The sequence below is a fragment of the Oricola indica genome (assembly GCF_019966595.1).
Taxonomy (GTDB): Bacteria; Pseudomonadota; Alphaproteobacteria; order Rhizobiales; family Rhizobiaceae; genus Oricola; species Oricola indica.
Genome location: NZ_JAINFJ010000004.1, coordinates 1 through 115033 on the forward strand (window position 1 = coordinate 1; position 115033 = coordinate 115033).

At 63.2% G+C, this 115033-nt stretch carries 105 protein-coding genes, 1 tRNA gene, 2 pseudogenes and 1 riboswitch; of the genes and pseudogenes, 52 read left to right on the top strand and 56 right to left on the bottom strand.

Annotated elements, in window-relative coordinates; genetic code table 11:
• Positions 1-66: 66 nt before the first annotated feature.
• Positions 67-261: pseudogene (locus tag LC343_RS11570) on the top strand (prephenate/arogenate dehydrogenase family protein); the annotation flags it as partial.
• Between the two features lie 65 nt (positions 262-326).
• The gene (locus LC343_RS11575; protein WP_223477297.1) at positions 327-842 is read left to right on the top strand and encodes a DUF1993 domain-containing protein; all 516 of its coding nucleotides are present in this window, start codon (positions 327-329) and stop codon (positions 840-842) included.
• Between the two features lie 37 nt (positions 843-879).
• Here LC343_RS11575 and LC343_RS11580 read toward each other — a convergent pair whose 3' ends face one another.
• Complete coding sequence (locus LC343_RS11580) at positions 880-1881, bottom strand: DUF2125 domain-containing protein (RefSeq protein WP_223477298.1); 1002 nt, start codon at positions 1879-1881, stop codon at positions 880-882.
• 43 nt (positions 1882-1924) lie between these two features.
• Between LC343_RS11580 and LC343_RS11585 the strand changes: the two genes are divergently transcribed.
• Entirely contained in the window at positions 1925-2452 is a 528-nt protein-coding gene (locus LC343_RS11585; protein ID WP_223477299.1) for a gamma-glutamylcyclotransferase, read from the top strand.
• On the opposite strand, the gene LC343_RS11590 is transcribed toward LC343_RS11585, so the two are convergent.
• The 4 genes from LC343_RS11590 to ftsE all read right to left on the bottom strand — a co-directional run bounded on the left by LC343_RS11590 (position 2433) and on the right by ftsE (position 5849).
• Positions 2433-3185 (bottom strand): lysophospholipid acyltransferase family protein, encoded by a 753-nt coding sequence (locus LC343_RS11590; protein ID WP_223477701.1) that lies wholly within the window; start codon positions 3183-3185, stop codon positions 2433-2435. The two genes, LC343_RS11585 and LC343_RS11590, sit on opposite strands and share 20 nt — an antisense overlap.
• Positions 3186-3330: 145 nt before the next feature.
• Complete coding sequence (locus LC343_RS11595) at positions 3331-4059, bottom strand: YdcF family protein (RefSeq protein ID WP_223477300.1); 729 nt, start codon at positions 4057-4059, stop codon at positions 3331-3333.
• Positions 4060-4153: 94 nt separating this feature from the next.
• Entirely contained in the window at positions 4154-5173 is a 1020-nt protein-coding gene (locus LC343_RS11600) for a cell division protein FtsX (RefSeq protein ID WP_223477301.1), read from the bottom strand.
• A 16-nt stretch (positions 5174-5189) separates the two neighbouring features.
• Positions 5190-5849, bottom strand: coding sequence for a cell division ATP-binding protein FtsE (ftsE, locus tag LC343_RS11605; RefSeq protein ID WP_223477302.1), 660 nt, complete (start codon positions 5847-5849; stop codon positions 5190-5192).
• A 175-nt stretch (positions 5850-6024) separates the two neighbouring features.
• Between ftsE and LC343_RS11610 the strand changes: the two genes are divergently transcribed.
• Genes LC343_RS11610 through LC343_RS11625 form a run of 4 tightly spaced genes read left to right on the top strand, consistent with a single transcriptional unit; the run spans position 6025 to position 8306 of the window.
• Positions 6025-6582, top strand: coding sequence for a hypothetical protein (locus LC343_RS11610; RefSeq protein WP_223477303.1), 558 nt, complete (start codon positions 6025-6027; stop codon positions 6580-6582).
• Between the two features lie 4 nt (positions 6583-6586).
• A complete protein-coding gene (hpt, locus tag LC343_RS11615) occupies positions 6587-7135 on the top strand; it encodes a hypoxanthine phosphoribosyltransferase (protein WP_223477304.1) in 549 nt (182 codons plus the stop codon).
• Positions 7135-7500 carry a response regulator gene (locus LC343_RS11620; protein ID WP_223477305.1) on the top strand — a complete coding sequence of 122 codons (366 nt, stop codon included), beginning with the start codon at positions 7135-7137 and terminating at the stop codon, positions 7498-7500. Before hpt ends, LC343_RS11620 begins: the two co-directional genes overlap by 1 nt.
• A 17-nt stretch (positions 7501-7517) precedes the next feature.
• Positions 7518-8306, top strand: coding sequence for a hypothetical protein (locus LC343_RS11625; protein ID WP_223477306.1), 789 nt, complete (start codon positions 7518-7520; stop codon positions 8304-8306).
• Positions 8307-8327: 21 nt separating this feature from the next.
• Here the strand turns inward: LC343_RS11625 and LC343_RS11630 are convergent, their stop codons facing one another.
• The 4 genes from LC343_RS11630 to argH all read right to left on the bottom strand — a co-directional run bounded on the left by LC343_RS11630 (position 8328) and on the right by argH (position 13968).
• A complete protein-coding gene (locus LC343_RS11630; protein ID WP_223477307.1) occupies positions 8328-10883 on the bottom strand; it encodes a TIGR02302 family protein in 2556 nt (851 codons plus the stop codon).
• A 107-nt stretch (positions 10884-10990) separates the two neighbouring features.
• The gene (gene lysA, locus LC343_RS11635) at positions 10991-12256 is read right to left on the bottom strand and encodes a diaminopimelate decarboxylase (protein ID WP_223477308.1); all 1266 of its coding nucleotides are present in this window, start codon (positions 12254-12256) and stop codon (positions 10991-10993) included.
• A 28-nt stretch (positions 12257-12284) separates the two neighbouring features.
• Positions 12285-12458, bottom strand: coding sequence for an LPS translocon maturation chaperone LptM (lptM, locus tag LC343_RS11640; protein WP_223477309.1), 174 nt, complete (start codon positions 12456-12458; stop codon positions 12285-12287).
• Between the two features lie 97 nt (positions 12459-12555).
• Positions 12556-13968: an argininosuccinate lyase gene (argH, locus tag LC343_RS11645; RefSeq protein WP_223477310.1), complete on the bottom strand. Its 1413-nt coding sequence runs from the start codon at positions 13966-13968 to the stop codon at positions 12556-12558.
• Here argH and tlpA point away from each other — a divergent pair.
• The 7 genes from tlpA to LC343_RS11680 all read left to right on the top strand — a co-directional run bounded on the left by tlpA (position 13967) and on the right by LC343_RS11680 (position 22545).
• A complete protein-coding gene (gene tlpA, locus LC343_RS11650; protein WP_223477311.1) occupies positions 13967-14656 on the top strand; it encodes a thiol:disulfide interchange protein TlpA in 690 nt (229 codons plus the stop codon). The genes argH and tlpA overlap by 2 nt on opposite strands.
• Before the next feature lie 607 nt (positions 14657-15263).
• Entirely contained in the window at positions 15264-18281 is a 3018-nt protein-coding gene (locus LC343_RS11655) for a helicase-related protein (RefSeq protein WP_223477312.1), read from the top strand.
• 12 nt (positions 18282-18293) lie between these two features.
• Positions 18294-18680 (top strand): RNA-binding S4 domain-containing protein, encoded by a 387-nt coding sequence (locus LC343_RS11660; RefSeq protein ID WP_223477313.1) that lies wholly within the window; start codon positions 18294-18296, stop codon positions 18678-18680.
• A 51-nt stretch (positions 18681-18731) separates the two neighbouring features.
• The gene (locus LC343_RS11665) at positions 18732-20063 is read left to right on the top strand and encodes a GH1 family beta-glucosidase (RefSeq protein WP_223477314.1); all 1332 of its coding nucleotides are present in this window, start codon (positions 18732-18734) and stop codon (positions 20061-20063) included.
• Between the two features lie 151 nt (positions 20064-20214).
• Complete coding sequence (fdxA, locus tag LC343_RS11670; protein WP_223477315.1) at positions 20215-20553, top strand: ferredoxin FdxA; 339 nt, start codon at positions 20215-20217, stop codon at positions 20551-20553.
• A gap of 359 nt (positions 20554-20912) precedes the next feature.
• Positions 20913-21488: a CarD family transcriptional regulator gene (locus tag LC343_RS11675; protein ID WP_223477316.1), complete on the top strand. Its 576-nt coding sequence runs from the start codon at positions 20913-20915 to the stop codon at positions 21486-21488.
• A gap of 190 nt (positions 21489-21678) precedes the next feature.
• Positions 21679-22545, top strand: a complete 867-nt coding sequence (locus tag LC343_RS11680; RefSeq protein WP_223477317.1) for an RNA polymerase factor sigma-32 — start codon at positions 21679-21681, stop codon at positions 22543-22545.
• A 119-nt stretch (positions 22546-22664) separates the two neighbouring features.
• On the opposite strand, the gene LC343_RS11685 is transcribed toward LC343_RS11680, so the two are convergent.
• The 4 genes from LC343_RS11685 to thiB form a co-directional block, all read right to left on the bottom strand.
• The gene (locus tag LC343_RS11685) at positions 22665-24050 is read right to left on the bottom strand and encodes a M48 family metalloprotease (RefSeq protein WP_487345356.1); all 1386 of its coding nucleotides are present in this window, start codon (positions 24048-24050) and stop codon (positions 22665-22667) included.
• A gap of 312 nt (positions 24051-24362) precedes the next feature.
• The gene (thiQ, locus tag LC343_RS11690) at positions 24363-25106 is read right to left on the bottom strand and encodes a thiamine ABC transporter ATP-binding protein (RefSeq protein WP_223477318.1); all 744 of its coding nucleotides are present in this window, start codon (positions 25104-25106) and stop codon (positions 24363-24365) included.
• The gene (locus LC343_RS11695; protein ID WP_238484277.1) at positions 25106-26746 is read right to left on the bottom strand and encodes a thiamine/thiamine pyrophosphate ABC transporter permease ThiP; all 1641 of its coding nucleotides are present in this window, start codon (positions 26744-26746) and stop codon (positions 25106-25108) included. Before LC343_RS11695 ends, thiQ begins: the two co-directional genes overlap by 1 nt.
• A 9-nt stretch (positions 26747-26755) precedes the next feature.
• Entirely contained in the window at positions 26756-27757 is a 1002-nt protein-coding gene (gene thiB / locus LC343_RS11700) for a thiamine ABC transporter substrate binding subunit (RefSeq protein ID WP_223477320.1), read from the bottom strand.
• A gap of 50 nt (positions 27758-27807) precedes the next feature.
• Positions 27808-27908: riboswitch (TPP riboswitch) on the bottom strand.
• 88 nt (positions 27909-27996) lie between these two features.
• On the opposite strand from thiB, the gene LC343_RS11705 reads away from it, so the two are divergent.
• The 3 genes from LC343_RS11705 to LC343_RS11715 all read left to right on the top strand — a co-directional run bounded on the left by LC343_RS11705 (position 27997) and on the right by LC343_RS11715 (position 30945).
• Positions 27997-28668 (top strand): thiamine diphosphokinase, encoded by a 672-nt coding sequence (locus LC343_RS11705; RefSeq protein ID WP_223477321.1) that lies wholly within the window; start codon positions 27997-27999, stop codon positions 28666-28668.
• Positions 28669-28732: 64 nt separating this feature from the next.
• Complete coding sequence (locus LC343_RS11710) at positions 28733-28987, top strand: YMGG-like glycine zipper-containing protein (RefSeq protein WP_223477322.1); 255 nt, start codon at positions 28733-28735, stop codon at positions 28985-28987.
• Positions 28988-29118: 131 nt separating this feature from the next.
• The gene (locus LC343_RS11715; protein ID WP_223477703.1) at positions 29119-30945 is read left to right on the top strand and encodes an ABC-F family ATP-binding cassette domain-containing protein; all 1827 of its coding nucleotides are present in this window, start codon (positions 29119-29121) and stop codon (positions 30943-30945) included.
• A gap of 3 nt (positions 30946-30948) precedes the next feature.
• Here the strand turns inward: LC343_RS11715 and LC343_RS11720 are convergent, their stop codons facing one another.
• From LC343_RS11720 to LC343_RS11730, 3 genes are all read right to left on the bottom strand, one after another.
• The gene (locus LC343_RS11720) at positions 30949-31368 is read right to left on the bottom strand and encodes a hypothetical protein (protein ID WP_223477323.1); all 420 of its coding nucleotides are present in this window, start codon (positions 31366-31368) and stop codon (positions 30949-30951) included.
• Positions 31369-31427: 59 nt separating this feature from the next.
• Positions 31428-32153, bottom strand: coding sequence for an acetoacetyl-CoA reductase (gene phbB / locus LC343_RS11725; protein ID WP_223477324.1), 726 nt, complete (start codon positions 32151-32153; stop codon positions 31428-31430).
• A gap of 73 nt (positions 32154-32226) precedes the next feature.
• Complete coding sequence (locus tag LC343_RS11730) at positions 32227-33402, bottom strand: acetyl-CoA C-acetyltransferase (protein WP_223477325.1); 1176 nt, start codon at positions 33400-33402, stop codon at positions 32227-32229.
• 238 nt (positions 33403-33640) lie between these two features.
• Here LC343_RS11730 and phaR point away from each other — a divergent pair, with 238 nt between their 5' ends.
• A complete protein-coding gene (gene phaR, locus LC343_RS11735) occupies positions 33641-34237 on the top strand; it encodes a polyhydroxyalkanoate synthesis repressor PhaR (RefSeq protein WP_223477326.1) in 597 nt (198 codons plus the stop codon).
• A gap of 7 nt (positions 34238-34244) precedes the next feature.
• Here phaR and ggt read toward each other — a convergent pair.
• Positions 34245-35831: pseudogene (gene ggt, locus LC343_RS11740) on the bottom strand (gamma-glutamyltransferase).
• Between the two features lie 126 nt (positions 35832-35957).
• On the opposite strand from ggt, the gene LC343_RS11745 reads away from it, so the two are divergent.
• On the top strand, positions 35958-36386 hold the full coding sequence (locus tag LC343_RS11745; RefSeq protein ID WP_223477327.1) for a GlcG/HbpS family heme-binding protein: 429 nt from the start codon (positions 35958-35960) through the stop codon (positions 36384-36386).
• Between the two features lie 4 nt (positions 36387-36390).
• Here the strand turns inward: LC343_RS11745 and LC343_RS11750 are convergent, their stop codons facing one another.
• The 4 genes from LC343_RS11750 to LC343_RS11765 all read right to left on the bottom strand — a co-directional run bounded on the left by LC343_RS11750 (position 36391) and on the right by LC343_RS11765 (position 38790).
• Entirely contained in the window at positions 36391-36774 is a 384-nt protein-coding gene (locus LC343_RS11750; protein ID WP_223477704.1) for a hypothetical protein, read from the bottom strand.
• Between the two features lie 107 nt (positions 36775-36881).
• The gene (locus tag LC343_RS11755) at positions 36882-37601 is read right to left on the bottom strand and encodes a carbonic anhydrase (RefSeq protein WP_223477328.1); all 720 of its coding nucleotides are present in this window, start codon (positions 37599-37601) and stop codon (positions 36882-36884) included.
• A gap of 56 nt (positions 37602-37657) precedes the next feature.
• The gene (gene pdxY, locus LC343_RS11760) at positions 37658-38536 is read right to left on the bottom strand and encodes a pyridoxal kinase PdxY (protein WP_223477329.1); all 879 of its coding nucleotides are present in this window, start codon (positions 38534-38536) and stop codon (positions 37658-37660) included.
• Positions 38533-38790 (bottom strand): hypothetical protein, encoded by a 258-nt coding sequence (locus LC343_RS11765; RefSeq protein WP_223477330.1) that lies wholly within the window; start codon positions 38788-38790, stop codon positions 38533-38535. The genes pdxY and LC343_RS11765 overlap by 4 nt, the downstream gene beginning before the upstream one ends.
• 181 nt (positions 38791-38971) lie before the next feature.
• Here LC343_RS11765 and LC343_RS11770 point away from each other — a divergent pair, with 181 nt between their 5' ends.
• Together LC343_RS11770 and LC343_RS11775 are read left to right on the top strand one after the other, a co-directional pair.
• The gene (locus LC343_RS11770) at positions 38972-43783 is read left to right on the top strand and encodes an NAD-glutamate dehydrogenase (RefSeq protein WP_223477331.1); all 4812 of its coding nucleotides are present in this window, start codon (positions 38972-38974) and stop codon (positions 43781-43783) included.
• A 19-nt stretch (positions 43784-43802) separates the two neighbouring features.
• Entirely contained in the window at positions 43803-45173 is a 1371-nt protein-coding gene (locus tag LC343_RS11775; protein ID WP_223477332.1) for an MFS transporter, read from the top strand.
• Between the two features lie 51 nt (positions 45174-45224).
• Here LC343_RS11775 and purH read toward each other — a convergent pair whose 3' ends face one another.
• The 4 genes from purH to htpX all read right to left on the bottom strand — a co-directional run bounded on the left by purH (position 45225) and on the right by htpX (position 51114).
• A complete protein-coding gene (purH, locus tag LC343_RS11780) occupies positions 45225-46841 on the bottom strand; it encodes a bifunctional phosphoribosylaminoimidazolecarboxamide formyltransferase/IMP cyclohydrolase (protein ID WP_223477333.1) in 1617 nt (538 codons plus the stop codon).
• Between the two features lie 102 nt (positions 46842-46943).
• On the bottom strand, positions 46944-48638 hold the full coding sequence (locus tag LC343_RS11785; RefSeq protein WP_223477334.1) for a heparinase II/III family protein: 1695 nt from the start codon (positions 48636-48638) through the stop codon (positions 46944-46946).
• An 80-nt stretch (positions 48639-48718) separates the two neighbouring features.
• Positions 48719-50128, bottom strand: a complete 1410-nt coding sequence (locus LC343_RS11790) for an RsmB/NOP family class I SAM-dependent RNA methyltransferase (protein ID WP_223477335.1) — start codon at positions 50126-50128, stop codon at positions 48719-48721.
• A complete protein-coding gene (gene htpX / locus LC343_RS11795) occupies positions 50119-51114 on the bottom strand; it encodes a zinc metalloprotease HtpX (protein ID WP_223477336.1) in 996 nt (331 codons plus the stop codon). Before htpX ends, LC343_RS11790 begins: the two co-directional genes overlap by 10 nt.
• A gap of 111 nt (positions 51115-51225) precedes the next feature.
• Between htpX and LC343_RS11800 the strand changes: the two genes are divergently transcribed.
• Complete coding sequence (locus LC343_RS11800) at positions 51226-51477, top strand: DUF1674 domain-containing protein (RefSeq protein ID WP_223477337.1); 252 nt, start codon at positions 51226-51228, stop codon at positions 51475-51477.
• 295 nt (positions 51478-51772) lie between these two features.
• Positions 51773-53089 carry a vWA domain-containing protein gene (locus LC343_RS11805; protein ID WP_223477338.1) on the top strand — a complete coding sequence of 439 codons (1317 nt, stop codon included), beginning with the start codon at positions 51773-51775 and terminating at the stop codon, positions 53087-53089.
• Between the two features lie 303 nt (positions 53090-53392).
• Here the strand turns inward: LC343_RS11805 and LC343_RS11810 are convergent, their stop codons facing one another.
• The 3 genes from LC343_RS11810 to LC343_RS11820 all read right to left on the bottom strand — a co-directional run bounded on the left by LC343_RS11810 (position 53393) and on the right by LC343_RS11820 (position 57099).
• A complete protein-coding gene (locus LC343_RS11810; protein WP_223477339.1) occupies positions 53393-53809 on the bottom strand; it encodes a hypothetical protein in 417 nt (138 codons plus the stop codon).
• A 132-nt stretch (positions 53810-53941) separates the two neighbouring features.
• Positions 53942-55891 carry an acetate--CoA ligase gene (acs, locus tag LC343_RS11815; RefSeq protein ID WP_223477340.1) on the bottom strand — a complete coding sequence of 650 codons (1950 nt, stop codon included), beginning with the start codon at positions 55889-55891 and terminating at the stop codon, positions 53942-53944.
• 224 nt (positions 55892-56115) lie between these two features.
• A complete protein-coding gene (locus LC343_RS11820) occupies positions 56116-57099 on the bottom strand; it encodes an NAD-dependent epimerase/dehydratase family protein (protein WP_223477341.1) in 984 nt (327 codons plus the stop codon).
• A 95-nt stretch (positions 57100-57194) separates the two neighbouring features.
• Here LC343_RS11820 and LC343_RS11825 point away from each other — a divergent pair, with 95 nt between their 5' ends.
• Complete coding sequence (locus tag LC343_RS11825) at positions 57195-58100, top strand: LysR family transcriptional regulator (RefSeq protein WP_223477342.1); 906 nt, start codon at positions 57195-57197, stop codon at positions 58098-58100.
• Here the strand turns inward: LC343_RS11825 and LC343_RS11830 are convergent.
• Together LC343_RS11830 and LC343_RS11835 are read right to left on the bottom strand one after the other, a co-directional pair.
• The gene (locus LC343_RS11830) at positions 58090-59304 is read right to left on the bottom strand and encodes an MFS transporter (protein WP_223477343.1); all 1215 of its coding nucleotides are present in this window, start codon (positions 59302-59304) and stop codon (positions 58090-58092) included. The two genes, LC343_RS11825 and LC343_RS11830, sit on opposite strands and share 11 nt — an antisense overlap.
• The gene (locus tag LC343_RS11835) at positions 59301-60068 is read right to left on the bottom strand and encodes a DeoR/GlpR family DNA-binding transcription regulator (protein ID WP_223477344.1); all 768 of its coding nucleotides are present in this window, start codon (positions 60066-60068) and stop codon (positions 59301-59303) included. The genes LC343_RS11830 and LC343_RS11835 overlap by 4 nt, the downstream gene beginning before the upstream one ends.
• Positions 60069-60215: 147 nt before the next feature.
• Here LC343_RS11835 and LC343_RS11840 point away from each other — a divergent pair, with 147 nt between their 5' ends.
• Positions 60216-60365: a DUF3309 family protein gene (locus LC343_RS11840; RefSeq protein WP_223477345.1), complete on the top strand. Its 150-nt coding sequence runs from the start codon at positions 60216-60218 to the stop codon at positions 60363-60365.
• A 3-nt stretch (positions 60366-60368) separates the two neighbouring features.
• Here LC343_RS11840 and LC343_RS11845 read toward each other — a convergent pair whose 3' ends face one another.
• From LC343_RS11845 to LC343_RS11895, 11 genes are all read right to left on the bottom strand, one after another.
• Positions 60369-60794 (bottom strand): type II toxin-antitoxin system VapC family toxin, encoded by a 426-nt coding sequence (locus LC343_RS11845; RefSeq protein ID WP_223477346.1) that lies wholly within the window; start codon positions 60792-60794, stop codon positions 60369-60371.
• Positions 60791-61075 (bottom strand): FitA-like ribbon-helix-helix domain-containing protein, encoded by a 285-nt coding sequence (locus tag LC343_RS11850; protein WP_223477347.1) that lies wholly within the window; start codon positions 61073-61075, stop codon positions 60791-60793. Before LC343_RS11850 ends, LC343_RS11845 begins: the two co-directional genes overlap by 4 nt.
• A 180-nt stretch (positions 61076-61255) precedes the next feature.
• On the bottom strand, positions 61256-64720 hold the full coding sequence (gene pyc / locus LC343_RS11855) for a pyruvate carboxylase (RefSeq protein ID WP_223477348.1): 3465 nt from the start codon (positions 64718-64720) through the stop codon (positions 61256-61258).
• 78 nt (positions 64721-64798) lie between these two features.
• Complete coding sequence (locus tag LC343_RS11860) at positions 64799-66403, bottom strand: acyl-CoA dehydrogenase family protein (protein WP_223477349.1); 1605 nt, start codon at positions 66401-66403, stop codon at positions 64799-64801.
• Positions 66400-66900 (bottom strand): MarR family winged helix-turn-helix transcriptional regulator, encoded by a 501-nt coding sequence (locus tag LC343_RS11865; RefSeq protein WP_223477350.1) that lies wholly within the window; start codon positions 66898-66900, stop codon positions 66400-66402. Before LC343_RS11865 ends, LC343_RS11860 begins: the two co-directional genes overlap by 4 nt.
• 94 nt (positions 66901-66994) lie before the next feature.
• The gene (locus LC343_RS11870; protein WP_223477351.1) at positions 66995-68311 is read right to left on the bottom strand and encodes a TRAP transporter large permease; all 1317 of its coding nucleotides are present in this window, start codon (positions 68309-68311) and stop codon (positions 66995-66997) included.
• Positions 68308-68889, bottom strand: a complete 582-nt coding sequence (locus tag LC343_RS11875; RefSeq protein WP_223477352.1) for a TRAP transporter small permease — start codon at positions 68887-68889, stop codon at positions 68308-68310. Before LC343_RS11875 ends, LC343_RS11870 begins: the two co-directional genes overlap by 4 nt.
• 69 nt (positions 68890-68958) lie before the next feature.
• A complete protein-coding gene (locus LC343_RS11880) occupies positions 68959-70014 on the bottom strand; it encodes a TRAP transporter substrate-binding protein (RefSeq protein WP_223477353.1) in 1056 nt (351 codons plus the stop codon).
• Between the two features lie 130 nt (positions 70015-70144).
• Positions 70145-70843: a fumarylacetoacetate hydrolase family protein gene (locus LC343_RS11885; RefSeq protein ID WP_223477354.1), complete on the bottom strand. Its 699-nt coding sequence runs from the start codon at positions 70841-70843 to the stop codon at positions 70145-70147.
• 40 nt (positions 70844-70883) lie between these two features.
• Positions 70884-71594 (bottom strand): aspartate/glutamate racemase family protein, encoded by a 711-nt coding sequence (locus LC343_RS11890; RefSeq protein WP_223477355.1) that lies wholly within the window; start codon positions 71592-71594, stop codon positions 70884-70886.
• Position 71595: 1 nt separating this feature from the next.
• Complete coding sequence (locus LC343_RS11895; protein WP_223477356.1) at positions 71596-72294, bottom strand: GntR family transcriptional regulator; 699 nt, start codon at positions 72292-72294, stop codon at positions 71596-71598.
• Between the two features lie 101 nt (positions 72295-72395).
• On the opposite strand from LC343_RS11895, the gene LC343_RS11900 reads away from it, so the two are divergent.
• From LC343_RS11900 to LC343_RS11965, 14 genes are all read left to right on the top strand, one after another.
• Entirely contained in the window at positions 72396-74093 is a 1698-nt protein-coding gene (locus LC343_RS11900) for a thiamine pyrophosphate-binding protein (RefSeq protein ID WP_223477357.1), read from the top strand.
• 1 nt (position 74094) lies between these two features.
• Complete coding sequence (locus tag LC343_RS11905; RefSeq protein WP_223477358.1) at positions 74095-75261, top strand: enolase C-terminal domain-like protein; 1167 nt, start codon at positions 74095-74097, stop codon at positions 75259-75261.
• A gap of 60 nt (positions 75262-75321) precedes the next feature.
• Positions 75322-76584, top strand: a complete 1263-nt coding sequence (locus tag LC343_RS11910) for an NAD(P)/FAD-dependent oxidoreductase (RefSeq protein ID WP_223477359.1) — start codon at positions 75322-75324, stop codon at positions 76582-76584.
• Between the two features lie 41 nt (positions 76585-76625).
• Positions 76626-77600 (top strand): TRAP transporter substrate-binding protein, encoded by a 975-nt coding sequence (locus LC343_RS11915; RefSeq protein WP_223477360.1) that lies wholly within the window; start codon positions 76626-76628, stop codon positions 77598-77600.
• A gap of 51 nt (positions 77601-77651) precedes the next feature.
• Positions 77652-78185 (top strand): TRAP transporter small permease, encoded by a 534-nt coding sequence (locus LC343_RS11920; protein WP_223477361.1) that lies wholly within the window; start codon positions 77652-77654, stop codon positions 78183-78185.
• 10 nt (positions 78186-78195) lie between these two features.
• Positions 78196-79512: a TRAP transporter large permease gene (locus tag LC343_RS11925; protein WP_223477362.1), complete on the top strand. Its 1317-nt coding sequence runs from the start codon at positions 78196-78198 to the stop codon at positions 79510-79512.
• A gap of 6 nt (positions 79513-79518) precedes the next feature.
• Positions 79519-80262, top strand: a complete 744-nt coding sequence (locus LC343_RS11930; RefSeq protein ID WP_223477363.1) for a sulfite exporter TauE/SafE family protein — start codon at positions 79519-79521, stop codon at positions 80260-80262.
• Positions 80259-81212: a hypothetical protein gene (locus LC343_RS11935; RefSeq protein WP_223477364.1), complete on the top strand. Its 954-nt coding sequence runs from the start codon at positions 80259-80261 to the stop codon at positions 81210-81212. Before LC343_RS11930 ends, LC343_RS11935 begins: the two co-directional genes overlap by 4 nt.
• 312 nt (positions 81213-81524) lie before the next feature.
• Complete coding sequence (locus tag LC343_RS11940) at positions 81525-82622, top strand: ABC transporter ATP-binding protein (RefSeq protein WP_223477365.1); 1098 nt, start codon at positions 81525-81527, stop codon at positions 82620-82622.
• Between the two features lie 290 nt (positions 82623-82912).
• Entirely contained in the window at positions 82913-84181 is a 1269-nt protein-coding gene (locus LC343_RS11945) for an ABC transporter substrate-binding protein (protein WP_223477366.1), read from the top strand.
• Between the two features lie 58 nt (positions 84182-84239).
• Positions 84240-85160 carry a sugar phosphate isomerase/epimerase family protein gene (locus LC343_RS11950; protein ID WP_223477367.1) on the top strand — a complete coding sequence of 307 codons (921 nt, stop codon included), beginning with the start codon at positions 84240-84242 and terminating at the stop codon, positions 85158-85160.
• An 8-nt stretch (positions 85161-85168) separates the two neighbouring features.
• Positions 85169-86110, top strand: coding sequence for a carbohydrate ABC transporter permease (locus LC343_RS11955; protein WP_223477368.1), 942 nt, complete (start codon positions 85169-85171; stop codon positions 86108-86110).
• On the top strand, positions 86107-86973 hold the full coding sequence (locus tag LC343_RS11960) for a carbohydrate ABC transporter permease (RefSeq protein ID WP_223477369.1): 867 nt from the start codon (positions 86107-86109) through the stop codon (positions 86971-86973). The genes LC343_RS11955 and LC343_RS11960 overlap by 4 nt, the downstream gene beginning before the upstream one ends.
• A 1-nt stretch (position 86974) precedes the next feature.
• Positions 86975-88051: a Gfo/Idh/MocA family protein gene (locus LC343_RS11965; protein ID WP_223477370.1), complete on the top strand. Its 1077-nt coding sequence runs from the start codon at positions 86975-86977 to the stop codon at positions 88049-88051.
• A gap of 73 nt (positions 88052-88124) precedes the next feature.
• Here LC343_RS11965 and LC343_RS11970 read toward each other — a convergent pair whose 3' ends face one another.
• From LC343_RS11970 to LC343_RS12020, 11 genes are all read right to left on the bottom strand, one after another.
• Entirely contained in the window at positions 88125-89882 is a 1758-nt protein-coding gene (locus tag LC343_RS11970; RefSeq protein WP_223477371.1) for a hydantoinase B/oxoprolinase family protein, read from the bottom strand.
• The gene (locus LC343_RS11975; RefSeq protein WP_223477372.1) at positions 89875-91950 is read right to left on the bottom strand and encodes a hydantoinase/oxoprolinase family protein; all 2076 of its coding nucleotides are present in this window, start codon (positions 91948-91950) and stop codon (positions 89875-89877) included. The genes LC343_RS11970 and LC343_RS11975 overlap by 8 nt, the downstream gene beginning before the upstream one ends.
• A 125-nt stretch (positions 91951-92075) precedes the next feature.
• Positions 92076-92660: an amino acid synthesis family protein gene (locus tag LC343_RS11980; RefSeq protein ID WP_223477373.1), complete on the bottom strand. Its 585-nt coding sequence runs from the start codon at positions 92658-92660 to the stop codon at positions 92076-92078.
• Between the two features lie 29 nt (positions 92661-92689).
• The gene (locus LC343_RS11985; protein ID WP_223477374.1) at positions 92690-93199 is read right to left on the bottom strand and encodes a MarR family winged helix-turn-helix transcriptional regulator; all 510 of its coding nucleotides are present in this window, start codon (positions 93197-93199) and stop codon (positions 92690-92692) included.
• Complete coding sequence (locus LC343_RS11990) at positions 93196-93864, bottom strand: cysteine hydrolase family protein (protein WP_223477375.1); 669 nt, start codon at positions 93862-93864, stop codon at positions 93196-93198. The genes LC343_RS11985 and LC343_RS11990 overlap by 4 nt, the downstream gene beginning before the upstream one ends.
• 34 nt (positions 93865-93898) lie before the next feature.
• The gene (locus tag LC343_RS11995; protein ID WP_223477376.1) at positions 93899-94828 is read right to left on the bottom strand and encodes a nucleoside hydrolase; all 930 of its coding nucleotides are present in this window, start codon (positions 94826-94828) and stop codon (positions 93899-93901) included.
• A 10-nt stretch (positions 94829-94838) separates the two neighbouring features.
• Positions 94839-95855, bottom strand: a complete 1017-nt coding sequence (locus tag LC343_RS12000) for a nucleoside hydrolase (protein WP_223477377.1) — start codon at positions 95853-95855, stop codon at positions 94839-94841.
• The gene (locus LC343_RS12005; RefSeq protein ID WP_223477378.1) at positions 95852-96805 is read right to left on the bottom strand and encodes an ABC transporter permease; all 954 of its coding nucleotides are present in this window, start codon (positions 96803-96805) and stop codon (positions 95852-95854) included. The genes LC343_RS12000 and LC343_RS12005 overlap by 4 nt, the downstream gene beginning before the upstream one ends.
• Positions 96793-97881, bottom strand: a complete 1089-nt coding sequence (locus tag LC343_RS12010; protein WP_428982549.1) for an ABC transporter permease — start codon at positions 97879-97881, stop codon at positions 96793-96795. Before LC343_RS12010 ends, LC343_RS12005 begins: the two co-directional genes overlap by 13 nt.
• A complete protein-coding gene (locus tag LC343_RS12015; protein WP_223477379.1) occupies positions 97878-99404 on the bottom strand; it encodes an ABC transporter ATP-binding protein in 1527 nt (508 codons plus the stop codon). Before LC343_RS12015 ends, LC343_RS12010 begins: the two co-directional genes overlap by 4 nt.
• 109 nt (positions 99405-99513) lie before the next feature.
• The gene (locus LC343_RS12020) at positions 99514-100521 is read right to left on the bottom strand and encodes a BMP family lipoprotein (RefSeq protein WP_223477380.1); all 1008 of its coding nucleotides are present in this window, start codon (positions 100519-100521) and stop codon (positions 99514-99516) included.
• A gap of 201 nt (positions 100522-100722) precedes the next feature.
• Here LC343_RS12020 and LC343_RS12025 point away from each other — a divergent pair, with 201 nt between their 5' ends.
• Both LC343_RS12025 and LC343_RS12030 read left to right on the top strand, forming a co-directional pair.
• Entirely contained in the window at positions 100723-101550 is an 828-nt protein-coding gene (locus LC343_RS12025) for an NAD-dependent epimerase/dehydratase family protein (RefSeq protein ID WP_223477381.1), read from the top strand.
• 23 nt (positions 101551-101573) lie between these two features.
• Positions 101574-102383: an SDR family NAD(P)-dependent oxidoreductase gene (locus LC343_RS12030; protein ID WP_223477382.1), complete on the top strand. Its 810-nt coding sequence runs from the start codon at positions 101574-101576 to the stop codon at positions 102381-102383.
• A gap of 143 nt (positions 102384-102526) precedes the next feature.
• Here LC343_RS12030 and LC343_RS12035 read toward each other — a convergent pair whose 3' ends face one another.
• Both LC343_RS12035 and LC343_RS12040 read right to left on the bottom strand, forming a co-directional pair.
• On the bottom strand, positions 102527-103396 hold the full coding sequence (locus LC343_RS12035; RefSeq protein ID WP_223477383.1) for a metallophosphoesterase: 870 nt from the start codon (positions 103394-103396) through the stop codon (positions 102527-102529).
• A 74-nt stretch (positions 103397-103470) separates the two neighbouring features.
• The gene (locus tag LC343_RS12040; protein WP_223477384.1) at positions 103471-104364 is read right to left on the bottom strand and encodes a LysR family transcriptional regulator; all 894 of its coding nucleotides are present in this window, start codon (positions 104362-104364) and stop codon (positions 103471-103473) included.
• A 101-nt stretch (positions 104365-104465) separates the two neighbouring features.
• On the opposite strand from LC343_RS12040, the gene LC343_RS12045 reads away from it, so the two are divergent.
• Positions 104466-105968: a CoA-acylating methylmalonate-semialdehyde dehydrogenase gene (locus LC343_RS12045; RefSeq protein ID WP_223477385.1), complete on the top strand. Its 1503-nt coding sequence runs from the start codon at positions 104466-104468 to the stop codon at positions 105966-105968.
• A gap of 188 nt (positions 105969-106156) precedes the next feature.
• On the opposite strand, the gene LC343_RS12050 is transcribed toward LC343_RS12045, so the two are convergent.
• Positions 106157-106456 (bottom strand): hypothetical protein, encoded by a 300-nt coding sequence (locus LC343_RS12050; RefSeq protein WP_223477386.1) that lies wholly within the window; start codon positions 106454-106456, stop codon positions 106157-106159.
• A 639-nt stretch (positions 106457-107095) separates the two neighbouring features.
• On the opposite strand from LC343_RS12050, the gene LC343_RS12060 reads away from it, so the two are divergent.
• The 8 genes from LC343_RS12060 to LC343_RS12095 all read left to right on the top strand — a co-directional run bounded on the left by LC343_RS12060 (position 107096) and on the right by LC343_RS12095 (position 112993).
• Positions 107096-107371 (top strand): PqqD family protein, encoded by a 276-nt coding sequence (locus LC343_RS12060; protein WP_223477388.1) that lies wholly within the window; start codon positions 107096-107098, stop codon positions 107369-107371.
• An 11-nt stretch (positions 107372-107382) separates the two neighbouring features.
• Positions 107383-107820 (top strand): lasso peptide biosynthesis B2 protein, encoded by a 438-nt coding sequence (locus LC343_RS12065; protein WP_223477389.1) that lies wholly within the window; start codon positions 107383-107385, stop codon positions 107818-107820.
• Positions 107817-108827, top strand: coding sequence for a phosphoenolpyruvate carboxykinase (ATP) (locus LC343_RS12070; protein ID WP_223477390.1), 1011 nt, complete (start codon positions 107817-107819; stop codon positions 108825-108827). The genes LC343_RS12065 and LC343_RS12070 overlap by 4 nt, the downstream gene beginning before the upstream one ends.
• A gap of 46 nt (positions 108828-108873) precedes the next feature.
• Positions 108874-109770 carry a nucleotidyltransferase family protein gene (locus LC343_RS12075; protein WP_338018591.1) on the top strand — a complete coding sequence of 299 codons (897 nt, stop codon included), beginning with the start codon at positions 108874-108876 and terminating at the stop codon, positions 109768-109770.
• A gap of 87 nt (positions 109771-109857) precedes the next feature.
• Complete coding sequence (locus tag LC343_RS12080; protein WP_223477392.1) at positions 109858-111285, top strand: class I adenylate-forming enzyme family protein; 1428 nt, start codon at positions 109858-109860, stop codon at positions 111283-111285.
• 11 nt (positions 111286-111296) lie between these two features.
• Positions 111297-111881, top strand: a complete 585-nt coding sequence (locus tag LC343_RS12085; RefSeq protein ID WP_223477393.1) for a GNAT family N-acetyltransferase — start codon at positions 111297-111299, stop codon at positions 111879-111881.
• Entirely contained in the window at positions 111871-112089 is a 219-nt protein-coding gene (locus LC343_RS12090) for an acyl carrier protein (RefSeq protein WP_223477394.1), read from the top strand. Before LC343_RS12085 ends, LC343_RS12090 begins: the two co-directional genes overlap by 11 nt.
• 238 nt (positions 112090-112327) lie before the next feature.
• The gene (locus LC343_RS12095) at positions 112328-112993 is read left to right on the top strand and encodes a hypothetical protein (protein WP_223477395.1); all 666 of its coding nucleotides are present in this window, start codon (positions 112328-112330) and stop codon (positions 112991-112993) included.
• A 611-nt stretch (positions 112994-113604) separates the two neighbouring features.
• Here LC343_RS12095 and LC343_RS12100 read toward each other — a convergent pair.
• Positions 113605-113694, bottom strand: a tRNA-Ser gene (locus LC343_RS12100).
• Positions 113695-113956: 262 nt separating this feature from the next.
• Here LC343_RS12100 and LC343_RS12105 point away from each other — a divergent pair.
• Both LC343_RS12105 and rpmA read left to right on the top strand, forming a co-directional pair.
• Complete coding sequence (locus tag LC343_RS12105; RefSeq protein ID WP_223477396.1) at positions 113957-114607, top strand: 50S ribosomal protein L21; 651 nt, start codon at positions 113957-113959, stop codon at positions 114605-114607.
• Between the two features lie 81 nt (positions 114608-114688).
• The gene (gene rpmA / locus LC343_RS12110; protein WP_223477397.1) at positions 114689-114958 is read left to right on the top strand and encodes a 50S ribosomal protein L27; all 270 of its coding nucleotides are present in this window, start codon (positions 114689-114691) and stop codon (positions 114956-114958) included.
• Positions 114959-115033: the final 75 nt, after the last annotated feature.

A 115033-nucleotide genomic window follows, 5' to 3' on the forward strand; every position in this document is an offset into this window, starting at 1 on the left:
GTTATGCCGCCGAGATGACGGCCTGATTGCGAGAAATCACCACTCTTGCAATCAACGTCAAGTAACTTGGCAATGCCCTCGGAAGACCTCGCGGCGTTGCAGCGGGCGATACGCTGGGGCGACGGCGATGCGCTGTTCACCCTGTTCACGCATACCCGCGCCGTCCGCCGCTCGATCATCGAGGCCGGGCAGGAAGTCGACGCACCGGATTTCGGCCGCCATGGCGAAATCGCGAAAACGAAGGAATCCGAGGCGGACTGACCGCCTCGGCTGCCTGCCGGCAAACGCGGCAGGCTCCATGTTCGACTGTCACCGGAGGGCAAACCATGACCCTGTCGCTTTATGACGTGACCATACCGGTCTTCACGCGCGCGCTACACACCATGTCGGGGCTGCTCGATACGGGACGCACCTGGGCCGACGAAAGCGGCCTCGAACATGACGAACTGCTGCAGGCGCAGCTCTATCCCGACATGAAACCGCTGATCCACCATGTCCGCCTCGCCTGCGATACCGCCCGGCTTACCGCCGTACGCGTCGGCGGGGTGGAGCGGCTGGACCTGCCGGCGACCGAAACGGGTTTTGACGATCTGAAGGCGCGGATCGTGCGAACGCGCGCGTTCCTTGAAGCGGTCCCGAAGGAAAGCATGGAGGGCAAGGAGGACAACACGGTCGTCCTGGCAACGCCCGACCGGGAACTGACATTTACCGCCCGCGACTACGTGCTGCGGTTCGCCATTCCCGATTTCTTCTTCCATGACATGACGGTCTACGCCCTGTTGCGCCACAATGGCGTACCGGTTCGCGAGCCGGATTTCATCGGCGGAGCGGAAGTGTCCTAGTGCATTTCAGGGCGCAACAGCATCGGAATGCACTGCACTAGTCGAGCGGGGGGAGTTGCCCGATCGGGATAAACCCGAGCGCGATACGCCCGTCGCGCACGGTCACCGGCACCTTGACCTCCGGTGTCCCGTCCGGCCCGTCCTGCTCCGGCAGGGCGCCGAGCATTTCGATTTGCGAGGCGTATTCGGGAAAGACCGGCTTCATCGTGCCCGCGACGCCGTCCGGATCGACGATGATGGCTTCCAGTTCCGCGTCGAGCAGGCCATCCGCGCCGACGGCATAGGTGCCGCTGACCAGCAGGCCCTGTTTCGGCGTCAACAGCAGCGCCAGACGCCGCACGTCGCCCGACAGGCCGCGCAGAGAGGTAATCCCGCTGGCGGCAAGCGCCGCGCCGCCATCGACCGACAGGTCGGCGTCACCGGCAAGGACCGGCAAGCGGCGGCCGCCCGAAAGTGCGGGATCGACGACGAGGCCCTCATAGCGCAGGGCGAGGTCGAGATCCGCGTCGTTGAGGCGCATATGCGCCTCGGCATGGGCGGCGGAAATCGCATCCTCCAGACCATCAAAGGCGACCTCGATGTCGTCGATGGAAATCGAACCGCGCTGCGGAACGGGATCGGCAAGCGTTGCGGTCGCCCGCGCCAATGACCAGTCGATCCGCGCCGATCCCGCCAGCGCGCTTTCGACCGTGACCGGTGAGTCGAGTTCGGCATAAATGCGTTTCGGGTCGTAGACCTGCGCCGCGCCGCGCAATCCGCCCGCCTCGATCGCCAGCCCATCCGCAGGCCGGGCGAAATCGAGGGAGGTGCAGAAAACCTCCAGCCGGAACGGATATCCGCGCACCTCGCGATCGGCGCAGTCGATCGCCGTGCCGCGTTCGCGCTGCGCCGCGAGAAGCTTATCCGCCCCGGCATCCACCCTGCCGGCGATCCAGTACCAGCCGGCGGTCCATACCGCGATGGCGATTACGATACCGATGCCGAGACGGCGGATGCGCTTGCCGGCATTGTAGCGCGGTTTGGCTTTGGCTTGTTCCATGCTAGACGCCCATCGCCTCCGATTGTGGAATCAGTAAGGGCTTATGGAAGATTTCTGGGTATTCGGCTACGCGTCGCTGATGTGGAAGCCGGGCTTCGATTTTGTCGAAAAGCGCCGGGCACGGCTCTTCGGCTATCATCGCAGCCTGTGCATCGCCTCATACGAGCACCGCGGCACACGCGAAAGGCCGGGCCTCGTGATGGGTCTCGATCGCGGCGGCTCCTGCGTCGGCGTGGCGTTTCGCGTCGCTGCCGCCGACCGCGAGCCTGTCATGGCCTATCTGCGCGCCCGCGAACTCGTGACCAATGTCTATCTGGAACGCACCGGCATGCTGGCGCTGGGGGACGGGCGGAACGCACCGGCCGTCGCCTATGTGGCCGACCGCGCCCACGGGCAATATGCGGGACGCCTGACGGTCGACGATGCGGTCGAACGCGTTTGCGGCGCCGTCGGCGGCATGGGACCGAACGAGGACTACGTGATCAACACCGCCGAGCATATCCGCCTGCTCGGCATACGCGATCACTGGCTGGAACAGGTCGTGGCGGAGATCAGGAAGCGGACGCCCTGAAATCGCCGGAAGACCCGGCGCGAAGCTCCTCGACACGCTTGCGCGCCGATTCGGGCAGCGGCGGCGCGGACGGGTCGTCCGCGAGATCGAGCAATTGCCGGTCGCAGGCGCCCTCTGTCGCCGCGATCAGCGCCTGCTGGAAGTCCTTGCCGGAGAGACCGGGCTGGATCGGTTCGAGAACCTCGACCTTGATCGTGCCCGGATAGCGCATGAAGGAGCGCCGCCGCCAGTAGAGCCCGGCATTGTGCGCGATCGGCACGACCGGAACGTCCAGCTTCTCGTAGAGATTGACGACGCCCTTCTTGTAGGACGGCTCCGCGCCCGGCGGGCGGCGCGTGCCCTCGGGATAGATCAGGATCTGCCGGCCCTGCGTGACGGCGCGCGCCGCGCCGCGATTGACCGACGCGATCGCCTGAGAGCGGTTGCCCCGATCGATTGCGATCATGTCCATCTTCTTGACGTACCAGCCGAACAGCGGAATCCACATCAGTTCGCGCTTGAGGATCAGCGTCGGGTCCGGAAGCCAGGGCAGGAACGCGAACGTGTCCCAGGCGGACTGGTGCTTCGGCGCGATGATGTAGGGACCGTCGGGCAGGTTCTCGCGTCCGATGACGACATGGTCGGTGCCGACGACGATCTTCATCAGCCAAAGATGCGTTTTCGCCCAGAATTTCGGGACGAACCAGGCCATCTTGCGCGGCGCAAGGAAGAAGAACGGCGTGAACACGATCATCTCGATCAGCGTGACCGTGTAGAACAGGAAATTGAACAGGAAGGATCGAATTACCAGCAATGCCGCACCCGGACTTCTTTGATCGAACGTGGTTCAGGCGATACACGCCACATGACGAGAACGCAAAGGCGGCAAAGTGGTTTCGTCACTCCGACGGCGACAGCGATGCCTTGGCGAAGGTGGAGTTCGAGCCGGCATGCGGCGTCACCAGCGTCCGCAACCGCGCCGCGCTGTATTTGAGATATTCGCCGAAAAGAACCCTGTAGCGATCCGCCTGCGCCTCCGCGCTCTCGGGGTCGCGCTGGCTCGCCACGACAGCATGCGGAATGAGCTCTATGCCGTCCATCGCGTCGCCCAGTTCGAGCAGGCTGCGCGGCATGTGATAATCGTTTGTCACCACAAGAAGCGACGAGAAGCCGTTGTCGCGGGCCCATTCGGCGGTCTGGGTGGCGTTGCCGATCGTGTCCAGCGCCTCGTGATCGATGTCGATGCAGCAGTCAAAGCGGTCCTCGTCCACCGCGAAAGCCTTCGCCAGCACGGCGGGAGAGGCCGACGGATGCACCCCGCTGATCAGAAGGCGCTCGCCCTTCTTTGCATCGAGCAGGCGTACTGCCTCGTCGACGCGGGAATATCCTCCGGTCAAAACGACGATACCGTCCGCCTGTCGGTCGGTCGTCGGCGTTCTGAAGGCGGATACATCGGCGAGGAACACGAAGAAGCCGGCACAATAGGCCACGACGCCGACTAGCGACGCCGCCGCGACAAAACGCGCGAACCGGCGCAACCGGTGCGGAGCCTGCCTGGATTCCGTCACCGCATTGCCCGCATAAACTGACGTCGCACCTTGCCCATTGGTGTCAGCTGCTTCGATCATGCCAAAATCGATAGCCCTGAAATGGGGCACGCGATAGACCAAAATCAGACGGGATTGGGTCGCCTGGCGGCAAAAATCGATTAGACAAAGCGATTTAATCCAGCCGGCCGGGATCGGCGCGCCGGTCGTCGATATCGCGCAGAGTGCGCAAGACCGTGATTCGCGTCGTCAGCGCGGTGAGGAACCCGACGAGCACGATGACGGCGAAAACGCCGGCATAGGCGCCGGCCCCGATGGCGAAATCGCCGAAAAAAGCCGATGCCTGTTCGCCTTCGGGCGTGATGATGTTGCGCGCCGCCCACCAGCTCACCAGAAGAAAGACCACCGTCGCCGCGCCGCCGCCGATAAGCCCGCCCCAGATACCCGACAGCAGGAACCGCGTCTGGAACTGCCGCGCGATGAAGCCGGAGCGCGCGCCGACGAAATGCAGCACCTCGATGACGTGCTGACTGCCGGACATCGCGCCCCTCGTGGCGAAGATGACGGTCAGGACAAGCGCGGTCAGGACGAGGACCAGAATGCAGACACCGATGACCGTTGTCGTTCGGGCCATGCTGACGAGCCGGTCGACCCAGGCGCGGTGATCGTCCAGCGAGGCGTTGGGCACCGAGCCGATGATCGTATCGCGCAATGCGGAGAATTCGGGCGGCGCGGCCTCGTCCACCGTGACGACGACAAGGCGCGGAACCGGCAGTTCGTCGAAGCCGAGGCCGGAGCCGAGCCACGGTTCGAGCAGGGCCACGGTTTCGTCGCGCCCGATGATCCGTGCGCCGCGGACGCCGGGGAAACCGGCCGCCAGAGACCGCGCCTTTTCCAGCGCGGCATCCATGTCGAAATCGTCGCCGGGACGGATCTGGATGGTCGCCTCCCGCGCGATCTGGCTCTGCCATGTTTCCGCGCTCTTGTTGACGAGCGAGACCGCCCCGACCGCGAGACAGGCGAGAAACGACATGATCGCGATGACGAGGATGAGCGCCTGGCTGGCGGCGTTGGCGTTGGGCACGATCGGCGCAAGGGTCCGCAGGCCCGGAACGCGGGACTTCTCGCCCGTTCCCTTTTTCCACGGGCCGACGGATCGCGGCAGGCGCGACCCGGCACCCTTGGGCAATTTCATCCTTATGGCCGGGCGCTCATTCATAAATTTCGAGCTGCCCGTTCGAGAGAATCATGCGCCGCGCATCGACCTGATCCATCAGGCCGAGATCGTGGGTGGCGATCACCACCGCCGTGCCGAGCCTGTTCAGTTCGAGAAAAAGCCGCAGCAGGCGCTGCGCCATCGGCGTATCGACATTGCCGGTCGGCTCGTCGGCGAGAAGGATCTCCGGCTGGTCGATCAGGGCGCGAGCGATTGCGACGCGCTGCTTTTCGCCGCCAGAAAGGACCGGCGGCAACGCGTGAATGCGCTCGCCGAGCCCGACCCATTTGAGCAGTTCCAGCACATCGTGCTGATAGGAGCTCTCCTCCTTGCCGCGCACGCGCAGCGGCAGGCCGACATTCTCGTAGATCGTCATGTGATCGAGGAGGCGGAAATCCTGGAAGACCACGCCGATCCGCCGCCGCAGAAGCGGCAGTTCGGCCGGCTCGATCATCGCCATGTCCTTGTTGAAGATGGTGATCAACCCGCGTGTCGGCCGCAGAGACATGAACAGCAGACGCAGCAATGTCGTCTTGCCCGCGCCGGATGGCCCGGTCAGGAACTGGAACGACTGCTTGGGAATATGGAACGAGACGTCGCGCAGGACTTCCGGTCCCATTCCGTAGCGCAGTCCGACATTCTCGAATTTGATCAAGCGGCCCGTCCGATTCGCAAGAACAGCAATGGCGAAGGAATAGAGCAGGCGACCCGCGAATGGAACCGACCCCGCATCCGCAACGGCCTTCCAAAACCTTCGATTAACCAAAGCCGCGTACATCTCAATCATGGCGGTTCCGCGTTGCGCGGCCCGAATATCGAGGAGCGCGCGCGTGGCGCAGGATATTATCGACGCGGAATTCGAGACAATCCGCCGCGATGACGACGGGCACCCGGTCCGCAAAACGCCGGTCGAGCCCGCTCCCGGCATCGATATCGCGGATGACGACCAGATCGAGATCCTGAAATCGGAGGCCGGCAAAAGCGAGATTCCCGGTCGGCGCGCGCAGATCCTTTACGCGCTCTCCGTCCTGTTTTCCTCCGTCGCCGCCTTCCTGATTTCCGGCGGCCACGTCCTGTTCCAGGCCGGCCCCGCCGCGCTCGACCCGCCGGCGCTCGAAATCGCCGCCGATCCGGTTCGACCCCTCATCGGACGCAACGATGTCATGACCGTGAGCGCCACTGTCCGCAACGCGACAGGCGATGCGAAGCGCATTCCCGATGTCCTTCTCACCTTCCGTTCTCCCGACGGTCAGGCCAGCCTCGTCTACCGCGTGGCGCGCGGCGAGACGCTCGAACCCGGCAAAAGCCTTGCGTTTACCGTGAGAATGCCGAAAAAACCCGGTTACGGTCAGGCGCCGAGCCTGAGGTTCGACAATAGCGGGGTTTGACAACATGGCGGTCGTCAGGGGCAAGCGAATAGAGGTTCTCTATTCCGCATCGACCATTGCAGCGCGCAATCTGGAACTCGCCAAGGAAATCGGCGAACGCGATTACCGGGACCTTCTGGTGATTTCGGTGCTGAAGGGATCCTTCATCTTCTCCGCCGATCTCGTGCGCGCCATGCACGATGCCGGGCTCGAGCCGGATGTCGAGTTCATCATGCTGTCCACCTACGGCGCCGGGACCGAGGCGGGCGAAGTGAAAATCCTGCGCGATATCGATTCCGATGTCGCCGGGCGCGACGTGCTTCTGGTCGACGACATTCTCGAATCCGGCAAGACGCTGACATTCGCCCGCGACCTGATCATGCAGCGCAGCGCGAAGAGCGTCGGCCTCTGCGTGCTGCTCGACAAGTCGATGCGCCGCCAGGCCGCGACGCCGCTGCAGGCCGATTTCGTCGGCTTCGAATGCCCAGACCATTTCGTCGTCGGATACGGCATGGATGTCGGCCACGCTTTTCGCGAGTTGCCCTTCGTCGGCGTGGTCGCGGGAGACGCGTGATGGCTTCCATCCTGCTTGTCGAGGACGATGATTCGGTCCGTACATTCACGGCGCGCGCGCTGCAGATCGACGGTCACTCGGTCGATCAGGCGGAAGACGGCGATATCGGGCTTGCCCGCGCGGCGGAAAAAGGCGGCGCCTATGACCTCGTCCTGTCGGATATCCGCATGCCCGCCATGGACGGGATCGCGATGGCGACCGAAATGGCGAAGGATTTTCCCGACCTGAAGATCCTGCTTATGACCGGCTATGCCGAACAGCGCGAGCGAGCGCGCGAGGTGTCGGCGATCATCGTGGATGTGGTGCAGAAACCCTTCACGCTGGCGGAAATCCGCTCGGCGGTTTCCAGGGCGCTTGCGGCCTAGAGAGCCGAGGTCATGCGATGAAGATCAGGTTTTCCATCCTTGCGATCATTGCGCTCGCGCTGTCCACAACGACAGCCAGGGCACAGTTCAGCGAGCGCTATCACATCTGGGCGTCCGACAAGGCGATCGCCGAATCCCAGATCGGCCAGAACTGCCTCGGCGCGTACGCCGCCGTCCGGGAGTTCTCCTACCTGACGCGCCTGTTCGAACATGACGGCAACGACCTGACGGGTTTCGACCTCGAACGCGACATCTTCACGATCAGGGCGAAGGCGATGCGCCTGGAGCAGGACAACACGTCGGAACTGACGACGATGCTGGCGCTGCAGATCGGAAACGACCTGACAAAGGACGAGGACCTGTTCATGCAGGTCGGGATCGCACGGGAAGTCTTCGCGATCCTGCGCGAATGCCAGGCATATTTCGATATTCCCGTGACCGTCCGGTTCAAGCGGCCACCGCCGGCACGCATGCCGACCGACCGGGAATGCGGCATTCGATACGCGACGCTGTTGCATCACGATGCCGGGGCCGTTTCCCGGCAGGTCTTCACCGAACGGTCCTCCCATGCGGCGAATGCGATCAAGGCCGCCAATCCCGGCCTGTCCCCGCAGGAGATCTTCCTGATCGTCGATACGGCGGCACAGAGGGCGGCGGACGGTCTGTGGATCGGATCCGTGCCCAACCGCGGCGCGGTGCGCGACGCCTACGAAAATGCGCGCGCCTGCGACGCCAAATACGGCTTCGCTCCGGTTCCGGTCCCCGCGGGCACCGGCGATCTACTTGGAAAGCCCGGCGGCCAATAGGCGCTGCCGGCCGGGCGCGGATCAGTTCAGCTCAAGCAAGCGCTCGAGATATTCCTTCTCCAGCTGCGGCGACAGCGCGTTGCCGAGACGCCTGCGGATCGCCTCGAGGATTTCGCGGGCGCGGCGAATGTCGATCTCGTCGGGAATCTCGACCGATTCGCCGAAATCCGGTCCGGCCGAGCGTTGCGGCCGGCCGAGCGGATCACGGTCGAGCGCGTTGCGACTGCCGCCGGGTTCCGACGCACCAGTACCGCCATCCATCGCCTGCTGCATCTGCTGCATCATGCTGTCGGCGCCGCGCCGAAGCGCGTCCATCGCCTGGCCCTGGTCGGAAAAGGCCTGCTCGCCCTCGCCCTCGCCAAGCGCCTGTCCGGCTTCGCCCATCTCGCGGCCGGCCTCGCCGAACTCCTCGCCGGGATTGATGCCCATGCCGCGCAGGCCGTCCATGAACTGCTCCAGCCGCTCGCGCAGCGCCTGCTGGCCGGGCGCGAGCCCCTGCAGGCCATTTTGGCCCTGTCCCTGCTGGCCTTGCTCGCCGTTTTCGCCCATCTGCTGGTCGCCCTGCTGGCCTTGCTGACCCTGCTGGCCTTCCTGACCCTCCTGCCGGGGCTGACCCTGTCCGCGCCGGCTCTGGCGGTAGGTCTCGTTCATCAGTTCCTGCTGCTCGCGCAGGATTTCACCCAGCTCGTTCATCTGCTGCTGGGCCTGGTTCTGCTGGTCGCCCTGCTGATTGCGGTGCTGGCCCATCTGCAGATTGTTCATCATGTCCTGAAGCTGCGACAGCATCTCCTGCGCCTGCTCACGCGCGCCGGACTTCGCCAGTTCCTCGATCCGGTCGAGCATGTCCTGCAGGCTCTGCATGTCCATTTCCTGCATGTTTTCCGGCATTTGCTGCTGGGCCATGTTCGGATTGTTTTCCATCTGCCGCGCCAGTTCGCGCAGATAGTCCTGCATGGCCTCGCGCAACTCGGCCATCAACTGCTCGATCTCCTCGTCCGACGCGCCGTTTTCGAGCGCTTCCTTGAGCGCCTGCTGCGCCTGGCGCATGCGGCGCTCGGCGTCCGACAGATTGCCGTCCTCGATCGTCCGCGCGAATTCCCACAGATAATCGACGACGCCGCGCAACGCTTCGTCGTTTCCGCGCGCTTCGAGAAGCCGCGCCCGGGCGGTCACGAGACCGAGAAAATGGCTCGCATCCTTGATCGTCTCCTCCGGCCACAGGGTCAGGACGTCGATCACGTCGACGATGTCGGGAACCGAATTGGCGTCGAGGGCCAGATTGCGCCGCTGCTCGATGATGGCGCGGGCGAGCGGATTGGAGAAAGGCCGGCCCGGCAGCACCAGCGTCTTGGTCTCACTGCGGCCGGTCTGTCCGCGATCGTCCTCGGCCTCCAGCGTCATCGCAACCCGCGCGCCGGCCCATGGATGTTCGCTGAGATCGCGCATCGTCTTGGCCGCGCCGTCTTTCGACGAGCGTCGGGGAAGCGACAGCGGCAGGTCCGGCGCCTCGTAGAGCGGACGTGCGCCCTCGGCGTCGTCATTGGCCAGTTCGACGATACCGCGCGCCTTGGTGACACGATGGTCGTCCTTGGCGAAATATTCGAGCGTCATGGTGCCGTTGGCCGCGCGCACCGGGTCACCCGCAAATTCGATCGTCGGCGCATCATCCGGCGAGACGGCAAAGGACCAGTCGCGTTGCGCATCTTCCGCGCCGCCGGAAATCGACAGCGAGCCGGACTGTTCGAGCGTCACCTCGAAGCGCCGCGACGCCGCGGGCTCCGGACGTCCGTCACCCGTCGATGTGCCCAGCGGCGTTTGCGGACCCGGCCATGTGACGCTTTCCTGCCCGGTGCCGCCGGCAATGCGCACCACGGCGACACTGCCTTCCGGCACGGTGAAGTCGCTCCGGGCGGCGTTCTGTTCCGAGGTCAGGAAGATCGGCGCCATGCCCGTATAGGCGGGCGGCGTGACCCAGGCGTCGATACGCGCCGGTACGGCCTCCGCGACCTGATGACTGCGGAACGCATCGCCGAGCGACCCGCCGGAATTGCCGTAAGACCATGCGAAGGCCGTCACCAGAAGCAGCGCGACGGCCGCGCGCAGGGCAAAGGGATCGCGCCGGGGAATGTCGGTGCGGGCGTTCGCGCCTTGAACGCCATTAACGCGTTCGGCCATGCGCCGCTGGTGTTCGCGCCACAACACGCCGGCGAATGCGTCATCCGAGGTGCCGGACAGCCGGTCGTCCTGCGTGGTGATCGGTGCGTGGGACAGCGCGTTCTCGCGTTCGAGCCGCCGGTCGATTTCGAGCACGCCAGGCATCCGCATCGAGCGCAGCGGCCAGAGGCTCGCAAGTCCGGCAAGCGCGAAGACGGCAATGAGCCCGAGACGCACCGTATCGGGCATGGACCTGAACAGGCCGAACCATGACAGGATCGCGAAGAGCGCGATGACGCCGGCCAAGGGCAAAAGACGCGGCAAGAGGCGCTCGCCGATCATGGCGGCGCGGGTTGCCGCGCGGACAAGCCTGAGCCTGCGCGAAAGGTCCTGCGGGGCGGAATGCTTGGTGTCTGGTGCCATGCGCCTCGTTTCTCCTGACCAAAAGAGTAGCACTCTTCATGGCAAAGGCGAGGCCCAATACCCGGTATTGCGATCACACTCTTGTCAGAGCGAACGGGAAATGCGGCTCAGAACCAGTCCGGCACGCTGTCGAGGCCGATCAGCTCCTCGTAGCTCGGGCGCGGCCGGCAAACGTGGAAGTCTCCGCCCTTGACGATCACCTCGGGGACGAGAAGCCGCGAATTGTAGGTTCCCGCCTGCACCGCGCCATAGGCGCCGGCCGATCCGAAAGCGATCAGATCGTCGGGGGCCAGCTGCGCGATATCACGGTCCTTTGCGAGGTAATCGCCGGATTCACAGACCGGGCCCACGATATCGGCCGTTATGCGCGTTTCGTCCGCGCCCGGTTCGCGAACCGGGATCATGTCGTGCCATGCCTCGTAGAGCGTCGGGCGGATGAGGTCGTTCATCGCCGCATCGACGATAACAAAATTCTTCTCCTCCGCCTGCTTCACAAAGATCACTGAGGTGACGAGGATTCCCGCATTGCCGGCGATCATCCGCCCCGGCTCGAAGATCGCCTTCACGCCGAGCGGCCGGATATGCTTCTTGACGATCTCGCCATAGGCGGCCGGCAGCGGCGGCGGCGCATTGTCGTTGCGATACGGAATCCCGAGCCCCCCGCCCATATCGACATGCTCGATCACATGCCCGTCGGCGCGCAGCTGCGCGACCAGGTCTGTCAGAAGGCGGATCGCGTCATCGAAGGGCTGCAACTGCGTGATCTGGCTGCCGATATGCATGTCGATGCCGGCGACGCGCAGACCCGGCAACTCCCCGGCTCGGCGATAGACGTCGCGCGCCCGGAGCCAGGAAATGCCGAACTTGTCGCCTTTCTTGCCCGTCGAAATCTTGTGGTGCGTTTTCGCGTCGACATCGGGGTTGATGCGCAGCGAAACCCGCGCGGTCTTGCCGGCCGCGACGGCCCGCGCCGAAAGCTGCTCCAGCTCGGGCTCCGATTCCACGTTGAAGCAATGGATGCCCTCGGCAAGTGCAAAATCCATTTCCCGCGCCGTCTTGCCGACGCCGGAGAACAGGATCTTCTCCGCCGGGATGCCCGCGGCGAGGGCCCGCCGCAATTCGCCCTCGGACACCACGTCGGCGCCGGAGCCCAGTTCGGCCAGCGTCCGCAGGACCGCCTGGTTGGAATTGGCCTTCATCGCGTAGCACACCAGCGCGTCGATATCGCCGAAAGCCTCGGCGAAGACACGGTAGTGACGCTCCAGCGTCGCGGTCGAATAACAATAGAATGGCGTGCCGACAGCCTCCGCGATCAGCGGAAGGGGCACGTCTTCGGCGTGAAGCACGCCATCGCGATAGTCGAAATGGTTCACCGGAAAGCCCTGCTGCGAAGAGGCGAAATCAGATCAGTGGATCGAGGATGAAGGGACGGTCCTCGGCGGGCGCGTCGGCGGGTTTTTCCTTCTGCGCCGCTGCCGCCGCCGGAGGCAATTCCGGATCGCCCGCACGCCCGCAGGCGGCTAGCGTCGCGGCGAACGCCGCCAGAAGGAGAATGCGCGTGATGCCGATACCCATCGTCGTCAACCTTTTCCGCTGTTTCCGGCGCGCGCCGGACCCGAACAATCGTTTTCCTAGCGCGGCCATGCGTGAATGAACACCCCCGGCGAAACGCTCAGCCTTCCTTGTCGAGCTTGCGCCGGTGATAGCGGATCTGGCGGCCGACTTCCTGCGGTGCCGTGCCGCCGAAGCTCTTGCGGCTCGCCGCGGACTTTTTCACCGTCAGCACGTCGAAAACCGCATCCGTGATGCCGTCATGGATCGATTGGAGGTCGTCCAGCGTCAGCCGGTCGAGCCGCACGCCCTTCTCCTCGGCGAGCGCCACAGCCCGCCCCGTGACGTGATGCGCCTCGCGGAAGGGGATGCCCAGTTCACGCACCAGCCAGTCCGCGAGATCGGTCGCCGTGGAGTAGCCGGACGCCGCGGCCTCGCGCATCGCCTTCTCGTTGACAGCGAGGTCGGCGACCATGCCGGTCATCGCGGCCAGCGCCAGTTCCAGCGCTTCCGCCGCGTCGAACACGGCTTCCTTGTCTTCCTGCATGTCCTTCGAATAGGCGAGCGGAAGGCCCTTCATCACCGTCAGAAGAGACACGAGATCGCCATTGATGCGCCCGGTCTTGGCGCGCACCAGCTCGGCGGCGTCGGGATTCTTCTTCTGCGGCATGATGGACGAGCCGGTCGAGAACGCATCCGACAGCGTGACGAAGCCGAATTGCGGCGTCGACCAGATCACGATTTCCTCGGCGAAGCGCGAAAGATGCGTAGCGCAGATCGAGGCGGCGGCCATGTATTCCAGCGCGAAATCGCGGTCGGACACCGTGTCGATGGAATTGCGCGTCGGCCCGGCAAAGCCCAGCGCCTTCGCCGTCTGGTGACGGTCGATGGGAAAGCCCGTGCCGGCCAGCGCCGCCGCGCCGAGCGGACACTCGTTCATGCGTTCGAGACAATCCGCCATCCGCGACCTGTCGCGCGAAAACATCTCGACATAGGCCATCAGGTGATGTCCGAAGGTGACCGGCTGCGCCGTCTGGAGATGGGTGAAGCCCGGCATCACGGTTGCGCGGTGCTCCTCCGCGCGGGTCAGAAGCGTCTCGACAAGGCTCTTGAGAAGCCCGGCCGCCTTTTCGGCCTCGCCGCGCACCCACATGCGAAAATCGAGTGCGACCTGGTCGTTGCGGGACCGCGCGGTGTGCAACCGCCCGGCCGTCGGACCGATCAGCTCCGACAGGCGGGCCTCGATATTCATGTGGATGTCTTCGAGCTTGCGCGAGAAGGCGAAGTCGCCGGCCTCGATCTCTGACCGGATCGTGTTCAGGCCGTGAACGATCTTGTCGCGATCCTCCGCCGAAATTATGTGACAGTCGGCGAGCATGGTGGCATGCGCGATCGATCCGTCGATATCCTGGGCGTAGAGCTTGCGGTCGTAACCGATGGAGGCGTTGATCTCCTCCATGATTGCCGCCGGGCCGGACGCGAAACGTCCGCCCCACATCTGATTAGAAGCGCTTTTTTTGGTATCGTCGGACATGAACGAAAAAATCCCGGAAACGAGTGACGGAAAGTCGGCGGAGAGCCGTCCCTCCATCCTGAAAATCGCGGCGATCGCGGTCGCGATAGGGGCGATCGCCGGCGCGGGCGGGATATACGCCACCGGAATGCTCTCTGGCAATGCCGGCGGGACCGAGACGGCCTGCGCCGCCGCGATCGAGACCGGCGCGTCGCTGAAACCTCTCCTGACCGGCGAGGTCGCGGCGATGGCGCCGCGAACGCAGGCAAACGATCTTTCCGGACTGACCTTCAATGACGGAGACGGCAACGCGATCACGCTCGCCGATACGGGCGGCAAGCCCCGCCTCGTCAATCTCTGGGCGACGTGGTGCGCGCCATGCCGCGCCGAGATGCCGGCGCTCGACGCATTGCAGGCCGAGAAGGGCGGCGACGATTTCGAGGTCGTGGCGATATCCGTCGACGGCGGTGACGACGCCAAGCCCCGCGCCTTCTTCGAGGAGATCGGCATCGAGACGCTCGGTTTCTATCACGATCCGACAATCGGGGCCTTTAACACGATGAAAAAGGAAGGCCTCGCCTTCGGATTGCCGGTCACGGTGCTGGTCGATTCGCAAAATTGCGTCGTCGCCAACATGAACGGCCCGGCTGAATGGGCGAGCGAAGACGCCTATCGCCTGATCGACGCTGTTAAGGCAAAAAACGAATGAACAGGCCGCGCCGAACCGCCAAAGGTTAACAGCACGCGACACAAGCACCCCGTCTCTCCGCGATGAATCGTTAAAGTTGTGTCCATCGCGAGAGCGGACACGCTATATGTGGTGAGAACAAAACGGGAAATCATCGGAAACAGCGATTCGTCGCCGATTCGTTCCGCCTCGGTTCTGTTTCTTAACGGAAACTTACCGGGAGGTTAACCCGCATGGTTAACAAGACATGAAGAAAGTCGATTAAATTCAATTTGTTAACGAGCATCGCAATTGGCGGCACAGGGGCTTTCGCCAAGCGTTAACAAACCGGACCGGAACGCCTCGAATGACTCACGCAATGATTCACGTACTGGTAGGCACCAGCCACTGCGCCACCACATCTGGTAGGGAACAAAGCTGCAACCTATGAGAGTCACCGATTCGTCGCCGATTCGTTCCAGACTCGTTCTGGTTGTTAATTTCCACAACCCTGGAGCGGTAGAACCCATGCATTTTCGCGTGTTTTTCGCCCTGTAATTGCCGAAACGGCGTGCTAAACGCTGTGTCAGCTCTCCGGGACGCCCATCAGCGCCGGAATCCCCCGGACTCGAACTTCAAGACAGAGTCAATGCCTTCCGATTTTTTTGACGGCCATACGGTCAAGGCGGTACTCGGCCCCACCAATACCGGCAAGACCCACTACGCCATCGAGCGCATGGTCGCCCATTCGAGCGGCGTCATCGGCCTGCCGTTGCGCCTGCTCGCGCGCGAGGTCTATGGCCGCGTCGCCCAGAAGGTCGGGACGGACCAGGTCGCGCTGATCACCGGCGAGGAAAAGATCGTGCCGCCCAAGGCGCGCTACTCGGTCTGCACCGTCGAGGCGATGCCGTCGCAAACCGACGTGGCCTTCGTCGCCATCGACGAGGTTCAGCTGGCCGGCGATCTCGAACGGGGTCACATTTTCACCGACCGCATCCTCAACCTGCGCGGCCGCGAGGAGACGCTGTTGCTCGGGGCGGGAACCATGACCGGCATCCTGCGCGCCCTGATACCCGGCATCGATATCGTCTCGCGCCCGCGCCTGTCTCACCTCGCCTATGCGGGATCGAAGAAGATCACGCGTCTTCCCCGCCGTTCGGCGATCGTCGCCTTCTCCGCCGACGAGGTCTACGCCATCGCCGAACTGATCCGCCGCCAGCGCGGCGGCGCGGCGGTCGTGATGGGTGCGCTGAGCCCGCGCACCCGCAACGCCCAGGTCGAACTCTACCAGAACGGCGACGTGGAATACCTCGTCGCCACCGACGCCATCGGCATGGGCCTCAACCTGGATGTCGACCATGTCGCCTTCGCGCAATTGCGCAAATTCGACGGCTATGCGTTTCGCGACCTGAACCCCGCCGAGATGGGCCAGATCGCCGGCCGCGCCGGCCGCCACATGCGCGACGGCACATTCGGCGTGTCGGGCCACGCCCACCCGCTCGACGACGAGACGGTGAAGCGCATCGAGGGCCACGAATTCGACCCCGTGAAGGTCCTGCAGTGGCGCTCGCGCAATCTGGACTTCGGGTCGATCGCCGATTTGCGCCGCTCGCTGGAAGTGCCGCCGGAGACACCGGGCCTGACCAAGGCGCTGCCGGCGGTCGACCAGCGGGCGCTCGACTTCCTGTCGCGCGACGCCACCGTCGCCGACACGTGCCGGGGCCGCGACGAGGTCTCGCTTTTGTGGGACGCCTGCGTCCTGCCCGATTATCGCAAGATCGCGCCGGCCCAGCATGCCGATATCATTTCCCAGATTTTCCTCGATCTGGTCCGGCGCGGCCACGTCGACGAGGACTATATGGCCGAGCAGGTGCTTCGCGCCGACCGCGCCGACGGCGAGATCGACACGCTGTCGGCCCGAATCGCGCAAATCCGCACCTGGACCTATGTCGCCAACAGGCCCGGATGGCTTGCCGATCCGCTACACTGGCAGGAAAAGACGCGCGCCATCGAGGACAAGCTGTCCGACGCGTTGCATGACAGGTTGACGAAACGCTTCGTAGACCGCAGGACATCCGTGCTCATGAAGCGGTTGCGAGAGAACGTGACAATGGAAGCAGAAATAAGCCCTAGCGGCGATGTAACTGTCGAAGGCCATCATATCGGCCAATTGGACGGATTCCGTTTTTCAGCGGACAAATCCGCCGAGGGCGAGGATGCGAAGGCCGTCAAGGCAGCCGCCGCGAAGGCGCTCGCAACCGAGTTCGAGGCGCGCGCCGATCGCTTTGCAGCGGCGGGCAATTCCGATTTCGCCCTCGGTTCCGATGGCGTGCTGCGCTGGCTTGGCCAGCCGGTCGGAACGCTGACGGCGGGCGAGGAATGGCTGAAGCCCCGCCTCGTCTTGCTGGCCGACGAACAATTGACCGGCCCGGCGCGCGACAAGGTCGCCGCCCGCGCCGAGCGTTTCGTCGGACATCACATCGAGACGCATCTGAAGCCGCTGGTCGATCTCGGCCGCGCTGACGAACTGTCCGGGATCGCGCGCGGCATCGGGTTCCGTCTGATCGAGAATTACGGCATCGTTCCGCGCCGCGAGATCGCCGACGAGATCAAATCGCTCGACCAGGACGGCCGCGCCGCGCTGCGCCGCTATGGCGCGCGTTTCGGATTCTACCACATCTTCGTTCCGTCCCTCGTCAAACCGGCGCCCGCCGGCCTTCTGACCCTGCTCTGGGCCTTGCAGAACGACGGAAAGGACAAGCCGGGCTACGGCGATGTCGTGCAGCAGCTGGCGACAGGCCGCACGTCGCTCGTGCCCGACCCGTCCTATGACACCGCCTTCTACAAGCTCGCCGGCTACCGGCATCTGGGATCACGCGCGGTGCGTGTCGATATCCTCGAGCGGCTGGCCGACCTGATCCGCCCGGCGCTGCAATGGCGCGAAGGCTCCGGGACGCTGCCCGAAGGCGCGGCCGGCGGCGGCCGCTTCTTCGTCACTCCGGCGATGATGTCGATCCTCGGCGCGACGGCGGAGGACATGGAAGCCGTGCTCGGCAGCCTCGGCTACCGCCACGACAAGGTGGAACCGGCGGAATTCGATGAAAAGCTCGCGGCACTGAAAGCCGCCAACGCGCCCGCCGCACCGGAGACACCGACCGAGGAGCCAGCGGCCGCATCCGCCGAAGCCCAACCGGAGACGCCGGAACAAGCCGAAGCGCCCGCGCAAGAGGACCGTGCGGAAGCGACGACAGCCGAAGCCACACCGGAAACACCCGCCCCCGAAGCCGACGCAACCGAGCCGACCCCGGAACCCGTGGCGCAGGAAGCCCCGGCACCGGCCGAGGTCGTGGAGACACCCGCCGAACAACCGGTGGAACAGGCCGCAGAACCGGAAGAAGCCGAGGAGCCGAAGCCGGTCATGGTCTGGTACCAGGTGCGCGGCGACCGCAACCGGCGCGGCCAGCGCCCGCAAGGCCAGCGGCCCGACGGCGACCGGAGGGGCAAGGGCGGTCACGGCAAGCCGAAAGGCAAGCGCGATCATGGCCACAAGGGCAAGCCGAAAGGCGACGTGGCCGCGTCTGCCCGCCCGCCGCGCCGCGAAAAGCCGATGGATCCGGATTCACCCTTCGCGAAACTCGCCGCCCTGAAGGACCAGATGAAGAAATGATCCGCAAAGGCCATGAGCGCTGATCGCCAGCGCATCGACAAATGGCTTTTCTTCGCCCGCGTGGCGAAATCGCGGACGCTCGGCGCGAAGCTTGCCCAGGGCGGTCATGTCCGGGTCAACGGCGCCAAGATTTCGGTGGCAAGCCATGAGGTCAGGCCGGGCGACGTCCTGACCGTGACGCTGCCCCGGCGCGTTATCGTCTACAAGGTGATCGATTGCGGCACCCGGCGCGGCCCCGCGCCGGAAGCCCGCCTGCTCTACGAAGACCATTCCCCGCCACCGCCGCCGAAGCCCGACAATGCGCTCGATCGCGTTTCCGGCAAGCGCGAGCCGGGCGCGGGCAGGCCGACCAAGAAGGAAAGGCGCGCGCTCGACAAATTGACCGGCGATGACGATTGACGCCTCGCGGTTTCATCGCGATAAGCCAACTGTAACGATAAAGTGAGCCCGATGACCTTCTCCTTGCGCCGATCCGACTTTCCCGACGATTTCATTTTCGGAGCGGCGACGGCCGCCTACCAGATCGAGGGTGCGTCCTTCGGCGGCGCCGGGCCCTCGCATTGGGACACCTTTGCCGCGACGCCGGGGAATGTCCGAAATGCCGATACCGGCGCTGTCGCCTGCGACCACTATCACCGCTACGCGGACGATCTCGACCTGATGCGCGCGGGCGGTTTCGATGCCTACCGCTTCTCGACCTCCTGGGCGCGGGTGATGCCGGACGGCGTATCGGTCAATCCGGAAGGCCTCGATTTCTACGACCGGCTCGCCGACGCGATCGTCGAGCGCGGTTTGAAACCGTATCTGACCCTCTACCACTGGGACCTGCCGGCCGCTCTGGCGGATCTCGGCGGCTGGCGCAACCGCGACACCGCGTCCCGTTTCGCCGACTATGCGCAAACGGTCGTCGCCCGTATCGGCGACCGCATGGAAAGCGTCGCCACGATCAACGAGCCATGGTGCGTCGCCTGGCTCTCGCATTTCCTTGGCATCCACGCGCCCGGCATGCGCGATATCCGCGCGACCGCGCGCGCCATGCACCATATTCTTGTGGCCCATACCCGCGCGACCGAGGCGCTCCGCGCCGCCGGCCAGAAGAATCTCGGCATCGTGCTGAATTTCGAACATGCCAACCCGGCATCGGACATAGAAGAAGACATCGCCGCGGCGAGGCGACAGGACGGGCACTACAATCGCTGGTTCATCCAGGCGCTGACGCAAAAGAGCTATCCGGAGGATATCCTGGAAGGCTTCGCCGGGCACATGCCCGATGGCTACGAGAACGATCTGGACGCCATCGGCGCGCCGATCGACTGGCTTGGCGTGAACTACTACACCCGCTCCAATATCGCCCATGATCCCGCAAGCGCATGGCCGTCGCTCAAACCGGTTCCGGGCCCGCTGCCGAAAACGGGGCTTGGCTGGGAGATCTATCCGGAAGGTCTCCACGGGTTCCTGACGCGGCTCGCCCGCGACTACACCGGCGAGACTCCGATCATCGTCACGGAAAACGGTATGGCCTGGCCGGACACTATCGAAAACGGCCGCGTCGACGACAGCGAGCGCGTCGCCTATTTCGACGCCCATCTCCAGGCCGTGCACCGTGCGATCGCGGACGGCGCGCCGGTGAAGGGCTATTTCGGCTGGTCGCTGCTGGACAATTACGAATGGGCGGAGGGCTATGCGCCGCGCTTCGGCCTCGTCCATGTCGACTACGAGACGCAGCTCCGCACGCCGAAAGCCTCTTTCGAGGCCTTCCGGCAGGCCATCGGCGGCAACTGAGAACCAGATTGCGCGCGCGGCCCGATCCGTCGAAAAATGGTTCGGCACCGCGCGTTTTTGCCCTCTTGCACGCTTCTGGCAAAGCCGCTACCCATCCGCGCGACTGTTTCGCCGGCTCTCCGCCGGCCCCCGACCGTACTGGAGCGTGGCTGTGACCTACATCGTCACCGACAACTGCATTCGCTGCAAATACACCGATTGCGTGGAAGTTTGCCCGGTGGATTGCTTCTATGAAGGCGAGAACATGCTCGTCATCCACCCGGACGAATGCATCGATTGCGGCGTCTGCGAACCGGAGTGCCCGGCCGACGCGATCCGCCCGGATACCGAGCCCGGTCTGGAAAACTGGCTCAAAATCAACACGGAATATGCCGAGAAGTGGCCGAATATCACCGTTCGGCGCGAACCGCCGGCCGACGCCAAGGACCTCGACGGCGTTGACGGGAAATACGAGAAATACTTCTCTCCCGAACCGGGCGAAGGCGACTGACCGGCCGGACACGCGCGCTCCCGAGCGCCAAAGCGCCTTGAAAAACGGGCGCGGGATTTCCATTTCCGTTAAGGCAATTCCGCGAAAGCCGCGACCCTTCGGCCTGATATTTGTGCAACGCATTGAAAAACGCGCATTTTTGTGCTATACACACAAGAATGTCATCGCACGTCACGCTTTTGGGCTGTTTGACGCTCCCTCTATGAAGGAACGCCTCTGCAACCGGTAGTCTATCGGGTAGGTCTTTACGACTCCAGTCGGCTCCGGTTTGGCGCATGCGCATGTGCGGGAATGGCAAGAAACGAGTTGCGGCCCCGGCGGAATGGTCCGGCGGGCGCCCGACAGGGAGTAAGCGAAGTATGGCGACTGCCTCGAAAAAGACGTCTCAACGGCAGGGTTTCAAGACCAGCGAGTTCATCGTGTATCCGGCTCACGGTGTTGGCCAGATCGCGGCCATCGAAGAGCAGGAAGTAGCGGGCCACAAGCTCGAACTGTTCGTCGTCGAATTCCAGAAGGACAAGATGCGCCTGAAGGTGCCGGTTGCGAAAGCCGTGGCGATCGGCATGCGCAAGCTGTCCGAGCCGGATTTCGTCGAACGCGCGCTGAAGATCCTTCAGGGCCGTGCCCGCGTGAAACGCACCATGTGGTCGCGCCGCGCGCAGGAATATGACGCCAAGATCAATTCCGGCGACCTGATCTCCATCGCCGAGGTCGTCCGCGATCTCTATCGCGCCGAGAACCAGCCGGAGCAGTCCTATTCCGAGCGTCAGCTCTACGAGGCTGCCCTCGACCGGATGGCGCGCGAAATCGCGGCCGTCAACAAGATCTCCGACACCGAGGCCGTCCGCCTGATCGAGACCAATCTCAACAAGGGTCCGAAACGCGGCGCCAAGGCGGAAAACGACGAGTCCGACGCACAGGAAGAAGCGGCCTGACAGGCCGACGAACCTTCGTCACGAAATCGTGAAGCCCGGCCCCTGCGGCCGGGTTTTTCTTTTGCGGAGAACAACTTGCGCGCGTTGTTCATCCGGTATTGACGGCCCGTCCAGCCGAAACGTGATCTAATCGCCATAAAAAGGCGTATCGTGGATAAACATTCCAAATTCAAACGATCGGGAGAGCGGCATGGGTTCGGAACTGGCAAGACGTTCGATGGTCAAGGCCGCAATGGCCGCCCCTTACCTCGAACGTGAAGAAGAGCACGATCTCGCCGTCCTGTGGAAAGAAAAGCAGGACCAGAACGCCCTTCACAGGATCACGACCGCGCATATGCGCCTCGTCATCTCCATGGCGTCGAAATTCCGCAATTTCGGCCTTCCGATGAACGATCTCATCCAGGAAGGTCATGTCGGCCTGCTCGAAGCGGCCGCGCGTTTCGAACCGGAACGCGACGTGCGCTTTTCCACCTATGCCACATGGTGGATACGGGCCTCCATGCAGGACTACATCCTGCGCAACTGGTCGATCGTGCGCGGCGGCACGAGTTCCGCCCAGAAATCCCTGTTCTTCAATCTGCGTCGGCTGCGCGCGCGCCTCGCGCAAGGCGGCTCGACATCGTCCCAATCGTCGATGTACCGGCAGATTTCCGACGCGCTCGGCGTCTCGGAGAAAGATGTCGCCCTGATGGATTCGCGCCTGTCCGGGCCGGACACCTCACTCAGCGCTCCGGTCTCCTCCGAGGATGAAGCCGGTGCCGCGCGGATGGATTTTCTCGTCGACGATCGTCCGCTGCAGGACGAGGTGGTCGAAGGGATGATCGACGACAAGCGGCGCTCCGAGTGGCTGCAGGACGCGCTGGAGATTCTCAATGACCGCGAAAAACGGATCATCGTCAGGCGGCGCCTGACCGAGGACGGCGCGACGCTGGAAACGCTCGGAACAGAGCTTGGTATCTCGAAGGAGCGCGTGAGACAGATCGAGAACCGGGCTCTGGAAAAGCTGCGTGGCGCACTCGTCAGCGGCAATCCCGACATGGCGGCCATGCACGCCTAATGGATTTCAGGTTGCGCTAGAATCGAAATGCGCTGCCTCTCGCCTTTGGCGCGAACGCGCATTCTCGATGCTGTTGTTTCAATCCAAACCCGAATTGCACCCGGAACCACGGTTCCGACTCAGTCGGTCACGATCTTGTAGGACCGCCCGGTCTCGACCCTCTCGCCGGCGCCAAGCCCGTTGAGCACGCGGAACAGTTCGAGCGGACGCGACACGCCGCGCATGCGGGCGGCGATCGACCTGTCGGTCTCGCCAGGCACGGCCTTGACGATGTCCAGTGTCAATGGCTTCAGCGCCTTCTTCTCGGCCGCGGACAACCGGCGAAAACTGCCTCGCACCGACTGGGCGAGCGCGCCGAGTTGCGATGAGCCGCGCGGCATTGCGGTCAGGATGCGGTAAACCGAGCTGCCGGCGCGAACCACGGTAATGTCGAAATCCCACTGGTCGGCGGTGGCACGGGCCATCGCCGCATTCATGCCGTTGACGGTGATTGGACGGATCGATGTCGGATCGAGCCCTTCCACCCAACCGCTTGCGATATAGGCCGCCAGCGACTGGTTGGACGACACCTCCGCGCCGTCGAAGCGGATCGCGGCGTTATCGGACTCGCGCGAACCGAGCACCGCCTCCGCCCGGTTGTCGATGTCGAAGCCTTTCGGGAAGGTGAAGGTGATGCCGAGCGCGGCGTGCGAATAGACCTGTCCGCGCACATAGCCTTCCTCGGCCGTGTCTCCGAACAGCATTCCGTCGATACCGGCGAGATAGCTCTCGCGGTTCCGCTCGCCCTGGCCGCGCGAGCCGAACTTGCGCGCATGGCCGATCGCCAGTTCGATACGCTGCGGCGTCGAGGGATGGGTTGCGAGAAAATCGAGGCTCGTGTCGCCGTCACCCGATTTGTTGCGGAATTCCATATAGGCCGCCATGGTCTTCTGGAAATCGGCGGCGGCATAGGGGTCGAAGCCGGCTTCGCCGATGGCCGCGATCCCGATCGCGTCGGCCTGAAGCTCCTGGTTGCGCGAGAACTGCGCGAGACGCAACTTTCCGCGCACCAGCGCGCGCCGTCCGGCGTCCTTGTCCGACAGCACGTCCGACACGACGCGGCTTGCAAGTTCGACCTCGGCTTCCTTCTGCTGGCGCAGGATACCGTGATTGGCCGTGACATGGCCCATCTCATGCGCGATCACGGCGGCAAGTTCGGCCGTGTCGTTGGCAAGCGCAAGCAGGCCGCGCGTGATGTAGAGATACCCGCCCGGCAAGGCGAACGCGTTGACGTTCGGCGAGTTGAGGATGGTGATCTGGTAGACTTGGCTCGGATTGTCGGAAACCGTGACCAGCTTGCCGACGATGCCCGCGACCATCCGCTCCAGTTTCGGATTGGAATATTCGCCGCCATAGGTGGCGAGAATCTTCGGATGCTGGGCCTCGCCGACACGGGCGAGCTTTCCGGAGCGCACATTCTCGGCAATGACCGGATTGTTCGAGGGCTTGATCGAGGAGTCGCCCATCAGTTCCGACAGGTTCTGGCAAGACGCGACCAGAAGCGAAGCAGCGGCGACAAACGCCAACCGTACGCCGCGCGAAGGCGTGGCGCTGCGTCCTGGGGCCGCTTTCATCGTGAACGTCTTGCACTTCATGCGGGTAACAGTATCCGGCACTCGAATCGGCGGGACTTGCCCCAAGATCCCTTGCGCCGGCTTACAGGCAAGCCCATGCCGGCGACAAGTCCCTTGCGCAGGCCCAGCTGCGAACATGTCCCTCATGGAGGACGCACTGCCATTCAAATTGGGCGAAACCGCGTCCGACTGTCCCCCCGACGGTCAGTCGGAAACTTCCTCTTTCTCGCCGAGATAGGCACGAACCGGCGCCGGAGCCGTCTCCGAATCGAGCAGCGACGCCGTATCGCCCTCAAGGACGACCGCCCCGTCTGCGAGAAAGACCGTATGCGCCGCGATCCGCCGCGCATCTTCCGGGAAATGGGTCACCATGACGGTGGTCATGTGTCGTTCGTCATGGATCGAGGCCAGGAGATCGAGCATGTCGGCCCGAAGCGCCGGACCGAGCGAGGCGAATGCCTCGTCGAGCAGCAACACGGGCTTTTGCCGGACGATCACCCGGGCCAGCGCGACCCTCTGCCGCTCGCCGCCGGAAAGCTGCGCCGGCAACCGGCCGCCATAGCCGGACAGACCGACACCGGCCAGCGCCACTTCGACCCGGCCCCGGTCTTCCCCGGTCAGCCGCAGGGACGGAGAGACCCCGAGCGCGACATTGTCGAAAACGGACAAATGCGAAAACAGGTTGTTTTCCTGAAACACCATCGACACCGGCCGTTCGGAGACCGGCTCCTGTGTGATGTCGCGATCACCGAAACGGATCGCGCCTTCATCCGGCGTCTCGAAGCCCGCAATCAGATTGATCAGGGTGGATTTGCCCGATCCGCTCGGCCCGATCAGAGCCGTTACGGCGCCGGTGGGAAACGCGCAATCGAACCGCATCTCGGGCGCGTCGCCACGGTATCTAAACCGCACATCCTCGCAGGTCATCGCGACCCTTTGTTCCGTCATCATCCGTTCTCCCGGTTTTTGTCGCTCAGCCGTCCGCCGCGATCCGCGATCGTCATCAGCACCATGGTCATCACGCACAGGATCAGGGCGAGGCCGGCGGCATCCTGGGTTCGGTAGCTGCCCATGCGCTGCAGGATCAGGTAGGGCAGCGTCTGGACGTCCTGCGACCCGAATATCGCGATCACGCCGAGATCGCCCAGCGACAGGGCCAGCGAGAAGGCCAGCGCAAGCCACATAACGCGGCGCAACAGCGGCCACGTCACGAGACGCAAGCGCGCGAACCCCGCGAGCCCGAGCTGGCGACACAGCCGGTCATAGCGCTCGGACGCGCTCATCGCGGCCGGCAGCAGCAGCCGCATGGCGAAGGGAATCGCCATCGCCGCATTGACGATCACCACCATCAGCGGCGCGGCGGCATAGACGTCGCCGAAGCGACGGATCACGATGAACCATCCCGCCGCGATCACCACGGGCGGCACGACCAGGATCAAGCTCGAGGTCTGCCCGAGCAGGCGCTCGCTTTTCCCGGGCGCGCCCGAAAAACGCCGCGCGGCGGCCGCCTTCGCGATGCCGGTCGCAAGCATCAGCGACATTGTGACCGCCAGCAGTGACGCCAGTGCGGCGAGCACCAGGCTCGTTGTCACGGCCGCACGCACGCTCGCCTGGCCCGCGAGCCCCGGCAGGTCGGCGGCGACACCGCGCCATATGATGACGAGGAAGGGCGCGAGAACGAACAGGGCGCCAATCAGGATCACTGCAAAGGACGCCACCCGCAGCGGGAGGCTGCGGCGCATAGGGAACGACCGGAGCCCGCCCAGCGTCAAACCGGCGGAGACCTCGCCGCCGGCGCGCGTCAGGAGGATGAAGGCAAGCGCCGTGACCGCGACCTGGATGACGGCGAGCAGCACCGCGCGCGCAATATCGAAATCGAAGGTCAGCGCCTGGTAGATCGCCACTTCCAGCGTCGTCGCGCGGGGGCCGCCGCCAAGCGTCAGGACCACGGTGAACGAAGTCACGCAGAGCATGAAGATCAGCGACGCCGCCGACATCAGCGCCGGGCGCATGAAGGGCCAAACAACGAAGCGGAACCGCGAAACGAAATCCATGCCGAGCTGATGCGCGAGGCGGTCATATTCCGCCGGCATCGAGCCGAGAGCCCCAAGGACGACACGCACGGCAAGCGGCATATTGAAGAACACATGCGCGATCAGGATACCCGTCAGGCCGTAGATCGACGGAAAACCCAGCCCCGCGCTTTCCGCCAGCCGGCTGAACATCCCCTGCTCCCCATAAAGGCCGACGATCGCCAGAACGGCGACGATCTGCGGCAGGGCGAGCGGCAGGACGAACAGGCGCAGCAGCGCGCCGCTTCCGGGAAAGCGGCGCAATTCGTAAAACGCGGTCGCGACCGGCACCGCGAAGGCAAGCGAAAGCGCGGTCGACAGCGCGGCCTGAAGAAGGGTGAACCGCAGCGCCCGCCAGATCACCGGATCGCCGAGCGCATCGCCGATCTCCGCGCCCGCGTCCGGCAGCGCCAACACCGCGAGCGGCAGAAAGGCGCCGGCCGCCACGAGGGCGAGGAAGGCGGCCGGCACCAGCGCAAGGCCGCCCGCCACACTCCGTTCCTGCTTCCTTGACATCGGGGCGAGCTACCGGCTCATCGCCTCGAGCCACTCATCGACCCAGCCCTTGCGGTTCTCGGCGACTTCCTCCGGCGAAAAAAGCAGTGCCTGCGCCGGCTCCACCAGCTTGCCGAAGGCCTCATCCAGCGGTTCGGAGGTCGGCGCGGCGGGCAGCATCCAGTTCGTTTCGGGAATGACATCCTGAAACGCGGGGCTGATCATGAATTTGAGGAATTCGGCGGCGAGCGGATTGTCCGCCCCCTTCTTGGTCTGTCCGGCGACCTCGATCTGCAGGTAATGACCTTCGGAGAAGGCCGCCGCCCGATAGCGGTCCGTTTCCTCGGCGATCATGTGATAGGCCGGCGACGTGGTGTAGGAGAAAACCATGGGGGCTTCGCCCGACGTGAACAGGCCGTAGGATTCCGACCAGCCCGGCGTCACGGTCAGCACGCTTTCCTTCAGCTTCTCATAGGCTGCCGGGGCGTCGTCGCCATAGAGCTTCCTGATCCACAGCATCAGGCCAAGGCCCGGCGTGGACGTCCGCGGATCCTGAACGACGATCTTGCCGTAATCGCCCGAAAGGAACTCTTCCATGCTTTCCGGTGGCTCCGCGATGGCCTGCGTGTCGTAGATGACGGCGAAATAGCTGTAGTCGAACGGGACGAAGGTGTCGTCGGTCCAGCCGCCCGGAACGGTGACGGCCTGCGTATCGATGCCATGCGGGGCGAAAAATCCGCTCTCCCGGGCTTCGGCGGTGAGATTGGTGTCGAGTCCGAGTACGATATCGGCATCCGTGCTGCCGCCCTCAAGCCGCAACCGGTTCAAAAGGGCGACGCCATCGGCGACCGAGACGAATTCGACGTCGCAACCGCATTGCGCCTCGAAGGCGGTCTCGATTTTCGGGCCCGGTCCCCATTCGGCGGTAAAGCTCTCATAGGTATAGACCGTCAGCGTTCCTTCGGCCTGCGAAGGAAAGACGGTTGCCGCGAGCGACGCCGCGGCGGCGAGAATGATCGATGTTCTGTGCATCACGCACCTCCTTGGTTCGAATGGGGATCGAGGCGCGTTGTCCGTCTATGCGGATAGAGGCGTCTAATCCCTACGCCGGTGCAAACCGGATCAGGTTCGACGGGTTGGCTTTCGCCTCTCAGCTGCCGTGGCAGCACCCCGTTAGAGCGAGGCCTTTGTAGAATGCGAACCGCCGGCCTTCAAGAGGCAAACACCGATTGCCGCTTGGCGGTTCCGCAAAGCTTGGGTAGTGCTTGGCCATGACCAGACGATCTTCGAACCGTTTCGCCATCCTGCTCGACGGCCGACTGCGCCCGACCGCCAGGCTGCGCGCACAGCTGGAAGGCTGCCGTGTTCTCGCGGCCGATGGCGGCATCCGTCACGCGGAAAGCCTCGGGCTGACGCCGGAAATGTGGCTGGGCGATTTCGATTCGGTCGATGACGACCTCAGCGCACGCCATGCCGGCGTGCCACGCGATTCCCATCCCGCCGAAAAGGCCGTGTCCGATGGCAATATCGCGATTCGCCATGCGCTAGATCAGGGCGCGCGCGAAATCGTCGTCGTCGGCGCGCTGGGCGGCGAACGCAGCGATCACGCCTTCTTCAACCTCGCGATCGCAACCGCGCTGGCCCTGCAAGAGCCGGATCTGACCATCATGCTGACATCGGGCGACGAGGAGGCAATCCCGCTGAAGCCCGGACAATCGCTTTTTCCCGACTGGCCGCATGGAACCCTTTTCTCGGTTGTGGGTTTCACGTTCATGGCGGGATTGACGGTCAAAAGCGCGAAATGGCCTTTGGATAGCGTTAACGTTCCATTCGGATCGACTTGGACGCTTTCCAATGTTTCTGGCGACGACTTGGAAATTCTGCTATCGGAAGGCAGTGCTGCGGCGATCGGTCGGTTTGACAATTCGCTGGTTCAGATGTGACATTTGTCACACTAAAGCTGTTTTCGACTGGCTATCGTATGGCGGGAAAAAAGGAGATCGCCCAATGAAAGTTGCAAAATCCATTGCCGTGCTCGCGGTTATCGGTTCACTCGCTGGCTGCACCACGGCCGAACAGACCGCCACCGGCGGTGCCCTGATCGGCGGCGCAATCGGCGCTGCAACCACCGGCAAGATCGGCGGAGCCGCGATCGGCGCCTTCATCGGCGGCGTTGGTGGTTACCTGCTCGGCCGCTCGTCCAACGGCCAGTGCCGTTACCAGCGTCCGGATGGTTCGGTCTTCATCGCGGCTTGCCCGTAAGACCTGGCCTGACCTCAGTCTGAAGCCGTGGCGCGTCATTGCACGCGCCACGGCTTCTGCTTTTTTGACACCCTTGATTTTTACCGCTGCCCGTCCGAGAAGGCGCAAGCTCCAACGGGTTGACGATGGCCATTTCCCCTCCGCTTCTGCGCGCTGAAAACCTGACACTGACCTTCGGCGGCGCGCCGCTTTTTTCCGAGATCTCGTTTTCGGTTCATGCCGGCGACCGCCTCGCGCTGGTTGGCCGCAACGGGTCCGGCAAATCGACTTTGCTGAAGATCGCCGCCGGGCTTTTTGACGCGACGAGCGGCGATGTGGTCACCGAGAAAAACGCCACGATTCGCTACCTGCCGCAGGATCCGGACCTTTCCGGGTTCCCGACCGTGGGCGATTATGCGCGCGCCGAACTCGGCCCGCTCGACGACCCGTTCCGCGTCGATTACCTGCTCGGCGAATTGGGGCTCGATGCAGACCGCTCGCCCGAAGCGATGTCCGGCGGGGAGATGCGCCGCGCGGCGCTTGCCCGCACACTGGCGCCGGAGCCCGACATCCTGTTTCTGGACGAGCCGACGAACCATCTGGACCTGCCGGCGATCGAATGGCTGGAAGACGAACTCGGCCGGTCGCGGTCCGCGATCGTGCTGATTTCGCACGACCGCCGCTTCCTCGAAAAACTGTCTCGCAAGACGCTTTGGCTCGATCGCGGGACACTTCGCGAGAACGGCGCGGGCTTTGCCGCCTTCGAGGACTGGCGCGACAAGGTCTACGAGGAGGAAGAGCGCGAGCACCACAAGCTCGGCCGCAAGATCGTGCGCGAGGAACACTGGGTCACGCATGGCGTTTCCGGCCGCCGCAAGCGCAACATGCGCCGGCTGGGCGAACTGTCGGACTTGCGCAAATCATTTCGCGAGCACCAGTCGCCCGAGGGGACGGCCAAGCTCGCGGCGTCCGAGACTCGGGAAAGCGGCAAGCTGGTCATCGAAGCGAAGGATATCTCGAAGGCATTTGGCGAGAAGTCGCTCGTCCGCGATTTTTCGTTGCGCGTCCATCGCGGCGACCGCATCGGTCTCATCGGCCCGAACGGTGCGGGGAAGACCACGCTGGTCAACCTGCTGACGGGCGACCTGAAGCCGGACACGGGGACCGTGCGCCATGGCGCCAATCTGGACATGGCCGTCCTCGACCAGCGCCGCGACGCGCTCGATCCGAACGAATCGCTGGAGCATTTCCTGACCGACGGACGCGGCCAATCGCTCATCGTCAATGGCGAGCAGAAACACGTCGTCTCCTACATGAAGGACTTCCTGTTCAAGCCGGAACAGGCGCGCACGCCGGTTCGCGAACTGTCCGGCGGCGAAAAGGCGCGTCTCATTCTCGCCCGCACGCTGGCCCGGCCGGCCAACCTGCTGATCCTCGACGAGCCGACCAACGATCTCGACATGGAGACGCTGGATCTCCTGCAGGAACTGGTTTCGGGCTTTCCCGGTACCGTCCTGCTAGTCAGCCATGACCGCGATTTCCTCGACCGCACGGTCAACGCGGTTATCGCGCCCGACGACACCCGCCCCGGCGAAGGCCGCTGGATCGCCTATGCCGGCGGCTATTCCGACATGCTCGCCCAAAAGGGCGAAACCGCACGGTCACAGAAAACCAAGGCAAAACCGGCAGCATCGAAAGCGCCGGCCGCGCCTGCGGCAAAGCCGTCTCAACCCGCCAAGGGCAAACTGTCCTACAAGCAGAAATACGCGCTGGAAACGCTGCCGGCCGAGATCGAGAAACTGAGCGGCGAAATTGAAGACCTCGAGGCGAACCTTGCCGATCCCAAGCTGTTTTCGAGCGATGCGGCCGCGTTCAACCGGATCGCCGCCGATCTCGAAGCAAAGCGCGAACGCCATTCCGCCCTCGAGGAACAATGGCTCGAACTGGAAATGCTTCGCGAGGAAGTCGAAGGCAGCTAGAGGCTAAGCAATCGGCCCGCAGCGATGCCAACGTTCTTCAGGCTGTGGCGATCCCTCGATGATGCGCTCCAGCACCAGATCCTCATCGTGGAAAATGCGGATCCGCACATCGTGTCCCGACTCCGGATCCTCCGCCGGACCGACATAACGAAATATGTGGTCCTTGTATTCGCCGATAACCTTGGCGCCGGACGGAATACTCGCGGTTCCTTCATGAACGCTCAGCATGCGGCCGTCGTCGGAACACCAGTTCCCGTCGATTTCATGCGCGCGCGCGGGTGCTGCGAAAAGCAAAAGTGCGGGCAGGATCAGCGCGCGTCGTTGCATGGTCTTCATGTCTTCGGAACGTCTTCTGCGAGCCCCGCCATGGTGACTCGCCCGTCCTCTCATTGATGGAAAGACCGGCATTTTCATGCCGGTCATTACAAAAAGTTTCTGTGGTCCGCGAGCCATATAAAGCCGGCTCACGGCGCTCGTTTCGATCAGGAGAAGAACTGCCCCCCATTGGCCGAAATGGTCGATCCGGTGATGAACCCGGCATCGTCCGAAGCCAGGAACACGACGCAGCGCGCGATCTCCTCCGGCTCGCCCAGCCGGCCGACCGGGATTTGCGGCAGGATGCGCGACTTCAGCACTTCCTCGTCGATGGCGCGGACCATCTCGGTGCCGATATAGCCCGGGCAGACAGCGTTGACCGTGATGCCGGCCCGTGCGCCTTCCTGCGCGAGCGCGCGTGTGAAGCCGATATCGCCCGCTTTCGCCGCCGAATAGTTGACCTGGCCGGCCTGGCCCTTTTGGCCGTTGATCGACGAAATGTTGATGACGCGGCCGAACTTGCGATCCCGCATGCCCGACCAGACAGGATGCGTCATGTTGAACAGGCCCGACAGGTTCGTGTTGATCACCGCGTCCCAGTTTTCCTTGCTCATCTTGTGGAACATGGAATCGCGGGTGATGCCGGCATTGTTGACCAGCACCTCCACCGGACCGAGATCCGCCTCCACCTTGGCGATACCCTCGACGCAAGCGTCGTAGTCGGCGACCGACCATTTGTAGACCGGAATGCCCGTTTCCGCCTTGAATTTCTCGGCGGCCTCGTCATTGCCCGCATAGTTGGCGGCAACGGTATACCCGGCCTCCTTCAGGGCGATGGAAATGGCGGCGCCAATGCCGCGCGATCCGCCGGTGACGATTGCTGTTTTGCTCATGAAAAGTCCTCCCTTGAAATCGCGGGCGGAGGCGTGCCTCCGCCCGAAGTCCGTTAATGTTCGAAAATGCCGATCACATGCGCTCGATGCACATGGCGACGCCCATGCCGCCACCGATGCAAAGCGTGGCAAGGCCCTTGCTCGCGCCGCTGCGCTTCATCTCGAACAGCAGTGTGTTCAGGATGCGCGCGCCCGACGCTCCGACCGGGTGGCCGATGGCGATCGCGCCGCCATTGACGTTCACGATGTCCGTGTTCCAGCCGAGGTCCTTGTTCACCGCGCAAGCCTGGGCGGCGAAGGCCTCGTTGGCCTCGACGAGATCGAGATCGCCGATCGACCAGCCGGCCTTTTCCAGCGCCTTGCGCGACGCCGGGATCGGGCCGGTGCCCATGATGGACGGATCGACGCCGGCGGTCGCCCAGGAGACGATACGCGCCATCGGCGTGATGCCGCGCCGCGCCGCTTCCTCCTCGCTCATCAGAACGGTCGCCGCGCCGCCATCATTGATGCCCGACGCATTGGCCGCCGTCACCGTGCCCTCCTTGTCGAAGGCCGGACGAAGCTTGCCGACGCCGTCCAACGTTACGCCGTGCTTGATATATTCGTCGTCGGAAACGACGGTCTCGCCCTTGCGGGTCTTCACGGTGAAGGGAACGATCTCGTCCTTGAACTTGCCGGCCTTCTGCGCGGCTTCGGCCTTGTTCTGCGACGCGACAGCGAAAGCATCCTGCTCGTCGCGCGACAGCTGCCACTGCTTCGCGACGTTTTCGGCGGTGGTGCCCATGTGGTAGCCGTTGAAGGCATCCATCAGGCCGTCCTTGAGCATGGTGTCGATCATTTTCATGTCGCCCATCTTCACGCCGCCGCGCAGATGCGCGCAATGCGGCGCCATCGACATCGACTCCTGCCCGCCCGCGACGATGATGCTGGCATCGCCCGTGGCGATCTGCTGCATGCCGAGCGCGACCGCGCGCAGGCCCGACCCGCAAAGCTGGTTCAGGTTCCAGGCCGTGGTTTCCTTGGGGCAGCCCGCCGCCATCGAAGCCTGGCGAGCCGGGTTCTGGCCTTCGCCGGCCGTCAGGATCTGGCCCATGATGACTTCATCGACCTCGGACGCATCGACGCCCGCGCGCTCAAGCGCGCCGCGGATGGCGGCCGCGCCGAGTTCATGCGCCGGGACATTGGCAAACGCGCCGTTGAACGATCCGACCGGCGTACGCGCCGCACTTGCAATAACCACTGATGTCATAAGGGAACTCCTCGTTAATTGTCCGGACTCACGCCAGACCGTACGGATATCTTATAGCCTCGCGAGCAACACTCAATGCCGCCTTTATAAATCCAACCCGTCGGGCGCTAGATAGCACTTGTTCCTACGCCTTTGGCTGCACTGCAACAAAACGCTTTGATATGAGCCGATTTTGTCACTAGTATTTCGCACATGCGGAATGCGCCGACATAAGGCGCAGCCAACGGGAGACTATGTCATGGCAGGAAACGGCGAGCCGACCGTTATCAAGAAGTACGCCAACCGGCGCCTCTATAACACCGGCACAAGCACATATGTGACGCTCGAGGACCTCGCCAAAATGGTGAAGGACGGCGAGGATTTTATCGTCAATGACGCCAAGAGCGGCGAGGACCTGACCCACGCAGTGCTGACCCAGATCATCTTCGAGCAGGAGGGCAAGACCGGCCAGGCGATGCTGCCGGTTTCGGTGCTGCGGCAGCTCATCTCCTTTTACGGCGACCAGATGCAGATGGTTCTGCCGAGCTATCTGGAACACTCGATGGCCCTGTTTTCCAAGGAACAGGAGCGCATCCGCGAGCAGATGACGTCGATGGTCGGCAAGACGCCGATCGACATCATGGCGTCCGGCCAGCAGATGATCGAGGAACAGACGCGGCGCAACATGGAAATGTTCCGCAACGCCATGCAGATGTTCTCGCCCTTCGCGGCATCGGAAGCGGCTGGCGAAGCAACCGAGGAGGCGTCATCGGAAGAGTCCTCGCCGGACGATCTCAAATCCATGCGCGAGCAGATCGCTGCGATGCAGCGCAAGCTCGACTCGATGGACAAGTAAGCCGAAATTACCAACCCAGCGCGCAACCATCCTTGCGCGGGTCGGAACCACCGATCAGGAAACCGCTTTCGCGGTCGATGACGACCGCCTGACCGCCGCCATGCGGTTTCACGGCCGCCTCGACGGGGTGGCCCATCGCCTGCAAGTCGGCCGCCAGTTCGCCGGGAATGCCGGCTTCGGCGCGGATCACGCCCTGATCGTCCCAGAACATTCGCGGATGATCGATCGCCGCCTGCGGATCCATGCCGTGATCGAGAATGTTGGACAGCACATGGGCATGGCCCATCGGCTGGAAATGTCCGCCCATCACGCCGAAGGAAATCGCCGGCAGCCCCTCCCGGGTGACCATGGCCGGAATGATGGTGTGCATCGGACGCTTGTTCGGTCCGATCGCGTTCGGGTGGGACGGATCGGCGCTGAAGCAGTTGCCGCGGTTCTGCAGCACGATCCCCGTCTCCTGCGTGACGATCTGCGCGCCGAAATCACCATAGAGCGAGTTGATGAACGAAACGGCCATGCGGTCGCGGTCGACTACGGTGATGTAGACCGTGTCCGATGTCGGAAGCTCCGGAAGGGTGAGCGAATTGTTGCGCCTGTCGGGATCGAATTGCCGTAAAAGCTCTTCGGCGAAACCCTTCCCGATCAGCGTCTCCGCCGCGACCGGCATGGTGTCCGGATCGCCGAGCCAAGCGTCACGGGCGCTGTAGGCGAGGCGCGCGGCCTCGATTTCGCGGTGATACCGGGCCGCGCTGAGCGCCGGCAGGCCGCCTGCCCCCATCAGGTCGAGAAGGTTCAGCAGGATCATCGCGACCATGCCCTGCCCGCTCGGCGGCAATTCGTGCAGATGATAACCGGAGTAAGCGATATCCAGCGGATTGACCACGGAGGTCCTGCACGCGGCGATATCCTCCTCGGTGAGGAATCCGCCTTTCGCCTGCAATGTCGCCGCGATCTCCGCGGCGACCGATCCGGTGTAGAATGCGTCGGCGCCCTCGCGCGCGATACGCCTCAGGACGCCAGCGAGTTCCGGCGCCCGCCGGCGCTCGCCAACTTGGGGCGTCCTGCCGTCGACCAGCAGATGCCGCCGTGCGCCGTCGTCCTTCGCGAGCGTCTCGGCACTTTTGGCCCAATCCCAGGCGACACGCGGCGCAATGGCGAAGCCTTCCTCGCCATAACGGATCGCATCGCGCAGAAGGCGGTCGAAACCAAGCGTGCCGTGCAGCGCGAGAAGCGTCTCCCAGCCGCGCACCATGCCGGGCACCGTGACAGCATGGGCGGAGTGCGGCGGGATCGTGTCGAATCCGTTGTCGGCATACCAGTCCGCGGCGGCGCCGGCGGCCGCCCGGCCCGCGCCGTCGATCCCGGTGATTTCGCCGTCCGGCCGGCAGACGATGGCGAAACAGTCGCCTCAGATCCCCGTCATCTGCGGCTCGACCACGCCAAGCGTCGCGGCGGCGGCCACGGCCGCATCGGCAGCGTTGCCGCCCTCCTTGAGAATTTCCAGCGCCGTTGCGGCGGCAAGCGGATGGGACGTCGCGACAAGACCGTTCTCGGCGAAAACCGGCGAACGGCCGGGAAGCTGGAAATTACGCATCGATTCTCGACACTCAGGGAAAAACTGTTTGAACGAACGGGAAAACCCGAACCATGTTAGGGTCGAAGCCCGGCAGCACGCCGCGCCCTATGAAATAAACCTCAAAAACGCAAGAGAGCCCGTACCATGTCAACCATACCGCTCGCCGAGGCAAACCGGATCATCGAAGCCACGCTGGCCAAGGGCCGCGAGATGGGCATCAAGCCGCTGTCGGCGGCGGTGCTTGACCCGGGCGGCCACCTGATCGCGTTTCAGCGGTCCGACAATTCGTCCTTCCTGCGGTTCGAGATCGCGGCCGGGAAAGCCTATGGCGCCCTTGCCGTCGGAGCCGGCTCGCGCTGGCTCAACGCCCAGGCGGAAACCCGGCCGCATTTTCTCGAAGGCCTGTCGAACGTCTCGGGCGGGAAGATCGTCGCCGTGCCGGGCGGTGTCCTCGTCAAGCGCGACGGCATGATCGTCGGCGCCGTCGGCGTCACCGGCGACACGTCCGACAATGACGAGGCTTGCGCCGTCGCCGGTATCGAGGCCGCCGGTTTCGAGGCCGATCCAGGCTGACGGGTCAGCCGATCGACACGTCGCGGCCGGCCGACCGGATAGAGACGGAGAAACCGGCCATCAGATCGACCGCCGCCATCACCATCAAGAGGAAGAACACCGAGGTCGCCGCGCCGGAGACCACCAGGAATTCCACCAGGAAGGCGACGAACACGAAGGTCGACAGAAGGTGGTCGATCACCGAGGCGTTCGACGTGCGGGTCGATTTGAGGATCTCGAAGAACATGAAGACAAGGCCGGCGAGGATAAGCGCCTCGCCGAGATCCATCCGCCAAACGCCACCGGACAGCATGGTCACCGACAGGATCTGGCTCGACCACGGATCGCCGCCCGAAAAGCCGGCGAGACCGGCGATTACGAGATTGTAGAGAATGAAGGGCACGATCATCAAAGGAATGTGCGACACCGGAAACCCCTTTCCTGGCTTTGTCCCGTCGCGCCGTTCCTAGAGCGTTTCCGGTCCAAAGGGAATTGCCCGCGCGAATTCCTTCGATGTCAGGTGTCGATGCGCAATCCCGACTGCTCAAGCGCCGGTTCGAACGTATCGGCGTCCGGGTCGTAGACCCACAAGACCCCTTCGGAAATATCGAACCACGCACCGTGCAATGTCAGCCGTCCGTCGGCTTCGCGCTCGCGGATATAGGGGAAGCTCCGCAAGTTCTCGATCGATTTGCGCACAGACATGCACTCCACGGCCGTCTGCCGGGGATCGTGATCGGAATGGACATGCGCCTCTTCGGCATGATCGGCATGCATGTGACGGATCGGATCATGTCCTTCCCCGCCGGCGACGCTTTCGATGGCATTGTCGAGCAGGCTGATCCAGTGGCCGATCGCATCGCCCTGATCGAGCATCTCGCGGCGCTCGTCCAGAGCCGCCGCAACGCCACCGCAGCGCCCGTGGCCCATCACCACGATATGGCGGACACCGAGACTGACAACGGAAAACTCGATCGAGGCCACCGACGAGCGATAGCGCCCCTCCGCGTTATAGGGGGGAACGAGATTGGCGACATTGCGCAGGACGAAGATTTCGCCCGGCCCGGAATCGAAGATGATTTCCGGAGCGGCGCGCGAATCGCAACAGGCGATCACCAGCGCCTCCGGCTTCTGCCCGCTGGCGGCCAGTTCGCGATAATTGTCCGACCGTTTCCGGTAGGTGGAGTGCAGGAAGCCCTGGTAGCCGTCGAGCAGCTTTTGCGGAAATTTCGTCATGAAATCGAATTAGCGCCGGATCGCAGGGCTTTCAAGTTGTTGCGGCGCACCAATCTTCATGCGCGGCGCGGCCGTGTCGCTAGCCGGCGCAGTTGCACCATGGCCATCGGACGCGCGAAGCTGTCCCGGTCGGTTTCCAGCATCAGTTCGTCCGCCCCGCGCTTGCATGCCCGCGCGACGAGTTCGTAGACGGACGCGGTCGCCAGTTGCAGCGCCTTTTCCGGATCGCCTCCCTCGAGCAACCGCGCGAGGAACAGCGCGGCGGTCAGGTCGCCGGGCCCGTTCGGCGGGTTGTCGATGTTGCGGTGCTCGGCGAGCACGGCCTTGCCGTCGCTCACCAGAAGGTTGCCGGTCCCGCCGGCCAGCATCGAATGAGCGCTGGTCACGAGAACATGGCGCGCCGCCAGTTCGGCGGCGGCGTAGATGATCTGCGAATTGTCGCCCGCCTGCGTGCCGGTCAGCCAGGCGAATTCGTAACGGTTGGGCGTGACGATATCGGCGGTCGAAAACAGCCGGTCGCGGATTTCCGATGCGACCGCTTCGGGCACATAGAGCCCGCCCCGATCTCCGATGACGGGATCGCAGACATGCAGGAGATCCGGATTGGCGCGGCGCGCGGCGGCGATGAAATCAGCGACCGGCAGGGCCTGTTCGGCCGCACCGAGATAGCCGGTGACCACCGCGCCGACTTCGCCGAGATGCGGCGCGGCGGCGAGCGCCGCCATGAAATCGGCAAAGGTCGCGTTGTCGGGCACGATGCGCGGCGCGGGCCCGTGGCCGGGATGCCACGGTAGCGTCACCGTCGGCACTGACCAGACAGGGAAACCGAGCGATTCAAGCGCGAAGACGATGGCGCGATTGCCGACGGAACCGCGCGCAACATGGCTCGAAATGGCGACCACCGCGGGCCGCGAAGACCGTTGCGCCACACTCATCTCGAGAGATAGCCGACCAGCCAGATGGCGAGAACGACAAAGGCGATCAGGCCGAGCGCCCGGCCCGTCCGGCGGCCCCAGACCTCGACGGGATCGTTCGGATCGGCATCGTCGGCGGCCATGTGGGCACGCGCTCGATTGACCGTTCGCGCCAGGGTGGATTGCCCGAGCAGTTCCGAATCGACGGCGACGCGCTCAAGCGTTCTTTGCGCTTCTTCTTCTCTTTTTATGTCGTCGGGATGCTTGTTGGCCATGGCGAACCGCCGATCCTTTGAAACCGAGCGGACACTATCGCGGGCCGCAATGCCCGGCAACCGGCGTGTTGCCGGAAGTCGGCGAGGACGAAAAAAGAAATGTGCTGCAAGCCGTAATCGCTTTGTTATGGTAGCGGCCCAAAAGAGCGGTACAGAGCCTTGAACCGGACGGGAGGGGACAATGGCGAAGAACGCGAGCAAAGCGGTCGAGAAATATATCGGAGCCGTCATCGAGCATCTTGGCTCTCCCGATGACCGCATGAAGAAACTCGTCCACGCGCTGGTCTCGGAAGCGCATGAGGACGACCTTTCCCTTGTCGATCCCTCCTGTATGGCCAAGGCACTGGTTCACACAGCCGATGCGGTGGCGAATCACGCGCGCGGCGGATCGGTCGTCCGCGTCACGCCGGCCTGCGCGCCCAATTGCTGCGTCGTCTCCATCGTCAACGAGAACATGCCGTTCCTGTTCGATTCGGTGATGGGCGAAATCAACGACATGTCGCACCATGTCCGCCTCGTCGTGCATCCGATCTTCGATGTGAAGCACCACGGGCCGGAATTCGAGCTCATCGAACAGTCGCCCGCCGGCACGGCCGAGGAAGGCACGATCCGCACCAGTGTCATTCACGTCATGCTGGAAGACCTGACGGACGAAACGGCAAAGGCACTGCAGGAAAACCTGACATCCATCATCGGGCAGGTGAAGGCCGCCGTGCGCGACTGGCGCGCGATGCTGAAGCGCATGGACTCCGTGATGGAGGATCTGCAGACCCGGGTGCTTCCGGTCTCCCAGGCCGACGCCAACGAGGCGCTGGCCTTCCTCGAATGGCTGCGCGACGACAATTTCACCTTCCTCGGCATTCGCGAATACGATTATGTCGGCGGCGAAAAGAGCGGCCAGCTGGAACGCGCCGACATGGATGGCCTCGGCATCCTGTCCGATCCGACGGTTCGCGTTATGCGCCGCGGCGACGAACCGGTCACGACGACGCCGCAAATCCGGGAGTTTCTGAACTCCAGGGACATTCTCATCGTCGCGAAAGCCAACCTGAAATCCAAGGTGCACCGCCGCTCCTACATGGATTATGTCGGCATCAAGAAATACGACGAGGAAGGCAGGCTGTCGGGCGAGTTGCGCGTCGTCGGCCTGTTCACCTCGACCGCCTATACGCGGTCGGTGACGCGAATCCCCTATCTGCGTTCCAAGATCGACGGCGTCATGAAACGCTCGCATTTCGATCCCGACGGCCATTCCGGCAAGGCGCTGATGAATGTGCTGGAATCCTATCCGCGCGACGAGCTTTTCCAGATCGACATCCCCACGCTGACCGACAATGTGCTCGCCATCGTCGCGCTGGCCGACCGACCGCGCGTGCGCGTCCTGTCGAGGATCGACCCGTTCGACCGCTTCGTCTCGGTGATCGTCTTCGTACCGCGCGACCGCTACAATTCCGAGGTCCGCGAGGAAATCGCCGATTATCTCGCCGACGCCTACAAGGGGCATGTCTCGGCCTACTATCCAGCCTTCCCCGAAGGATCGCTGGCGCGGGTTCATTTCATCATCGGCCGGCGCGAGGGCAAGACGCCGACACCGGTGCAGGCCAAGCTCGAAAGCGACATCGAGGCGATCACCCGCACCTGGGAGGATCATTTCCTCGAGGAACTGATGGCCGAGGGCATCAGCCCCGCGACGCGCGAATTGCGCGACGCGAATTTCCCCGAAACCTACCGGGACACGGTCCTGCCCGCCCAGGCTGTCCAGGACCTGCAGCGCATCGCCCGCCTGTCCGCGGCCAATCCGATCGATGTCGATTTCTTCCGCCCTACCGGCCAGTCGCACAAGGAAGTCGGCGTCCGCATCTATCACTACGGTTCGCCGGTGGCGCTGTCGGAGCGCGTGCCGCTTCTGGAGAACATGGGTTTCCGCGTCATCAGCGAACTGACCTACGCCATCGACGTCGCCGGCAAGCTCGGCAACGTCGTCTGGCTGCATGAAATGCAGATCGAAAGCCAGTCCGGCAAATCGGTGCCTCTCGACGACGACGGCGTGATCTTCGAGGATGCATTCCTGTCGGTGTGGAAGAACGAGAGCGACAACGATCCCTATAACGGGCTCGTCCTCGCGACCGGGCTGACCTGCCGGCAGGTGACGGTGTTGCGCGCCTATGGACGCTATCTGCGTCAGGCCGGAACGCCTTACGGGCAGGCCTATATGGCCGATGCGCTGATCCGCCATCCATTGCTCGCGCGGCAATTGCACGACCTGTTCCAGGCGATGTTCGACCCGGCCCGCGCCGCGGATCCCGGCGAGGATACCGAGGTTACGGCCAAGCACATCAAGGCCGCGATCGCCGATCAGCTCGCAGACGTGCCGTCGATCGACGACGACCGCATCCTGCGCTCCATCCTGACGGTGATCGAGGCGACGCTGCGCACCAATTATTTCAGCCCCGGCGCGAACGGCGAAACCCGGACCTCGCTCGCCTTCAAGCTGGATTCGCGCGCCATTGCCGAGCTGCCGGATCCCAAACCCTACCGCGAGATTTTCGTCTTCGGCCCCGAGGTCGAAGGCGTCCATCTGCGTTTCGGGCCCGTTGCGCGCGGCGGCCTGCGCTGGTCGGACCGCGCCCAGGACTACCGCACCGAGGTGCTCGGCCTCGTCAAGGCGCAGCAGGTCAAGAACGCGGTGATCGTGCCGGTCGGCGCCAAGGGCGGCTTCTATCCGAAGCGCCTGCCCGCCGGCGGCAGCCGCGACGAGATCTTCGAGGCAGGTCGCGCCGCCTATATCACCTTCATCTCGACGCTGCTTTCCGTCACCGACAATCTCGAGGGCGACACCGTCGTGCCGCCGAAACTGATGGTGCGTCGCGACGGCGACGATCCCTATTTCGTCGTCGCCGCCGACAAGGGCACGGCGACATTCTCGGACACCGCCAATGCGATCTCGCAGGAAATGGGTTTCTGGCTGGACGACGCCTTCGCCTCGGGCGGTTCAGCCGGCTACGACCACAAGAAGATGGGCATCACGGCGCGTGGCGCCTGGGAAGCGGTCAAACGGCATTTCCGCGAGATGGACAAGGACATCCAGTCCGAGCCCTTCACCGTCGTCGGTGTCGGAGACATGTCGGGCGACGTGTTCGGCAACGGCATGCTCCTGTCGGAGCAGATCCGCCTGATCGCCGCCTTCGACCACCGTGACATCTTCATCGATCCCGATCCCGACCCCGCATCGAGTTTCGCGGAGCGGCAGCGCATGTTCGCGCTCGGCCGGTCAAGCTGGCAGGACTACGACACATCGAAACTCTCGAAGGGCGGCGGCATCTTCCCGCGCTCCCAGAAGTCGATCACGCTGTCGAAACAGGCCGCCGACGCGATCGGGCTGGACAAGACCAAGGCCTCGCCGAACGAGATCATGACCGCGATCCTCAAGGCGGATGCCGAACTCCTGTGGTTCGGCGGCATCGGTACCTATGTCCGCGCCTCGGGCGAAAGCAATCTCGACGCCGGCGACAAGGCCAATGACCCGATCCGCGTGACCGCGCGGGACGTCGGCGCCAAGGTCGTCGGCGAAGGCGCCAATCTTGGCATGACGCAGCGCGCGCGCATCGAATACGGCCTGCATGGCGGCCGCTGCAACTCCGATGCAATCGACAACTCCGCCGGCGTCAACTCCTCCGACGTCGAGGTGAACATCAAGATCGCGCTCAAGCCCGCGATGGACGATGGCGACCTGCCGCGTCCGAAGCGCAACAAGCTGCTGGCGGAAATGACCGAGACGGTCGCCGCGCTGGTGCTGGAGAACAACTATCACCAGACGCTCGCCATTTCTCTCGCCGAAAAGCGCGGCCTTTCGATCCTGTCGCTGCAACAGCGCCTGATGGAATATCTGGAGGAACGCGGCGCGCTCGACCGCTCCGTAGAGTTCCTGCCCGAAAACGACGTGATCGCCGAACGCCAGAAATCGGGGCGCGGCCTGACCCGCGCCGAGATCGGCGTCCTGCTCTCCTATGCCAAGATCGTGCTCTTCGACGATCTCGTCAAAAGCCATCTGCCGGACGATCCCTATCTGCATGGCGATCTGATGGCCTATTTCCCGCCGCGCATGGTGAAGAACTTCGCCGGGCGGATCGAGAATCACAGGCTGCGGCGCGAGATCATCGCCACGCAACTCGCCAATGAGGCGATCAATCGCGGCGGCACGTCGCTGATCAGCCGTTTCGAGGATGCCACGGGCATGCTGCCGAGCGGCATCGTGCGCGCCCATGTCGCCGTGCGTGACGGCTACGGCTTTCCGCCGCTCTATGCCGCCGTTGACGCGCTCGACAACAAGATATCCGGCGAACGCCAGATTGCTATCTACGAGGAACTCGGAAACGCGCTGCGCCAGGCGACCGGGCATTTCATCAAGACGGGTGAAAGCCATGCGCCGATCGAGGGGTCCGTCACCGCATTGCGCGACGCGACCAAGGTGCTGGAGCCGAAACTGCCTTCGGTGATGCCCGCCTATCTGGTCGACTGGGTCGGCGAACGCCAGCAGGCCATGAAGGATGCCGGGCTTTCCGACGCTGTGGCGCGGAAGATCGCGCTGATGCCGATCCTCGCCATGACGCCGGATATTCTCAGCGTCTCGCGGGTCTCCGGACGTTCCGTCCTCGATTCAGCCGATGCGATGTTCGCCGTGACCGAGATGTTCCGGATCGGTCGTCTCGAACGGCTCGCCTACGACCTGTCGACCGACGACTATTTCGACGGGCTGGCGCAGAACCGGGCGCTCGACAATATCTACTCCGCGCGTATCTCGATCACCAATGCGGCGCTCGCGGCCGCCGGCAAGAAGAAATCGGCGCGCGACGCGGTGGCCGAATGGCACGACACCAACGAGTTGCGCATCGCGCGCGTGCAGGACCGCATCGGCGACATGACGACATCGGGCGGACTGACCGTTTCGCGCCTGACGGTCGCCGCCGGCCTTCTCGCGGATCTCGTTTCATGACGACAGGAGTTCGACGGCGATGACCGTGCCGGTTTCCGATGACAAGCCGGCGGCAGCCTCGCCGTCCGTCTCCCGCAAGGGCATCCTCGGCTGGATGTTCTTCGACTGGGCGGCGCAACCCTTCCACACCCTGGTCATCACCTTCGTCTTCGCGCCCTACTTCGCCGCGCAGGTCGCGCCCGACGCGACCCAGGGCCAGGCGATGTGGGGCTTCGCGGCAGGGCTGGGCGGGCTCTTCATCGCGGTCCTCTCGCCGATCCTCGGCGCGATCTCGGACGCGACCGGCCCCCGCAAGCCCTGGATCTTCGGCTTCTCGGTGCTCGCCGTGCTAGGCGTCTTCGCGCTTTGGTTCGTGCCGCCTGACGCGAGCCAATCGACGATTGTCCTCGGCCTCGCCGCCTTCGTGGTCGCCCTGATCGGTTTTGAATTCGCCGCCGTCTTCAACAACGCGATGATGCCCGGCCTCGTCGACCGCGATAAACTCGGCGGATTGTCGGGCAATGCCTGGGCGCTCGGCTATGCGGGCGGCCTGATCTGCCTGATCGCCATGCTGCTTCTGATGGTCGCCGATCCGGTGACCGGCAAGACGCTGATCGGGCTGACCCCGATTTTCGGTCTGGACGCGACTCAACTCGAAGGCGACCGCGCCTCCGGCCCGCTGACCGCCATCTGGTACGTCATCTTCGTCATTCCGCTGTTCCTGTTCACCCCTGACGCGCCAAGGCGAGAACGCATCGCGGGCGCCGTGCGCGACGGGCTCGCGGACCTCTGGCGAACAGTCCGCAACATCTCGAAGGAAAAGAGCCTGTTCTCGTTTCTGGTGTCGAGCATGATCTACCGCGACGCCCTGAACGGCCTCTACACCTTCGGCGGCATCTACGCCGTCGGCGTGATCGGCTGGACGACACTGCAACTTGGCGTCTTCGGCATCCTGGCGAGCGTGACGGGCATCGGCGGCAGCATCCTGTCCGGCTGGGCGGACACCCGCATCGGCACCAAGACGGTGGTCATCGTGAATATCCTCGTGCTGATCGCGGCCAGCGCGCTGGTCATCTCGATCACGGACACGCAAATCCTGTTCATGCCCGTCGCGGACGGGTCGAGCGCACCCGATATCGCCTTCTACCTGGCCGGCGCGCTGATCGGCGCGGCAGGCGGCGGGCTGCAGGCATCGTCACGGCCTCTTCTCGTCGACCAGACGACGCCGGACCGCATCGGCGAAGCCTTTGGCCTCTACGCGCTGTCCGGCCGCGCCACGGCCTTTCTCGCACCCTGGTCGATCGGCGTCGTCACCGTCGCCTTCGACAGCCAGCGGATCGGCATAACGCCGATCCTCGTCCTGTTCGTTCTTGGAATGCTGCTGCTGATCCCGGTCCGCTCGCGGACCTGACCGGCGCCAGCGCATTGCGATGCAGGTGTTTCAATCCAGACCTGAATTGCACTAGTGCCGGAAGTGGCGGACGCCGGTGAAGACCATGGCGATGCCGTGTTCGTCGGCAGCGGCAACCACCTCGTCGTCGCGCACCGAACCGCCGGGCTGGATAACCGCCTTCGCGCCTGCCTCGACGGCGGAGAGAAGCCCGTCCGCGAAGGGGAAGAAGGCGTCCGACGCCACCACGCAGCCTTTCGTCAGCGGCTCGGCAAGACCGAGCGCCTCGGCCGCGTCCTCCGCCTTGCGCGCGGCGATGCGTGCGGAATCGACCCGGCTCATCTGGCCGGCGCCGACGCCGACGGTCGCGCCATCACGGACATACACGATGGCATTCGACTTGACGTGCTTGGCGACGCGGAAGGCGAATTTCATGTCGGCGAGTTCCGCTTCGCTCGGCTGGCGCTTGGTCACGCATTTCAGATCGAGATCATCGACGACGGCGTTGTCCCGCTCCTGCTTGAGGAAGCCGCCCGCAACCGATTTCACCAAGACGCCGCCGGCGCGCGGATCGGCAAGCGTGCCCGCCGTCAGGAGGCGCAGGTTCTTCTTCGCCGCGACGATCGCGGCCGCCTCCTCGGTGACGGACGGCGCGATGATCACCTCGGTAAAGATCTTCACGATCTCCTCGGCGGCTTCCGCATCGAGCGTGCCGTTCAGGGCGACGATGCCGCCGAAGGCCGAGGTCTGATCGCAGGAAAACGCCTTGCGATAGGCGTCGGCCAGCGTGTCGCCGGTCGCGACGCCGCACGGATTGGCGTGCTTGATGATGGCGACGGCCGGTTTCGCCGGGTCGAACTCGCTGACGAGTTCATAGGCCGCGTCGGTGTCGTTGATGTTGTTGTAGGAGAGCGCCTTGCCCTGCAGAAGGGTGGCGGTGGCGACGCCCGGGCGCTTTTCGCCGGTGAGATAGAGCCCCGCCGCCTGATGCGGATTTTCGCCATAGCGCATGGCGAGCGAAAGCGTGCCGCCGGTCGCATGGTTGCGGCTGACGGGCGGAAGCGAAAGCTGCTCCGCCATGTAGGAGGAGATCATCGCGTCATAGCTGGCGGTGCGCTGGAACGCCTTGGCGGCCAGCCGCTTGCGCTCGTCGAGCGTCGTTGCGCCGTCATTGACTTCCAACATGGCGGTCACTTCGCCGTAATCCGCCGGATCGGTGACGATGGCGACATAGGCGTGGTTCTTCGCGGATGCGCGCACCATCGCCGGACCGCCGATATCGATATTCTCGATGGTGGTCGGATAATCCGAATCCGCCGCGACCACCGCCTCGAAGGGGTAAAGATTGATGACCACGAGGTCGAACGGCATGATCCCGTTCGCCTCCATCGCGGCGAGGTGCTCGGGATCGTCGCGCACGGCGAGCAATCCGCCATGCACGGACGGGTGAAGCGTCTTCACGCGCCCGTCCATGATTTCCGGAAACCCGGTCACCTCGGCAACATCGACGACCGGGAGCCCTGCATCCGCGATGGCCTTGCGCGTGCCGCCCGTCGAAACCAGTTCGACGCCGCGCCCGGCGAGGTCGCGCGCGAGATCGATCAATCCATCCTTGTTGGATACGGACAGAAGCGCACGGCGTACCGTCACGCGGTCGGGAGCGGGAATCTTCTTGGAAACGACGGCCATAAGTCGAACTTTCGGTAACAGGGAAGCAATTGCCGCCGCTGCTAGCATGACGGGTGCGCCTTGCCTATCGCAGGGGCCCGTTTTGCAGTGAAAGATGGACCGTCAGACCTTGCGGATGATCCACTCGACCGTGTCGGTCTGCGGCCAGAAATCGGCGATCACGATCTGACGCGATCGGACCGGGCCGGCGATGCCGGCGAAATACACCGAATCCTCCAGCGTCACGTCGCCCCTGTTGGCCGAAAAGAGCCAGCTCTCGCCCTGGTCGGTCGACAGGTGGATCGTTCGAGCATCCTCGCGCGAGGCATGAACGACCGGATGCAGATGAAACCGGATATCGAACTGGTACTGATGATCGACGCCCTGCCGGCCCGGATGGATCAGTCTGTCGTGGCCGTCGACGCGCGTTCCGTCGTCATGCAGCGAAATGGCGCGTTCGTGCCACAGGCCGAACTGGCGCAGATATCCGTCATGCTGGGCCGCGAATCCCGGCTTCGCCGGGTCTTCCCGACGCTCGATGCGAACGGTGGACGGGCCGGACACGATCCGTGGCGGGCGATCACCCGGAGACCGCGCGATGCCCGCGAAGCGTGCCGAGGACGTGTCGTCCAGAACGAGTGTCGAATGCGCCGCCGTCATGCGCGCCATTTCGCGATAACGTTCGCGACGCAGGCCATCGATGCCGCTATTGACGATCAGGCGTTGCCGCCCGCTCGACATTTCGAAGGCGAGGCAACTCGCATGACCGCCGAAGGCGTATGCGCCGGACGGCGCAACACCGGTGTCGGCAAGGATGATCGTGCCGCCCCGCGCGAGCCGCTGGTAGCCCGAATGCGGCATGTGGCCGAGCGGCTGCGCACCGTTCTGGTCGTGCCTGAGAACAGCAGCCGTCAGGTTGAGATTGGTGCCGCCCGCTCCGTGAAACAGTGCGATATGGCCATCCGCATGGCGGAAGAACCGAAGCGCCGGAAATATCCGGTCGATCGCGCGGACCAGTTCCTGCGGCACCGGCTTCGACGCGGAGACGTAGCATTGCGCCAGCGGCAGCAGGTCGGCGAGCAAGCCGGGCAGCACATCGGGGCACCGGCTGGCGTGTCCGCCGTCCGGCAGGATCTGCAGGCGCAACTGGTTCTCGAGGTTTTTCGACGCCGCCTTTTCGAACCGCGCCGACGGCGGCAGGACCTGCGAGGCGTAGGCGAGCGCGATGCGCACATTCAGGGCGTCGAGGTCGTCATTCGTCGATGAAGCGAGCCCACGCAGATAACGGACCTGCCGCGCCAGCGATCCCATGAACCGCCGGTAGAAAACCGCATCGCTGTCGATCAGAAGCAGCCGCGAATACTGCATCCATGCAATGACGCGCGCCGCGGTCACCTTCATCTTCCAGGCATTGCCCGAGAGATTGCGCCCGTGGCTGAGGATCCAGTCATTGACCAGCGCGCGCGCATTGTTGGATGCAAGGTCGCTCTGCGCGCCCTTCATGTGGCGGAGCCATCGGAACTGGTGGAGCGAGTCCTCCCATCCGATGGATGGAGGCGTCACCGAAAAGGGCGACGCGCCGCCGGTATCGACGACCCGACCGGCAAAGGAATAGCGGCCCTCATAGATATCGCGGGCGACGAGCGGGTCGGTGGGGCGCAGGTCTGGAGGGACCATGACCAGCCGTTCCGGCACCGGTCCTATGAACCGCCAGGCAAATACCGGGCCCTTCTGGATGCGGTGACGCAATCCGGACCAAAAGATACGAACGCCCGACAGCCAATAGCCGGGATCGTTCATCAATGTGGGTCGGCCCAAAAGTTCTCCATCCCGCCAGTCATGACGAATCGAAGTTTATCGATTCGCCACACTGTACAATCAAGGGGCTTCTTCGAACACTAGGCAAGACGCCGGAAGCGGACAGCGAAAAACCCGTCCACGCCGCTGATCGCCGGATCGCCAAGATCGAGATGCGCGGGCGTCAGCCGCAGGAACCCGTCGGACGTGATCGCATCCTCCAGCCCCGGCGCTTCCTCGCGCCGGATCGGGACGATTTCGAAATCCGTCCGCTTGCCGGCAAAGCCGCGCGCCACGGCCTCGCCCTCGTCCGGGTCGAGCGAACAGTTGGAGAAGACGATCATGCCGCCGGGCGCGACGAATTCCGCCGTCTTGTCGAGCATCCGCGCCTGCAGATCGGCGAGTTTCGCGATATCAGCAAGCGACTTGGTGAACGGCACGTCCGGATGGCGGCGGACCGTTCCGGTCGAGGAACACGGCGCATCGAGAAGCACGGCGTCGAACAACTCGTCGGGCGCAAAGGCGAACATATCGGTCGCGACCGTATGGCAACTGCCGGAAAGCCCCAGCCTATCGAGATTGGCCGACAGCCGCTTGAGCCGGTTCGCCGACATGTCGAGCGCGGTCACGCTTGCGCCGGCATCCGCCAACTGCGCGGTCTTGCCGCCCGGCGCGGCGCAGCAATCGAGCGCCGTCTTGCCGGAAAGGTCCCCGAAGAGGCGCGCCGGCATGGCGGCCGCCGCGTCCTGCACCCACCAGGCTCCGTCGTCGAACCCGTCGAGCGAAACGAGATCGCGGCTCAGGCCTCCAAGCCGCAGCGACCCGGTCGGCAGGACGATAGCGCCGAGCCGCTCGGCCCACGCCTCCACCTTGTCGCGCTCCGCAGCTTTCAGAGTCAGGTCGATCGGCGCTTCCAGCCGATGACAGGCATCGATGGCGGCCGCCCTCTCCGGGCCATAGATCGCGGCCAGACGGTCGGCGAACCATTGGGGCGCGCGCACGGGCGCGGTCGCGTAACGCGTGAGCAATGTCTCCTTCTCGCGCGCGGCGCGCCGCAGCAACGCATTGACCAGACCGGAGAAGCGCCGCGAACGGGGATCCGCCTGCGCCGAGGCGACCGCGAGGTCGACGGCGCTGTGATCCGGCACGTCGAGAAACAGGATCTGCGCGAAACCGGCAAGCAGGATGGCGTGCAGGGCCGTCGCGCCGGCTGGCAGCGGCTTTTCCGTAAAGCGCGTGATCGTGTCGTCGAGATCGCCGCAATGGCGCAGCGCGGTCAGCAATATGGCGCGGACCAGCGCCCGGTCGCGCGGTTCCAGCGCGAGGTAATGCGGATGACCGTGCGCCTCGTCGGTGAGACCGTCCATCGACGCCTTCGCGTCGAGAATGGCGCCGAGAATGCGGTGCGCGGCCTGGCGTGCCGCAAGTCCCGGTTTGTCGGTTTGCGTGGACGGCGCGGACTTTGCGCGCGGCCTGGTTTTCCGCCTGCCGGCCGGCGCGCTCAACCCCATGGTCCCTGGTCGCCGCCACGGCCCCATTTGCGGCCTGTTTTGGGTATGCCGGAAGAGCCGGACCGCGCGGGGCGCGACGAAGGCCGCTCGGGCTGCGGCTCAACCGGCTGAGGCGCGGGTTGCGCCCTGTCGACCCGACCATCCATGTCGGAGGCCATCGCCATCAGGGCGCGGATGCGGTTTTCCGTGTCCGGATGCGTCGAGAACAGGCTATCGGCGCGCTGGCCGTTCAGCGGATTGATGATGAACATATGCGCGGTCGCCGGGTTGCGTTCCGCTGCGACATTGACCGTTCGCCCGGCCGCCGAGGCGATCTTGGCGAGGGCGCTCGCCAGCCATTCCGGATTGCCGCAGATTTCCGCGCCGCGCCGGTCGGCGGAATATTCGCGCGTCCGGCTAATTGCCATCTGCACGATCATCGCCGCAAACGGCGCGACGATCATCGCGGCCAGAATGCCGATGAAGCCGAACGGGTTGTTGTTGTCGCGCGATCCGCCGAAGAAGAAGGCGAAATTGCCGAGCATCGAAATGGCACCGGCGAGCGTGGCCGTGATCGTCATGGTCAGCGTGTCGCGGTTCTGGATATGCGCCAGCTCATGCGCCATCACGCCGGCGACCTCCTCCTGGCTCAGGCGTTCGAGCAGCCCGGTGGTTGCCGCGACGGCGGCGTTTTGCGGATTGCGGCCCGTCGCAAAGGCGTTCGGCTGGTCGTTCTTGATCAGGTAGACCGCGGGCATGGGCAAGCCGGCGCGGTCGGCCAGGCTTTCGACGATTCCGTAATATTCCGGCGCGTTCTTCCGGTCGACGGCGACGGCATTGTGCATGCGCAGCACCATCTTGTCGGAATTCCAGTAGGAAAAGGCGTTCATCGCAAGCGCTATGACGAGGGCGATCATCATGCCGCCCGTGCCGCCGATCATATAGCCGATGGCCATGAACAGGGCGGTCATGAAGGCGATCAGCATCGCTGTTTTCATCATGTTCATCGCGCGGTCTCCATGTCCGGTGCCCGTTGGACTCGGGCCTTGTCAGGCTTATAATAGTGTGTGCGCCGAGGCGCATTTTCAACGGCAAAGCGGCATGGCCGGACGGATAGGATGAGCGACGACATGGACAAGGACGGAGCGGACGAAACGGCCGTCGGCGAAACCGGCTCCGAATCCGCGCCGGCGAAGACACCGGACATGCTGCCACCGGCGGCACGTCGCGCACTCGCCGAGGCCGAGGCGCGCCGCGCCGAAATGGCCGCCGCCGAGGAAAAGCGCCGCCGCGAAATCGGCGGGCGTGGCGGCAAGGATCCGGCCCGATACGGGGACTGGGAGGTCAAGGGCATAGCCGTCGACTTCTGAGCGCCGTTTGCGGACTCTGTCCCGGAACGGGAGACCGGGCGCCGATTCCGGTGCCCACAGGGATCCGATAAAGCAAGCGATTCCAACGAATTCCGGCCAATGATTTCGCGGTTCTAAACGCTGTCACGCGAATTCGGGCTTATGCGTTAACCCCGCGTTTAGCGCGTTTGATAATCGATTCCCTCAAGCCCGCCGAAATTAGCCATCCGAAAACGAAGTGCACCCTATTTTGCGCGCCAAGAGGCATGGAGTCCGCCCGGCGGACACCGAAACCAAGCCTAGCAGGAGATTGGCCGTGCGCACCGTATTGAACTGTCTCAAGGATTTCGCCCGCGACAAGCGCGGGAACTTCGCCACCATGTTCGTCGTGATGGGAACAACCCTTCTCATGGGGTCCGCGCTGGCGATCGACGTGGCGCGAATGTTCCAGGTTCACAACAAGCTTGTCTTCGCCGTCGATGCGGCCGTTCTGGCGACGACGCAGGGGCTGACGCTTGGCGACATCGAATTGAAAGACGCCGAAACCGCTGTGCGGAAATACATCGACGCCAATCTCGACGAGCGCAACATCACCGCAAAAACGGTCGATATCGATTCCATCAAGGTGGACAAGGTCAACCGCTCGCTCGAGGTCAAGGCGCACACGCTCATGCCGATGACCTTCACGGGTATCGTCGGCTATGACAATCACCGCATCGACGCGACATCCAAGGCCCAGTTCTCGAACACGGAGGTCGAGGTCGTCATGGCGCTTGACGTCACCGGCTCGATGGACAGCAAGATCGGCGGCCGTTACTCGCCGACGAAGCTGTCCGCGCTCAAGGATGCAGCCAAGCTCGGCGTCAAGACGCTGTTCGAGGATATGGACAGCGGCGACCGAATCCGCGTCGGACTCGTCCCCTATTCGGAGGCGGTCAACGCGGAACCGGTGATCGACAAGATTTCGACCACAGGCGTCACCAAAACCTATTGCAGCGGCTGGTGGTGGAACCAGAACTGCTGGACCGAGACGACATATCCGGACTGCGTGCGCGAACGCACCGGGCCGCAACGCTTCACGGATGCCTTCGCAAGCCCGTCCGCGAAGATCGGTTCGTCCGAATATAGCTGCCCGAACGCCAAGATCCTTCCGTTGACCGCCAGCCAGAGCACGCTCAACAACCGGATCGACAGCTTCAGAGCCGACGGGTGCACAGCGGGCCATATCGCCATCGCCTGGGCCTATTACATGATGTCCTCGAAATGGAACTCGGCATGGCCAACGGATTCAAAGGCGGCCGATTTCGACGAGCCGGGCACCAGCAAATACGCCATCATCATGACTGATGGCGAGTTCAACACCTTCGAGTCGAACGGTCACTCCTGCTCGAGCTATGGCACCAACTTGTCAGAGGACTACGCGCTCGGCCTGTGCAGCGCGATGAAGAACAGCGGCATCAAGGTCTATTCGATCGCCTTCGCAGCCGGTTCCTCCGCCGAATCGCTGATGAAGAATTGTGCTTCGTCCTCCAACGGGTCGAAGAACTATTACAACGCGACGAACGAAGACAGCCTGGAAGCCGCGTTCCTCGAGATCGCGCGCGACATCAAGGGCCTGCGGCTGGTCAACTGACCGGCAGGCGTGCAATGCAACGAAATGAAAAGGCCGCCCGAGAGGGCGGCCTTCGCAATTCCGGGTGCCGGTCGGTCGTCAGACCGCGGCGCTTCCGCGCCAATCCGGCTGCACGGGACATCGCTGTCCGTCAGAGGCTGCTCCGACGGAGTGAGACCCGCATAGACCGCACCGGAACCATAGAACCACTCGACATCGGATCACCTCCTTTCGATTGTTGAAGACAAGCCTAATGTGAAGGCACATCTCCGATTTCGCAAGGGGTTGGCCGAAATCCGTCAGGCAGACGGTCCGGGCGGTGCGTCAGCCACCCAACGGGATCGTGCAATTCGCTTTCAGCGGCACCCAGTTCGAGAACCGGTAGTCGCCCGCGCCGCGCGCCGCGATCCGGTATTTCGCGTCGATCTTGTGGTGAATGGAAAGCGTCCGCGAGATCTCGGCGACATATTTCCCGTTGATTTTCTTGGCCATCACCGTCTGGATCGGACCGGCGCCCTGGCCGTGGCGGATCATCATGTAGCGAACCGGGCCGGCCTTGGTCGTGTAGATCCACGCCTTCAATTTGGCGTTTGCCGGGCAGGCATTCGTCGCCGGCGACTTGATCGCGAGCATCGCCGACTTGACGTCGAACGGTCCCGATCCGCCCTGCTGGAAATTGCCTCCGGCCATTGCGCCGGTCGATATCGCGGCGAACACCGCGGCAAGGATGAATTTTTTCATTGTCGTCTCCATGAAACGAACCTCGAGGCCTGCGCCTACGGATTCACGTTGTCTGTTGGAGACGAAAATGACACAGGCGGCCGAGGCCGCCTGTGCTTGAGGTCACAAGGCCGGTGCCGACGCGAGCGCGGATCAGCGCTTGTTCTGGCGATTCTCGATCAGGTCGTCGACCACCGAGGGATCGGCGAGCGTCGAGGTGTCGCCGAGTGCGCCGAAATCGTCCTCGGCGATCTTGCGCAGAATGCGGCGCATGATCTTGCCGGAACGGGTCTTCGGAAGTCCCGGCGCGAACTGGATCTTGTCCGGCGAGGCGATCGGACCGATCTCGGTGCGCACATGCTTGACCAGTTCCTTGCGCACTTCGTCGGAGCCTTCGGTCCCTTCCATCAGCGTCACGTAGCAATAGATGCCCTGACCCTTCATGTCGTGCGGATAGCCCACCACCGCGGCCTCCGAAACGGCGTCGTGGCTCACCAGGGCGGATTCCACCTCGGCGGTGCCCATGCGGTGCCCGGACACGTTGATCACGTCATCGACGCGGCCGGTGATCCAGTAGTAGCCGTCGGCATCGCGCCGGCAGCCGTCGCCGGTGAAATACTTGCCCTTGTAGGCCGAGAAATAGGTCTGCACGAAGCGATCATGGTCGCCATAGACCGTGCGCATCTGACCCGGCCATGAATCGATGATGCACAGATTGCCGTCGGCGGTTCCCTCCAGCACATCGCCATCGGCATCGACCAGCTGCGGCTGAACGCCGAAGAAGGGCCGCGTTGCCGAGCCCGGCTTCAGGTTGGTCGCGCCCGGCAGCGGCGTGATCATGATGCCGCCGGTCTCGGTCTGCCACCAGGTATCGACGATCGGGCAGCGCTTCTCGCCGACGACATTGTAATACCATTCCCAGGCTTCCGGATTGATCGGCTCGCCGACCGAACCCAGCGTGCGCAGCGTCTTGCGCGACGACTTCTTCACATGCTCGTCGCCCGCTCCCATCAGCGCGCGGATCGCGGTCGGTGCGGTGTAGAAGATGTTGACCTTGTGCTTGTCGATGACGTCCCAGAAGCGAGACGGCGTCGGATAGGTCGGGACGCCTTCGAACATCAGCGTCGTGGCGCCGTTCGCCAGCGGTCCGTAGACGATATAGGAGTGGCCGGTGACCCAACCGACATCCGCGCCGCACCAGTAGACGTCGCCCTCGTGGTAGTCGAAGACATATTCATGCGTCATCGACGCATAGACGAGGTAGCCCCCGGTCGTGTGCAGCACGCCTTTCGGCTTGCCGGTCGAGCCCGAAGTGTAAAGGATGAACAGCGGATCCTCGGCCTTCATCTTGGCGGGCGGGCAATCCGGTTTCGCGCTGGCGATCGCCTCGTGGTACCAGATGTCGCGATCCTCGAACCACTCGATCTTGCCGGCGGTGCGCTGGACGACGAGTACATTGTCGACCTTCACTTCCTCGCGCTCCGCGATCTCGATGGCAAGGTCGGTATTGTGCTTGAGCGGGATCTTCTTGCCGCCGCGCAATCCCTCATCGGCCGTGATGACGAAGTTGGATTTGCAATCGACGATGCGCCCGGCGAGCGCGTCCGGCGAGAAACCGCCGAAGACGATCGAATGGATCGCGCCGATGCGCGCGCAGGCGAGCATCGCGAAGGCCGCCTCGGGGATCATCGGCATGTAGATGGTGACGCGGTCGCCCTTCTTGACGCCGTTCGACTTCATCACATTGGCGAGCCGGCAGACCTTGTCATAGAGCTCGTTATAGGTGATGTGCTTGTCATCGTAGGGATTGTCGCCTTCCCAGATGATCGCCGTCTGGTTGCCGCGCTTTTTCAGGTGACGGTCGATACAGTTGTAGGAAACATTGGTGACGCCGTCCTCGAACCACTTGATCGAGACCTTGCCCTTGAAAGAGGTGTTCTTGACCTTCGTGTAGGGCTTGAACCAGTCGATGCGCTTGCCGTGCTTTGCCCAGAACTTGTCCGGCGAACTGATGCTCTGCTTGTACCATTTCAGGTATTTGTCATCGTCGATCAGCGCGCGCTTCTTGGCGTCCGGCAAAACTCGATAGACAGGACTGGACATTCATTACCTCCCCGGGATTCCTAGGATTTCGACGTTTTGGGCAGGCACGGAATACGCCTCCTCCATGCCCAAGTACCCGTATTGTGTGCGGTTTATAGCGAAGTGAGTCCATAGGTAAATTAGACCAAGGGCGCTCATCCATGGGCGAAACATGTGGCAAAACGCACCGCAAGTTTACCTTGCAGTGCGCCACGTCAATCCGGGCGGCCGACCGCGAATCCGGCTCAGGCAACAACGGTGCGCTGCGCCGGCCCGGTCCCTGCCGCGGACGGACGGTCGAGTTTCATGTCGGCGATGGCCTCGGCCAGTGCGGTTTCGAGCGGGCGGTGCGGCTCGGGGCCGATCAGCGCTTCCAGCCTGCTATTCGCCAACGAATGCGGGACGCGCCAGAGATAGGACATCTTCACAATCTCCCGCAGGACGGGATTGAAAAGGCCGATGGCGCGCAGCAGGATCCAGGGCGTGTTCGCGCGCTTCAGCCGACGGCCTGCCGCCTTCTCGGCCGCCGCATGCATCTCTTCGCCGGTCACGGCATGGCCACGGAAATGCAGGACCGTGAACGGATCCGTTTCCCCGCGCCTTTCGGCGACCCGCACGAAGGTCTCCGCGAGATCCGGCAGATAGGCGAAGGCATGGACAAGGTTCCAGGGGCCGGGCCATGTCATCCTGTCCTTCTTCAGGTCCTTCAGGATCATCAGGTCGAGCCAGCTTTCCGGCCGTGTGCCGCCGAAGAAATCGCCAGCACGGATGATGATCGTCCTGACGCCTTTTTGCCGCGCTGCGCGCTCGTAGAGCGCTTCCATCGCGATGCGCAGCCGGGCCTTTTCGGTGTCGCCGGAAAACGGCGCGTCTTCATCCGTATCCGGCCGGATCGTGTAGCCAAAATTGTAGACATTGCCGGGGATCATGATCGTCGCGCCCGCCGCTTCGGCCGCCGCCAGGACGTTTTCGGCCAGCGGGATGATCGTGTCGGTCCAGTCGTCATAGGCCGGATTGAGCGTGTGCACGATGACATCGGCGCCCGCACAGGCGGCGATCAGCGCATCCCGGTCGAATGCATCCGCCGACACCGGCTCGACGCCGGCCGCCAAAGTCTTCACCTTCGCGCCCCGCGCGACGCCGCGCACACGCCAGCCGGCATCGAGAAACGCCCTTGCCACCGCGTCGCCATTGCGTCCGGCGGCTCCGAGAATTGCAACTGTCTGCATGATCCGTCTCCTTGGATTCGATTGATGCAGACGATCTAGGAAATTCATGAACGAATGAATATGAATGAGAATTGATCTATGCTATTCATTATTGAATGGATGATCGTCGCTTCGACTGGAACCTGATCAAGAGTTTCCTCGCCGTGCTCGACGCCGGGACGCTTTCCGGTGCGGCTTCCGCGACCGGAACCTCGCAACCGACGCTCGGACGCCATGTCGACGAACTGGAGACGTTGACCGGCCTGGTGCTGTTCGAACGCGGCCGGTCCGGCATGACGCCGACCCGAAACGCCCTCGCGCTGGCAGCGGAAGCCCGCGCCATGCAGGCTGGTGCCGACAGTTTCGCGATGGCAGCCGCCGGCAGGGAGACCGCCGTCGAGGGCACGATCCGCATTACCGCGTCCGAAGTCGTCTCGACCTTCCTTCTGCCCGACATGCTTGTCGCGCTCGCCGAGGAGGAACCCGCGCTCGAGATAGAACTCGTCGCCAGCGACTCGGTGCAGAACCTTATCGCCCGTGATGCCGATATCGCGGTGCGGATGGTTCGCCCGGTCCAGAACGACCTGATCGTCCGCAAGGTCAACGAGGCCGCCATGGGCGCATTCGCGCATCGCGACTATCTCGCGAGACACGGCACGCCGAGCGGGCCTGACGACGTCTTTTCCCACCGCATCATCGGCCAGGACAGGGGCGACCTGGTCCTGCGCGGAATGGCTGCTCTCGGCATGACATGCGAGCGCTCGGCATTCACCTTCCGGACCGACCATCCGATCGCGTCATGGCAGTTGCTGCGGTCGGGTGCCGGGATCGGCTTCGCGCAGGTGGCCATCGCGGCCCGGGCGCCCGAGCTCGTGCGCATCCTGCCGCAATTGCGGATCGACCCGCTGCCCTACTGGCTCTGTTCGCATCGCGAGTTACGCCATAGCGCCAAGGTGCGCCGCGTCTATGATTTCCTGGCCGAACGGTTCTCGGCCCTGCCGCTCGGCGAACTCAGATCCTGAGCGAGCGCAATGAGAGCGAAAGGGCGGCGGTCGCGATCAGCACCACGGAGAAAGCGGCGAAGATCACCGCGAGGCCGAAATGCTCCGCGACGAAGCCGAGAACCGCAGGCGCCGTCAGCGCGCCCGAATACCCGAAGGCGGTGACGATCCCGATCCCGATGGCCGGTTCAATGCCCGGAAACCGGCCACCGGCCGAAAAGACGATCGGCACCATGTTGGCAAGGCCAAGGCCGCAGATCAGGAAGCCGACAATCACCATCGGCAGACCCTCCGACAGGCCGGCGAAGGCAAAGCCGATGCTGGCGATCAGCGCCGAGACGAGGAACGTCCGTCCATCGCCGAACCGGTCTCGGATGCCGTCCCCCAGGAAGCGCATCAGCGCCATTGTCCCGGAAAACGCCGCGAAGGCATAACCCGCGATCGCCACGGGTGCGCCGTGATCCTTGGCAAGGTAGAGAGCGCTCCAGTCGAGAATGGACCCCTCCGGCACGAAGGAAAGGAACGCGCAGATGCCGAGCAGATAGATACCGAAACCGCGTGGAAGCAGGGCGAGAATACGCCCGAACGAGAATGCCTTCTTCTCCGTGTTCTCCTCGACGGCCAGCAGCTTGGCGTCCTTGAAATAGAAGAACTGCGCGCCGATCACGAGGATTCCGGTCAAGACCAGCACGCCGATCGAATGGCCCATGTCGCCGAAGCGCGACAGCATCCAGCCGCCCAGCGGCGCACCCGTCAAACCGCCGAGGCTCCAGAAACCGTGGCACGACGACATGATCGCCCGGCCGCGCGCCTTTTCCACGCTGACGGCATTGGCGTTCATCGCGCCGTCCATCGCGCCCATGAAAACGCCGAGCCAGAGCATTGAAAAAGCCGTGATGGCAACGTTCGGCGACAGGGAAATCAGCAGCAGGCCCGGCACCAAAAGGAACGATGTCCATCGCACGATCCGGTCGGACCCGTAACGTGTCGTCAGGACCGCGCCCGTGAGCAGGGCGATCAGCGCACCGACCCCGAACATGATGACCAGCGCGCCAAGGACGGATTCGCTGATTGCCAGCCGTTCCGCCAGGACGGGAATCTTCGGTGCCCAGTGGCCGACGACGAAACCATTGGCGTAAAAGGCGGCCGAAACCGCCCAGCGCGACGAGGACCTGTATTGTGGCGCGCGCAGCGCACCGTCTCCGGTTGTGCTTGCCACGCTCATTGTCCGCATCTCCTTATCTTCGCGCCGGCGGCACGACAGGCTTCGACTGCCGCCTCGGGCGCATCCGCCTCGACCAGAACGGCGGCGCAATCGGCAAGTTCAAGCACGTGAAACGGAGCCGCCGTCATCAGCTTGGCCGTCGTCACCGGCACGATGGTCATCGCGCTGGCGCCGGCGATGGCGCGCTTGAAGCTCGCATCCTCGGCGTGAACCGCGGAGATACCGGCCCGTGGATCGACGCCGCAGGCGCCGAGAAAGCAGATGTCCGGACGAAAATTGCGCGCCGCATTCATGGCTTCCGCGCCGATCGCCGCCCCGACCGTCCTGTCCACCAGGCCGCCGATGGAGACGACGTCGCAATCGCCGCGCAGCGTAAGCGCGCTGGCGATTTGCGGCGCGTTGGTGATGCAGGTCAGGCCGAAATCGCGCGGCAGTGCATCGGCGATGGCGAGATTGGTCGACGCCGCGTCGAGGAACACGCTGGACCCTTCCGCGATCCAGTCGATGGCGGCGCGAGCAAGCGCCGACTTGGCTTCGGACTGCTGTCGCGAGCGTTCGTCGAGCGTGCCGGTGGAAACGGCGGGACGCAGCGCGCCGCCATAGACGCGTTGGCAAAGGCCGCGTGCGGAAAGATCGCGCAAGTCCCGACGGATCGTGTCTTCCGAAACGTCGAGCTCGCGCGCCAGATCGACGGCGACGACCTTCCCATCCGCCTGAAGACGGCTTGCGATGAGGTCCAGCCTTTCGCCGGGAAGCATGCTCATGACGGTTTCCTAAATCGTGCAGAAACGCGCATAAACGTGCAAGAACACGGAGTCAACAGCAATTCGCATCACGATGCGCCGACCGGCGTGGGAACCGTTTCAACTCACCTGACGTTATGGGTTGGCAACCCGTTGAAAGGAACCGCCATGACCGTCGGCACTATTCTTCTGATTATCCTGATCCTGCTCCTGATCGGCGCCATCCCCGCGCGCGGACGCTTCGGCAACGCCCCGCTCGGCATTGTCGGCACGATCCTGGTGATCGTCGTGATCCTGATGCTGCTGGGGATGATCTAGAAGTCAGCGTTGGACTTCAAATGGATTGAAGACGCCGATTTCGAGTAAATCGAAATCACGTACATTGCGTGTGGCGAGGTTAGCGCCATACGCTTTGCATATGGCGGCTATCATGGCGTCCATAACGGAAATCGGGCGCCCAGCCGCTTCCCGCGCAGCGCGAATTTCGCCAAATCGAAACGCCACGTGCTGATCGAAATCCAACACGCGATTGATGAATTGCCCGGTGAGCAATCCTTCCAGAGCTTCGAGAAACCGGGTTGAACCATCGCGCAGCCGGATGCGCTGCCCGCCATAGGCCAGTTCCGCGACGACGGGTGCGCAAAGATAGAGCTCCCCCGGATCCACGCGCCGCAGCCAGTCAGCAACATTTGCGTCGGGAACGGATTTCGCAATCTCCGAAATAACGTTGGTGTCGAGGACGATCATCCGGGATCGGGAACAGTTCGGCCCATGTCCTCGCGCCCGGCCTCGACACCTTCCATCAGCTTACCATGGTCCGCATCGGAGAGATGAGCACCGGCGAATGCCCTGCGCATCGCGTCATACGCGGTTTCGCCAGCCGGAGCCTGCTTCTCCAGATCGGCTAAAAGCCCCTTGCGAAGCAGTTCCTTTACCTCATCGGAAAGGCTGCGGCCTGTCTCTCTCGCGCGGCGCGAGATATCGGCCTTCAGATGATCAGGGATATTGCGGATGAGAAGATCGCTCACTGTCAACCTCGGTTTGATACCGATGATATCATCGAGTTTCGATTTTGTAAAACTTCTCTGTTAACGCAGTATATAGCATTTCACTGAGTATTGCCGATCGAGCGCATCATTTCACGAAGACACACGCAGTTAACGTTCCAGTCTCGAAGTTTTCCAAGTGCGCTTCATCCGTAACGGCCGTCAGCCTTCGTAGACGACCAGCAAGTCCTTTGCGTCGATTTGGTCGCCCGCCTTGACCGCGACTTCGGCGATTGTGCCGTCGCGTTCGGCGTGGATGGCCGTCTCCATTTTCATCGCCTCGATTGAGACCAGCACGTCGCCCGCCTTGACCTCCTGGCCGGCAGAGACGCCGATGGTGGAGATCACGCCCGGCATCGGCGCTCCGACGTGAGCCTCGTTGCCGGGCTCGGCCTTGCGGCGTGCGGCCGAGCCGGCTGCGCCATGCGCCCGGTCGGGCACCTTGATCCGGCGCGGCTGGCCGTTCAGCTCGAAGAAGACAGTGACCATGCCCTTCTCGTCCGTCTCGCCGACGGCGAGGCAGCGGATGACGAGCGTCTTGCCCTTCTCGATCTCGGCCAGCACTTCCTCTTCCTGACCAAGTCCGTAGAAATAAACCGGCGTCGGCAGTGCGGAGACCGGGCCGTACATGGCCTGGGCATGTCCGAAATCGGTGAAGACCTTCGGATACATCAGGTAGGATGCAAACTCGAACTCGCTGACCTCACGCTCAAGCTTCTCCTCGATTTCCTTGCGCTTCGCGTCCAGATCGGCCGGCGGCAGCAGCGAGCCGGGTACGTCGGTATAAGGTTTCTCGTTCTTCAGAACCTTCTTCTGGATGTCCTCGGGCCATCCGGAAGGCGGCTGGCCGAGATCGCCGCGCATCATCGATACGACGGAATCCGGGAAGGCGATGTCCTTGTCCGGATTGGTGACGTCATCGACGGTCATGTCCTGGCTGACCATCATCAGCGCCATGTCGCCGACTACCTTGGAGGACGGCGTCACCTTGACGATATCGCCGAACATCATGTTGACGTCGTGATAGGCGCGCGCCACCTCGTGCCAGCGCGTTTCGAGACCGAGCGAGCGCGCCTGTTCCTTGAGATTGGTGAACTGGCCGCCCGGCATCTCGTGCAGATAGACCTCCGAGGCGGGGCCCTTCAGGTCGCTTTCGAAGGCGGCATACTGGTTGCGCACCGCCTCCCAATAGAAGGAGATCTTGCGAATCCACTCCGCGTCGAGCCCCGGATCGCGCTCTGTGCCGCGCAGCGCCTCTACGATGGAGCCCAGGCAGGGCTGCGACGTGTTGCCGGAGAAGGAGTCCATCGCCGCATCGACCGCATCGACGCCGCTGTCCACCGCCGCAAGCACCGTCGCGGCCGATATGCCCGACGTGTCGTGGGTGTGGAAATGGATCGGCAGGTCGGTTGATTCACGCAGCGCCTTGAACAGCACCCGCGCCGCGGCCGGCTTGAGAAGACCGGCCATGTCCTTGACGGCCAGTATGTGCGCGCCGGCCTTTTCCAGTTCGCCCGCCAGTTCGACATAGTATTTCAGGTCGTATTTCGGACGCGCGGAATTCAGGATGTCGCCGGTGTAGCAGATCGTCGCTTCGCAGATCTTGTTTTCCTCGCACACGGCGTCCATCGAGACTCGCATGTTGTCGACCCAGTTCAGGCAGTCGAAGACGCGGAACAGGTCGATCCCGCCGGCGGCCGCCTGGCGCACGAAATGCTTGACCACATTGTCGGGATAGTTGGTGTAGCCGACGCCGTTGGCGCCGCGCAGCAGCATCTGCAGCAGCAGGTTGGGAACCTGCTCGCGGATCTTGGCCAACCGCTCCCACGGGTCTTCGGTCAGGAAGCGCATCGCGACATCGAAGGTCGCGCCACCCCAGCATTCCAGCGACAGGAGTTGCGGAAGCACCCGCGCATAGCAGCCCGAGATTTTCACGATATCGTCGGTGCGCATGCGCGTCGCCAGAAGGCTCTGGTGGCCGTCGCGCATGGTCGTGTCGGTCAGATAGACCTGGTTTTCCGCCCGCAGCCACTTGGCGAAACCTTCCGGCCCAAGTTCGTCCAGCTTGCGCTTGGTTCCGCCCTCGGGGATCTTGATACCCGGCCACGGCACGATCGGCGGCGCAGCGTCCGCCGGCGGCTGCGGCCTGCCCTTGGTCTCGGGATGCCCGTTGACCGTCACGTCGGCGATATAGGTCACCAGTTTGGTTGCCCGGTCTGCGCGCTTGACCTGCTCGAACAGTTCCGGCGTGTTGTCGATGAACTTGGTCGTGTAGGTGTTGTTGCGGAACTTCTCGTGGCCGATGATCGCCTCGAGGAAGGTCAGGTTCGTCGCCACGCCGCGAATACGGAACTCGCGCAGCGCGCGGTCCATGCGGTTGATCGCCTCCTGCGGGGTTGGCGCCCAGGCCGTCACCTTTTCGAGAAGCGGATCGTAGAAGCGGGTGATCACCGCGCCTGAATAGGCCGTGCCGCCGTCGAGCCGAATGCCGAAGCCGGTCGCGCCGCGATAGGCGGTGATGCGGCCGTAATCGGGAATGAAGTTCTGTTCCGGGTCTTCCGTGGTGATCCGGCACTGCAGCGCGTGGCCGTTGAGGAAGATGTCCTCCTGTTTTGGAACGCCCGATTCCGGCGTGCCGATCGCCGCACCTTCGAGGATGTGGATCTGCGCCTTGACGATGTCGATGCCGGTGACCTCCTCGGTCACGGTGTGCTCGACCTGGATGCGCGGATTGACCTCGATGAAGTAGAATTTACCGGTGTCGGCATCCATCAGATACTCGACGGTGCCCGCGCCGATATAGCTCGTGGCATTGGCGATGCGCAGCGAGTATTCGGCCAGTTCGGCGCGCTGTTCGGCGTTGAGATAGGGTGCCGGCGCGCGCTCCACGACCTTCTGGTTGCGCCGCTGGATCGAGCAGTCGCGCTCGAACAGGTGAACCGCGTTGCCATGCGTGTCGCCGAGAATCTGGCTCTCGACGTGGCGCGCATTCTCGACCAGCTTTTCCAGATAGACCTCGTCCTTGCCGAAGGCTGCGCGCGCCTCGCGCTTGGCTTCCAGCACTTCGCGCTCGATCTCGCCTTCCGAGCGGATCACGCGCATGCCGCGACCGCCGCCGCCCCAGGACGCCTTGAGCATCACCGGGTAGCCGACCTCAAGCGCCATCTTTTTCACGACATCCATGTCGTCGGGAAGCGGTTCGGTCGCCGGGACAACGGGAACGCCGGCCGAGATGGCGAGATTGCGCGCAGCGACCTTGTTGCCGAGCGCCCGCATCGTCTCGGGCTTCGGCCCGATGAAGGTGACGCCGGCCGCTTCGCAGGCCTCGACGAATTCCGGGCTTTCCGACAGGAGGCCGTAACCCGGATGGATCGCATCCGCGCCGGAAATGCGCGCAACCCTCAGGACTTCCTCGATCGAAAGATAGCTCTCGATCGGCCCCAATTCGCGGTCGAGATGCGGCCCGCGCCCGACCTGATAGCTCTCATCGGCCTTGAACCGGTGGAGTGCAAGCTTGTCCTCCTCGGCCCAGATTGCGACGGTCTTGATCCCGAGTTCATTGGCCGCGCGGAACACGCGAATGGCGATTTCGGAACGGTTGGCGACAAGAATTTTCTTGATGGACAAGGCTTTGGATCCGGTCTGGCGTGAAAGTCAGACAGATTCTTTAGCGGCTATTTTTGTGCAGCGCAAACTCGCTTGCGTTCAGTCGCCGGCCTCGGCCATCAGACGCCCGAATTGCGCCCGCATCTCATGCGGTGCGCGACGCGCGACGAAGGATGCGACGCGCGCGTAGCGGTCGGGATCGGGCGACGCGGCGCTTTTCGATGCGATCCGGGCCCACAGCGCCAGGAACAGAACCTGTCCGCTCAACTGCATGAAATCATACGCCAGACGGGACGGATCGTCCGCCGCGCGCACCGTGTCGCGCGCCGTCGTCCAGAGATCGGCGGCCTCGTCCAGCGACGCCGCGCCGGTTTCCTCGGCGATCCCGCTGATCAATTTGGCAAACGCATCGGCGCCGGTGCCCACGCGAAGCCCCCGCGACGCCAGCGCACCGGCATGAATGCCGTTCGCGCCCTCATAGATCGCCGTGATCCGCGCATCGCGATAGGTCTGCTCGACCCGGTATTCGCGCAGATAGCCGTAGCCGCCGAGGATTTGCGTGCCGAGTTCGGCCGCGCGCATGCCGGCCTGCGAGCAAAACACCTTGGCGACCGGTGTCAGGAATTCGACCAGATCCGGATTTTCGCCGGTTTCGAGAATGACAAGGGCCAGATGCGCGATGGCGCGGGCACCGATCGCCAGCGATTCCGTCTCATCGAGCATGCGGCGAACATCGGCGTGGCTGTCGAGCGTCGCCGGGGACCCGTCCGCACGCCGGCCCTGGACACGGTCGGCGGCATAGGCGCGGGCAATATCGATGGCGCGCGACGCATGCGCCACGCCCTGCAGGGAAACATCGAGGCGCGCATGGTTCATCAGCGTGAACATCGCTTTCAATCCCTCGCCCGGTTTGCCGATCAGTTCGGCCTCGGCTCCGTCGAAGACCATCTGGCAGGTGGGCGACGCGTGAAGGCCCATCTTCTCCTCGATCCGGGCGACGGAAACGGCATTGCGCACGCCGCCTGCCGTTTCCGACGGGCAGAGGAAAAGCGACAATCCGCGAATGCCGTCATCGGAGGTCCGCGCCAGCACGAGATGCAGAATGCCGTCGCTGACATCCTGATCGCCACCCGAGATGAAGATCTTCTCTCCGGAGATCCGCCAGCCGTCGCCAGTTTCGGACGCGCGGCACCGGATGCGCGACAGGTCGGAACCCGCGCCGGGTTCCGTCAGGCACATCGTCGCCAGCCATTCGCCGGAGGCGAGCGGCGGGATCATTCGCGCCTTCTGGTCGTCGGTTCCGAATGCCATGATCGTCCGGATTGCGCCCGGCACCAGCCCGGCGACCATCTGCATGGAATGACAGGCGCCGGAAAAGATCTCGCTGACGATCGCGGCGACAGCGCCGCCCATCGCCTGTCCGCCGAAGTCTTCCGGCGCGGTCAGCCCCGGCCAGCCCTGTTCGACATAGGCCGCATAGGCCTGTTTGAACCCGTCCGGTAGACGGACCCGGCCGTTCTCGAGCCTTGCGCCCTGGCTGTCGCCGGGTTCGTCGAGCGGCGCGATCTCGCCCTCCGCGAAGGCGGCGAAATGCCCGGCCAGCTCGGCTGCGAGATCGGCATCCCAATCGGCAATGCGATGCGCGCCGGCAATGTCGTTCAGGCTGAACAGGATGTCGGCGATTGGCGTCGAAAAGGGCTTCATCGTGCAGCTCCCGAATTCGCGCCGACCGGCAGCTTGTTTCCGGCATTTTCAACAAGCCCCAGGGCGTTGACCAGCATGGCCTTGCCGTCGGCGCCGATCGAAGAGAACAGCCGGGCCTCATGCGCCTCCACGGCGCGCCGCGCCGCGGTGCAAAGGCGTTCGCCGGCCGATGTGGCGCGCAAGGCATGGCTGCGCCGATCCCTTGGCGATTGTCCGCGCGCGATCCAGCCGGCCTGTTCCAGTTCGTCGACAATGGTGACGAGATTGGACCGTTCGACGGCCAGCACACCGGCGAGCTGGGTCTGGCTGAGATCCGGGTTTTCGACGATCAGGAGCAGCGCGGTGAAAGTGATCATCCGCAGGCCGAACGGTTCGAGCGTCCGCACCAGATCGGCCTGGACGGCATTCGATGCGCGCTTGAGCGCGTAACCCGCGAAGCTCCGCAAAACCCTGTCGGATACGGGATCAGGCGCCAGTTCGGCTGTCTCTGTCATCATGATATCGGCCTCCTGAATTTCCGATATCAGAGATAATTGTTATATGCCATAACAATATCGCCAAACGAAGCTCGCGCGATTGCCGCGTCACCGATCAGGCCGGCAGCAGGAACAACGTGATGGCGGGGAACATGACGAGGATCGCGACGCGGACGATGTCGGACCCGACGAAGAACAGCACGCTCTTGTAGGTCGATGTCATCGGGGTTTCCCGATCCATCGCATTGATGATGAAGAGATTCATGCCGACAGGCGGCGTGATCAGCCCGACCTCCACCACGATCAGGACGAGAATGCCGAACCAGATGGCCAGATGCTCCGGCGTCATCCCGAAATCGAGCGCGCTGATGACCGGAAAGAAGATCGGGATCGTCAGCAGGATCATCGACAGGGAATCCATCAGGCAGCCGAAGATCAGGTAGAAGACGAGGATCAGCATCAGCACGATCCACGGGCTGAACCCCTGGCTGACGACGAAGCTGGACAGTTCCTGCGGCACCTGGCTCAGCGCCAGGAACGAATTGTAGAAGCCGGCGCCAAGAACGATGAAGAAGATCATCGCCGTCGACATCGCCGTCGAAAGGATGCTGTCGGCGAAGACCTTCCAGTTGAGATTGCCCGAGAGAAGCGCGATCATCCCGGTGCCGGCCGCACCGACCGCCGCGCCCTCCGTCGGCGTGAACCAGCCGAGATAGATGCCGCCCACAACGACGAGAAAGACGATCAGCACGGGCCAGACATCGAGCAGCGCGCGGATGCGTTCCGCATAGGGCTGCGGCTCGCGCGTGCCGGCCGCGTCCGGATAGAGCCGCACATAGATCGAGATCGTGATCATGTAGCCGATCGCCGCGAGGACGCCCGGAATGAAGGCGGCAAGGAACAGCTTGGCGATGTTCTGCTCGGTCAGGATCGCGTAGATCACCAGGATGACCGAAGGCGGGATCAGGATGCCCAGCGTGCCGCCGGCGGCGAGCGTCGCGGTGGAAAACCCGCCCGAATAGCCGTAGCGGCGCAGTTCCGGCAGCGCCACACGGCTCATCGTCGCCGCGGTGGCCAGCGACGAGCCGCAGATCGCGCCGAAACCGGCGCAAGCCCCGACGGCTGCCATGGCGACGCCGCCGCGCCGGTGGCCGAGCCAGCTCTCCGCCGCCTTGAACAGCGCCGACGACATGCCGGAAAGCGTCGCAAACTGCCCCATCAGAAGGAACATCGGAATGATCGACAGCGAGTAGCTGGAAAAGGTCGTGTAGGTCTCGGTCTTGAGCTTGGCGAGGAACACCGTCGGCCCGCCCATCGCGAGATAGAGCCCGCCGATGCCGCAAAGCATCATGGCAAGGCCGATCGGCGCGCGCAGGAAGATCAGCACCAACAGCACGGGAAAGGACAGATATCCCATTTCGAGCATGCTCAATGGGCCGCTCCTTCAGACCGCGGCAGGTAATGGCCGCCGGTGATCAGCCCGAAAACGCGGGCGATGGCGCAATAGACCCCGACGATGACCGCCACGACCGAACCGGCGAAACTTGCCGCATAGGCCCACCAGATCGGAAATTGCAGGAGAAAGGTCGTCTCGCCATTGCCGAACTTGGACTGCAGTCCTTCATAGAGGCGCCAGCAAATGACCACGAGCAAGATTACCAGCGCGACCTCCCAGAAGGCGACGATGAAGCGATTGACAGCCTTCGGCATCAGATTGGTGAAGACATCGACGGTCGCGTGGCCACCATGCAGCTGGCAGATCGGCAGGAAGGCGAAGATGGAAAAGGCGATACCGGCCTCGACCACCTCGAAATCACCCTTCACCGGGCCAAAGGTTTTCAGCATGTCGGCGAAGGCCGGAACCAGCCCCTCCAGAAATTCCGAATGGCCGAGCGTATTGAAACCGCGCCCGATGACGCTGACGCAGGTCAGGACGACCAGCGCGGTGAGCACGATACCGCCGACAAGCGCCATGACGCGCGCCAGCAGCTCCATCAACCTGAGAATCAAGCCGCTCCTCCCCTGCGCCCCGGCATGTCGTGGCCGGCCCCGGCGTCAGGCGCCGGGGCCGGTCCAGTCTTAGTTTCCGTCGGTGTATTTCGCAATCAGGCCGCGCGCTTCCTCGAGCAGCCCGGTGCCGTCGACACCCTTCTCGTCCATCTCCTTGACCCAGGCGTCGATCGTGCCGGCGGAGGCGTCGCGCCACTCCTGCACTTCGTCGGGAGTCAGCTCGATGATGTTGTTGCCGCGATCGACCGCGATCTTGCGGACCGGTGCGTCGTATGCGGCCATCGTCTTGCCGGCGAAGGCGGAAAATTCGAGACCGGAATTGGCATCGATCACCGCCTTCAGGTCGTCGGGAAGGCCTTCATAGCGGTCCTTGTTCATCGCGAAGATGAAGGACGTCGTATAAAGCGACGCATCGCCGAACTCGGTGTGGTTGGTCACGAGTTCCGGAACCTTGAGGATACCGGCCACTTCCCACGGGATGACAGTGGCGTCGACCACGCCCTTCGACAGCGCTTCCGGGATGGCCGGAACCGGCATGCCGACCGGCGTCGCACCCATCGAGGAGAACATCATGTTCGTCACGCGGGTCGGCGCGCGCAGCTTGACGCCGTTGAGGTCTCCGACCGACTTGATCGGCTCCTTCGAATGGATCAGACCCGGGCCGTGGACCCAGACACCGATCGTATGAAAATCCTTGAAGTCGTCGTCGAGCATGTATTTCTCGGCGATGTCCCAATAGGCCTTCGACGCGGCCTCGGCATTGGTCATCATGAAGGGCAGCTCGAAAACCTCGGCGCGCGGGAAGCGTCCCGGCGTGTACCCCGCCACGGTCCAGACGATGTCGGCGACACCGTCGATCGCCTGGTCGATCAGTTCTGGCGGCGTGCCGCCAAGCTGCATCGACGGGAAGCGCTGGATCTTGATGCGTCCGTCGGACTCCGCCTCGACCTTGTCCGCCCAGACATCGAGAACGTATTTGGGAACATTTGCCTGCGCCGGCAGGAACTGGTGCAGCCGGAGCGTCACGTCCTGTGCCATCGCCTGCGTCGCGCCGAAACCGCTCGCGAGCGCCGCGAGACCGGCAGCGCCCGCCAGGGCCAGAAGATTTCTACGCACAAACTTCATTGGACTCCTCCTCCGTTTTGAAGCTGAAGGCCGGTTTAACCGGCTTTCTCCTCAAAGTGCTACAATTTTTTTGCTTTTGGCGCCATTTTTCGTAACACATTGCCACAGGCGACATGGAGCCGCACTGTGACTATTCGGCGTCGCCGATGGTCAGTTCGATCGGATCGAGGCCCTCGATACCGCCGGTAATCCTGTCTCCGGCGACGACCGCGCCGACCCCGGCGGGCGTCCCGGTCATGATCAGATCGCCGGGTGCGAGGTGATAGAAGCCCGACAGATGGCTGACGATCTCCTCGACCTTCCAGATCAGGTCGTCGAGCGTCGCGTCCTGCCGCGTCTCGCCATTGACGTCGAGATGAATGCGCTGACGGGCGACCGCCCCGAAATCGGCAGCCTTGGTGATCGGCCCGACGACAGCCGCGTTCTCGACATCCTTGCCGAGATCCCATGGCCGCTGCTTGACACGCTCAGCCTGCTGCAGGTCGCGCCGCGTCATGTCGAGACCGCAGCAATAGCCGTAGATCGCCGACATCGCCTCGTCCGGAGAAACCCGGAATGCCGGCGCGCCGATGGCGAGCACGAGCTCCATCTCGTGGTGAAAATTAGAAGTGCCGGGCGGATAGGGAATCGTCGCGCCCGTATGCGTCAGCGTCGTCGCGGACTTGGTGAAATAGAACGGCGCCTCGCGATCGACCTCGAAGCCCATTTCGGCGGCGTGGGCGGCATAATTCCGGCCGACGCAAAAAATGCGGCGCACCGGGTAGGACCTGTCCTCGCCCCTGACGGGGATGGATTTGATCTCCGGCGCTTCGAACAGATATCCGCTCATCCGCAGTTCCCCCGTCATGAGTCGTCGGGCAGTACTGACGCTAGAAACGACGCGGCGCAAGTCCCGACTGGAACCAGGTGATGAAGCTCTCGATGGTGAACACCGGCAAACCGGTCGCGGCCGCGATATCGGCCGCATAGGGCGTCATGTTCGTGCATTCGAGCACGATAGCTCCCAAGTCCGGATGTGCGGAACACATCGCAAGCGCCGCATCGACATTGTCGCGGCGCGCGAGCTCGATATCGAGTTCCAGTTCGTTGTCGAGAATGACCCGGGTGAACTCCCGCCCACCCTCGGTCGTGCCGAGCGGCGTGCCCTCGGGAACGCCGGCCTTCGACAGGTGTTCCGCGGTCAGCGTCGAACCGGAGATCGTCAGGACGCCGGCGCGCTTTCCGCGCGGCAAAAGCCGGTTGACCATCGCCACCTGCATCAGCGACGACGTCGCCACGGGCACACCGACGGCGTCCGCCAATTCGTCCTGGAACAGAGCGAGAAAGCCGCAATTCGTCGTGATCCCGTCGACGCCGTCGCGCACGAGGTCGCGCGCCGCCGCGATGAAGGCGTCGAGCGTCCCCGCCGCCCTGTTGCGCACGACGAGGTCGGGCGTGGCGTCGCGAACGACGCGGTAGAGAACGGGAAACGGCCATGTGGTCGCATTGCCCATGTCACCGGGGATACGCGGAAAGCGCGCATCCAGCATCAGGATGCCGACCGACGCGCCGTAAACCGACTTGCCGCCACGAATCTTCATGTCACGCCTCCGCCGGAATGGGCTGGTCGAACAGCCGCTGTTCGCCGGGCATATAGATACTGGAATAGCCTTCCTTCACGGCCGCGACGACCTGGTCCATGCGCTTGGCGATATGGGTCCGCATGATCGACGCCGCCTTGTCGGCGTCACGCGCCTCCAGCGCGGCCATGATCTGCTTGTGCTCGCCCTTGGTCTCGCGGACGCGCAAGGCCATGTCGACCCAGCGGATGAAGCGGATGCGCTCGTTGATATGCATGAGTTGACGGACGAGTTCCTCGTTGCCCGACAATTTCGCGATACCGACATGGAAGGCCTCGTCGAAGGTGGTGACTTCCCGCACGGTCTTGCCCACATAGGTCAGGCCGTTGGCGTAGAGGCTTTCCTTGAGAGCCGCGAAGTCCTCGTCGGTGCCGCGCCGGCAGGCAAGGCGCACCGCCGCCTCCTCGGCGATCCCGCGCAACTCGTAGAGCTCGTAGATCCGCTTCGGATCCAGCGGCCGGCAGAAAAATCCCTTGCCGGGCTGGAACTCGATCAGCCGCTCGGCGACGAGGCGGTTGAGCGCCTCGCGCAGCGGCGTGCGGCTCGCATCGAGCTCGCGGGCCAGCGCGACCTCGTTGATCCGCTCGCCCGGACGGATGCGGAAATTCACCGCCATTTCCTTGAGTTTGCCGTACAGCGCCTCGACGCGGCCTTCGCTCATCGTTCCATACCGGTTTGTCGCGAACTGAGTTGACACAGCCCGGCGTCCTTTACAAGATACAAGCCTGTATACAGCTCTGTGCGCAAATGAGGGAGCAAGGCGTGGGCGAAGCAACGAACCGGATGACGGGCGCAGAGGCAATGGTCCGGATGCTGGCGGCGCATGGCGTCACCCACATGTTCGGCCTGTGTGGCGACACGACCCTGCCCTTCTATGACGCGCTTGCTAGGCTTGACCACGGCATCACCCATTTCCTGACCCGCGACGAGCGCCACGCCGCCTATATGGCCGACGGCTATGCTCGCGTCACCGGCAAGCCCGGCGTTTGCGAAGGCCCGTCCGGCGGCGGCGCGACCTACATTCTGCCGGGCGTCGTGGAAGCAAACGAAAGCTCCGTTCCGATCCTCGCGATCACAACCGACGTGGCGACGACGTCGCGCGGCCGCTACCCGCTGACCGAACTCGACCAGACCGCGCTGTTCCGGCCGCTCACCAAGTGGAACGCCTCGCTCGACGATGCCTCGCGGCTTCCGGCCATGGTCCGCGCGGCGTTCCGCGCCATGACGACGGGACGGCCGGGCGCCACGCATCTCGCGCTGCCCTTCGACACGCAAAAGGGCCTGGTGGATCCGTCCGAGATATGGGCGGACGAGCGGCATCGCCACTTTCCCGCGGAGCCCGCCGCCCCCGATCCCGACGCCATCGCCGAGGCGGCGACATGTCTCTCCGGCGCGAAACGGGCGGTCGCCATTTGCGGTGGCGGACCGGTGATCGCCGGCGCTTTCGACGAATTGCGCGCGCTGGCGCAACTGATCGACCTACCGGTCGCGACAACCGTCTCCGGCCAGGGCGCCATCGCGGAAACAGACCCCAACGCCGTCGGCGTCGTCGGCTCCAATGGCGGCAACCCGGCGACGCGTGCGCTGGTCGACGAAGCGGATGTGATTGTCTTCATCGGTTGCCGTGCCGGCTCGGTGACCACGGAGCGCTGGCGGTCGCCCACCACCGACAAGACGATCATCCATATCGACAGCGATCCGATGGTGATTGGGGCGAACTACAAGACCGCCGTTGCGATCTGCGCCGACGCACGCCTCGCGCTCGCCGCCCTCGTGACGGAATTGCGAACCCGCAACGGCCTGCCGGGCCAGAACGGCGCGGCACGCGCCAAGGCAGCATGGGACGCCAAGCTTGCCGGTTTCGAACCGCTTGCGACGAGCGGCGAAACGCCGATCCGGCCCGAGCGGGTCATCGCCACCCTGTCCCGCCTGCTCGACGACGATGCCGTCGTCGTCGCGGACCCCGGAACGCCCTGCCCCTATTTTTCCGCGCATTACCGCTGGCGCGAGGCGGGGCGGAACTTCATCACCAACCGCGCGCATGGGGCGCTGGGCTACGCACTCGCCGCCTCGATGGGCGCCCATATCGGACGCCCCGGCGTGAAGACCGTCGCGGCGATGGGCGACGGGTCCTTCGGCTTCTGCTGCGGCGAGTACGAGACGATTACACGCAACAACATGCCGATCACCTCGATCGTGTTCTCCAATTCCACCTTTGGCTGGATCAAGGCCGGACAGAATTCGGGCTTCGGCCAGCGCTTCTACAATGTCGATTTCAACCGGACGGACCATGCCGCGGTCGCCAGCGCCTTCGGCGTGAAATCGTGGCGCGTCGAGGACCCCGAGGATCTGGAACCCGTCTTGAAAGAGGCGCTGGCCCATGACGGACCGACGCTTGTCGACGTGATCTCGCAGCCGCTGCACGAGGCCGCGGCCCCGGTTTCGGAATGGGTGGCGTGAGATGACGAGCACGCTGCCGGACGAACGGATCATCGCTTTCGACGTCTGGCACTGCGCGCTGCCGGTTGTCGGCCGCCGCGACCACGGCATCGGCTCGGTCGGCGGCACGATCGAGGTCGTCATCCTGCGCCTGACCGGCGAAAGCGGCGGCCACGGCTTCGGCGAAGCCTCGCCATGGACCGTCTTTACCGGCACGCCGGAAGCGAGCTTCGCCGCGCTCGATCGCTATTTCCGGCCGCTGGTCGTCGGGCGGTCGCTGAAGGAACACGGCGCGATCATGGACGAGGCGAGCCGGACGGTGGTCCATTGCACCGAGGCCAAGGCCGCGCTCGACACGGCGCTGCTCGATCTCGCGGGACAGGTGACCGGCAAACCCCTCTGGTCGTTCCTCGGCGAAAAATGCCGCGACGAAATTCCGCTGTCCTGCTCCATCGCAAATCCGGATTTCGAGGCGGATCGCGCTCTCCTCGAAAGGCTGGAGGGCGACGGCGTCTCCATCGTCAAGCTGAAGGCCGGCTTCCGCGATCACGCATTCGATGTCATGCGGCTCGAACACATCCGCAAGCATCATCCGGGCATGGCTGTCCGCGTCGATTACAACCAGGGCCTCACGCGTGAGGCGGCGCTGGTGCAGGTGCCGGACATCGCCGCGCGGTTCCGGCCCGATTTCATCGAGCAGCCCGTTCGCGCCGGCGATTATCGCACCATGGCGGACCTTCGCGGCCTGATCGACGTGCCCCTGCTCGCCGACGAGAGCGTGTTCGGCCCCGAGGACATGCAGCGCGCCATCGACGAGGGCATTTGCGACGGCGTTTCCATCAAGATCATGAAGTCCGGCAGGCTCGAACGGGCACGGCAAACGGCCCGCATGGCGTCTGCCGCCGGTCTGTCGGCCTATGGCGGCGACATGTTCGAAACCGGGCTCGCCCACCTGGCGGGCGCCCACATGATTGCCGCGACACCGGAGATCACGCTCGGCTGCGAATTCTACCAGGCCCGCTACTTCCTGGCCGACGACCTGCTCGAGAAACCGTTTCCCTGCACGGGCGGTGCCGTGCGTGTGCCAGACATGCCGGGACTTGGAATCTCGCCCGACATGGAAAGGATCGAACGGTTTGCGGTTCAGGCCGCCACGGACCAAAATCACAAAACGCTGATAAATTGTTGACAAAATGTAGATGTATGCCACGATGCCCCGATAGGGTGCAGGTCGGAGATGACGAACCGAATGCCTGAGAAAACGAGTAAAGCAGGAAAAACGGTTGCCGTAATCGGCGCGGGCATTGTCGGCGTCTCGACCGCGATCTGGTTGCAGCGCGACGGCCACGACGTCATCCTCATCGACAAGGCCGGTCCCGGCGAAGGCACCAGTCACGGCAATGGCGGCGTTCTCGCCTCCTGCTCGATCGTCCCCGTCACCGTTCCCGGCCTGTTGGCAAAAGCCCCGCGCATGCTGTTCGATCCGAACCAGCCGCTGTTCCTGAAATGGAGATATCTGCCCAAACTCGCGCCCTGGCTGATCCGCTATCTCGGCAACGCCAATGCCGACGCCGTCCAGCGCCGCGCCGCGGCGCTTCACCAGATCATCGGCGACAGCCTCGCCGACCACCAGGCGCTCTCCGCGGGGACCGGCGCGGAAAAATGGGTCGTGCCGTCGGATTACCTGTTCCTCTACAATGACCGCACCCATTACGAGAGCGACGCTTTCGGCTGGTCGGTGCGCAAGGCGCACGGCTTTGACTGGGACCTCCTCGAAGGCGAAGCCTTCCGCGCATACGATCCGGCCTACGGACCGGCGCTCGACTGCGCGGTGCGCCTGAAAGACCATGGCCGCATCGCCGATCCTGGCCGCTACGTGAAGGACCTTGCCGCCCATGCGGAGGCGAATGGCGCGCGCATCCTGATTGGAGAAGCGTCCGACATCGTCCGCGAAAACGGCCGGGTGAGCGGCGTGCGCGTCGGCGGCGAGACGGTTGCCTGCGACGCCGCCGTGCTGGCGACCGGGGTCTGGTCCGGCCCACTGGCGAAGAAGCTCGGTATCGACGTGCCGCTGGAAAGCGAGCGCGGCTACCACCTTGAACTCTGGGAGCCAAACATCATGCCGCGTTCGCCGGTCATGGTCGCTTCCGGCAAGTTCGTCGCGACGCCGATGGAAGGCCGCCTGCGGCTGGCCGGCATCGTCGAATTCGGCGGGCTCGATGCGCCGCCGTCGCGCGCGCCATATGCGCTTTTGAAGAAAAACATCGAGGCCGCGATCCCCGGAATCGCGTGGAAGGAAACGCGCGAATGGATGGGCCATCGCCCGTCCGTCGCCGATTCCATCCCCGTCATCGGCGCGGTACCGGGCGTCGAAGGCGCCTTCCTCGGCTTCGGTCACGATCATGTCGGCTTGACCGGCGGGCCGAAAACCGGTCGCTTGCTTGCACAGCTTGTCTCGGGCCTCAGCCCGAACATGGACCTTGCGCCCTATTCGCCAACGCGGTTTCAATAGGGCGTCGGGAGATCAGAAGTGGTTCAACAGGGAGAACTATCATGAAGACAGTCAAGACATTGATGGCCGCCACGGCCATCGCCACGCTCGGCACAAGCGCCGCGCTGGCGGAAAAGTGGGACATGCCCATGGCCTATGCCGCCACCAACTTCCATTCGGAAGTCGGCGCCGAATTCGCCAAATGCGTGACCGACGGGACCGATGGCGCACTGGAGATCGTCACTCACCCTTCCGGTTCGCTATTCTCGGGCAACGAGATCAAGCGTGCGGTGCAGACCGGCCAGGCCAATATCGGCGAACGCCTGATCTCCGCGCATCAGAACGAGAACCCGCTCTACGGCGTCGATTCCATTCCGTTCCTCGTCTCCTCCTTCGACGAGCATGAGAAGCTCTGGTCGATCGCCGGGCCGAAAGTTGCCGCCGCGCTCGATGCGGACAATCTGCACTATCTCTATTCCGTGCCGTGGCCGCCGCAGGGCCTCTACATGAACAAGGAGATCAACTCGGTCGAGGATCTCAAGGGCGTGAAGTTCCGCTCCTATTCGACCGCCACGGCTCGCATGGCTGAACTGACTGGCATGCTGCCGGTGCAGGTCGAAGCCGCCGAACTGTCTCAGGCGCTGGCCACCGGCGTTGCAGAGAGCTTCATCTCGTCGGGCGCCACGGGTTACGACCGCAAGGTCTGGGAGCATCTCAGCCACTTCTACGAAGTCGATGCGTGGCTGCCGCGCAACATCGTCTTCGTCAACAACGACGCATGGAACGGCCTGGACGATGCCACCAAGGCCGTCATGAACGACTGCGCCGCAGCGGCGAAGGCCGACGGATTGCAGCGCTCCAAGGACTACACCCAGTTCACGCTGGATGGCCTCAAGGAAGGCGGCATGACGGTTCAGCGCGCCGGCGATACGCTGGTCGAGGAACTCCAGGCCATCGGCGAGACCATGACCAATGAGTGGCTGGAAAGCGCCGGCGAAGATGGCAAGGCCATCGTCGACGAGTACAAGTCCATGTAACGAACCGGGCCGGATCACACGATCCGGCCCGTTTTCCTGACGGAGGGGCCCATGCTTGCCGCTGGCCGCGCGCTCAGGCGCGTACTCGACACGATCTACACCGCCGGCGGCGTCGTCGCGGCGCTGTTCCTGATCGCCATCCTCGTGATCATCGTCCTGCAGATGCTGGCGCGCTGGACCGGACAGGTGTTTCCGGGCGCGACCGACTATGCCGGCTACTGCATGGCCGCCGCCTCCTTTTTCGCGTTCGCATACGCGCTTAATCATGGCGCGCATATCCGCGTGTCGATCTTTCTCAATGCGCTTGGCGGCAAGCGCCGCTGGGGCGAACTCTGGTGCTTCCTCATCGGCACCGCCGCCACGACCTATTTCGCCTGGTACGCGGTGCGCGGAACCTACTGGTCCTGGAAACTCAAGGACATCAGCCAGGGCCTCGACGCGACGCCGGTCTGGATACCGCAACTGTCCATGTCGATCGGGACGATCCTGCTCGCCATTTGCTTCTGGGATCACCTGATCCGCATCATTTTCACCGGTTCGCACGGGATCAAGGCCGATCTCATCGAACAAAGCCACGCCGAATAGGAGACGCGCCTTGGAACAACTGGCCCCTATCGCGATCTTCCTTTTCGTCCTGTTCCTGCTGCTCGGCTCCGGCGTCTGGGTCGGGCTGGCGCTGCTCGGCGTCGCCTATGTCGGCATGGAACTGTTTACAACACGGCCCGCCGGCGACGCCATGATCACCAAGATCTGGACGTCGTCGTCCTCCTGGACGCTCACCGCCCTGCCCCTTTTCATATGGATGGGCGAGATCCTCTACCGAACGCGATTATCGGAGGACATGTTCAAGGGGCTGTCGCCATGGATGGCGCGGCTGCCCGGCGGCCTGATCCACACCAATATCGTCGGCTGCACGGTGTTCGCCGCCGTGTCCGGCTCGTCCGCCGCGACGCTGACGACGGTCGGCAAGATGTCGATCCCGGAACTGCGCAAGCGCAAATATCCCGAAACGATGGTCATCGGGACGCTGGCTGGCGCGGCGACGCTCGGCCTGATGATCCCGCCATCGCTGACGCTTATCGTTTATGGCGTGACGATCAACGAGTCGATCACCAAGCTCTTCATCGCGGGCATCCTTCCGGGACTGGTGCTGGCCGCGATGTTCATGGGCTATGTCGCGATCTACTCACGCCTATCGAAGGACTACAATCCGACGCCGGAACCGACGATGACCTTTCTGGAGAAGGTGAAGAATTCCCGTTTCCTGATCCCGGTCATCTGCCTGATCCTTCTGGTGATCGGTTCGATGTATTTGGGCTACGCGACCGCGACGGAGGCAGCGGCCTTCGGCGTCATCGGCTCTCTCGTTCTGGCTGCCGGTCAGCGATCGCTCACGCTTTCGACCTTCTCGGAAAGCCTGATGGGCGCCGTGCGCACATCCGCGATGATCGCCCTGATCCTGGCCGGCGCGGCGTTCCTGTCGCTGTCCATGGGTTTCACCGGCCTGCCGCGCGGCCTCGCAACGCTGATCGACTCGCTCGACCTGACCCGCTTCGAACTGCTGATGGCGCTTCTCGTCTTCTACATCATCCTCGGATGCTTCCTCGACGGGATTTCCTCGGTCGTGCTCACCATGGCGGTGGTCGAACCGATGATCCGGCAGGCGGGCATCGACATCATCTGGTTCGGCATCTTCATCGTCGTCGTCGTGGAGATGGCGCAGATCACCCCGCCGATCGGTTTCAACCTGTTCGTCCTTCAGGGCATGACGCATCACGAGATGAACTTCATAGCGCGCGCCGCGATCCCGATGTTCCTCATCATGGTGCTGATGGTGTTCGTGCTGATCGCCTTTCCTGATCTCGCGACCTGGTTGCCGGAGAACATGCGCCAGAGGCCCGGGGGCGGCTAGCAACCCTTGGAAAACGCCTTCTTCCACTTCTGGGCCTCGCCCTGGCTGGCGGCGGCGATCCTCGCGATCGTCTTCACGGCCGCGATCGTGCAGGTCAAGCTCGGCATGGGGTTCGGGCTCACGGCCGCGCCGCTCCTCGCGCTGATCGACCCCGAACTCGTCCCCGCCTCTGTGCTGTTTCTCGGCCTCTCCACGGCGACATGGGGCGCATGGTCCGAGCGCGCATCGATCCACTGGCGTGAGGTCACCATCGCCTCGATCGCGCGCATCGTCGGCGTCGCGCTCGCCACCGTGATCCTCGCAAACCTTGCCGACCGCGACACCTTCACCCTCGTCTTCGGCGTGATGATCGGGCTGGCCGTCCTTCTCTCGGTCGCCGGCTGGCGGCTGCCTTTCAATTCGCCAAGCCTTGTCGCCATGGCGACGGTTTCCGGCATCATGGGCACGATCACCTCGGTCGGCGCGCCGCCGCTCGCCATCGTCTACCAAGACCGTCCCGCCGCCGAAGCCCGGCCGACGCTGGCCGCCTTCTTCGCGCTGGGCTGCGGAATCTCGCTGGCGGGTCTGTATCTCTCCGGTTGGGCGGACTGGCGCAATTTCATGCTCGCCATCGTCATGGCTCCCGCGATGTTGGCCGGGCTGGCCGTCGCGCGGAGGATCGGAGGCCGGTTCGACCGGCGCTACCGCCCCGCGCTTCTGGCGATCAGCGGCACCGCCGCAATCATCCTGATCGCCCGGGGGCTGGCGTGAACCCCGTCATCACCCTTCTGACGCTTGCCGCACGCCACGGCCGCATGCTTCTGGTCGCCGGGCTCGTCGCCGGCATCGCCCTGCCCGGCGTGGCGATCGCCTTCAAGCCCTGGCTGCAGGAAATGGTCGCCGCGTTGCTGTTCATCGCCGCACTGCGGATCGGACCGCGTCAGGCATTGGGCGCGATCCGCAACCTTCCGATCGTGGTCGGCATCGCCGTGGTCTATCAGCTTGTCCTGCCCCTGACCGCCATCGCGGTCCTCACCATGGCGGGATGGACCGGCGCTCCTCTCGCCACCGCGCTGGTCCTGATGCTTGCCGCCTCCTCGATCTCCGGCAGCCCCAATCTGACGATCCTGACCGGCCACGACCCGGCACCCGCGCTGCGCCTTCTGATCATCGGCACGGCCATCCTGCCATTCACCGTACTGCCGGTCTTCTGGCTGCTGCCCGAACTCGGCACGGCCGCCGAGGTGATCGGCGCGGCAAGCCGGCTCTTCGCAGCAATCGCGATCGCTACCGCGGCGGCCTTCCTGGTTCGCGGCGTGCTGCTTCGCGATCCGGCTCCGCGCATCGTCGAGGCGCTCGACGGGCTGTCGGCAATCGCCATGGCGGTCGTCGTGGTCGGACTGATGTCGGCGGTCGGGCCGGCGGTCACCGGGACGCCTCTCGCCTTTCTCGGCTGGCTCGCCATCGCCTTCGCCGCCAATTTCGGCCTGCAGGCGCTCGCCGCGCTCGTTCTGGCGAGGACATCGCTGCGCGACCGCGCGGTTCCCTTCGCGATCATCGCCGGCAACCGCAACATCGCGCTGTTCCTGGTCGCCCTGCCCGCGCATGTGACCGACCCGGTGCTGCTCTTCATCGGCTGCTACCAGATCCCGATGTATCTCACGCCCTTGTTGATGCGCGGCTTCTACAACCGGATCGAGCGCCGCACGGTCCGTGCCTGACTGACGCTCACCGGCGAGCCAAACGTGGTCACTTCCGGACGTCGGTCAAAGGTCCGCATTCCGGGTTAATCGGCAGCCAGGCGACATCGGTGATTGAGAAGGCCGCGTAGCCAAAGATGGAGATCATCGCGCAAAGCGGCGTTCGAAATCATCGTCTGGTTTCGCCGGCCCTCTTTGCGCGAGAGGGATTGACAGGCTTTCTTTCACCGTCGAATATCATTCGTGTACGAACTATATTGCACCCTCGGCAGCGATCGTGATTGACCAGACAATCGAGCTCCGAGGCAAACAACTCCGCAAGGGAGACGTTATTTGGCCGAGGTTGAACTCAGAGGCATACGCAAATCCTTCAGCGGTACGGAAATCCTGCACGATGTGAACGTCGATATTCCCGACGGTGAGTTCGTGGCCCTGGTCGGCCCTTCCGGCTGCGGAAAATCGACGCTTCTGAGACTGCTCGCGGGCCTTGATCATCCGTCCGGCGGCAAGATCCTGATCGACGGCAATGTCGTCAATTTCCTTCCGCCCAAGCGCCGCGACATCGCCATGGTGTTTCAAAGCTATGCGCTCTACCCCCACATGACCGTCGCCAGGAACATGGCGTTCTCGCTCAAGCTTAAGGGCATGGCGGAGGACGAGATCAACACGCGCGTCAGCGAGGCCGCGCGCATGCTCGACCTTGAGCCGCTTCTGGGACGCAAGCCGTCCGAATTGTCCGGCGGTCAGCGTCAGCGCGTGGCCATGGGCCGCGCAGTGGTCCGCGAACCGAAGGTCTTCCTGTTCGACGAACCGCTCTCCAATCTGGATGCCAAGTTGCGGGTACAGATGCGCGGCGAAATCAAGGAGCTTCACCGCAAGCTCGGCACCACGATCGTCTACGTCACCCACGACCAGATCGAGGCGCTGACCATGGCCGACCGCATCGTGGTGATGAACGCCGGACGCGTCGAGCAGATCGGCGCACCGCTGGATGTCTATGATCGTCCCGAAACCACCTTCGTCGCCGGTTTTGTCGGCTCGCCCGCCATGAACCTCCTGCCGGGAAAGCTCACGGCGGGAGAAAACGGCACCTTCACGTCCGACAAGGGGCTTTCGCTGCCGGTCGGCGCTGTGCCGTCGGCATTCGATGGCCGCCCGGTCATTTGCGGCTTCCGGCCCGAGCATCTCGTTGCAGGCGGCACCATCGATGCGGCCGTCTCGGTATCCGAGCCGACCGGATCGGAAACCCTCATCCTCGCGAAAGCGAAGGGAGAGCAGATCACCGTGTTCGTCCGCGACCGGATGGATGCCCGCCATGGCGAACGGATCGGTCTTTCCGTCAGCCCGGAACAGCTTCATTTCTTCGCCCCCGACAATGGCCGGAGAATGGAACTGACGGCGGACCAGGAGACAGTAGCCCGTATCGCCTGACCGCGGCGGATACGGCGAAAATCCGCACGATTTTTGCGCCTACGGCTCCCCGGCCGCGGGTCAAAAGGCGTCACTTGCCTCAATTTAAGGCATTGAAAAATTTGCCATTTTTATGGAATTCGCACCATTGACATATCCCGCATATCCTGCGTGAATTACTTCGTACACAAACTAAAAACCCAAAGAGGTGGAACCCGCAGATGCCATTCACATCATCGTCCCCCGATCCGAATATGTCCCGCCGGTCGCCTCGCGCGTTCGGCCTTGCAGCCGTGGTTGCCGCGGCACTGATGACCGCAACATCGCCGCTCGCTCACGCCGAGGGCGTGACCCTGAAAGTCTTCGGCGGCTCGTCGCTCGACAAGCTCGCCCCCCGCCAGAAACCCGACGACCAGGCCCGCATCGAAAAAGAGGTCATCGACGGCTTCCTCGAAGCATATCCGGACGTCGAGGCCGTGGAATGGGACGCCCAGGGCCCGCAGGGCGACGGCGTCCAGCGGCTCGTGACCGCCATGCTCGCGCAGCAGGAAATCGACCTGATCAGCTGCTCGGCCTACCATACCAACGGCACCTATATCCGCCGCGGCCTCCTCAAGCCGATCACGGGCATGACGGACGCCTTCGCCGATCGCGTCGAACCCTCCGCGTTCAACGCCTACGAACAGAACGGCGAACTCTACGGCGTGCCGATCTCGACCATGTCGACCTCGACCATCTACTACAACAAGGACATGTTCGCCGAACTCGGCATCGATGTTCCCGAAACCTATGAGGATGTCGTCGCCGCCGCTCCCAAATTCGCGGAAATGGGCGTCATTCCGATGATCCACCAGGGCGCCAATGCACCGCTCTGGCCGATGTGGTATTTCGAGACCTTCTCGCAGGCCTCCGGCGATCCTATCGAGGCAACCTCCGCAAATCTCGCCGGCGAGGGCAAGTTCAACGACGAAGCCGGCGTGGAAGCCTTCGCGCTGATCAAGAAATGGGTCGATGACGGCATTCTTTCGCCGGAATCGCTTTCGGTCGACCAGGCCGGCATGCGCGCCGCTTTCGTCAACGGCAAGGCCGCGATGTATTACGGCGGCACCTGGGAAATCCCCGCGCTGCGCGATCAGGTCAGCGATTTTGAATGGGGCGTGTTCCCCTTCCCGAAGATGGCCGGCACACCGGGTGACCCGGGCCATGGCGGCGGTCCCGACAACGGTATCTGCATCTCCTCCTCCATCGCTCCGGAGAAGATGGATGCCGCACTGGGCTTCATCGAATACCTGACCCGTCCGGAAGTCGCCACGCTCTACCTCGCCCCCGAGGAGCCGCTCGGCACCTCCATCAAGGGCGTCGCTGGCGTGCAGGCCGACTATGCCGAGGTTCTGCGCGAGAAGAACTTCCCCGCCACCATCAAGTTCCTCGACTGGATCTGGCCGTCGGAAGTCACCCGCGCGGTTGCTTCCAGCATCGCCGGCGTGGTGGGCGGAGAGGTGACCCCGCAGGAGGCCGCCGACACCGTGCAGCAGGCCTATGACGACCTCGTCGACCAGGGGCAGTGGCCGCCGAAGTAAGCGGCACTTGGCCGACCGGAAAACACCGTTCAACTCAAACAAAAAGACGACTGCGACAATGAAGAAAGAACAGCTCTTTTCGATCGGCTACCATCTCAACAGCTGGGATCTGGCCGGGCTGCCAATCAAGCCCGCGCTGGAATTCCTCAAGGGACAGGGTTTCGAATGGTTCGAGATCCTGGCCTGGAACTCCCTGTCGGACGTCTTCGCCCGCAAATACATGGACCTCGGCCCGCAGGAGCCGGCCGAGGTCATCACCGACACGACCTTCCTGCGCCGCATGGCGACACTCTCGCAAGGGCAGCGGGAACAGGGCATCCGACTCTCCTCGCTCTACTGCAACGGCACCTTCACCGATCCGAAGATGTGGCCGTGGGAGCGTGATGCGTTCGAGGCCATCGCCCGCATCCTCGCCGGTTTCGGCGCCCCGGTTCTCGTCATGGGCGGCGGCCCTTCGGAAGCCATCGCCGGCAAGCACACCGCCGACGACTACAAGACCTTCTGCCGATCTCTGGAGGAAATCGGTCGCATCACAAGGGAATTCGGCGTCGAGACCGTCTATCACCCGCATCTCGACACCTTTGTGGAGACCCGCGAACAGCTCGACCGGATGATGGACGAACTCGACACCAACTGCGCGGGCCTGTGCATCGATCCGGCCCATCTGGTGCAGACCAACTCCGACCCGGTGGACGCGACCAGAACCTATATCGAGGCCATCCGCTACATGCACTTCAAGGATTCGGCCGTCGACCCGACCCTCAAGGGCTTCGACCGCTATGCCGCGTTCTGCGAACTCGGCGCCGGTGTCGTCGATCTGAAGGGCCTCGCGGACGTGCTGATCGAGGCCGAATATGACGGTCTCGCCATCATCGAGCTCGACGTCTCGCAGAAGACCGCCGAGCAAAGCACGATCGAGAGCATCGCCTATGTGACGGAAGAACTCGGCCTCTCCCTCAACCCCGCCAAGGCAGGCTGAGTCAGGACATGGCCCGGAGCGGACCGGAACAGGCCAACGAGGATGCGTGGCAGCCGTCGCGCCTCTCCCGTCTCATCGAAAGCGACGGGTTCGCCGCGGCGGTGATGATCCTGCCGGCGACGCTCCTGCTCGGCACCTTCTTCCTGTGGCCGTTCTTCTACGGCGTCTGGCTGAGCATGACCAACTGGGACGGGTTCTCCCAGCCGGCCTTCATCGGTCTGCGCAATTTCACCCGCCTCTGGTCGGACCGGATCTTCCTCGGCGCGCTCGAAAACAACGTCATCTTCGTCTTCTGGGTGGTGATCCTGAAGAACGTGCTGGGCCTTGCCGTCGGACTTCTTCTTCAACGCGCCGGCGTCGGCCGTGCCTTCTTCAGGGCTTCGATCTTTCTGCCGGTGACCATGTCCTTCGTGGCCGTCGGCCTGCTCTGGTCCTGGATCTACAATCCAATATTCGGCCTGCTCAACGCCGTCCTCGATTTTACCGGCATGTCGGGCCTCAAGCTCTCCTGGCTCGGAGATGCGAATGTCGCCCTCTACTCGGTCATCGCAGTCGATGTGTGGAAATGGCTCGGCTTTCACTCCGTCATCTATCTCGCCGGGCTGCAGGCGCTGCCGACCGAGGTCTATGACAGCGCCCGGATCGACGGCGCGTCGGCCTGGCACCGTTTCCGCTACATCACCGTTCCCTTGATGATGCCGGTCATTTTCATCAACACGATCCTCGCCTTCTCCGGCGCGTTCGTCCGCAACTTCGACATCGTCTATGTGCTGACCAAGGGCGGCCCGAACCATGCGACCGAGGTCGTGCTCACCGACATGATGAACCGCGCCTTCTCGGACGGGGCGATCGGTTATGCCGCGGCGATGGGCTACGTGCTCTTCCTGATCGTCGTCGTCCTCAGCGTCGGCCTGTTGATGCTGATGCGGCGCTGGAGGCTGGAAGTATGACCGCCACGACGTTCGACGAAGAACGCGCGCCGCGCGATCTCGGCAAGATTCTCGAGACCGCCGGCGTCTATGCGGCGCTGAGCCTGCTCGCGCTTCAGACGATCTATCCGCTGCTCTGGGTGCTTTTCGGCTCGCTCAAGACCAAGGGCGGGATGATGAACAACATCTGGGGCCCGCCGCGCAGCCTCGAACTGTCGAACTATTCGGAAGCCTGGCGGATCGCCGGCATGGGCGACCGTATCCTCAACAGCCTGACCGTCACCGCCCTGGCGCTGGTCGTCCTCGTTGTCGTTGCAACGCCCTGCGCCTATGCGCTCGCCCGGCTTCGGTTCCGCGGGCGAGCCATCGTTCTCGCCGTCATCGTCGGCGCCATGCTGGTGCCACCCCAGGTGATGGCGATTCCGCTTTTCGTCGTCGCGGCCAAGCTCAAGATGGTCAACAGCCTCTTCGGCATCTCGATCATCTACGCCGCGACGTCGCTGCCTCTTTCTGTCTTCATATTGCGCAGCTTCTTTCTCACGCTCCCAACGGAACTCGAGGATGCCGCGCGCGTCGATGGTGCCAGCCGGCTCGACATTCTCGTAAAGGTCATGCTGCCGCTCGCCCGCCCCGGCATGGCGCTGGTGACGATCTTTGCCTTCATCGAGATCTGGAACGATTTCTTTCTCGCTTTCCTGCTTCTCAGGCAGCCGGCGGTCCAGACCATCCCGCTCGGGCTCGTGGCCTTTTTCCAGCAGTATGATTCCCTCTGGAACCTCTATTTCGCGGCACTCATGATGACCACGCTGCCCGTCATCCTGATCTTCGTGCTGATGCAGCGGCAGTTTATCGCCGGTATTACTGCCGGCGCGACGAAAGGTTGAAATGACAGCGAAACCAATTGGCGTCGGCGTGGTCGGTTGCGGCAAGATCGCCCAGATGATGCACCTGCCGACGCTGCAGGAACTGCCCGAGTTCACAATCGCGGCGATCTGCGACATCTCGGAGAAAGTGCTCGGGGAAGTCGGCGAGATGTACGGCGTCGAACGCCGCCATACCGGGTTCCAGGCGCTGATCGACGATCCAGCCGTCGAGGCGGTGCTGATCTGCAACTTCGACCACGGCAAGGTCGTCGAGGCATGCCTGAAATCCGGCAAGCACATGCTGGTGGAAAAGCCGCTCGCCTTCACGCCGTCCGAAGGAAGGCCGCTCGTCGAGGCGGCCGCGAAATCGGACGCCGTCAATCTGATCGGCTACATGAAGTTCTACGACGAAGGCTATGTCGAAGGCTGCGAACAGATCCGCGCGGCCGGCAAGCCGAAATCGATCCAGGTCCACGATTTCGCCGGTGTCTTCGATCCCTATGACGGGCTCTACACGCTGAGCCGGGGTTCGGACGTCGCGCCGGAACTCCTGTCGAAGGAGCCCGCGGACGCCGCCGCGCGGATCGAAGCGGAACTCGGCCCCGACCACGTCGCGTATCGCGATCTCTACCAGATGCTCCTGATGCTCGGCAGCCACGATCTCGCTGCCCTGCGGGGCGCGTTCGGTGCGCCGGAAACGGTGCTTTATGCACGCGCGCCGAACATGTCGCATATCATCGCCGTGCTCGGCTTCGCCAACGACGTGACGGCCGTGCTCGAGGTCTCGTTCGGAGCGCAATATGAATGGTGGGACGAGTGGATGGAGGTTCACGGCGACACCAGCATCGTCCGCATCGACTTCCAGCATCCTTACGTGCGCAATGCCCCGGCGACCGTCAGAGTGCGCAAGCCAGCCAACGGCAAAGGCGCTGATACCGTTATGACGCCCCTTCCCGAGGACGCCTTCCGCCGCGAGTGGCAGCATTTCGCCCGCTGCATCCGCGACAAGGAAACGCCCGTCACGCCGATTGCTGGCGGCCTGTCGGATCTCGAACTTGCGCTTGCCATCATCAAGGCATTGCCGCCGCTCAAGGGCTGAAGTCGGTCTTGAACGAAAGAAGCCGGCGACCTTTGCGGGTCGCCGGCTTTTTCATGTCGAGATCTGAAAGATGTCAGGCGACGTTCGCCCGCCCTTCCCTCAGATCGCGCGTCGCGATCGCATCGACGGTCATATCCGCGCCGATCACCACCCCGAACAATTCGCGGGCCTGCTCGCGCGTGTAGTATTCCATGCGCACATCGTGAAGCACCGCCGCGGGATCGCGGTCACGGGCCTTGCCGTATCCGCCGCCGCCCGGCGTGCCGACACGCACCGTGTCGCCGGCCTTCATCGGAATATCCTGTTCCTTGGTGATATGCTCGGGCCGGTGAACGACGCCGTCGCGTTCGACGATGATCTCGCCCGGCATGCCGTCCTCGCCGCCGATCGCCCCCTGAGGGCCGAACTTGCCGTGGTCCATCACGAAGGAAGCCGTGGCATCGCCGCGCAGCAGCTCGACCTCATATGTGATGCCGAAGCCACCGCGATGCTCACCCGCGCCGCCCGAGGCGTCGCGCAGCGAATATTCACGAAAGAAGACCGGGAAGACCTGTTCGGTGATTTCGATCGGAGGACTCTTGGAAATGCCGATGGTCGAGCATCCGTTCGTCAGGCCGTCGCCGTCCGCATGGCCGCCATAGCCACCGCCCGAGATGTGATACATGACGTAATCGCGACCGAGCAAAGGATCGCTGCCGCCAAGCGCGAAATTGCCGCTCGAACCTGCCGGCGCCGCCGTCACCCGGTCGGGCAGAGCCTTGACCATGGCCGAGAAGACCGCTTCGGCGATACGCTGCGAAACTTCCGCCGCACAGCCCGACACCGGGCGCGGATATTTGGCGTAGAGGAACGTGCCGGTCGGATCGACGATGTCCATGGGATCGAATGCACCGGCGCTCAGCGGAACATCGGGAAAGATATGCCGCATCGCCAGGTAGACCGATGAATGGGTCGTAGCCAGAACGCAGTTCATCGGTCCGCGGCAGGGCGGGCTGGAGCCTGCGAAGTCGAAGACAAGCCGGTTGTCCTCCGTCTTGGTGACCGACAAGGCGATCTTCAGCGGTTCGTTGACGACGCCGTCGGAATCGATGAACGCTTCACCGTGATAGGTACCGTTTTCGATCAGCGCGATGCAGGATCGCATTTGCTCGCCGGAGCGGACACGCAGCTCGGCGACGGCCTGATCGACGGTGTCGTCGCCATAGCGGTCGAGAAGCTCGATCAGTCGTTCCCGGCCGATCTCGAGCGCCGCGGTCTGCGCGCGAATATCGCCGATACGCTGCTCGGCGACGCGGATGTTGGAGGTGATGATCTGGAAGATCTCGTTGTCCATCTTGCCGCGTTTGAAGAGCTTGACCGGCGGGATGCGCAGGCCTTCCTGTTCGACCGACGTCGCCGAGGCGGAGAACCCGCCAGGGACCGTGCCGCCGATATCCGGCCAATGACCGATGTTGGAGAGCCAGCAATAGACCTTGCCATGACGAAAGATCGGCATGGCGAAGCGCACATCCATCAAATGGGTGCCACCGAGATAGGGATCGTTGACGACATAGATGTCGCCCTCTTCCGGCGGCAGGATCTTTCCGTCGCGAATGAATTCGATGATCGTTCGCGTCGAGGCCTGCATGGTGCCGACAAAGACCGGCAGACCGCCGAGCCCCTGCGCGATCAGCGAACCGTCCTCGGCGGAATAGATGCCGTCGGACCGATCGTCGGCCTCCGCAATGATGGGCGAGAAGGCCGCGCGCGAGAACGTGGTGTCCATTTCGTCGCAAACCTGCTGCAGGCCGGCCTGGATGACGGACAGCGTGATGGAGTCGAGCTTAGTCACGCGCTTCTCCCCGAATGTGAATGATGATGTTGCCCTCGCCGCAGCCCTCGGCGACGCAGCCGGGCGGCAGCACTGTCGTCGCGTCGAACTGCGCCAGGATCGCCGGCCCCTCGATGCGTGCCATAAGCGGCAGCTTCTCCCGTTCGTAGATCGCCGCGTCCATCCACGCGCCGTCGAACCAGACTTTTCGCGTACCCATGCGCGCGGCCTCGATCGTCTCGGCACGTTCGGCGCGTGGTATGAGGTCTGCGAGCGGCGCCGGCTCACGCAGGCCGATCACCGAGGTGTTGACGTTGACGATCAGCGCCCGCACCTCCGGCAACCGGACGCGGAACCGTTTGAAATAGGCTTCCTCGAACAGCATCTGGATCGCGTCCATGTCGTCGACTTTGCCCTCAATCGGCACGCGAATGAGGTGGGTCTGGCCGGCGAACTGCATGTCGAGACTGTGTTCCATGCGGATTTCGACCGGTCGGATCGTTTCCGCGGAGAGCGCGGCTTGCCCGGCTTCGACCTGCGTCTCGATCATGCTGTTGAGCTCGGCCGGCTCGACGTCGTGAACGAGCATGTTGAGCGTGTTGACGTAGTCGTGCTGCAGATCCGCCACCACGCAGCCGATGGCGTTGGTGATCCCCGGCCTGGCAGGTACGAACACGCGCGGGATTCCGAGTTCCTTCGCGAGGTCCGCGGCATGGAGCGGACCGGCTCCGCCGAAAGCGTAAAGCATCAGTTCGCGCGGGTCGTTGCCCTTGGCCAGCGACACCATGCGGATGGCGCCGGCCATTTTGAGGTTGGCGATCTTGAGAACCGCGCCTGCCGCTTCCATCGCATCGACGCCGAGCGGTCCGGCGAGCTTGTCCTCGAAAATGGCCGTCAGCGCGTCGATCGACACCTTTTTGTCGACAGCCAGCAGGCGCTCGGGATCGAGGCGTCCGAGGAGCAGATTGGCGTCGGTGATCGTCGGCTCGACACCGCCCCGGCCGAAACAGATCGGCCCGGGCATCGAACCCGCGCTCTGGGGGCCAACCGTGAGGAGACCCGCGTCATTGACCTTGGCGATTGAGCCGCCGCCCGCCCCGATCGTGTGAACGTCGACCATCGGGACGTGGATCGGCATCGCATATTCGACTTCGATCTCGTTGGAGATCAGCGGCCTGCTGCCACGGATCAGGGCCACGTCCGAGGACGTGCCGCCCATGTCATATGTGATGAGATCCGTATAGCCGGCACGCGCAGCGGTCCGCGCCGCGGCAATCACGCCAGACGCAGGCCCCGACATCACCGTCTTCGCCGCTTCTCCGACGACGAGAGAGGACGAGGTGGTCCCGCCGTTTCCGTTCATCATCAGGAAATCGCGGGAATAGCCGTCCTCGAGAAGCTGGTTGCGCAACCGGTCGACGTAACGCTGGAGAATAGGCTGCACCGAGGCGTTGACCGCCGCTGTCACCCCGCGTTCATATTCACGCGCCTCCGACAGCAATGCGTGCCCTGTCGTGATGAAACCGTTGGGCCACATTTCGCGCGCGATTTCCGCCGCCCGGATTTCGTGGGCCGGATTCTTGTAGGCATGCAGGAAATGGATCACCAGTCCTTCGCACCCGGCGTCGATCAGGTTGCGCACCGCGAGGCGGAACTCATCCTCGTCGAGCGGGTGACGCACCTGGCCGGTGGCCTCCATCCGCTCGCTGACTTCGAGGCGAAGATTGCGCGGCACCAACGGCACGAAAGAGCCGACCATGCCGTAAGGTTGAGGTCGCGTCCGCCGGCCAAGCTCGATGACGTCCCTGAACCCCCTGGTGGTGATCAGGCCGGCTTTGGCGAGGCGGCGCTCGAGCAGCGCATTGGTGGTGGTGGTCGTCCCGTGGATGACGAGATCGATGTCAGAGGCCTTGTAGCCCGACTGCGAAATCACACTGAGAACCGCACGCGACTGGTCGTCAGGGGTCGTCGGCACCTTGCCGATCCTGACGCCGCCGCTTTCGGAATCGAGCACGATGAGGTCGGTAAACGTGCCGCCGACATCGATACCCGCGACCACTCCGCGAAATCTGTCCTCAGCTTCAGCCATGGGAATTTTCATTCTTTCCGTATGTTGTTGGCCGGCCCGAACCGTTTGGAACGGCCGGCATATTTAGTTTGTACACGAAGTAATTTTCCAACGCGAGATACCGCGTTGGCAAAAATATCCCCCGTCTAGCGCTGGCCGTCCCGCACCTTGATGTCGGACGCCGCCAGACCGCCCATGCGGGCGTGCACGCGCGGACCGCAGGCCATCACGAGCGCCAGCAAGAGCTCGTCGGGACGCGGACCGTCGGGAATGCCGACTTCCATCGCGTCGAAGTGACTGCGCACATAGGCGGCGTTGATATGGCCGATCGGAATGTCTATCCGCGCGCCGAAACCGCCGACCTTTTTGGCCGAAGGAACGATTGCCAGCGCCTCGCCCAGCGTCTCGCGCATCGCATAGCCGCCCGGAACATGCCACAGCGCGCCATGTTCGAGTTCGCCGGCCGTGCCGACGATCACCCCCTTGCCATAGGCATCGATCGCGGTGCTGTCGCCGCCGAGCGCATCGATGAGCTTTTCCGTCATCATCACGCCGAGCGGCTTGAGGTCTTCCATGCCTTCCTGGATTTCCTCGACGTAGCGCCCCGCATAGGGGTTGGAGACGACCGCCAGGGCCGCCGCACGGCGCCGGGGCGTCTGTGCGACAGGGCCGCCGTCATGGAAGATCTCTTCGGTAACGACGGAGATCTTCCGGATCGCGAAATTGGGCATTCAGTATCCTTTCGGTCATTGTCGCGCGGTCAGCGCGCGATTTTCTTGATCAGTTCGATGAAGCGCTTGCGGTCACGCTGATTGAGGGGCGCGAGCAACTCGTCGCTCACCGCCTGGGAGATCGGCAGAACCTCGAAGGTGAAATCGAAGCCCTTGGGGGTAAGCTGGATGAGATTGACCCGCTGGTCCTGCTCCGAGACCACCCTTTGGGTCAGTCCGAGCGAATCCAGGCGCTTGAGAAGCGGGCTGAGCGTGGCGGTATCGATCGCGGTGATCTTGCCGATCCGGTTCTGCGGAAGATCGCCGTAGCGGAGCAAAGTCGCCAGCACCGCGACCTGCGTTGGCGTGACCGCGTACCCCTCGAAGGCCTTCTGAAAAAGCGCCGTGCCCCGCTGGTGCGCCAGCCGCACCAGGTGGGCATTGTGGTCTTCGAGAACGTAGCCGATCTCCTTGAGCCGCCGGTCAATTTCCGCCGGCGAAGGCCTGTCATCCAAAACCGGACTTTCGCCGCCTTCTCGCTCCTCGATGCGCTCTGTCATTGGGCGGCCATTCCGGGAGCCATGTCTTCCTCAAACACCTGATTAAGGATCGTCTTGCCCGAGGACAGGCCTTCTATGACGGTGTCGGTCTCGGCGACCGTGCCGAAATGCGTGGCAATATCGTAGAGCGTCGAGACATGCTCGCGCGGCCCGGTGGCGGCGCAAGCATCGTGCGGGACGACCACGTCATAGCCCTGGAAGAAGGCGTCATGCACCGTCGAGCGGACGCAGATGTTGGTCACCACACCGCAAACGACCACCTGGGAGATCTGCATGTCTTTCAGCAGAAGATCCATATCCGTCTGGAAGAAGGCCGAATAGCGATGCTTGATGACGTAGAGATCGTCCTCGCGCGGCTCGAGATCCTCGATGATCTCGGTCGCCCAGGTATTTTCGACGCCGTGCGGCGTGCGCTTGAGGAATTCCCGGTCCTGCCGCATGTTCTTGCGGTGGGAGTCGATCACGAAGATGACAGGCACGTCGTTGGCGCGCGCTGCCGCGATCAAGGCCTTCTGCTGCGGCATCAGTTTTTCATAGCCCGGCAGAACCATTTTCCCGCCCGGCTTGCAGAATTCATTGATCATGTCGACGACGATCAGGGCCGTTTTCTTCGAATCGAGAACCGTCGAACCTTCCTGCCGGTGTGCAGAAAATACATCTTGCATCGCTTTTACTCCCTTTCTATCGCCCGCTGCCGTTTCAGTCTTCCAGCGACCGGTAGAGCATCTCAAAAAACTTAGCCGAGTTGACTTGCGAGGCCAACTTTACGTTGGGCTCGAGACCATTAAGCTTGAAATAGTCCGCGACCGTCGCGCCGAACGTATGGGTGCCGGTCCGGTCGATCGAGACATGCGCCTCGCGCGTTTCGATAAGCGTCGGATCGACAACAACGGCAAGCGCCAGCGGATCATGCAGCGCGCCGCCGATTCCCATCTGGCCGCGGTGAAGCTTCTCATAGAATTTCAGCCAGTCGAAAACCACGCGCGACAGCGGCGTGTCGATCTTCTCGATGGCCGCGAATTCGTCTTCCTCGACCAGCACGTGCATCGTCACGTCAAGGCCGACCATGGTGATGTCGAGGCCGCTCGCGAGCACGATCTCGGCGGCTTCCGGATCGCAGAAGATGTTGAATTCCGTCGGCGTGATGATCTCGCTGCGGCGGTAGAACGCCCCGCCCATCAGCACCACCTTCTCAATCTTGGAAAGCAGTTCCGGGTATTTGAGAACCAGCATGCCGATATTGGTCAGCGGTCCGGTGGGGACCAGCACGATCGGCTCCTCCGCCTCGCGCAGTTTGGCGGCGAGAAAATCGACGCCATGCACAGGGACGGCTTCGACCGTCGGTTCCGGGAGGTAAGGCGAACCGTCGAGACCGCTCGGTCCGTCGGCGGTTCCGAGCACCAGCGGACGCGCCAGCGGGGAAGCGCAGCCGGCGGCGATCGGCACGTCGCTTGCGCCGAGAAGCTCCATGATCCGCCGTGCATTGATGGTCGTGCGCGCCAGTGGCGCATTGCCGCAAACAGTCGTCACGGCCACAAGTTCGATCTCGGGCAGCCTGTGGGCCATCAGAAGCGCAATCGCATCGTCATGACCCGGATCGCAATCGATTATGACCTTGATTGGTTTCACGAACCTGCTCCTACGCCAACGTGCCGATGGAAGACTTGAACAGCTTGAGGAACGACCGGCCGTCGAGCCCCTTGCAGATGCGCGTTGTCTCCGGTCCATCGAACGACAGGATCTGCCGCCCGGTGAAGGCAACGGTCTGGCCCCGAACCAGCCGTTCGTGCAGCGCGACATCAACGAAAAGCGGTTCAGTCATTTCAAAGAACTCCGGATGCGTGACCGCCGCCACCGCGATCGCGTCATCGAGCGGGAACCCGACCAGTTGGAAAAACTCCCGCCAGATATCGATATAGATCGGGAAATTCTCGCAGATGTGCCTGACCACCTTGCTGTCGGGATGGTCGGCGGCAAGGTCCGCCAGATCGTCGCGTGTCAGCATCGACGGGGCGACCCTGTTGTCCTCGCAGATATCGAGCGGCACCAGAACGACCGGCGCGCCGGAGCGCAGCACGACGCGCGCGGCCTCGGGGTCGGCCCAGATATTGTATTCCGACACCGGCGTGATGTTGCCGGGCGTCGTGAAGCAACCGCCGAGCACGACGATCTGCTTGACCAGTTGGGCGATGTCGGGGGCCATGTCGAGCGCCATGGCGACATTGGTCTGCGGCCCGGTCGCCACGATTGATATCTCGCCGGGATTGGCGCGTACGGTCTCGATGATGAAGTCGACCGCGTGCTTGTCCATCGCCTTGCGTATCGGCGTCGGCGCGGGCGGATTGAACTTCTTCAGGCGTTCGCCAAAACGGTCCTTGAGCTGTTTCTCGAAGTGGACCGGAGCTTCCATGTCCTCCTTCGAATTGCCGACGATCGGCCGCCAGGCGCCCGCCGCGACCGGCAGATCGTCCCTGCCCGCCAGCGTAGCCGTGTTGAGAACCACGTTGGTCACCTGTTCGATGGGGCCGGCCGCACCTGTGACCGCGGTGACGCCCTCGAGCTGGATGAAATCGGATCCGAGCGCGAAAAGGATGGCGAGAATATCGTCGCCAGCCGAGTCCACGTCGAGAATGATCCTGTGCTTGGTGGCTGTCATGCTTTCTCACGCCTGATGAGTTGAAGGGATTCCGCCGTCTCGCGCAGTGTTTTCGGACGCTGCCGATAGGTCAGCAGGAAGAGCGCGCCGAGAGTGACCAGATACGGGACCGTCAGAACCAGATAGGAAGAGAGCCCGAAGGTCTGCAGCCGGAGCGACAGCGCGTCGGCAAAACCGAAGAGCAGGCAGCCAAACAGCACCTTCACGGGATCGCCGATGGAGAAGATCAACACCGCGACCGCCATGAAGCCGCGGCCCGACGACATGTTCTCGGCGAACATCGTTATGTATCCGAGCGAAAGATGCGCGCCGGCAAGGCCTGCGAACAGGCCGCAGAGCAGCGAGGCAATATGCTGCATCAGCCCTGTTGGAATGCCGAGCGATTCCGCGGCCGCCGGCTTCTCACCCGCAACGCGGATATGGAGCCCGAGCCGCGTGCGATAGATGATCACCCACACCACGAAAACGAAGATGAAGGCGAGATAAATCAGCGGCGTGAAACTGCCGAGCGCCTTGCCGAGCGAGCCGAGGTCTTCGACAATCGGAATATGCATCCGGGGCAGTCCGACAATGTCGCCGCTGACGATCGAACCGCGCGTGCCGAAGATCGCCTTGGTCAGGGTGATCGTCAACCCGCCCGCGAGGATGTTCAGGGCGAGCCCCACGACGACCTCGTTTGCACGCAGGGTGACCACGAAAATCGAAAAGGTCAGCGCCACGCACATGGCCGCGAGCACTCCGATCGCCACGCCTCCCCACGCCGATTGCGTCCAGATCGAGCCGAGGACCGCGAAGAACGCGCCGATAAGCATCTGACCTTCCAGGCCGATATTGAAAATGCCGGCCTTGGTGGTGAAGGTGCCGCCGAGCGCAACCAGCAGGATCGGGGCCGTTGTCCGCAGCGTCGCCGAGATCAGCGACACGTTGAAGATGGTTTCTAGAACCTCCAACGTCGTTCTCCCTGGTTGCTGTCCCGCCGGCGGCGCAGAAGGACTTGCGCTGAAACGCACAGGATGATGAAGGCCTGGAAAACCGTGATGACCTCACGCGAGGCGTTGGTTTCCACCTCCATGAGCAGCGATCCGGCGCGCAGCGCACCGAAGAAGATGGCGGTGAAGATCACGCCGATCGGGCTTCCGTTCGCCAGAAGAGCCGCGATCACGCCATCGAAGCCGAAGCCGGGGGCGAAGCCTTCCATGAATCGGTGGTGGACGCCGAGCGTTTCGACGCCGCCGGCCAGACCGCCGACCGCGCCCGAACAAAGCAACACGATCAGGATGTTCCGCCGCACGGGGATACCGCCATACTCGGCGAACTTCATGTTCGAGCCCATCGTGTTCATTTCGTAGCCGGTCGAGGTCCGGGTCAGGAACAGATGAAACCCGACGGCGAGCGCCAGTCCGATGAACAGCCCGAAATTAAGCCGCGAGAAGTCGAAGAGTTGCGGAAGGTAGGCGGTCGTCGCAATCGGAGCGGTTTCCGACCATCCGCCAGGACGCTTGAACACGTCGATCGTCAGATATGAGGTGAGCAGGATCGCCACGTAGTTGGACAGGATCGTGGAGACAACCTCGTTGGTGCCGAAGCGGGCGCGGAAGAAGGCCGGGATCAGGATCCACAATCCACCGGCAACGACCGCGGCCGCAAGCGCGACGACCATGTGAAGTCCCGCCGGCAGAGCGAACTGGAAGCCGACGAAGGCGGCGGCGAAACCACCCATGTAGAGCTGCCCCTCAACACCGATGTTAAACAGCCCGCCGCGCAGCGCGATGCAGGCGGCCACGCCAGCGATGATGATTGGCGTCGCCTGCAGCAGCGAACCGGCGATCCGCTCGCTGCTGCCGAAGGCGCCGCGCAGAAGCGTGGTGAAGACGAGGATCGGATCCTCACCTACCAACATGACAATGATACCGCCGCCTATGATGGCGATGACCAGGGCGACCATCTGCCCGAGAAGGCCTTCCAGCCAGGCAGGCAATTGCCTGCCCGCGCGCGCGGTGGGCGTGGTGTCGGCTTCAGTGCTCATGCCGCTTGATCCGAGCTGCGCGAACCGCCCGCCATGAGATATCCGATTTCCTCTTCGGTCGTGTTCTCCGGATCGACCGCGCCGGCAATGCTTCCTGCGAACATTACGAAAACCCTGTCTGCCAGCGCCAATATCTCGTCGATTTGCACGGAGATCAGAAGAATGGCTGCCCCGGCGTCGCGCCGCTGAATGATCTCGTCGTGAATGCCCTCCATGGCGCCGATATCGACGCCGCGGGTGGGCTGGTCGATCAGGATGAGCGGCATGTGCTGCGAAAACTCGCGGGCGACGACGACCTTCTGCATGTTGCCGCCGGACAGGGTTTTCACCGTGACATTCTCGTCCCTGGCGCGAATATCGAAACGCTGCATGAGTTCGCGCGCCAAATCCCTGACCGCGCTCCAGCGGATCAACCCGTTCTTCGCCCATGGCTCGGAGCGCTGCCGCCCCATCAGGATGTTGGCGCTGATATTGGCGGTCGCATTGACCCCGCGAACAAGTCGATTGGCTGGCACATGGGCAAGACCGGCCGCGCGCATGTGGCGCGGGTCGCTGCCCTCAACCGCCTGCCCGTTCAGAAAGATCTCGCCGTGGCTCGGCGCGCGCAGGCCGGAAACGACTTCGGACAATTCGGTCTGTCCGTTGCCGTCAACGCCGACGATCCCGACGATCTCGCCAGACCGGACCTCAAGGTCGATCCCGCGCAGCGCCGGCAGACCACGATCATCACGCGCGAAGACGTCGCGCAGTTCGAGGATGGCATGACCGGAAATTGGCTTGCGGTCGCGGCGGTCGAAATTGACCTCGCGCCCGACCATCATGTTGACGAGCGAGTCCTCGTCGAGTTCCTTCGTCGGACGCGTGCCGACCACCGCCCCGTCGCGCAGCACCGTTACCGTATCGGACACCTCGAGCACTTCGGAAAGATGGTGCGAGATGAAGATCACGGTCATTCCGGCATCCGCGAAGCGCCGGATGATACGAAAGAGATCGCGGCTCTCCTGGGGCGTGAGAACCGCCGTCGGCTCGTCGAGAATAACGACATTGGCGCCCCGCGCCAGGACCTTGAGAATTTCGACGCGCTGCTCGGCACCGACCGAGAGCTCGTGGATCTTGCGATCGGGATCGATCTGCAGACCGAACTCCTCGGACAACGCCCTCGCCTTTGCCGACTGGGCCTTGTGGTCGACCAGACCGGCTTTGGTGATTTCCATGCCGAGAAAGATGTTCTCGGCGACCGTCAGCGACGGCACCAGCTTGAAATGCTGATGCACCATGCCGAGCCCCAGGCCAATCGAGGTGCGTGGCGATTCCATCACGACGGGTTTGCCGTCGATCTGGATTTCGCCACTGTCGGGCTGCATCAGCCCGAAGAGGATATTCATCAGCGTCGTCTTGCCCGCGCCGTTCTCGCCGACGAGGGCGTGAATCTCGCCATGGCGGACGCCGAAACTGACATCCCGGTTTGCGGCGACCGGACCGAAATTCTTCGACACACCGATCATCTCAACGGCGAAGGCCATAGCGGTCAATTCCAGGTTTGCAACGTCATTCGAACGGTAATGGGTCGGGCCGGCAGGCGTTCTGCGCAGTGGTTTGGGAGGGAGCAACGCCGCCCGCCGGCCGATTCTTTTACTGGTTGAGCGTCACCGAGATCGAGCCGTCCGCGATGCCCGCGCGAACTTCCTCGAGCTTGGTCATCACGTCCTCGGGGATCATGTCCGCAACATCGTCGCAGACCTTGAGCTCGATGCCGCCGGCGGCCACGCCGTAGGAGACCGGGCCGGCCGTGACCGGCGCGCTTCCGTCAACCTCGCCCTTGATAACGTCATAGACGGCCACATCGGCGCGCTTGAGCATGGAAGCGAGGATATGGCCGGGAGCCGTCGGACACTGGTCGATATCGACGCCGACAGCATATTTGTCCGCAACCTTGGCCGCCTGCAGCACGCCCTCGCCGGTGGGGCCGGCAGCCTGATAGATGACATCGACGCCCTGACCGTAGAGGGTCATCGCGAGTTCGGAGCCCTTGGCCGGATCGTCGAAGGTGCCCGAGAAGACGCTCGAGACGGATACGCCGTCGGACTGTTCGTCGACGCCCTGCTCGTAACCCATCAGGAAGTTGCGGATGACCGGAATGTCGCGTCCGCCAATGAAACCGACCTGGCTGCCGGAATCGAAGCCTTCGACGCCCTGCTCGGTCAGCATGCTCGTCAGCGCACCGACGAGATAGGAGCCTTCCTCCTCGACGAAGTCGATATAGGTCATCGTTTCGCTCTCGAGGATGCCGTCGATGAAGATGAACTTCTGGTCGGGATAGGCGGCATTGGACTTCTGCAGCGCGTCCACGAGTTCCCATCCCATGACGAAGACGAGATCGTATTCGCCGTCCTTCGCGATGTTGTTGAACTGCTCTTCATAGTCGAGCGCGCGGTTGCCCGTGTCCACGATCTTGACCTCGACGTCGAAGTCCTGCTCGGCCTTCTTCAGACCGTTGACAATCGCGATGCCGAAGCCCTGTGAAAAATAGCCCGAGATCGCCGCTACCTTGAGCGTGTCGGCGGAAGCCGCCGAAATTCCTGCGGTCATGGCACCGAGCATCGCTGTCCCGGCCGCCAGATTTCTGATGTTCGCCTTCATGTCTGTTCTCCGTTTCTACAGATACTCCGAACGCCCGTTTGCCGGCAGTCTCGCGTGGCTCTTGACGAGTTTATTTGTTCGTGTACGAATTAAAGTTGGAAGCAAAGACGGACTGTTGTCAAGTCGGCTTTCGCAACAAAAACCTCCGGAAATGCACTTTCCGGACACGTATTTCCACCGCTTCTCGATCGGAGATCCGGGATGACAAAGCACGCCATTGTAACAGGCGCCGCCGGCCTTCTGGGCAGCCACGTCACCTCTGCATTCAGGAGCCGTGGCTACACTGTTACCGCTCTGGACGTCACGGGCGCGCCCGGCGTCGAACAGATCGACCTGACGAAGCTCGACGCCGCCATGGGGGCGATCGGTCCCGCCGATTGCATGGCGCATATCGCCTCTCTGCCGCGTCCAGTCGGCTACGCGGCCGAGGACGTCTTCCGCATCAACATGACGCTCATGTTCAACGTGCTGACGGCAATGGAGCGGAGCGGGATCAAGAAGATGGTCTTCGCCTCCTCCTTCAGCGTTCTCGGCCTGCCATTCGCGCCGAGGCCCGTCGAGATCGGCTACTTTCCCGTCGATGAGCATCACCCGCAGGCGCCGCAGGACGTCTATGCCGTGACCAAATGGCTCGGCGAGGAAATGGTCGAGGCCTGGACACGCCGCACCGGCCATTCGGCCGCCAGCATCCGCATGCCGTGGATCCAGACCGCGAAGAGCTTTCCCGAACAGGTCGGTCCGCGCCGCGACCGCGAGGAAGCCGGCCTCGATCTCTGGGCCTATATCGATGCCCGCGATGCGGGCCGGGCCTTCGTGCAAGCCGCCGAAGCCGATATCGCGGGCCATGAGCGCTTCTTCATTTCCGCCGCCGACACCTATTCCGAACGCGAGACGGCGAGCCTCCTCGACGAAACCTATCCGGCCGTCGAACGCCGGACGCCCCTGCCCGGGCACACGGCGCTGCTGAGCAACGACCGTGCGGCCGAACTGATCAGCTTCGCGCCGGAATATGGCTGGCGCGACTACTGAAAACCCGAATGAAAGCAAACGACATGGCTGACACTTTCGACGGCAAAACCGTGCTGATCACCGGCGGCGCCGGCGCCATCGGCTCCGCAACCGCGCGGACTTTCCTCAAACGCGGCGCGAATGTCCTTCTCGTCGATCTCGACGCCAAGGGCCTTGAACAGGTGGCCGAAGGGCTCGCCGCGCCCGGCAAGGTCAAGACCGAGGCCGGCGATGTTTCCGATGCCGAAGTGATGAAGGGCGCGGTCGCATCCGCGGTCGAAACCTTCGGTGCGCTCGACATGGCCTTCAACAATGCCGGCATTTCCGGCGAGGTCGCGCCCGTTCACGAACTGCCGCTCGATGAGTGGGACAGGATGGTCCGCGTCAATCTGCGCTCGATGTTCGTCTCGCTGCAGGCGGTCGCCGCCGAGATGGTGAAGTCAGGCAGGGGCGGCGCCATCGTCAACATGGGCTCGTCAATGGCCGGATGGGATGTTCTCGCCGGTGGCGCCGGCTACGTGTCGACCAAACACGCGGTGGTGGGCCTCACCAAGTCCGCCGCCTTCGACCTCGCGCCGCACGGCATTCGCGTCAACGCGGTCTGCCCCGGCGTGATCGAAACGACGCTCGGGGTGCCCGGCCTGCGCGAGGGCCAGACGGACGGCCAGTCCCAGGTGGAGAAATTCGCGAGCCGCATCCCGTCCAAGCGCATCGGCCAGGTGGAAGATGTCGCCGAAGTCGTAGCCTTTCTCGCCTCCGACGCCGCCCGCCATGTCAACGGCGCCGCCTGGCTCATCGACGGCGGCCAGACGTTGCAGAGTTTCGCCAACGGACCGGATTCCGGCGGATATTAGTTCTGGTCGCGGCGAGCACGGAGAAAGCGCCGGACGCCGAAGAACCGCCCTTCCGTGTGCGCCCTATACGTCCGTCTCTTTGATCGTGACCGGCTCTCCCCGAAATCCGGAGGAGGTCCGGACCTGAATTGCGCAAGCGCGGGTCACATCAGGCCCGAATGCCGCGGCGACGCCTCGCGATCCGGCTCATGGATCCAGCCATCTTCACCGGTCTCCTGCCAATTCACCTTGTCCTCGTCGAGGAAGTCGACCGAATGGATGACGACATCGTCGCCTTCGAGAAAGCAGACATTGTAGTTCGGCTGTAATTCGCCATGGCCCATGCGGTGCGCATTGCCGGAGAAATCCGGCCAGCAGGCGTGGTTGGTCGACCGAGGGGCCGAAAACGGAATGCCGCCTGTGGAACCGCTCAGCGTGAAATGGCAGTGGCCGAAGAACATGTGGCGCACCGTGCCGCGATATCGCGCCAGCAGGGCCTTCAGTTCGGCTTCCTCGCGAATGCCGATCAGGTCCGCATTGGCGACATGCACGGTCGTCGGGTTGTGATGCATGAAGAGCCATGCCGGCTTGCCTTGCGCCGCTGCTTCATCAAGCACGGATTCCAGCCATTTGCGCCGGACTTCGCAATAGGATCCGCCATGCTCGCCCTGCATGACCGTGTCCATATAGACGAAAATCCCGGCCGTGGTCTCCTCGGTCCACTGGATGAAGCCGTCCGCATCGCGCGCGGCAGCGGGAAATGCTGCGGTAAAATTTTCCCGGTCGTCGTGATTGCCGATCAGAAGGCGCGGCGCCTTTGCGCCCCGCAGTGAACTTCCGGCAAGGATGTTCTTGAGCATCGCATAGCTCCCCGGCCGACCGTGATGCGTCAGATCGCCGGTAATGACGATAAGGTCGGCATCGCCCTGATGCGCTTCGACATGCGCGAGGCATTTTCGGAAGTTCTCGACGGGATCGAGACCGAGGATCGGTTCGGGATTGATGTGGATGTCGGAGATGTGAACGAGTTTCATGTCGGAATCCGAGGTCGCAAATTTTCCGTCCCATAGACCCCCGGCTTGTCATATCCGTGACAGCGCCGACCGGATTACCGGGTCGACCTGACGAACCGCCCCGCATCCGATCTCACCGCGTCGGCGAGGAATGCCGTCGCGGCCTTGATGCGGGCGAGGCCGCGCAAGCTTTCGTGATGGACGATCCAGTAGGATCGCTGCACCGACAAATCCGGGAGCACGGGAACGAGATCCTCGTGGCCGGACGCCAGATAGTCGTGCAGAACGCCGATGCCCGCACCGGCCCGCACGGCTTCGAACTGACCGGTCGCGCTCGAAATCTCGATCCGGGATCGCCAGCCGGACCAGAAGGTCGGGGCATAATTCAGCGACGCCGAATAAATCAGGTCCTCGACATAGCCGACGAGACGGTGGGTCCGAAGATCCTCGGTCGTCACCGGCAGACCGCGGTTTTCGACATAGCTGCGCGCCGCGTAAAGGCCGAGCGTGTAGTCGGTCAGTTTCTGCGCGATCAGCCGCCCCTGCTCCGGTCGGCCAACCATCACGGCGATATCGGCCTCGCGCTTCGACAATGAGAAGGCCTGCGGCACCGGCACGAGCTGAACCGTGAGACCCGGGTGCCGCTCGGCAAGCTGCGCGAGCCGCGGCGCAAGAAAGGAGACGCCGAAACCGTCCGGCGCACCGATGCGCACCGTGCCGGAAACCTCCGGGCCCGAATGATCGAACAGCGATTGCGCCTGCAGGAATTCGGCCTCCGCGCGTTCGAGCGACGCGGCCAGCGCCTCGCCCTCATCCGTCAGTTCGCATCCGGTCGCGCGCCGGATCAGGAGATTGGCGCCCAGTTGCTGCTCCAGCGACGCCATGCGCCGGCTGAGCGTCGCCTGATTGATGCCCAGCGCCTTCGCGGCACCGAGCATTTGCCCGGCCCGCGCCACCGCCAGGAACAATCGCCCGTCTTCCCAGTTCATGATTTCATCCTATGCGTTTTTGCATAACGACTTTGAATATTATCGCATTGTTATGAGAATAACGAAATGAGACATCGCCTCCAACCAAGGAGGACACGTCCATGACGACGATTACCCATTACATCGCCGGTTCGCCGACCAGAGGCACCGCCGACCGTAGCCAGCCGGTCTTCAATCCCGCTACCGGCGAAGCGGAGAAAGAGGTGATCCTGGCCTCCGAGCAGGACGTCAACGATGCGGTCGCCGCCGCTAAGGCCGCATGGCCGGCATGGTCGAAGACGCCGTCGCTACGCCGCGCCCGCATACTCGACAAGTTCAAGACCATCCTGTGGGAGCGCGCGGACCAGCTCGCCGAAGCGATTTCCGCCGAACACGGCAAGACCCATGACGACGCGCTCGGCGAAGTGACGCGCGGCCTCGAGGTCGTCGAGTTCGCGATCGGCGCGCCGACCCATCTCAAGGGCGAATTCTCAGAAAGTGTCGGCACCGGTGTCGATACCCATTCGATCCGCCAGCCGCTTGGCGTCGTCGCCGGCATCACCCCGTTCAACTTCCCGGCCATGGTGCCGATGTGGATGTTCCCCGTCGCGCTCGCCTGCGGCAACACCTTCATCCTCAAGCCGTCGGAGCGCGACCCGTCCCCCTCGCTGCTGATCGCTGAATGGCTGACCGAGGCCGGCCTGCCGGAGGGTGTGTTCAATGTCGTCCAGGGCGACAAGGTGGCTGTTGACGCGCTGCTGCACCACCCGGACGTCAAGGCCATCTCCTTCGTCGGATCGACCCCGATCGCGAGATATATACACATCACCGGCGTGACCAACGGCAAGCGCGTTCAGGCGCTCGGCGGCGCCAAGAACCACATGATCGTGATGCCCGACGCCGATCTCGACATGGCGGCCAACGCCCTGATGGGCGCGGCCTTCGGCTCGGCCGGCGAGCGCTGCATGGCGATCTCGGTCGCCGTTCCCGTCACGGACGCCGTCGCCGACGCGCTGATCGAGCGGCTGGTGCCGAAGATCGAGGCGCTGAAGATCGGCCCGGCCGCCGACCGCTCCTCCGAGATGGGTCCGGTCGTCACGCAACAGGCACGGGAGAAAATCCTCGGCTATATCGACGCGGGCGAAAAGGAAGGCGCAAAGCTGGTTGTCGATGGGCGCACCTTCAAACAGCAGATGCAGGGCTACGAGAACGGCTACTATGTCGGCGGCACGCTGTTCGACAATGTCACGCCGGACATGTCGATCTATCGCGACGAGATCTTCGGCCCGGTGCTGTCGGTTGTGCGCCGCAACTCCTACCAGGAAGCGGTCGATCTGATCCACGGCCATGAATACGCCAACGGCACGGCGGTCTTCACCCGCGACGGCGACACGGCGCGCGCCTTTTCGCAGGATATCGAGGTCGGCATGGTCGGCATCAACGTGCCGATCCCGGTTCCGATGGCGTTCCACTCCTTCGGCGGCTGGAAGGCCTCGATCTTCGGCGACCACGCGATGCACGGCATGGAGGGCGTACGTTGCTACACCCGCATCAAGACGACCACCACGCGGTGGCCGGGCGGCATACGCGACGACGCGCAGTTCACCATGCCGACGCTTGGCTGAAACGCGCTGTCGCGGCGCGAATTACCCATTCGACATCCGAGAGGGCACGTGACGCCCTCTCCAACAATGATCGTGAAGTAAGGTCAGTTTTCATCGGAAGTTCAGTTCCGTATCCGCAAGGCCAAGACCGGCACTCGGAGACCGCCAAGTTCAGATCGCCCAAGGGTTTGCGATCGGCGTTCGTTCAGCTAGAATGTACGAAAATCAGCGATTTCTGACATAAGTGGAACGAAACTGATGACGAAAAAGAAAGAATATCGCAAGCCTGCAATCGCAAAGAGAACACTGATCTCGAAAGTGGTTGCCGCTCCGTCAACCGGGGTATGAGCCTTCGGGGCTGACACGCCCCATTTTCGCTTGACGTCCGGCATTTGTGGCTGGGATATTCCCGCCAGAGCAAGATTTCCTGAATATGGAGAGAACGATGGATACCCGATCGAAGCGGATTTATGTGAAACCGGCGCTTGTGAAGCAGGAAAAGCTTCCATCGGTTGTCGCACGCAACTCCGATCCCGCCTAGAAAGTTCACCATCCCGTTTCGCTTGGGCTTTCAACCCGCCGCCCCTTTACGGAGCGCGCCGGGTTGCAATAAGCAGCGGATCTGACAGGCCAATTCCGGTAAAAAGGAAGAATTTTATGAAGAGCCAAGCGAAACGAATTTATGTGAAGCCGACGCTGGTCAAGCAGTCGACGCTCGCCGGCGTTGTTGCGACCGGATCGCCTGAGAAATAGAATACCTTCCCATCGTCCTCGCTGGAATTCAGCGCGTCGATCCATAAACCAGGGAAAGGAAGGGAAACAGATGTCAGCCAGGAAAACCTATACGAAACCCGTCCTCCTGAAAAAGCAGGCGCTGACCGCGATTGTGGCGGGCGGCTCCGCGCGCCCAACCTAGGAAGAGTCGACCGTTCGAGATCGACTCCTTTTCGGCACTGTAAGCCGCTTACCGTATTGGAGAGGACAGGAAAAATGACGAAAAAGAGATACGAAAAACCCGCGGTCACGAAATCCGGCGTGCTGTCGGCCGTTACCGCACAGGTTTCCTCCGGAAATGGCTGACGAAATCCGGCCGGCTTCGGCTCTGTGACCGTTTCAGTATAAAACACGTCCGACAGTTGTGAGAGTTCATGTCAGCGTCCAAGGTTTACGCGCTTTCGCCAATCGCCTCCTTTGAAACCGTCGGCGACGGCGCTGTCATTCTCCTTGGCGACAGCGGGCAGCTCTATTCATGCAACGACACGTCGGAAGCATTTCTGAGGAATGTCGACGGACAGCGCTCGATCGACGAGATCGCCCGGCTGATGGAGAGCGAGTACGACGTCGCGCTCGAAACGCTGATCGGCGACCTGAATGAGCTTGCCGCCGAACTGGAATCCGAGGGAATCGTCGTTAGCGCGGAGTGATGGGCGCGGTCATGCCTGCAATCGGCCATTGGCAGCGATGGCGCCTCCTGCTCGATATCTGGATCGCGGCGCGATTCCTCCCCTTCCGCATTCGCGGTAAAAGCTTCTCCGAAATATTGAGACTTGCCGAGCACGGCAACCAGGGCGACGTTCCGCATCTGCCGGTACCCGACATCGCGCGGTTTGTCCGCAAGGCGGTTCGCAACCCGATCCTGATGCGCGATCGGCGCTGCCTGCGCGCCGGGTTGGTCGGCTACGAATACCTCCGCAGGGCCGGCTATCGGCCACAGCTTCATTTCGCGGTGGACGAGGGGTCGATCGGTTCGCCCCGGATCTCCGCGCATTGCTGGGTATCGATCGATGGCGAGGAAGTGATCAACAACCGCATGGATGGCCAGGTTACGATATACGTGCATCCCTCGCAGACCGGAGCGACCAAAGGACAATGATCACACGCTGGTTCGATCTTCATGCCGGCGCCTTGCGGGTCGATGCGGAAAACCCGCTGCAAATGAACTCGTTCTCGCGCATTTTCAGCGACGAAACGATCGCTGCCGCCGACAGCGCCGCATTCGCGCTGACGATCCGCGAAGGCGAACCCGAATCCGCGCCGGATGGTGCGACCTTGATCTATGCAGGACCGGTTTTCGACGAAGGCGACTGCCGGTTCACTTCACATGATGGAACGCAGTACCTGCAATTCCCCGACCGCGTGACACTCATACTGGCCGCCGACAAGCGCCACGCGTCGATCACGGTTGCGCCGGGCTGCGAAAGAAGCGCGGGCCAGTCAGTTGCGATGCTTGTTCTGCACGCGGCGGCCAACGCCACCGGGCAATTCCTGCTGCATTCTGCCGGCGTAACGATGCCGGGCAGCGATGATCTCGTTGTCATTTTCGGCCAAAGCGGCGCGGGGAAGACCACCACCACCCTGGCGCTCTGCGATGCGGGGTTCGGCCTGTGCTCGGACGATGTGATGGTTTTCCGGGTCGACGCCGACGGCGTGACCGCCTGGGGGTTGCCGCGCAATCTGAAGGTTCACCGGAAGACCGCGGAGATGCTGGATTGGGTGGCGCCCCGGCTTTCGGGCGATTGGAGCGACGAAGACGAGCGCCGCCTTCTGCAGGCGGATATAGCGGACCGGATTCGCATCGAACCCACCGGGCGGCGGCCGGTCGCCGGCCTGTTCAAACTGGAGCGGAGCGGACGCACGGAGAGCGACGTGCTCGCGCTCGCCGCGACCGAAACCCTCGCGGCGCTCGCGGCCGACAACATGCGAATAGGCAAGACCGGCCTGGTCGAGGGCGAAATCAGGCAATTCAGCCTGCTGGCCGCCATCACCAGAACGCTCCCCACCTTCAGGCTGTGCGCCGGATCGGACCTGAGCACGATCGCACCGGCGGTCGAAACAGCGATCGCGGAGGATCGGCAGCGCCGTGACGTCAAGGCAAACTGAAGCGCTGCTATGCCGGCTGGCGGATCCCGAAGCGCCGGTCCCGAACGTGCCTCCCGGGCACCTTCCCCGAATCGCGCAGATGGCGAGCGATCACAATGTCGGGCCGGTCGTGCTGCGCAAACTGGCCGGAACATGCGATCCGGAGATCGTCTCCGACCTCAAACGCGAAGTCGAAGCGACCATCGCGCTGACCCTGCGCCTGCGCGGTCTGGCAAACGATGTCTCCGCTTTCATCCGCGAAAACGGCATCGCCGCGACGATGGTGAAAGGCCGGAGCTTTGCGACGCGTCTCTATCCGGTCCCCGGCGACCGCCCCTTCACCGACATCGACATTCTCGTTTCACCGGATGCGCGTGAAGCGTTCGCCGGGTTCCTGACGGATCGCGGTTTCCGGCTGCACAAGCGGGCGGCATTCGACAACACGGTCGCCAACCAGGAAGAAAAATGGCTGCATGAAGACGTTCCGGCATTGCTGATCGAAGTCCATGGAAACCTCGTTCATTACGAGGGGCTGCGCCGGCGCGTGAGCTTTTCCTACGACGATTTGATACGGATCGACCCTGACGACCCGGAAGCGCCATTGTGCCTGTTCTTTCTGGCCGTCGTCCACGGAACGCTCGGCCACAAACTCCACCAGATACGCTTCCTGGTCGATGTGCTGCAGGCTTTCAGAAAACTCGACACCAATGACCGGGAGAAACTGCCGCAATTGGCCGCCGACCTGCATCTGAGCATCGAGACGGCCCTTTGCCTTCGCCTGATCGCGGAAATGTTCGATGAGACGGCCGCGGCGGAACTGGCGAGCCGTTTCACCTTTTGCCCGCTCGCGTCGCTCGGCAGGGACATGATTACGGCGCAGGTCGTCATCGATGCCCCGTATTCGCGCATGTCGCGACTGCGCAGGCATGCTTTTCGCTGGATACAGAGAACGATACGCCGTTAGCTGCGTGAACCGGCCATCAGGCCACGTTCATTTTCGATCCCGGTTCAGCTAAACAGTCACGCAAAACAAGACCGCAAGACAAAGACAATGAGTTCCGAAACCGCTTCCGTCCTGTCGATGCTACCCGTTTCCGCCCGGATTTCCGACGTGCGGACCGGAAGGGAGATGTCGGCGTCCGATATCGGGCGGGCGGCGCGGAAGGGCGCTGTCGAGTTGTCGGCGCTCGGCCTTGATCACGGGGCGCGCATTGTGGTTTCGGAGTCCGACGGCATCGATTTCCTGATCGCGCTTTTTGCGTGCTGGGAAGCAGGCTTCGTCGCCGTCGGCGTCAATTCGGCGCTGACCGGCGCGGAACAGGAAAATGTCATCGAGGCGACCGGCGCGAGGCACTGGATCGGCGAACGCCGCTGCGACATGCCGCAACCGGACCCGGACACTGCATCCGCCGCCATGCCCTTGGGACTGGACGAGCCGGCTCTGATCCTGATGACATCGGGCACCACGGGCCGTCCGAAAGGCATCGTCCATTCACGGCGCAGCCTGCTGGTCCGGATTTCCCTGAACATCGCGGAAATCGGGCGCGACACGTTGAGCCAGGTCCTGTGCGTGCTGCCGGTGTTCTTCGGCCACGGCCTCATCGGCAATTGCCTGACGCCGCTTTTCGCCGGCGGGCATGTCCACATATGGACGGTTCCGGACATGTCGGAAATGCGCGGGCTTTCCTCTGTCGTCGAGACACGCCGGATCGGCTTCATGAGCTCCGTTCCGTCTTTCTGGAAGATCGCACTGCGCGTTTCCGACTCGCCATCCATACCCATGACCCGAATCCATGTCGGCTCGGCCCCGCTTTCGATCGGCCAGTGGCGGGATATCGCGAAATGGGGCGGCACCGACAATGTCTTCAACATGTTCGGCATGACCGAAACCGCGAACTGGATCGGCGGCGGTTCGCTGCGCGACGATCGGGCATGCGACGGCTATGTCGGACCGATATGGGGCGGCGCACTCGCCGTGCGCGACGAAAACGGCCATATTTCCGGCCAGGGACGCGGCGAGGTCCTGGTGCAGACGCCGTCGATCATGCTGGGCTACTGGCAGCGCCCCGATCTGCAGACGGAGGCCTTTTGCGACGGCTGGTTCCGTACCGGCGATACGGGCAAAATCGACGAAGAAGGCCATCTTGTGCTGGCCGGCCGGATTAAATCGGAGATCAATCGCGGCGGCATCAAGGTGCAGGCCGAGGAGGTCGACATGATGCTCGAACGCCATGCGGATATCGCAGAGGCCTGCGCCTTCGGCATCCCGGACCCGGTCGCGGGAGAGGCCGTTGCGGCCGCGGTCGTGCTCAAACCGGGATCGGACTTCGATGCGGAGGCAATCAAGGCCTGGTGCAGGACACAGGCCCGCGCCGACGCGGTACCGTCCCGCCTCTACAAGCTCGACGCCATCCCGCGCAACGATCGCGGCAAGATCGTGCGGGCCGATGTGCGAAACCTCGTCGCCGACGAAACGTGAGCGCGTTCTTCATGAAAGCCAGAAGCAAGCTCGCCCGGCCGCTCGAAACGGAACGGTTCATCCTCGAGCCGATGGGCCCGATACGGTTCATGATCGAAACCCGCGAGATACGCCGCGACCCGGAAATCCTCGCGGGCCTGTTCCAGACTTCAAAACCGCGCTCCGCGTGGAAATGGGCGAGAACCATGTCCCTTCCCGACAACCGCACCAAGTTCGCGTTCTCGATCACGCCCAAATCGGGCGGCCGATCCATCGGCTTTCACAAGGTCAAGATGCGCGGATACCGGTCCGCCTTCAATTCCGTCGCCATCGGGGATCGCGAATGGTGGGGCAAGGGGGTCGTCCTGGAGGTACGCGCCAAGCTCATGAATCACTTCTTTTCCTGTTCCGACGTCGAGCGTTTCTACGGTGTCGTCGAGGCGCGCAACACCGCATCCATCTTCAACTACCGGCGGCTGGGATACGACCACGTCGGGAGCTGGCACCGCAGCAACCAGAACCCGCAGACGGGCGAGGTCGTCGATTTCCTGAATTTCGAGATCTTCAAGGACAAGTGGATGGCCGGTCCCTGGGCGGAGAAAAACGATGACGCCTGACGACCGCGCCTGCGAAATCGTCGCGAAAGCCCTCAAGATCGATGGCGGTCACGTATCGATCGACGACACGATGGAAACCCTGCCGGCGTGGGACAGCCTGGCCCACATGTCGATCGTCCTGACGATCGAGGCCGAAACGAACCGCCAGCTTCGCGCCGAGGAAATCGCCTCCATCCTGTCGGTCAGGTCCGTCGCCGAACTGCTTTAGGATGCGGCCCGGCTGCGATTTATATCTGGGAAATCCGCGGAGAAATTGGCACTTTCGCCCCGGTTCACAAGGGAAGCCGGTATTCGGTCTTGGTCTATGGCGGAGAGGGTGGCCGCCTGAGTTTTGATCATGATCGCCTGGGTTTGAAAGAGTGTTGAGCCTTACTAATTTTTATTTTTGTGACAGGCTTCTAATACGTTATGATTAAAGTAGTTAATTGTGAGATGTAGGTGCTGTTTTGGATCGGAAGAATATAATATTATCGTTATCTGCTTTAATTTCGGCACTTGGTACTGTTGCTTGCTCAGACGAACTCTCACGGGAAAAGGCAGCGGAAATATTAAGAGCCGCAGATAGAAAACCCTATGTTGAGGCTATACGTTTTAGAGGAGTTTGGCAGACATTTGACAGTGAAGAAGAACGAGACAGGTGGCTATCGCAGGTTAATTCATACCTCAATTATAACGGAATTATAAATATAAATGGATACAATGATTATAAAGATAAATTAAAATCAATACTTGAGTGGAAAGAGCTAGGTGTAGTGGAGAAATATTCTTTGTTTACAGGCAAAACCGGCTCGGCTGGAGGTGCGAAAGTCCGACCGGCCTTACTTTCAAATCCAGTTTTATCAATAGAAGGGAGAAGATTTTGCCGAATTATTGGAAGTCACATTCAAAATCAAGAGATGATAAAATGTGAATTACCAATATATATATGGAATTTCGAAAAAATTACGGGAATACGAGAGGCAGGAGAACGGAAGGTGGTTGAATATACTATGACACGTGAACTGACACCGTATGCTGCAAAAAGTATAATGTGGCGCGGTAGCCCAGAGACAATGACCGAGTCGGCAAATTTCATCCGATATGATGATGGATGGCCACTCGCTTCTTTCTAGAGCTTCGTAAGGCGTCCCGGCAACTTCTGCACTACCCAGAGTCAGATACTTAAGTGCCGCGTTTTATCGGCGCACTGTTTTGGGGGAAGTTACGATCCATTGCTCGAATCTACTCCATCTATTTCCTCGCATGTGCGGCAACGTCGCCGAATGCGGGCATAACAGGAGCATCGCGGCCCGTCGCGGCCGATCGACACATTGACAGTGAAGGATGCCCATCTGGCAAAACGCGCGTGTCGCGGTATACGCCTTAGTCGGTCGCGGCTGGCGTTTACCGCCAATGGCATTGGGTATTTCGCTATGCCGTTTCTCACCGAGACGAGGAGAATGTTCTCGAGAACAAGGTTTCATTGCGGACATGGTTCGGCTGAAGGTAGTGCTTCATCCTCCAATCAAAGCGGGTCCGAGCATTCTCCCGACGAAACTCACTTCCAACGAAGGCTACTAAGTTTATAAGGAACAATCGCTTCCACGCAGTCGTGTTATCGTTGTTTATCAGTATGTTGGTCGTGGTATGGTAAGTTTCTAACTGCTTCCAAGACATTCCCCGGGTTAAGCCGGGAGAATAGCTGCCAAAATCTATTAAATACAAATAGAATCAATATGCCTGATGGCGGAGAGGGTGGGATTCGAACCCACGATAGAGTCACCCCTATACCGCATTTCGAGTGCGGCGCTTTCGACCACTCAGCCACCTCTCCGTGACCGCTTCGACGAGCGGGCCGGTCCATAGCCCTCTATGGCGGCGAAGACAAGCCTCCGCTGTCGAAAAGCTTGACTTTTCGCCGGACCCGCATCATAGGGGTGCCGCTGGCGCGGGAAATCCGCGCCGCTTTGTTTGTGTCCGGCAATGACCGGGCATGAAACCGAACCGAAACCGTCACGACTGACCAAAAAGACGGCCTGCCCGGACCGCACCAGCGGCGAGTGGCAAGAGCCGGACCGAACACTGAAGGAAAAAAAATGTTCGCAGTCATCAAGACCGGTGGCAAGCAGTACCGCGTTGCCGCCGAAGACACACTCCAGATCGAACTGCTCGACGGCGAGACCGGCGACATGGTGGAGTTCAACGAAGTTCTCATGGTCGGCGAAGGCGCCGATGCGACGTTTGGCGCGCCCTTCGTCGAAGGCGCCCTGGTCACCGCCGAGGTTGTCTCGCAGGGCCGTGCGCGCAAGGTCATCGCCTTCAAGAAGCGCCGCCGCCAGAACTCCAAGCGCACCCGCGGCCATCGCCAGCACCTGACCACCGTCCGCATCGCCGAGATCCTGACCGGTGGCGCCAAGCCGTCCAAGAAGGCCGCGCCGAAGAAGGCCGAGGCAGCGCCCGCGCCGAAGGCGGAAGCACCGAAGCCGGCCGCCAAGGAAGAAAAGGCGGCTCCGGCCGCTGCCGCGTCGCTGTTCACCGCGCCGGAAGGCGAGGCCGACAAGCTGACCAAGATCAAGGGCATCGGCCCTGTTGCCGAAAGCCAGCTCAACCAGCAGGGCATCACCACCTACGCGCAGATTGCCGCTCTCAGCGAAGCGGACATCGCGACGGTGGACGAGAACATGCCCTTCAGCGCGGATCAGATCCGCGACTGGCAGGAGCAGGCCAAGGCCCTGATCGCGAAGTGATAGCCGGCCGGGGTTGTAAAAACGCCCCGTAGCCACCATAAGAACGGAAATTCGCGCGGTTGGCGCGACAGGAGATAGACAATGGCACACAAGAAAGCCGGTGGTTCGTCGCGTAACGGTCGCGATTCCGAATCCAAACGTCTTGGCGTGAAGAAATTCGGCGGCGAGAAGGTCGTCCCGGGCAACATCATCGTGCGCCAGCGCGGCACGAAGTGGCATCCGGGCGTCAATGTCGGCATTGGCAAGGATCACACGATCTTCGCGAAAGTCGAAGGCGCTGTGGAATTCAAGGCGAAGGCCAATGGCCGAACCTATATTTCCGTGATGCCCATGCAGGACGCAGCGGAATAAGCCGGACAACCATATGGTCCGGCGTCTCATGACCCGGATTTGGCGAAAGCCGCGATACAAGGGGAGATGGGACGC

Coding starts and splice junctions, on each gene's coding strand:
- LC343_RS11865 (WP_223477350.1), bottom strand. CDS start 66,900: ATGATGACAGAGACAGCCGAACTGGCGCCTGATCCCGTATCCGACAGG.
- LC343_RS11630 (WP_223477307.1), bottom strand. CDS start 10,883: ATGGCACCAGACACCAAGCATTCCGCCCCGCAGGACCTTTCGCGCAGG.
- LC343_RS11790 (WP_223477335.1), bottom strand. CDS start 50,128: ATGGGGTTGAGCGCGCCGGCCGGCAGGCGGAAAACCAGGCCGCGCGCA.
- LC343_RS11880 (WP_223477353.1), bottom strand. CDS start 70,014: ATGAAGTTTGTGCGTAGAAATCTTCTGGCCCTGGCGGGCGCTGCCGGT.
- LC343_RS11720 (WP_223477323.1), bottom strand. CDS start 31,368: ATGACCGGCATGAAAATGCCGGTCTTTCCATCAATGAGAGGACGGGCG.
- LC343_RS11830 (WP_223477343.1), bottom strand. CDS start 59,304: ATGAGCGTGGCAAGCACAACCGGAGACGGTGCGCTGCGCGCGCCACAA.
- LC343_RS12080 (WP_223477392.1), top strand. CDS start 109,858: ATGAGTTCCGAAACCGCTTCCGTCCTGTCGATGCTACCCGTTTCCGCC.
- LC343_RS11590 (WP_223477701.1), bottom strand. CDS start 3,185: ATGATCGTGTTCACGCCGTTCTTCTTCCTTGCGCCGCGCAAGATGGCC.
- LC343_RS12015 (WP_223477379.1), bottom strand. CDS start 99,404: ATGGCCTTCGCCGTTGAGATGATCGGTGTGTCGAAGAATTTCGGTCCG.
- LC343_RS11845 (WP_223477346.1), bottom strand. CDS start 60,794: ATGATCGTCCTCGACACCAACGTTATTTCGGAGATTGCGAAATCCGTT.
- rpmA (WP_223477397.1), top strand. CDS start 114,689: ATGGCACACAAGAAAGCCGGTGGTTCGTCGCGTAACGGTCGCGATTCC.
- LC343_RS11960 (WP_223477369.1), top strand. CDS start 86,107: ATGACCGCCACGACGTTCGACGAAGAACGCGCGCCGCGCGATCTCGGC.
- LC343_RS11800 (WP_223477337.1), top strand. CDS start 51,226: ATGAGCGACGACATGGACAAGGACGGAGCGGACGAAACGGCCGTCGGC.
- LC343_RS11835 (WP_223477344.1), bottom strand. CDS start 60,068: ATGAGCATGCTTCCCGGCGAAAGGCTGGACCTCATCGCAAGCCGTCTT.
- LC343_RS11665 (WP_223477314.1), top strand. CDS start 18,732: ATGACCTTCTCCTTGCGCCGATCCGACTTTCCCGACGATTTCATTTTC.
- LC343_RS11955 (WP_223477368.1), top strand. CDS start 85,169: ATGGCCCGGAGCGGACCGGAACAGGCCAACGAGGATGCGTGGCAGCCG.
- LC343_RS11765 (WP_223477330.1), bottom strand. CDS start 38,790: ATGGCCAACAAGCATCCCGACGACATAAAAAGAGAAGAAGAAGCGCAA.
- LC343_RS11585 (WP_223477299.1), top strand. CDS start 1,925: ATGGAAGATTTCTGGGTATTCGGCTACGCGTCGCTGATGTGGAAGCCG.
- LC343_RS11890 (WP_223477355.1), bottom strand. CDS start 71,594: ATGAAGATTCGTGGCGGCAAGTCGGTTTACGGCGCGTCGGTCGGCATC.
- LC343_RS11575 (WP_223477297.1), top strand. CDS start 327: ATGACCCTGTCGCTTTATGACGTGACCATACCGGTCTTCACGCGCGCG.
- LC343_RS12010 (WP_428982549.1), bottom strand. CDS start 97,881: ATGAGCACTGAAGCCGACACCACGCCCACCGCGCGCGCGGGCAGGCAA.
- LC343_RS11675 (WP_223477316.1), top strand. CDS start 20,913: ATGGCGACTGCCTCGAAAAAGACGTCTCAACGGCAGGGTTTCAAGACC.
- phbB (WP_223477324.1), bottom strand. CDS start 32,153: ATGAGCAAAACAGCAATCGTCACCGGCGGATCGCGCGGCATTGGCGCC.
- LC343_RS11620 (WP_223477305.1), top strand. CDS start 7,135: ATGGCTTCCATCCTGCTTGTCGAGGACGATGATTCGGTCCGTACATTC.
- LC343_RS11580 (WP_223477298.1), bottom strand. CDS start 1,881: ATGGAACAAGCCAAAGCCAAACCGCGCTACAATGCCGGCAAGCGCATC.
- LC343_RS12050 (WP_223477386.1), bottom strand. CDS start 106,456: ATGGAAGCTTTTCCTGCTTCACAAGCGCCGGTTTCACATAAATCCGCT.
- purH (WP_223477333.1), bottom strand. CDS start 46,841: ATGGCCGTCGTTTCCAAGAAGATTCCCGCTCCCGACCGCGTGACGGTA.
- LC343_RS11750 (WP_223477704.1), bottom strand. CDS start 36,774: ATGATCGTGCCCTTCATTCTCTACAATCTCGTAATCGCCGGTCTCGCC.
- tlpA (WP_223477311.1), top strand. CDS start 13,967: ATGAACGAAAAAATCCCGGAAACGAGTGACGGAAAGTCGGCGGAGAGC.
- LC343_RS11920 (WP_223477361.1), top strand. CDS start 77,652: ATGCTTGCCGCTGGCCGCGCGCTCAGGCGCGTACTCGACACGATCTAC.
- LC343_RS11625 (WP_223477306.1), top strand. CDS start 7,518: ATGAAGATCAGGTTTTCCATCCTTGCGATCATTGCGCTCGCGCTGTCC.
- LC343_RS11905 (WP_223477358.1), top strand. CDS start 74,095: ATGACGAGCACGCTGCCGGACGAACGGATCATCGCTTTCGACGTCTGG.
- LC343_RS12045 (WP_223477385.1), top strand. CDS start 104,466: ATGACGACGATTACCCATTACATCGCCGGTTCGCCGACCAGAGGCACC.
- LC343_RS12105 (WP_223477396.1), top strand. CDS start 113,957: ATGTTCGCAGTCATCAAGACCGGTGGCAAGCAGTACCGCGTTGCCGCC.
- LC343_RS11915 (WP_223477360.1), top strand. CDS start 76,626: ATGAAGACAGTCAAGACATTGATGGCCGCCACGGCCATCGCCACGCTC.
- LC343_RS11895 (WP_223477356.1), bottom strand. CDS start 72,294: ATGAGCGAAGGCCGCGTCGAGGCGCTGTACGGCAAACTCAAGGAAATG.
- LC343_RS12035 (WP_223477383.1), bottom strand. CDS start 103,396: ATGAAACTCGTTCACATCTCCGACATCCACATCAATCCCGAACCGATC.
- LC343_RS11980 (WP_223477373.1), bottom strand. CDS start 92,660: ATGCCCAATTTCGCGATCCGGAAGATCTCCGTCGTTACCGAAGAGATC.
- LC343_RS11825 (WP_223477342.1), top strand. CDS start 57,195: ATGGATGATCGTCGCTTCGACTGGAACCTGATCAAGAGTTTCCTCGCC.
- LC343_RS12040 (WP_223477384.1), bottom strand. CDS start 104,364: ATGAACTGGGAAGACGGGCGATTGTTCCTGGCGGTGGCGCGGGCCGGG.
- LC343_RS11910 (WP_223477359.1), top strand. CDS start 75,322: ATGCCTGAGAAAACGAGTAAAGCAGGAAAAACGGTTGCCGTAATCGGC.
- LC343_RS11885 (WP_223477354.1), bottom strand. CDS start 70,843: ATGAGCGGATATCTGTTCGAAGCGCCGGAGATCAAATCCATCCCCGTC.
- thiB (WP_223477320.1), bottom strand. CDS start 27,757: ATGCACAGAACATCGATCATTCTCGCCGCCGCGGCGTCGCTCGCGGCA.
- htpX (WP_223477336.1), bottom strand. CDS start 51,114: ATGAACATGATGAAAACAGCGATGCTGATCGCCTTCATGACCGCCCTG.
- pdxY (WP_223477329.1), bottom strand. CDS start 38,536: ATGAGTGTGGCGCAACGGTCTTCGCGGCCCGCGGTGGTCGCCATTTCG.
- LC343_RS12020 (WP_223477380.1), bottom strand. CDS start 100,521: ATGAAGGCGAACATCAGAAATCTGGCGGCCGGGACAGCGATGCTCGGT.
- LC343_RS11810 (WP_223477339.1), bottom strand. CDS start 53,809: ATGAAAAAATTCATCCTTGCCGCGGTGTTCGCCGCGATATCGACCGGC.
- LC343_RS12090 (WP_223477394.1), top strand. CDS start 111,871: ATGACGCCTGACGACCGCGCCTGCGAAATCGTCGCGAAAGCCCTCAAG.
- LC343_RS11705 (WP_223477321.1), top strand. CDS start 27,997: ATGACCAGACGATCTTCGAACCGTTTCGCCATCCTGCTCGACGGCCGA.
- acs (WP_223477340.1), bottom strand. CDS start 55,891: ATGTCCAGTCCTGTCTATCGAGTTTTGCCGGACGCCAAGAAGCGCGCG.
- LC343_RS12030 (WP_223477382.1), top strand. CDS start 101,574: ATGGCTGACACTTTCGACGGCAAAACCGTGCTGATCACCGGCGGCGCC.
- LC343_RS11975 (WP_223477372.1), bottom strand. CDS start 91,950: ATGGCTGAAGCTGAGGACAGATTTCGCGGAGTGGTCGCGGGTATCGAT.
- phaR (WP_223477326.1), top strand. CDS start 33,641: ATGGCAGGAAACGGCGAGCCGACCGTTATCAAGAAGTACGCCAACCGG.
- LC343_RS11775 (WP_223477332.1), top strand. CDS start 43,803: ATGACCGTGCCGGTTTCCGATGACAAGCCGGCGGCAGCCTCGCCGTCC.
- LC343_RS12025 (WP_223477381.1), top strand. CDS start 100,723: ATGACAAAGCACGCCATTGTAACAGGCGCCGCCGGCCTTCTGGGCAGC.
- LC343_RS12085 (WP_223477393.1), top strand. CDS start 111,297: ATGAAAGCCAGAAGCAAGCTCGCCCGGCCGCTCGAAACGGAACGGTTC.
- argH (WP_223477310.1), bottom strand. CDS start 13,968: ATGTCCGACGATACCAAAAAAAGCGCTTCTAATCAGATGTGGGGCGGA.
- LC343_RS11600 (WP_223477301.1), bottom strand. CDS start 5,173: ATGAAATTGCCCAAGGGTGCCGGGTCGCGCCTGCCGCGATCCGTCGGC.
- LC343_RS11945 (WP_223477366.1), top strand. CDS start 82,913: ATGACCGCAACATCGCCGCTCGCTCACGCCGAGGGCGTGACCCTGAAA.
- LC343_RS11655 (WP_223477312.1), top strand. CDS start 15,264: ATGCCTTCCGATTTTTTTGACGGCCATACGGTCAAGGCGGTACTCGGC.
- hpt (WP_223477304.1), top strand. CDS start 6,587: ATGGCGGTCGTCAGGGGCAAGCGAATAGAGGTTCTCTATTCCGCATCG.
- LC343_RS11710 (WP_223477322.1), top strand. CDS start 28,733: ATGAAAGTTGCAAAATCCATTGCCGTGCTCGCGGTTATCGGTTCACTC.
- LC343_RS11770 (WP_223477331.1), top strand. CDS start 38,972: ATGGCGAAGAACGCGAGCAAAGCGGTCGAGAAATATATCGGAGCCGTC.
- LC343_RS11840 (WP_223477345.1), top strand. CDS start 60,216: ATGACCGTCGGCACTATTCTTCTGATTATCCTGATCCTGCTCCTGATC.
- LC343_RS11990 (WP_223477375.1), bottom strand. CDS start 93,864: ATGCAAGATGTATTTTCTGCACACCGGCAGGAAGGTTCGACGGTTCTC.
- LC343_RS12070 (WP_223477390.1), top strand. CDS start 107,817: ATGATCACACGCTGGTTCGATCTTCATGCCGGCGCCTTGCGGGTCGAT.
- LC343_RS11685 (WP_487345356.1), bottom strand. CDS start 24,050: ATGGGCGACTCCTCGATCAAGCCCTCGAACAATCCGGTCATTGCCGAG.
- LC343_RS11680 (WP_223477317.1), top strand. CDS start 21,679: ATGGGTTCGGAACTGGCAAGACGTTCGATGGTCAAGGCCGCAATGGCC.
- LC343_RS11820 (WP_223477341.1), bottom strand. CDS start 57,099: ATGCAGACAGTTGCAATTCTCGGAGCCGCCGGACGCAATGGCGACGCG.
- LC343_RS11660 (WP_223477313.1), top strand. CDS start 18,294: ATGAGCGCTGATCGCCAGCGCATCGACAAATGGCTTTTCTTCGCCCGC.
- LC343_RS11745 (WP_223477327.1), top strand. CDS start 35,958: ATGTCAACCATACCGCTCGCCGAGGCAAACCGGATCATCGAAGCCACG.
- LC343_RS11595 (WP_223477300.1), bottom strand. CDS start 4,059: ATGATCGAAGCAGCTGACACCAATGGGCAAGGTGCGACGTCAGTTTAT.
- thiQ (WP_223477318.1), bottom strand. CDS start 25,106: ATGACGGAACAAAGGGTCGCGATGACCTGCGAGGATGTGCGGTTTAGA.
- LC343_RS11730 (WP_223477325.1), bottom strand. CDS start 33,402: ATGACATCAGTGGTTATTGCAAGTGCGGCGCGTACGCCGGTCGGATCG.
- LC343_RS11985 (WP_223477374.1), bottom strand. CDS start 93,199: ATGACAGAGCGCATCGAGGAGCGAGAAGGCGGCGAAAGTCCGGTTTTG.
- LC343_RS12000 (WP_223477377.1), bottom strand. CDS start 95,855: ATGACAGCCACCAAGCACAGGATCATTCTCGACGTGGACTCGGCTGGC.
- LC343_RS12060 (WP_223477388.1), top strand. CDS start 107,096: ATGTCAGCGTCCAAGGTTTACGCGCTTTCGCCAATCGCCTCCTTTGAA.
- LC343_RS11950 (WP_223477367.1), top strand. CDS start 84,240: ATGAAGAAAGAACAGCTCTTTTCGATCGGCTACCATCTCAACAGCTGG.
- LC343_RS11860 (WP_223477349.1), bottom strand. CDS start 66,403: ATGAAGCCCTTTTCGACGCCAATCGCCGACATCCTGTTCAGCCTGAAC.
- LC343_RS11965 (WP_223477370.1), top strand. CDS start 86,975: ATGACAGCGAAACCAATTGGCGTCGGCGTGGTCGGTTGCGGCAAGATC.
- LC343_RS11755 (WP_223477328.1), bottom strand. CDS start 37,601: ATGACGAAATTTCCGCAAAAGCTGCTCGACGGCTACCAGGGCTTCCTG.
- LC343_RS11695 (WP_238484277.1), bottom strand. CDS start 26,746: ATGTCAAGGAAGCAGGAACGGAGTGTGGCGGGCGGCCTTGCGCTGGTG.
- lptM (WP_223477309.1), bottom strand. CDS start 12,458: ATGGGTATCGGCATCACGCGCATTCTCCTTCTGGCGGCGTTCGCCGCG.
- LC343_RS12065 (WP_223477389.1), top strand. CDS start 107,383: ATGCCTGCAATCGGCCATTGGCAGCGATGGCGCCTCCTGCTCGATATC.